The sequence below is a fragment of the Streptoverticillium olivoreticuli subsp. olivoreticuli genome, from assembly GCF_003391135.1.
GTDB classification, from domain to species: Bacteria; Actinomycetota; Actinomycetes; order Streptomycetales; family Streptomycetaceae; genus Streptomyces; species Streptomyces blastmyceticus.
Genome location: NZ_CP031455.1, coordinates 2,829,724 through 2,940,000, shown reverse-complemented (window position 1 = coordinate 2,940,000; position 110,277 = coordinate 2,829,724). Strand labels below are relative to the sequence as shown.

Annotated in this window: 96 protein-coding genes, 2 rRNA genes and 2 pseudogenes (2 of these 100 cut by a window edge); 71 read left to right on the top strand and 29 right to left on the bottom strand. The window is 72.2% G+C overall.

Annotated elements, in window-relative coordinates; translation table 11 throughout:
- The 4 genes from DXZ73_RS12375 to DXZ73_RS40070 form a co-directional block, all read left to right on the top strand.
- Positions 1 to 1,261: ribosomal RNA gene (locus DXZ73_RS12375) — 23S ribosomal RNA — on the top strand; it begins 1,864 nt to the left of the window's first position.
- Positions 1,262 to 1,371: 110 nt separating this feature from the next.
- Positions 1,372 to 1,488: ribosomal RNA gene (gene rrf / locus DXZ73_RS12370) — 5S ribosomal RNA — on the top strand.
- A 220-nt stretch (positions 1,489 to 1,708) separates the two neighbouring features.
- Positions 1,709 to 2,860: a hypothetical protein gene (locus DXZ73_RS40270; protein WP_162889880.1), complete on the top strand. Its 1,152-nt coding sequence runs from the start codon at positions 1,709 to 1,711 to the stop codon at positions 2,858 to 2,860.
- Positions 2,861 to 2,925: 65 nt separating this feature from the next.
- Positions 2,926 to 3,771 carry a hypothetical protein gene (locus tag DXZ73_RS40070; protein WP_425315913.1) on the top strand — a complete coding sequence of 282 codons (846 nt, stop codon included), beginning with the start codon at positions 2,926 to 2,928 and terminating at the stop codon, positions 3,769 to 3,771.
- An 82-nt stretch (positions 3,772 to 3,853) separates the two neighbouring features.
- Here DXZ73_RS40070 and DXZ73_RS12360 read toward each other — a convergent pair whose 3' ends face one another.
- Positions 3,854 to 5,143 carry a DUF1015 family protein gene (locus tag DXZ73_RS12360; RefSeq protein ID WP_116211050.1) on the bottom strand — a complete coding sequence of 430 codons (1,290 nt, stop codon included), beginning with the start codon at positions 5,141 to 5,143 and terminating at the stop codon, positions 3,854 to 3,856.
- A gap of 75 nt (positions 5,144 to 5,218) precedes the next feature.
- Between DXZ73_RS12360 and DXZ73_RS12355 the strand changes: the two genes are divergently transcribed.
- Positions 5,219 to 6,247, top strand: a complete 1,029-nt coding sequence (locus DXZ73_RS12355; protein WP_116211049.1) for an HAD-IIA family hydrolase — start codon at positions 5,219 to 5,221, stop codon at positions 6,245 to 6,247.
- Between the two features lie 69 nt (positions 6,248 to 6,316).
- Here DXZ73_RS12355 and DXZ73_RS12350 read toward each other — a convergent pair whose 3' ends face one another.
- On the bottom strand, positions 6,317 to 7,162 hold the full coding sequence (locus DXZ73_RS12350; protein WP_116211048.1) for a siderophore-interacting protein: 846 nt from the start codon (positions 7,160 to 7,162) through the stop codon (positions 6,317 to 6,319).
- A 79-nt stretch (positions 7,163 to 7,241) separates the two neighbouring features.
- Positions 7,242 to 8,273, bottom strand: coding sequence for an ABC transporter substrate-binding protein (locus DXZ73_RS12345; protein WP_116211047.1), 1,032 nt, complete (start codon positions 8,271 to 8,273; stop codon positions 7,242 to 7,244).
- A 63-nt stretch (positions 8,274 to 8,336) separates the two neighbouring features.
- Between DXZ73_RS12345 and DXZ73_RS12340 the strand changes: the two genes are divergently transcribed.
- From DXZ73_RS12340 to DXZ73_RS12330, 3 genes are read left to right on the top strand one after another with little or no spacing between them, the layout of a single operon-like run.
- A complete protein-coding gene (locus tag DXZ73_RS12340; protein WP_116211046.1) occupies positions 8,337 to 9,386 on the top strand; it encodes a FecCD family ABC transporter permease in 1,050 nt (349 codons plus the stop codon).
- Between the two features lie 2 nt (positions 9,387 to 9,388).
- The gene (locus DXZ73_RS12335; RefSeq protein WP_240351322.1) at positions 9,389 to 10,435 is read left to right on the top strand and encodes a FecCD family ABC transporter permease; all 1,047 of its coding nucleotides are present in this window, start codon (positions 9,389 to 9,391) and stop codon (positions 10,433 to 10,435) included.
- On the top strand, positions 10,396 to 11,400 hold the full coding sequence (locus DXZ73_RS12330; RefSeq protein ID WP_425315826.1) for an ABC transporter ATP-binding protein: 1,005 nt from the start codon (positions 10,396 to 10,398) through the stop codon (positions 11,398 to 11,400). The genes DXZ73_RS12335 and DXZ73_RS12330 overlap by 40 nt, the downstream gene beginning before the upstream one ends.
- Here DXZ73_RS12330 and DXZ73_RS12325 read toward each other — a convergent pair.
- Positions 11,348 to 11,695 carry a sterol-binding protein gene (locus tag DXZ73_RS12325; protein ID WP_116211043.1) on the bottom strand — a complete coding sequence of 116 codons (348 nt, stop codon included), beginning with the start codon at positions 11,693 to 11,695 and terminating at the stop codon, positions 11,348 to 11,350. The two genes, DXZ73_RS12330 and DXZ73_RS12325, sit on opposite strands and share 53 nt — an antisense overlap.
- A 68-nt stretch (positions 11,696 to 11,763) precedes the next feature.
- Between DXZ73_RS12325 and DXZ73_RS12320 the strand changes: the two genes are divergently transcribed.
- From DXZ73_RS12320 to DXZ73_RS12310, 3 genes are read left to right on the top strand one after another with little or no spacing between them, the layout of a single operon-like run.
- Complete coding sequence (locus tag DXZ73_RS12320) at positions 11,764 to 12,030, top strand: hypothetical protein (RefSeq protein ID WP_116211042.1); 267 nt, start codon at positions 11,764 to 11,766, stop codon at positions 12,028 to 12,030.
- A gap of 13 nt (positions 12,031 to 12,043) precedes the next feature.
- A complete protein-coding gene (locus DXZ73_RS12315; protein WP_116211041.1) occupies positions 12,044 to 12,859 on the top strand; it encodes a TlyA family RNA methyltransferase in 816 nt (271 codons plus the stop codon).
- Complete coding sequence (locus DXZ73_RS12310) at positions 12,856 to 13,827, top strand: NAD kinase (RefSeq protein ID WP_275898577.1); 972 nt, start codon at positions 12,856 to 12,858, stop codon at positions 13,825 to 13,827. Before DXZ73_RS12315 ends, DXZ73_RS12310 begins: the two co-directional genes overlap by 4 nt.
- A 128-nt stretch (positions 13,828 to 13,955) precedes the next feature.
- Here DXZ73_RS12310 and DXZ73_RS12305 read toward each other — a convergent pair whose 3' ends face one another.
- On the bottom strand, positions 13,956 to 15,404 hold the full coding sequence (locus tag DXZ73_RS12305) for a S41 family peptidase (protein ID WP_116211040.1): 1,449 nt from the start codon (positions 15,402 to 15,404) through the stop codon (positions 13,956 to 13,958).
- A 120-nt stretch (positions 15,405 to 15,524) separates the two neighbouring features.
- Here DXZ73_RS12305 and recN point away from each other — a divergent pair, with 120 nt between their 5' ends.
- Both recN and DXZ73_RS12295 read left to right on the top strand, forming a co-directional pair.
- Entirely contained in the window at positions 15,525 to 17,279 is a 1,755-nt protein-coding gene (gene recN, locus DXZ73_RS12300) for a DNA repair protein RecN (protein ID WP_116211039.1), read from the top strand.
- A gap of 317 nt (positions 17,280 to 17,596) precedes the next feature.
- Positions 17,597 to 18,730, top strand: coding sequence for a glycosyltransferase family 4 protein (locus DXZ73_RS12295; protein ID WP_116211038.1), 1,134 nt, complete (start codon positions 17,597 to 17,599; stop codon positions 18,728 to 18,730).
- Between the two features lie 262 nt (positions 18,731 to 18,992).
- Here the strand turns inward: DXZ73_RS12295 and DXZ73_RS12290 are convergent, their stop codons facing one another.
- On the bottom strand, positions 18,993 to 20,594 hold the full coding sequence (locus tag DXZ73_RS12290; RefSeq protein WP_116211037.1) for a PucR family transcriptional regulator: 1,602 nt from the start codon (positions 20,592 to 20,594) through the stop codon (positions 18,993 to 18,995).
- Between the two features lie 110 nt (positions 20,595 to 20,704).
- Here DXZ73_RS12290 and DXZ73_RS12285 point away from each other — a divergent pair, with 110 nt between their 5' ends.
- Positions 20,705 to 22,012 carry an MFS transporter gene (locus DXZ73_RS12285; protein ID WP_116215571.1) on the top strand — a complete coding sequence of 436 codons (1,308 nt, stop codon included), beginning with the start codon at positions 20,705 to 20,707 and terminating at the stop codon, positions 22,010 to 22,012.
- On the opposite strand, the gene DXZ73_RS12280 is transcribed toward DXZ73_RS12285, so the two are convergent.
- Complete coding sequence (locus tag DXZ73_RS12280; protein WP_205519158.1) at positions 22,009 to 23,811, bottom strand: glycoside hydrolase family 15 protein; 1,803 nt, start codon at positions 23,809 to 23,811, stop codon at positions 22,009 to 22,011. The genes DXZ73_RS12285 and DXZ73_RS12280 overlap by 4 nt on opposite strands.
- Positions 23,812 to 24,248: 437 nt before the next feature.
- Between DXZ73_RS12280 and DXZ73_RS12275 the strand changes: the two genes are divergently transcribed.
- The 9 genes from DXZ73_RS12275 (at position 24,249) to DXZ73_RS12235 (ending at position 35,215) form a co-directional block, all read left to right on the top strand.
- Entirely contained in the window at positions 24,249 to 25,898 is a 1,650-nt protein-coding gene (locus tag DXZ73_RS12275) for a CTP synthase (RefSeq protein ID WP_425315825.1), read from the top strand.
- Between the two features lie 72 nt (positions 25,899 to 25,970).
- On the top strand, positions 25,971 to 26,597 hold the full coding sequence (locus DXZ73_RS12270; protein WP_116211036.1) for an NUDIX domain-containing protein: 627 nt from the start codon (positions 25,971 to 25,973) through the stop codon (positions 26,595 to 26,597).
- A 132-nt stretch (positions 26,598 to 26,729) separates the two neighbouring features.
- The gene (locus DXZ73_RS12265; RefSeq protein WP_240351321.1) at positions 26,730 to 28,868 is read left to right on the top strand and encodes a tetratricopeptide repeat protein; all 2,139 of its coding nucleotides are present in this window, start codon (positions 26,730 to 26,732) and stop codon (positions 28,866 to 28,868) included.
- Between the two features lie 150 nt (positions 28,869 to 29,018).
- Positions 29,019 to 30,134 carry an alanine dehydrogenase gene (gene ald, locus DXZ73_RS12260; protein ID WP_116215567.1) on the top strand — a complete coding sequence of 372 codons (1,116 nt, stop codon included), beginning with the start codon at positions 29,019 to 29,021 and terminating at the stop codon, positions 30,132 to 30,134.
- Between the two features lie 431 nt (positions 30,135 to 30,565).
- The gene (locus tag DXZ73_RS12255; RefSeq protein WP_425315912.1) at positions 30,566 to 31,582 is read left to right on the top strand and encodes a ParA family protein; all 1,017 of its coding nucleotides are present in this window, start codon (positions 30,566 to 30,568) and stop codon (positions 31,580 to 31,582) included.
- Complete coding sequence (locus tag DXZ73_RS12250; RefSeq protein ID WP_116211034.1) at positions 31,567 to 32,100, top strand: hypothetical protein; 534 nt, start codon at positions 31,567 to 31,569, stop codon at positions 32,098 to 32,100. The genes DXZ73_RS12255 and DXZ73_RS12250 overlap by 16 nt, the downstream gene beginning before the upstream one ends.
- 174 nt (positions 32,101 to 32,274) lie before the next feature.
- Positions 32,275 to 33,210 carry a segregation and condensation protein A gene (locus tag DXZ73_RS12245; protein ID WP_116211033.1) on the top strand — a complete coding sequence of 312 codons (936 nt, stop codon included), beginning with the start codon at positions 32,275 to 32,277 and terminating at the stop codon, positions 33,208 to 33,210.
- Entirely contained in the window at positions 33,207 to 33,866 is a 660-nt protein-coding gene (gene scpB / locus DXZ73_RS12240) for an SMC-Scp complex subunit ScpB (protein WP_116211032.1), read from the top strand. Before DXZ73_RS12245 ends, scpB begins: the two co-directional genes overlap by 4 nt.
- A complete protein-coding gene (locus tag DXZ73_RS12235) occupies positions 33,866 to 35,215 on the top strand; it encodes a pseudouridine synthase (protein WP_116211031.1) in 1,350 nt (449 codons plus the stop codon). Before scpB ends, DXZ73_RS12235 begins: the two co-directional genes overlap by 1 nt.
- Before the next feature lie 205 nt (positions 35,216 to 35,420).
- Here the strand turns inward: DXZ73_RS12235 and DXZ73_RS12230 are convergent, their stop codons facing one another.
- Positions 35,421 to 35,783 carry a DUF952 domain-containing protein gene (locus DXZ73_RS12230; protein ID WP_116215566.1) on the bottom strand — a complete coding sequence of 121 codons (363 nt, stop codon included), beginning with the start codon at positions 35,781 to 35,783 and terminating at the stop codon, positions 35,421 to 35,423.
- Positions 35,784 to 35,996: 213 nt separating this feature from the next.
- Between DXZ73_RS12230 and DXZ73_RS12225 the strand changes: the two genes are divergently transcribed.
- The 4 genes from DXZ73_RS12225 to der all read left to right on the top strand — a co-directional run bounded on the left by DXZ73_RS12225 (position 35,997) and on the right by der (position 40,145).
- The gene (locus DXZ73_RS12225; RefSeq protein ID WP_116211030.1) at positions 35,997 to 37,082 is read left to right on the top strand and encodes a prephenate dehydrogenase; all 1,086 of its coding nucleotides are present in this window, start codon (positions 35,997 to 35,999) and stop codon (positions 37,080 to 37,082) included.
- Positions 37,083 to 37,186: 104 nt separating this feature from the next.
- Complete coding sequence (gene cmk, locus DXZ73_RS12220) at positions 37,187 to 37,930, top strand: (d)CMP kinase (protein WP_240351320.1); 744 nt, start codon at positions 37,187 to 37,189, stop codon at positions 37,928 to 37,930.
- A gap of 64 nt (positions 37,931 to 37,994) precedes the next feature.
- On the top strand, positions 37,995 to 38,630 hold the full coding sequence (locus tag DXZ73_RS12215) for a lysophospholipid acyltransferase family protein (protein ID WP_425315911.1): 636 nt from the start codon (positions 37,995 to 37,997) through the stop codon (positions 38,628 to 38,630).
- A 51-nt stretch (positions 38,631 to 38,681) separates the two neighbouring features.
- A complete protein-coding gene (gene der / locus DXZ73_RS12210; RefSeq protein ID WP_116211027.1) occupies positions 38,682 to 40,145 on the top strand; it encodes a ribosome biogenesis GTPase Der in 1,464 nt (487 codons plus the stop codon).
- A 129-nt stretch (positions 40,146 to 40,274) separates the two neighbouring features.
- On the opposite strand, the gene DXZ73_RS12205 is transcribed toward der, so the two are convergent.
- Both DXZ73_RS12205 and DXZ73_RS12200 read right to left on the bottom strand, forming a co-directional pair.
- A complete protein-coding gene (locus tag DXZ73_RS12205) occupies positions 40,275 to 40,613 on the bottom strand; it encodes a hypothetical protein (RefSeq protein WP_338059119.1) in 339 nt (112 codons plus the stop codon).
- A gap of 149 nt (positions 40,614 to 40,762) precedes the next feature.
- Complete coding sequence (locus DXZ73_RS12200) at positions 40,763 to 41,563, bottom strand: hypothetical protein (RefSeq protein ID WP_116211025.1); 801 nt, start codon at positions 41,561 to 41,563, stop codon at positions 40,763 to 40,765.
- A gap of 285 nt (positions 41,564 to 41,848) precedes the next feature.
- Between DXZ73_RS12200 and DXZ73_RS12195 the strand changes: the two genes are divergently transcribed.
- From DXZ73_RS12195 to DXZ73_RS12185, 3 genes are all read left to right on the top strand, one after another.
- Complete coding sequence (locus tag DXZ73_RS12195; RefSeq protein WP_116211024.1) at positions 41,849 to 43,105, top strand: glycosyltransferase family 4 protein; 1,257 nt, start codon at positions 41,849 to 41,851, stop codon at positions 43,103 to 43,105.
- 107 nt (positions 43,106 to 43,212) lie between these two features.
- On the top strand, positions 43,213 to 44,109 hold the full coding sequence (locus tag DXZ73_RS12190; protein ID WP_240351319.1) for a hypothetical protein: 897 nt from the start codon (positions 43,213 to 43,215) through the stop codon (positions 44,107 to 44,109).
- A gap of 75 nt (positions 44,110 to 44,184) precedes the next feature.
- Positions 44,185 to 44,355, top strand: coding sequence for a hydrophobic protein (locus tag DXZ73_RS12185; RefSeq protein WP_116211023.1), 171 nt, complete (start codon positions 44,185 to 44,187; stop codon positions 44,353 to 44,355).
- Between the two features lie 91 nt (positions 44,356 to 44,446).
- Here DXZ73_RS12185 and ctaD read toward each other — a convergent pair whose 3' ends face one another.
- The gene (ctaD, locus tag DXZ73_RS12180; RefSeq protein ID WP_116211022.1) at positions 44,447 to 46,132 is read right to left on the bottom strand and encodes a cytochrome c oxidase subunit I; all 1,686 of its coding nucleotides are present in this window, start codon (positions 46,130 to 46,132) and stop codon (positions 44,447 to 44,449) included.
- Between the two features lie 479 nt (positions 46,133 to 46,611).
- Here ctaD and DXZ73_RS12175 point away from each other — a divergent pair, with 479 nt between their 5' ends.
- Entirely contained in the window at positions 46,612 to 46,827 is a 216-nt protein-coding gene (locus DXZ73_RS12175; protein ID WP_116211021.1) for an I78 family peptidase inhibitor, read from the top strand.
- A gap of 81 nt (positions 46,828 to 46,908) precedes the next feature.
- Here the strand turns inward: DXZ73_RS12175 and DXZ73_RS12170 are convergent, their stop codons facing one another.
- Both DXZ73_RS12170 and DXZ73_RS12165 read right to left on the bottom strand, forming a co-directional pair.
- The gene (locus DXZ73_RS12170) at positions 46,909 to 47,922 is read right to left on the bottom strand and encodes a phosphatase PAP2 family protein (RefSeq protein ID WP_205519157.1); all 1,014 of its coding nucleotides are present in this window, start codon (positions 47,920 to 47,922) and stop codon (positions 46,909 to 46,911) included.
- Positions 47,923 to 48,194: 272 nt separating this feature from the next.
- On the bottom strand, positions 48,195 to 49,379 hold the full coding sequence (locus DXZ73_RS12165; protein WP_116211020.1) for a glycosyltransferase family 39 protein: 1,185 nt from the start codon (positions 49,377 to 49,379) through the stop codon (positions 48,195 to 48,197).
- A 166-nt stretch (positions 49,380 to 49,545) separates the two neighbouring features.
- On the opposite strand from DXZ73_RS12165, the gene DXZ73_RS12160 reads away from it, so the two are divergent.
- Together DXZ73_RS12160 and DXZ73_RS12155 are read left to right on the top strand one after the other, a co-directional pair.
- Complete coding sequence (locus tag DXZ73_RS12160; protein ID WP_116211019.1) at positions 49,546 to 51,165, top strand: MFS transporter; 1,620 nt, start codon at positions 49,546 to 49,548, stop codon at positions 51,163 to 51,165.
- A 376-nt stretch (positions 51,166 to 51,541) separates the two neighbouring features.
- Positions 51,542 to 52,735 (top strand): acyl-CoA dehydrogenase family protein, encoded by a 1,194-nt coding sequence (locus DXZ73_RS12155; protein WP_116211018.1) that lies wholly within the window; start codon positions 51,542 to 51,544, stop codon positions 52,733 to 52,735.
- Positions 52,736 to 52,867: 132 nt separating this feature from the next.
- On the opposite strand, the gene DXZ73_RS12150 is transcribed toward DXZ73_RS12155, so the two are convergent.
- Entirely contained in the window at positions 52,868 to 53,305 is a 438-nt protein-coding gene (locus DXZ73_RS12150) for a cell division protein SepF (RefSeq protein WP_116211017.1), read from the bottom strand.
- A 274-nt stretch (positions 53,306 to 53,579) separates the two neighbouring features.
- On the opposite strand from DXZ73_RS12150, the gene DXZ73_RS12145 reads away from it, so the two are divergent.
- From DXZ73_RS12145 to DXZ73_RS12110, 8 genes are all read left to right on the top strand, one after another.
- On the top strand, positions 53,580 to 54,797 hold the full coding sequence (locus tag DXZ73_RS12145) for a DUF5685 family protein (RefSeq protein WP_116211016.1): 1,218 nt from the start codon (positions 53,580 to 53,582) through the stop codon (positions 54,795 to 54,797).
- A 427-nt stretch (positions 54,798 to 55,224) separates the two neighbouring features.
- Positions 55,225 to 57,117, top strand: coding sequence for an FAD/NAD(P)-binding protein (locus tag DXZ73_RS12140; protein ID WP_116211015.1), 1,893 nt, complete (start codon positions 55,225 to 55,227; stop codon positions 57,115 to 57,117).
- 43 nt (positions 57,118 to 57,160) lie between these two features.
- Positions 57,161 to 58,195: an LLM class flavin-dependent oxidoreductase gene (locus tag DXZ73_RS12135; protein WP_116211014.1), complete on the top strand. Its 1,035-nt coding sequence runs from the start codon at positions 57,161 to 57,163 to the stop codon at positions 58,193 to 58,195.
- Positions 58,192 to 59,511, top strand: a complete 1,320-nt coding sequence (locus DXZ73_RS12130; RefSeq protein WP_116211013.1) for an NtaA/DmoA family FMN-dependent monooxygenase — start codon at positions 58,192 to 58,194, stop codon at positions 59,509 to 59,511. Before DXZ73_RS12135 ends, DXZ73_RS12130 begins: the two co-directional genes overlap by 4 nt.
- A gap of 5 nt (positions 59,512 to 59,516) precedes the next feature.
- The gene (locus DXZ73_RS12125) at positions 59,517 to 60,308 is read left to right on the top strand and encodes a DUF1684 domain-containing protein (protein ID WP_116211012.1); all 792 of its coding nucleotides are present in this window, start codon (positions 59,517 to 59,519) and stop codon (positions 60,306 to 60,308) included.
- A 208-nt stretch (positions 60,309 to 60,516) separates the two neighbouring features.
- Positions 60,517 to 61,437 (top strand): S1 family peptidase, encoded by a 921-nt coding sequence (locus DXZ73_RS12120; RefSeq protein WP_116211011.1) that lies wholly within the window; start codon positions 60,517 to 60,519, stop codon positions 61,435 to 61,437.
- A 177-nt stretch (positions 61,438 to 61,614) separates the two neighbouring features.
- On the top strand, positions 61,615 to 62,436 hold the full coding sequence (locus DXZ73_RS12115; protein ID WP_116211010.1) for a slipin family protein: 822 nt from the start codon (positions 61,615 to 61,617) through the stop codon (positions 62,434 to 62,436).
- A 406-nt stretch (positions 62,437 to 62,842) separates the two neighbouring features.
- Positions 62,843 to 63,919: a S1 family peptidase gene (locus DXZ73_RS12110; RefSeq protein WP_240351318.1), complete on the top strand. Its 1,077-nt coding sequence runs from the start codon at positions 62,843 to 62,845 to the stop codon at positions 63,917 to 63,919.
- Positions 63,920 to 64,005: 86 nt separating this feature from the next.
- Here DXZ73_RS12110 and DXZ73_RS12105 read toward each other — a convergent pair whose 3' ends face one another.
- Positions 64,006 to 64,467 carry a subtilase-type protease inhibitor gene (locus DXZ73_RS12105; RefSeq protein WP_116211009.1) on the bottom strand — a complete coding sequence of 154 codons (462 nt, stop codon included), beginning with the start codon at positions 64,465 to 64,467 and terminating at the stop codon, positions 64,006 to 64,008.
- Positions 64,468 to 64,881: 414 nt separating this feature from the next.
- On the opposite strand from DXZ73_RS12105, the gene DXZ73_RS12100 reads away from it, so the two are divergent.
- From DXZ73_RS12100 to DXZ73_RS12085, 4 genes are read left to right on the top strand one after another with little or no spacing between them, the layout of a single operon-like run.
- Positions 64,882 to 65,853, top strand: coding sequence for an ABC transporter permease (locus DXZ73_RS12100; protein ID WP_116211008.1), 972 nt, complete (start codon positions 64,882 to 64,884; stop codon positions 65,851 to 65,853).
- A 48-nt stretch (positions 65,854 to 65,901) separates the two neighbouring features.
- Positions 65,902 to 67,689, top strand: a complete 1,788-nt coding sequence (locus tag DXZ73_RS12095) for an ABC transporter substrate-binding protein (protein ID WP_116211007.1) — start codon at positions 65,902 to 65,904, stop codon at positions 67,687 to 67,689.
- 1 nt (position 67,690) lies between these two features.
- A complete protein-coding gene (locus DXZ73_RS12090; RefSeq protein ID WP_116211006.1) occupies positions 67,691 to 68,683 on the top strand; it encodes an ABC transporter permease in 993 nt (330 codons plus the stop codon).
- Entirely contained in the window at positions 68,680 to 70,326 is a 1,647-nt protein-coding gene (locus DXZ73_RS12085) for a dipeptide ABC transporter ATP-binding protein (RefSeq protein WP_116211005.1), read from the top strand. The genes DXZ73_RS12090 and DXZ73_RS12085 overlap by 4 nt, the downstream gene beginning before the upstream one ends.
- Here the strand turns inward: DXZ73_RS12085 and DXZ73_RS12080 are convergent.
- On the bottom strand, positions 70,306 to 71,211 hold the full coding sequence (locus DXZ73_RS12080) for a terpene synthase family protein (protein ID WP_116211004.1): 906 nt from the start codon (positions 71,209 to 71,211) through the stop codon (positions 70,306 to 70,308). The two genes, DXZ73_RS12085 and DXZ73_RS12080, sit on opposite strands and share 21 nt — an antisense overlap.
- A 127-nt stretch (positions 71,212 to 71,338) precedes the next feature.
- Positions 71,339 to 71,776, bottom strand: a complete 438-nt coding sequence (locus DXZ73_RS40575) for a hypothetical protein (protein ID WP_116211003.1) — start codon at positions 71,774 to 71,776, stop codon at positions 71,339 to 71,341.
- 313 nt (positions 71,777 to 72,089) lie between these two features.
- On the opposite strand from DXZ73_RS40575, the gene DXZ73_RS12070 reads away from it, so the two are divergent.
- Together DXZ73_RS12070 and DXZ73_RS12065 are read left to right on the top strand one after the other, a co-directional pair.
- Entirely contained in the window at positions 72,090 to 72,917 is an 828-nt protein-coding gene (locus DXZ73_RS12070) for a helix-turn-helix domain-containing protein (protein ID WP_425315910.1), read from the top strand.
- Positions 72,914 to 73,132 (top strand): DUF397 domain-containing protein, encoded by a 219-nt coding sequence (locus DXZ73_RS12065; protein ID WP_116211001.1) that lies wholly within the window; start codon positions 72,914 to 72,916, stop codon positions 73,130 to 73,132. Before DXZ73_RS12070 ends, DXZ73_RS12065 begins: the two co-directional genes overlap by 4 nt.
- Before the next feature lie 40 nt (positions 73,133 to 73,172).
- Here the strand turns inward: DXZ73_RS12065 and DXZ73_RS12060 are convergent, their stop codons facing one another.
- The 3 genes from DXZ73_RS12060 to DXZ73_RS12050 all read right to left on the bottom strand — a co-directional run bounded on the left by DXZ73_RS12060 (position 73,173) and on the right by DXZ73_RS12050 (position 75,552).
- A complete protein-coding gene (locus tag DXZ73_RS12060; protein ID WP_116211000.1) occupies positions 73,173 to 73,745 on the bottom strand; it encodes a peptide deformylase in 573 nt (190 codons plus the stop codon).
- On the bottom strand, positions 73,742 to 74,047 hold the full coding sequence (locus DXZ73_RS12055; RefSeq protein ID WP_116210999.1) for a DUF6087 family protein: 306 nt from the start codon (positions 74,045 to 74,047) through the stop codon (positions 73,742 to 73,744). Before DXZ73_RS12055 ends, DXZ73_RS12060 begins: the two co-directional genes overlap by 4 nt.
- A gap of 188 nt (positions 74,048 to 74,235) precedes the next feature.
- Positions 74,236 to 75,552 (bottom strand): tetratricopeptide repeat protein, encoded by a 1,317-nt coding sequence (locus tag DXZ73_RS12050; RefSeq protein WP_240351317.1) that lies wholly within the window; start codon positions 75,550 to 75,552, stop codon positions 74,236 to 74,238.
- Between the two features lie 334 nt (positions 75,553 to 75,886).
- Here DXZ73_RS12050 and DXZ73_RS12045 point away from each other — a divergent pair, with 334 nt between their 5' ends.
- Together DXZ73_RS12045 and DXZ73_RS40265 are read left to right on the top strand one after the other, a co-directional pair.
- The gene (locus tag DXZ73_RS12045; RefSeq protein WP_116210998.1) at positions 75,887 to 77,047 is read left to right on the top strand and encodes a hypothetical protein; all 1,161 of its coding nucleotides are present in this window, start codon (positions 75,887 to 75,889) and stop codon (positions 77,045 to 77,047) included.
- Positions 77,044 to 79,083, top strand: a complete 2,040-nt coding sequence (locus DXZ73_RS40265) for a lactate/malate family dehydrogenase (RefSeq protein WP_116210997.1) — start codon at positions 77,044 to 77,046, stop codon at positions 79,081 to 79,083. The genes DXZ73_RS12045 and DXZ73_RS40265 overlap by 4 nt, the downstream gene beginning before the upstream one ends.
- Positions 79,084 to 79,093: 10 nt before the next feature.
- Here DXZ73_RS40265 and DXZ73_RS12035 read toward each other — a convergent pair whose 3' ends face one another.
- On the bottom strand, positions 79,094 to 80,317 hold the full coding sequence (locus tag DXZ73_RS12035; RefSeq protein ID WP_116210996.1) for a glycosyltransferase: 1,224 nt from the start codon (positions 80,315 to 80,317) through the stop codon (positions 79,094 to 79,096).
- Between the two features lie 153 nt (positions 80,318 to 80,470).
- On the opposite strand from DXZ73_RS12035, the gene DXZ73_RS12030 reads away from it, so the two are divergent.
- From DXZ73_RS12030 to DXZ73_RS11990, 8 genes are all read left to right on the top strand, one after another.
- Positions 80,471 to 80,977, top strand: coding sequence for a GNAT family N-acetyltransferase (locus tag DXZ73_RS12030; protein ID WP_116210995.1), 507 nt, complete (start codon positions 80,471 to 80,473; stop codon positions 80,975 to 80,977).
- A 339-nt stretch (positions 80,978 to 81,316) separates the two neighbouring features.
- Entirely contained in the window at positions 81,317 to 82,714 is a 1,398-nt protein-coding gene (locus tag DXZ73_RS12020) for an MFS transporter (protein ID WP_116210993.1), read from the top strand.
- Between the two features lie 50 nt (positions 82,715 to 82,764).
- Positions 82,765 to 83,964: a ferritin family protein gene (locus tag DXZ73_RS12015; RefSeq protein WP_116210992.1), complete on the top strand. Its 1,200-nt coding sequence runs from the start codon at positions 82,765 to 82,767 to the stop codon at positions 83,962 to 83,964.
- 165 nt (positions 83,965 to 84,129) lie between these two features.
- The gene (locus DXZ73_RS12010; protein WP_162890153.1) at positions 84,130 to 84,627 is read left to right on the top strand and encodes a PaaI family thioesterase; all 498 of its coding nucleotides are present in this window, start codon (positions 84,130 to 84,132) and stop codon (positions 84,625 to 84,627) included.
- A 5-nt stretch (positions 84,628 to 84,632) separates the two neighbouring features.
- Positions 84,633 to 84,881: an acyl carrier protein gene (locus DXZ73_RS12005; protein ID WP_162890152.1), complete on the top strand. Its 249-nt coding sequence runs from the start codon at positions 84,633 to 84,635 to the stop codon at positions 84,879 to 84,881.
- On the top strand, positions 84,878 to 86,578 hold the full coding sequence (locus DXZ73_RS12000) for an AMP-binding protein (RefSeq protein ID WP_162890151.1): 1,701 nt from the start codon (positions 84,878 to 84,880) through the stop codon (positions 86,576 to 86,578). The genes DXZ73_RS12005 and DXZ73_RS12000 overlap by 4 nt, the downstream gene beginning before the upstream one ends.
- A 4-nt stretch (positions 86,579 to 86,582) precedes the next feature.
- Positions 86,583 to 87,110, top strand: a complete 528-nt coding sequence (locus DXZ73_RS11995; RefSeq protein WP_116210988.1) for a DUF6125 family protein — start codon at positions 86,583 to 86,585, stop codon at positions 87,108 to 87,110.
- 98 nt (positions 87,111 to 87,208) lie between these two features.
- Positions 87,209 to 88,447, top strand: a complete 1,239-nt coding sequence (locus DXZ73_RS11990) for a cytochrome P450 family protein (RefSeq protein WP_116210987.1) — start codon at positions 87,209 to 87,211, stop codon at positions 88,445 to 88,447.
- A 42-nt stretch (positions 88,448 to 88,489) separates the two neighbouring features.
- Here DXZ73_RS11990 and DXZ73_RS11985 read toward each other — a convergent pair whose 3' ends face one another.
- From DXZ73_RS11985 to DXZ73_RS11965, 5 genes and pseudogenes are all read right to left on the bottom strand, one after another.
- Positions 88,490 to 89,524 carry a DUF3533 domain-containing protein gene (locus DXZ73_RS11985; protein WP_116210986.1) on the bottom strand — a complete coding sequence of 345 codons (1,035 nt, stop codon included), beginning with the start codon at positions 89,522 to 89,524 and terminating at the stop codon, positions 88,490 to 88,492.
- 139 nt (positions 89,525 to 89,663) lie between these two features.
- Positions 89,664 to 91,007: an erythromycin esterase family protein gene (locus tag DXZ73_RS11980; protein WP_162890150.1), complete on the bottom strand. Its 1,344-nt coding sequence runs from the start codon at positions 91,005 to 91,007 to the stop codon at positions 89,664 to 89,666.
- 212 nt (positions 91,008 to 91,219) lie between these two features.
- Positions 91,220 to 91,366, bottom strand: a pseudogene (locus DXZ73_RS11975) (ABC transporter); the annotation flags it as partial.
- Between the two features lie 75 nt (positions 91,367 to 91,441).
- Positions 91,442 to 92,284: a DUF4097 family beta strand repeat-containing protein gene (locus DXZ73_RS11970; protein WP_116210985.1), complete on the bottom strand. Its 843-nt coding sequence runs from the start codon at positions 92,282 to 92,284 to the stop codon at positions 91,442 to 91,444.
- A gap of 100 nt (positions 92,285 to 92,384) precedes the next feature.
- Positions 92,385 to 92,735, bottom strand: a pseudogene (locus tag DXZ73_RS11965) (toxin-antitoxin system HicB family antitoxin); the annotation flags it as partial.
- A gap of 105 nt (positions 92,736 to 92,840) precedes the next feature.
- Here DXZ73_RS11965 and DXZ73_RS40065 point away from each other — a divergent pair.
- Together DXZ73_RS40065 and DXZ73_RS11960 are read left to right on the top strand one after the other, a co-directional pair.
- Positions 92,841 to 92,969, top strand: a complete 129-nt coding sequence (locus DXZ73_RS40065) for a hypothetical protein (protein WP_275898576.1) — start codon at positions 92,841 to 92,843, stop codon at positions 92,967 to 92,969.
- Between the two features lie 151 nt (positions 92,970 to 93,120).
- The gene (locus tag DXZ73_RS11960) at positions 93,121 to 93,993 is read left to right on the top strand and encodes an esterase/lipase family protein (protein WP_116210983.1); all 873 of its coding nucleotides are present in this window, start codon (positions 93,121 to 93,123) and stop codon (positions 93,991 to 93,993) included.
- Between the two features lie 74 nt (positions 93,994 to 94,067).
- Here the strand turns inward: DXZ73_RS11960 and DXZ73_RS11955 are convergent, their stop codons facing one another.
- Positions 94,068 to 94,379 carry a hypothetical protein gene (locus DXZ73_RS11955; RefSeq protein WP_116210982.1) on the bottom strand — a complete coding sequence of 104 codons (312 nt, stop codon included), beginning with the start codon at positions 94,377 to 94,379 and terminating at the stop codon, positions 94,068 to 94,070.
- Positions 94,380 to 94,608: 229 nt separating this feature from the next.
- Here DXZ73_RS11955 and DXZ73_RS11950 point away from each other — a divergent pair, with 229 nt between their 5' ends.
- The 11 genes from DXZ73_RS11950 to DXZ73_RS11900 all read left to right on the top strand — a co-directional run bounded on the left by DXZ73_RS11950 (position 94,609) and on the right by DXZ73_RS11900 (position 107,106).
- On the top strand, positions 94,609 to 95,115 hold the full coding sequence (locus DXZ73_RS11950; RefSeq protein ID WP_116210981.1) for a DUF402 domain-containing protein: 507 nt from the start codon (positions 94,609 to 94,611) through the stop codon (positions 95,113 to 95,115).
- Between the two features lie 91 nt (positions 95,116 to 95,206).
- Positions 95,207 to 95,695, top strand: a complete 489-nt coding sequence (locus DXZ73_RS11945) for a hypothetical protein (RefSeq protein WP_116210980.1) — start codon at positions 95,207 to 95,209, stop codon at positions 95,693 to 95,695.
- Position 95,696: 1 nt separating this feature from the next.
- The gene (locus DXZ73_RS11940; protein WP_116210979.1) at positions 95,697 to 96,059 is read left to right on the top strand and encodes a GntR family transcriptional regulator; all 363 of its coding nucleotides are present in this window, start codon (positions 95,697 to 95,699) and stop codon (positions 96,057 to 96,059) included.
- Positions 96,060 to 96,290: 231 nt separating this feature from the next.
- A complete protein-coding gene (locus DXZ73_RS11935; protein ID WP_116215560.1) occupies positions 96,291 to 96,599 on the top strand; it encodes an MmcQ/YjbR family DNA-binding protein in 309 nt (102 codons plus the stop codon).
- 284 nt (positions 96,600 to 96,883) lie between these two features.
- Positions 96,884 to 98,377 (top strand): carboxyl transferase domain-containing protein, encoded by a 1,494-nt coding sequence (locus DXZ73_RS11930; protein WP_116210978.1) that lies wholly within the window; start codon positions 96,884 to 96,886, stop codon positions 98,375 to 98,377.
- A 98-nt stretch (positions 98,378 to 98,475) separates the two neighbouring features.
- On the top strand, positions 98,476 to 99,777 hold the full coding sequence (locus tag DXZ73_RS11925) for an ATP-grasp domain-containing protein (protein WP_425315909.1): 1,302 nt from the start codon (positions 98,476 to 98,478) through the stop codon (positions 99,775 to 99,777).
- Positions 99,774 to 101,522, top strand: a complete 1,749-nt coding sequence (locus tag DXZ73_RS11920) for an IucA/IucC family protein (protein ID WP_116210977.1) — start codon at positions 99,774 to 99,776, stop codon at positions 101,520 to 101,522. Before DXZ73_RS11925 ends, DXZ73_RS11920 begins: the two co-directional genes overlap by 4 nt.
- A gap of 169 nt (positions 101,523 to 101,691) precedes the next feature.
- Entirely contained in the window at positions 101,692 to 103,395 is a 1,704-nt protein-coding gene (locus DXZ73_RS11915) for an IucA/IucC family protein (RefSeq protein WP_240351314.1), read from the top strand.
- Positions 103,392 to 104,582, top strand: coding sequence for a type III PLP-dependent enzyme (locus DXZ73_RS11910; RefSeq protein ID WP_116210975.1), 1,191 nt, complete (start codon positions 103,392 to 103,394; stop codon positions 104,580 to 104,582). Before DXZ73_RS11915 ends, DXZ73_RS11910 begins: the two co-directional genes overlap by 4 nt.
- A 220-nt stretch (positions 104,583 to 104,802) precedes the next feature.
- Complete coding sequence (gene asnB / locus DXZ73_RS11905; protein ID WP_116210974.1) at positions 104,803 to 106,656, top strand: asparagine synthase (glutamine-hydrolyzing); 1,854 nt, start codon at positions 104,803 to 104,805, stop codon at positions 106,654 to 106,656.
- A 75-nt stretch (positions 106,657 to 106,731) separates the two neighbouring features.
- Positions 106,732 to 107,106, top strand: coding sequence for a GntR family transcriptional regulator (locus tag DXZ73_RS11900; RefSeq protein WP_205519156.1), 375 nt, complete (start codon positions 106,732 to 106,734; stop codon positions 107,104 to 107,106).
- 37 nt (positions 107,107 to 107,143) lie between these two features.
- Here DXZ73_RS11900 and DXZ73_RS11895 read toward each other — a convergent pair whose 3' ends face one another.
- The gene (locus DXZ73_RS11895; protein WP_240351721.1) at positions 107,144 to 108,292 is read right to left on the bottom strand and encodes a DUF5925 domain-containing protein; all 1,149 of its coding nucleotides are present in this window, start codon (positions 108,290 to 108,292) and stop codon (positions 107,144 to 107,146) included.
- Positions 108,293 to 108,475: 183 nt separating this feature from the next.
- Here DXZ73_RS11895 and DXZ73_RS11890 point away from each other — a divergent pair, with 183 nt between their 5' ends.
- A complete protein-coding gene (locus DXZ73_RS11890) occupies positions 108,476 to 109,813 on the top strand; it encodes a GH39 family glycosyl hydrolase (RefSeq protein WP_338059118.1) in 1,338 nt (445 codons plus the stop codon).
- Positions 109,814 to 110,091: 278 nt separating this feature from the next.
- Here DXZ73_RS11890 and DXZ73_RS11885 read toward each other — a convergent pair whose 3' ends face one another.
- Positions 110,092 to 110,277, bottom strand: partial view of a lipopolysaccharide biosynthesis protein gene (locus DXZ73_RS11885; protein WP_116210971.1) — the end only. Its footprint extends 3,690 nt past the window's final position; the window shows 186 of its 3,876 coding nt (coding positions 3,691–3,876); its start codon lies beyond the right edge, outside the window — the gene reads right to left on this strand; its stop codon occupies positions 110,092 to 110,094.

The window sequence follows — 110,277 nt, the reverse complement described above, 5'->3', positions numbered from 1 at the left end:
CGGGTGAACTATGGTTAAGGAACTCGGCAAAATGCCCCCGTAACTTCGGGAGAAGGGGGGCCATTTCCGGTGATGAGTCTTGCACTCTGAGCTGGGGGTGGCCGCAGAGACCAGCGAGAAGCGACTGTTTACTAAAAACACAGGTCCGTGCGAAGCCGTAAGGCGATGTATACGGACTGACGCCTGCCCGGTGCTGGAACGTTAAGGGGACCGGTTAGCTCCATTTCGGTGGGGCGAAGCTGAGAACTTAAGCGCCAGTAAACGGCGGTGGTAACTATAACCATCCTAAGGTAGCGAAATTCCTTGTCGGGTAAGTTCCGACCTGCACGAATGGCGTAACGACTTCTCGACTGTCTCAACCATAGGCCCGGTGAAATTGCACTACGAGTAAAGATGCTCGTTTCGCGCAGCAGGACGGAAAGACCCCGGGACCTTTACTATAGCTTGATATTGGTGTTCGGTTCGGCTTGTGTAGGATAGGTGGGAGACTGTGAAGCGGGCACGCCAGTGTTCGTGGAGTCGTCGTTGAAATACCACTCTGGTCGTGCTGGATGTCTAACCTGGGTCCGTGATCCGGATCAGGGACAGTGTCTGGTGGGTAGTTTAACTGGGGCGGTTGCCTCCTAAAGAGTAACGGAGGCGCCCAAAGGTTCCCTCAGCCTGGTTGGCAATCAGGTGTTGAGTGTAAGTGCACAAGGGAGCTTGACTGTGAGACCGACGGGTCGAGCAGGGACGAAAGTCGGGACTAGTGATCCGGCGGTGGCTTGTGGAAGCGCCGTCGCTCAACGGATAAAAGGTACCCCGGGGATAACAGGCTGATCTTCCCCAAGAGTCCATATCGACGGGATGGTTTGGCACCTCGATGTCGGCTCGTCGCATCCTGGGGCTGGAGTCGGTCCCAAGGGTTGGGCTGTTCGCCCATTAAAGCGGTACGCGAGCTGGGTTTAGAACGTCGTGAGACAGTTCGGTCCCTATCCGCTGTGCGCGTAGGAATATTGAGAAGGGCTGTCCCTAGTACGAGAGGACCGGGACGGACGAACCTCTGGTGTGCCAGTTGTCCTGCCAAGGGCATGGCTGGTTGGCTACGTTCGGGAGGGATAACCGCTGAAAGCATCTAAGCGGGAAGCCTGCTTCGAGATGAGTATTCCCACCCCCTTTGAGGGGTTAAGGCTCCCAGTAGACGACTGGGTTGATAGGCCAGGTGTGGAAGACCGGTAACGGTTGGAGCTGACTGGTACTAATAGGCCGAGGGCTTGTCCTCAGTTGCTCGCGTCCACTGTGTGGTTCCCGGGTTGCGAACAGTCGCACCGGTTGAACCAGTATGTATCTCTTAATTGAAGAGTGTGCTTGTTCGCTAGAACCCGATAGGGTTTCGGTGGTCATAGCGTTAGGGAAACGCCCGGTTACATTCCGAACCCGGAAGCTAAGCCTTTCAGCGCCGATGGTACTGCATGGGGGACCGTGTGGGAGAGTAGGACGCCGCCGAACAATCTTTCAAGGACCCTTGGTCCCAGCGTTCACGCTGGGACCAAGGGTCCTTTTTGTATTTTGCTCTGTATTTTGTCGAAGCGCGCCTGTCAGTTGGGTGCGCGAGAATGACTGCGGTACCCGAAGACAGGAGTCACGTCGATGTCCACCAACTCTCCCGACGATCGATCGGGCGGCGACCGGGGCGGCTTCCGCCGCGACGACCGACCGGCATACCGGCGTGACGACCGTGGTGACGACCGACGCGGCGGTCCGCGCCGTGAAGGCGACCGCGGTGGGCGTCCCGCCGGCGGTGGTTTCCGTCGTGACGACCGTGGCGGCAGCGACCGTCCGTCGTTCCGTCGTGACGACCGCGCCCCGCGCCGTGACGATGACCGCGGTGGCTTCCGCGGTGGCCGCGACGACCGTGGTGGACGTCCCGCCGGCGGTGGCTTCCGCCGCGACGACCGCCCCTCTTTCCCGCGTGACGACCGCGCGCCGCGCCGTGACGACGACCGTGGCCCCCGCCGCGATGACCGTCCGTCCTTCCGTCGCGATGACCGCGCCCCTCGCCGTGACGACGAGCGCGGCGGTTTCCGTGGTGGCCGTGACGACCGTGGCGGCAATGACCGTCCGTCGTTCCGCCGTGACGACCCCCGTGGTCCGCGTCGCGATGACGACCGTGGTGGCTTCCGCGGTGGGCGTGATGACCGTGGCCCGCGCCGTGACGATGACCGTGGTGGGCGTCCCGTCGGCGGTGGTTTCCGTCGTGACGACCGTGGCGGCAGCGACCGTCCGTCGTTCCGCCGTGACGACCGTGCCCCGCGCCGTGATGACGACCGTGGCCCCCGCCGCGACGACGACCGCGGTGGCTTCCGTCGCGATGACCGTCGTGACGACCGCCCCTCCTTCCGCCGTGACGACCGTGCGCCGCGTCGTGACGATGACCGTGGCCCCCGTCGTGATGACGACCGTGGTGGTTTCCGTCGTGACGACCGTGGCGGCAGCGACCGTCCGTCGTTCCGTCGCGATGACCGTGGTCCGCGTCGTGATGACGACCGTGGTGGCTTCCGCGGTGGGCGTGATGACCGTGGCCCGCGCCGTGACGATGACCGTGGTGGTTTCCGTCGTGACGACCGTGGCGGCAGCGACCGTCCGTCGTTCCGTCGTGACGACCGCGCCCCGCGCCGTGACGACGACCGCGGCCCCCGTCGCGACGACGACCGCGGTGGTTACCGCGGTGGCCGCGACGACCGTGGCGGTCGCCCGAGCGGTGGCGGCTATGGGCGTCGTGACGACCGGCAGGGTGGCGGCGGCTACCGTGGCGGGCGCGACGAGCGCTCCGGTGGTTACGACCGGCGTGACGACCGGGACCGTGACCGCGAGCCCGTGAAGCGTCTGCCGATCCCCGACGACGTGACCGGCGACGAGATCGACAAGGACGTCAAGCAGGAGCTCATGAGCCTGCCGAAGGGCCTTGCCGAGGAGGTCGCGCGCAACCTCGTCATGGTGGCGAACCTGCTGGACGAGGACGCGGAGCAGGCCTACGCCTACTCCCGGATCGCCCTGCGCCTCGCGTCCCGCGTCGCCGCCGTGCGGGAGGCCGCCGGCTTCGCCGCGTACGCCACGGGCAGGTACACCGAGGCGCTGGCCGAGTTCCGCGCCGCGCGCCGGATGACCGGTTCCGTCGAGCTGTGGCCCGTGATGGCGGACTGCGAGCGCGGCATGGGCCGCCCGGAGCGTGCGCTGGCCATGGCCGGTGAGCCCGAGGTGCACAAGCTGGACAAGGCCGGCCAGGTCGAGATGCGGCTCGTCGCCGCCGGTGCCCGCAAGGACATGGGCCAGGCGGACGCGGCGGTCGTGACCCTGCAGAGCCCCGAGCTCGCGTCGAACTCGATCCAGCCGTGGACGGCCCGCCTGCGCTACGCCTACGCCGACGCGCTGCTCGCCGTGGGTCGCCAGGACGAGGCGCGCGAGTGGTTCGCCAAGGCCCTCGAGGCGGACCAGGGCGGCATGACGGACGCCTCCGACCGTCTCGCGGAGCTGGACGGCGTCGAGTTCATGGACGCCATGGTCGAGGCGGACGAGGACGACGAGACCCCGGCCGTCACCGCCGAGGCCGACGCCGCAGTGGTGGAGGACGCCCCGCAGCCGGTCGAGACCCCGGCCGAAACCCCGGCGGCGGCCCCGCAGTTCGTGGAGCCCGTCATGCCCGAGCAGCCCACCGAGGCCGCCGAGCCCGCCGAGGAGAAGGCAGCCGAGGACAAGCCGGTCGAGGACAAGGCGTCCGACGACAAGAGCTGACCGCTGCCGCGCCGGCGGCACAGCGCAAAGGGCGGAACCCCCACCGGGGGTTCCGCCCTTCGGCGTTCGCGCCGCCGGTCGTTCAGTTCAGGGCGAGGCTGCGGAGGACCAGTCCCGTGGCCGGCTTGGGGCCGAAGGAGGTGGACTTGCGGGGCATGGTGACGCCCTGCTCGGCCAGCTCCCGTACGACGTCCTCGCACACCGGGTGCATCAGGACCGCCGTGCCGCCGTGCCGTTCGGCCTGCTTGACCGCGGCGGCCGTCTCGTGGATGTAGCCGATGTGCTCGGGGTCGTCCGGAACGCGCCAGATGTGTTCCAGCAGGACCGAGTGCAGAACCGTCGCGTCGAGCGTGCGCCACGCCTCCGGGCGGTCGGTGGGGACCGTACGCGCGAGGAGGGCGGGGTCGGGGCTGTCGAGGAGGTGGAAGCGGCCGTCGCCGGCGAGCACGAAGGCGTTGCGGTCCTTGCCGGTCGCCTCGGCGAGCGCGTCCAGGGCCTCCGGCAGGGAGCCTTCGAGCGTCCGCACGCGGAAGGCGCTGCCGACGGCCGCGAGTGCGTCCGCGATCGGCAGGCGGTGCAGCAGGCGGTGGATGGCCCGTACGCGCAGGGGGTAGCGGGCGGTGTCGACGAGGAGGACCAGGCCGAAGTCCCAGGGGCTGTCGGCGGGTTGCTCGGCGCGCAGCCGGAGGTAGGTGGCCCAGCGGTGGTGGCCGTCGGCGATGAGGGCCCGCTGCCGGGACAGGTCGGCGCCGATCGTGCTCAGCTCGGCCGGATCGGTGACGGACCACAGGCGGTGGGCGTAGCCGTCGTCGGTGGTGGTGGACAGCAGCGGCGCGGAACGGGTCACCCGGTCGATGACGCCCGCCGCGCCGCCGTCGCTGTCGTCACCGCGGTAGGAGAAGAGCAGCGGTTCGAGATTGGCGCCCGTGCCGCGCATCAGGGCCGCCCGGTCCTCGATGATGTGCGGCATCACGTCCTCGTGGGGGAGCACGACGCCCTCCTCGCGGGGGCTGAGGCGCAGGGCCCCGATGAGGCCGCGCTGCAGTATGCCGTCGCCCCGCTGCTCGTAGACGTAGAGCGCGGGCTCGGGGTCGGCCGCGAGGATCCGCTCGTCCTGCCAGCGGCGCAGCGTCTGCGCCGCCTGCCGGTGCCGGTCCGCGGCCGTGGCGGCCTGCGGGAGGATGAGCCGGACGATGTTGTGCGGATCCGCGGTCTCCAGGTGGCGCAGGCCGTCGGGCCGCACGACGACGTCGTACGGTGGTGAAGTCACGGCGGCGAGGCTGCCGACCCGCTCCGGGACATAGCGCAGCCCCCGGAATGGCGCGAGTTCGAGACCCTGCCTTCTATCCCCTGTTCGGCCTGGAGTGCTCATTGGGAAATGTTATGTCTCATGGCCGGATGAGCAATGATCGGGGAAGAGACGTACAGCACAAGGAGTGGGTGCACGATGAACCAGACCGTCCGGATCCGGCCCGACGGCAGCCGTGAGCCGCTCGGCGCGGCCTATGACACGGCGCTGCTGGACCTCGACGGCGTGGTGTACGCGGGCGGCGAGGCCATCGCGTACGCCGTCGAGTCGCTGGGGACGGCGCGGGACGGGGGGATGCACCTCGCCTATGTGACGAACAACGCCGCCCGTACGCCGGAGACGGTCGCCGCGCACCTGACGGACCTCGGCGTGCCCGCCGAACCCTCCGACGTGATCACCTCGGCGCAGGCCGTGGCGCGGCTGATCGCCGATCAGATCCCGGCCGGGTCAAGGGTGTTGGTGATCGGGGCGGAGGGCCTGCGGGTCGCGCTGGAGGAGCGCGGGCTGGTGCCCGTGGACTCGGCGGACGACGATCCGGCCGCGGTGGCGCAGGGCTACGGCGGGCCGGACATGCCGTGGTCGCGGCTGGCGGAGGCGTCGTACGCGGTGGCGCGGGGCGTGCCGTGGTTCGCCTCCAACACGGATCTGACGATCCCCAGCGCGCGGGGCATCGCGCCCGGCAACGGCGCGGCCGTGCAGGTCGTACGGATAGCGACGGGCGCCGAGCCGCAGGTGGCGGGGAAGCCGCTGCCGCCGATGCACCGCGAGACGGTGCTGCGTACGGGCGCGGCGCGGCCGCTGGTCGTCGGCGACCGGCTGGACACGGACATCGAGGGGGCGCACGTCGGCGGCGTGGACTCGCTGCTCGTCCTGACCGGCGTGACCACGGCGGCCCAGCTGCTCGCCGCGCCGCCGGAGCACCGGCCGACGTATGTGGCGGAGGACCTGCGGGGGCTGCTCCTGGCGCAGCCCGACGTCGACGCTGTCGACGGGGGGTTCCGGTGCGGTGGATGGACGGCCGCGGTGGCGGACGGAGAGCTCGCCCTGACGGGTTCGGGGGAGCCGATCGACGGCCTGCGGGCGTTGTGCGGCGCCGCCTGGTCGGCGGCCGGATCCGGGGAGTGCGAGCTGGACGCGGGGAAGGCGCTGGCGCGTCTGGGGTTCTAGCGCGGCCGGTTGGGGTCCGCCCGGTCACGCCGAACGGCGCGGGAGCCCATGGCTCCCGCGCCGTTCGCGTCACGCCAGCTCGGCCAGCAGGTCCTCCTCCGACGCGCCCCGGCGCCAGTAGCCCGTGAAGGTCACCGCACGGCGGTCGAAGCCGCGCTCGCCGACCAGGTGGCGGCGGACGGCGCGGACCGTGCCGGATTCGCCCGCGATCCAGGCGTAGGGGGTGCCGGTGGGCAGTTCGGCCGCGCGCACCGCGTCGAGCAGCGGGGTCGCGTGGCCGGCGCCCCGTACCAGCCAGGTGATGTCCGCGGAGGCTGCGGTCGGCAGATCCTGGACGTCGTCCGCGTGCGGCACCTCGATCCAGACCTTCGCCCGGGTGCCCTCGGGCAGCCAGGCGAGGATGCCGGCGACGGCGGGGAGGGCGGTCTCGTCGGCGGTGACGAGGATCCAGTCGGTGCCGGTCGGCGGCTGGAAGTCGACGCCGCCGTTGTCCTCGGCGACGGGGCCGAGGACAACGGCGCGGTCACCGGGGCGGGCGGCCTGCGCCCAGTTGGTGGCCGGGCCGCCGTGGCCGTTCGCGTCGCCGTGGACGGCGAAGTCGACGTCGAGCTCGGCGGGGTCGTCGCGCAGTTCGCGGATGGTGTACGAGCGCATGACGGCTCGTACGGCCGGGTCCTGGGTGCGCCATTCCGCGAACCAGCCCTCGCCGAGGTTCTCGGGGAGGACGGGCGCGTCCTGGCCGGGCTGCGGCAGGAACAGCTTGAAGCGCTGGTCGCGGCCGCCGCTGACGGCCGTGTCGAGGCCGTCCCCGCCGAAGGTCACGCGGATCATGGCGGGGCTGACCCGTACCGTCCGCAGGACGTGCAGGTCGAAGAAGCGGTACGGGACGGCGGTGGGGGCGGTGGTGGCGGTCATGCGGGGCGTGGTCCTTTCGGCTGACGCGGCGGGCGCGACGGGCGCGGCCGTGGGTGGCCGCGGCTGACGTGAGGATCCGTCAGGTGACCTTCTTGGCCTTGTCGACCGCGGCGGCGAGGCTCTCGACGAGCGGTGCGCATCCGGCGTAGGAGTAGCGCGGTTCGCTGAGCCAGGGGGTGATCTGGCCGGCCTTGACCGCGGGCAGGTCCGCCCAGGTGGGCTTGGCGGCGAGGTCCTTGGGCTGGAGGGTGGCGGTGCGGTTGTCGAGGAGGATCAGGTCGGCGGGGTACTTGCCGGCGTTCTCCCAGCTGAGGCTCTCGAAGAAGCCGCCGGTGACCTTGTCGGGGACGACGAGTTCGATGCCGAGCTGCTTGAAGTAGGTGAGGTCGGCGTAGACGGCGGGGTCGGAGACGTAGAGCATGTCGGCGGAGCCGGAGGCGGCGAGGACCTTGAGGCCCTTGTGGTCGCGGGCGGCCTTGCGGAGGGTCTCGGACGCCTTCTCGAAGCGCTGCTTGGCGTCGGTGACCGGCTTCGCCTGCAGGTCGGCGCCGAGCGACTTCGCGAGCTCCGCGTAGCGCCCGATGACGTCGGTGAGCGACTTCTTGGAGGTGCTGATGCCGACGCTCGGGGCGAGGCCGAGGATCTTCTTCTTGCTGTCGTCGGGGACGTACCAGAGTTCCTGGCCCTGGATCATGTTGGTGACGAGCAGCTCGGGGCCCATGGCGGCGTACTTCTCGACGTTGAACTCGCCCCAGGCGTTGCCGAGGATCGTCACCTTCCCGACGTCGAGGTCGCCGGCCTGCGGGTCGGGCTTGCCGTCCTTGAGCTTGGTGGGGCCGAAGACGCCCGCGCAGTCGAAGCCGAAGTCGTGGAGGGCGGCCGCGGAGCCGGTGAAGGCGACGACCTTCTTCGGGGCCTTGCCCGCCTTGGCGGTCTCGCCGCGGTCGTCCTTGAAGGCCCAGGAGCCGCCCGAGGAGCCGGAGTCGGAGCCATCGGCGGATTTTCCGCCCCCGCAGGCGGTCAGGAGGACGCCGGCGCCGAGCGCGCCACCCGCCGTCAGAAGGCCACGGCGGGACAGGTTGGTGATGCCTGGGATGCGGGGGGTGCTCATGGGGATGCGCTTCTCTCGGTACTCAGTCGAAGGGGCGTTGTCAGGGTAGGCTAACCTAACCTGGTGTTGGTCGACAGTCTCCCCGAATCCCCGGCGGCACCGCCCCGCTCCGCGCCGCCCGGCCGGAACGCGGCCCGTGCGGCAGGGCTGTTCGCCGCGCTGGGAGCCCTGCTCCTGGTCGCCGTCGCGAGCATCGCCATCGGCGCCAAACAGATCCCCCTCGACCAGGTGTGGGACGCGCTCTTCCACTCCGCGTCCGGGTCCGACGCCGTGGTCGTCCGCGAAGTGCGCCTGCCCCGCACCCTCCTGGGCATCCTGGTCGGCGCCGCGCTCGGACTCGCGGGCGCGGTGATGCAGGCGCTCACCCGCAACCCCCTCGCCGAACCCGGCATCCTCGGCGTCAACGCCGGGGCCGCGGCCGCCGTCGTCTCCGCCATCAGCTTCCTGGGCATCGGCACGATCAGCGGCTACATGTGGTTCGCCTTCCTCGGCGCGGCCGTCGTCGCCGTGGCCGTCCACTTCCTCGGCGGCAGCCGCAGCGCCACCCCGGTCCGCCTCGCGCTCGCGGGCACCGCCGTGACGTACGCGCTGTACGGCTACGTCTACTCCGTCCAGCTCATGGACTCCGCCGCGCTGGACCGGATGCGTTTTTGGACGGTCGGCTCGCTCGCCTCCGCCGACATGGGGACCGTCGGCCGGATCGCGCCCTTCATCGTCCTCGGCGTCGTCCTCGCCCTCGCGCTCGCCCGGCCCCTCAACGCCATGGCGCTCGGCGACGACACCGCCCTCGCGCTCGGCTCCCGGCCCACGCTCACCCGCGTCCTCGCCATGGCCGCCGTCACGCTGCTGTGCGGCGCGGCGACCGCCGCCTGCGGGCCGATCGTCTTCGTCGGCCTGATCGTCCCGCACCTCGTCCGCGCCCTCACCGGCCCCGACCTCCGCTGGATCCTGCCGTACGCGGCCGTCCTCGCGCCCGTGCTGCTGCTCGGCGCCGACGTGCTCGGACGGGTCGTCACCCGGCCCGGCGAGCTCCAGGTCGGCATCGTGACGGCGGTGATCGGCGGGCCCGTCTTCATCCACCTCGTACGCCGCCGGAGGGTGGTCCAGCAGTGAGTGTGTCGTCACCCCCCAGGCCCAAGGTGGTCCGCACCCGCGGCGGGCTCTCGCTGCGCGTGGACACGCGGGCCGTCCTCGTCGTCGCGGCTCTGCTGGCCCTCGCCGCGGCCGCCGCCGTCGCCCTCATCGGCACCGGCGACTTCCCGATGTCCCCGGCCGAGGTCGTACGGACCCTCACCGGCGGCGGCACGCCCGCGCAGGAGTTCATCGTCCGGGACCTGCGGCTGCCGCGCGTCCTCGTCGGACTGCTCGTCGGCGCCAGCCTGGGGCTGGCGGGCGCGGTCTTCCAATCCGTCTCCCGCAACCCGCTGGGCAGCCCGGACGTGATCGGCTTCGGCCAGGGCTCGGCGGCCGGGGCGCTCGTCGTCATCATCCTCTTCCACGGCGACCCGTTCGCCGTCGCGGCCGGGGCCGTCGTCGGCGGGATCGCCACCGGCATCGCCGTCTACCTGCTGGCGTGGAAGAAGGGCGTCCACGGCTACCGCCTCGTCCTCGTGGGCATCGGCGCGGCCGCCGTGCTCACCGGCGTCCGGGACTACCTGATGACCCGGGCCGACCTCGCCGACGCGGCCCGCTCGATGGTCTGGATGGTCGGCTCGCTCAACGGCCGCGACTGGGGCCAGGTGTGGCCCCTGCTGTGCGTGGCGGCCGTGCTCTTCCCCGTGGTCATCGGCCAGGGCCGGGCCCTGCGGATGCTGGAGATGGGCGACGACGCGGCGTACGCGCTGGGCGTACGGGCCGAGCGCGTACGGATCGTGGTGATGGGCGCCGCCGTCCTGCTGACCGCCGCCGCGACCGCCGCGGCCGGACCCGTCGGCTTCGTGGCCCTCGCCGCACCCCAGCTCGCCCGGCGGCTGACCCGGGCGCCCGGCCCCAACCTGCCCGCCTCCGCGTGCATGGGCGCCGTCCTGCTCATCACCGCGGACTGGGTCTCCCAGCGGCTCTTCGGCGCCGACCAGCTGCCCGTCGGCGCAGTGACCGGCGTGCTCGGCGGCTGCTATCTGCTGTGGCTGCTCTTCACCGAGCGCAAGGCGGGCCGGATATGACGCCGGGCACGCGGCACACGCCGGACACGACGAACGAACAAGGAGAGACCACCGTGAGCGACGTACGCGAGGCCGCCGTGCGGCCGGCGGCCGAAGCGGCAGGAGAGACCCGGGAGAGCCGGCTGACGGCGGAGTCCGTCACCCTCTCCTACGACCAGCGGGTCATTGCGGAGAACCTCTCCGTCGCCGTCCCCGACCACTCCTTCACGGTGATCGTCGGCCCCAACGCCTGCGGCAAGTCGACCCTCCTGCGCGCCCTCTCGCGCATGCTCAAACCGGCCGCCGGAGCCGTGCTCCTCGACGGCGCGGCCATCGACTCGTACCCCGCCAAGCAGGTCGCCCGCACGCTCGGACTGCTCCCGCAGTCCTCCGTCGCCCCGGACGGGATCACCGTCGCCGACCTCGTCGCCCGCGGCCGCTACCCCCACCAGGGGCTGCTGCGGCAGTGGTCGCGGGAGGACGAGCGGATCGTCGTGGAGTCGATGACCGCGACCGGCGTCGACGCCCTCGCCGACCGGCACGTCGACGAGCTGTCCGGCGGGCAGCGCCAGCGCGTCTGGATCGCCATGGCCCTCGCCCAGCAGACCCCGCTGCTGCTCCTGGACGAGCCGACCACCTACCTCGACATCCAGCACCAGATCGACGTGCTCGACCTGTGCGCCCAGCTGCACGAGGAGCAGGGCCGTACCCTCGTCGCCGTCCTCCACGACCTCAACCACGCCGCCCGCTACGCCACCCACCTCATCGCCATGCGCGACGGCCGGGTCGTCGCCGAGGGGAAGCCGGGGGAGGTGGTCACGGCAGAGCTGGTGGAGAAGGTGTTCGGGCTGCGGTGCCAGGTCATCGACGACCCCGAGACCGGCACCCCCCTGGTCGTCCCCGCCGCCCGGCGCCGGCGGACGCCCGCCGGCGCTACAGCAGGGACCGCAGCCGCAGCACGTCCCGCAGGCTCGCCTGCACCCTGACCCGGCCCGAGGCCCACGCCTTCGCGAAGCTCAGCCGGCCGTGCACCAGGGCCACCAGATCGTCGCCCGACATCGTCAGGGCGATCTCCGCCCGCCGCTCGGGGGTGCCCGGCACGGTCCGCACGTCCTGGATGTGGCCGCCCGCCAGGTGGCCCGTGAAGGTGACGTCGAGATCGGAGAGGTGGCAGCTGAGCGAGCGGTCGGGCGCGGCGGCGTCCCGCAGGTCACCGCTCGCCCCCGCGAGATTCTCCGCCAGCCGGTCGAGTGCCTCCCGGCACTCCTCGATGGTCGCCATGGGGAGGGACGCTACCCCAGAGGTTCGCGTACGCCGCACAGGCGCCGGGACGGGGTAGCGTCAAAGGCATGACCGATCCGATGACCGGCGCACCGCAGGACGAACGGGAGGCCGGGCCCCTGCCGCTCGGCGTCGACCGCGCCCCCACCGGCGACCCCGCCGTGGACGGCCTGCTCGTCCGGCTGGCCGACGCCGACCACCTCGCCGCGAGCGGTCACCTGGAGGTGTACGAGGATGTACACCGGGGCCTGCGCGACGCGCTCACCGCGCTCGACCGGCACCCCGGGCCGACGGCGCCCTCCGGCGCGCCCGCTTCGTACGACAACAGGAGCTGAACCACCCGTGGCAGTGACCCGCCCGCGACGCAGCCGACTCGACGCCGAGCTGGTGCGCCGGAAACTCGCCCGCTCCCGCGAGCACGCGAGCCAGCTCATCGCGGCGGGCCGGGTGACCGTCGGCGGCGCGACCGCGACCAAGGCGGCCACACAGGTGGAGATCAGCGCCGCCGTCGTCGTCACCGACGACGAGAACGACCCGGACTACGTCTCCCGCGGCGGCCACAAGCTCGCGGGCGCCCTCGCCGCCTTCGGCCCCCGCGGGCTGCGGGTCGAGGGCCGCCGCGCGCTCGACGCGGGCGCCTCCACCGGCGGCTTCACCGACGTCCTGCTGCGCGCGGGCGCCGCCCACGTCGTCGCCGTCGACGTCGGCTACGGACAGCTCGCCTGGTCGCTGCAGAGCGACGAGCGGGTCACCGTGAAGGACCGCACCAACGTCCGTGAGCTGACGCTGGAGCAGATCGACGGCAAGCCCGCCGACATCGTCGTCGGCGACCTGTCCTTCATCCCGCTCGGCCTCGTGCTGCCCGCGCTCGTGCGCTGCGCCGCCCCCGACGCGGACCTCGTCCTCATGGTCAAGCCGCAGTTCGAGGTCGGCAAGGAGCGGCTCGGCAGCGGCGGCGTGGTGCGCAGCACCCAGCTGCGGGCCGAGGCGGTCGTCGCGGTCGCGGGCCAGGCGGCCGCGCTCGGGCTCGGGGTGCTGGGCGTGACGGCCAGCCCGCTGCCGGGACCCTCGGGCAACGTCGAGTACTTTCTGTGGCTGCGCGCCGGAGCGCCTGAACTGGACCCGGCGGACGTTGACCGTGCAGTGGCGGAGGGGCCCCGTTGACCACTTCAGAAGCAGCATCAGCAGCATCGGCACAGACCCGGGCGGCAGCCGGGGGGGAGGCGACGGCCGGGGGCCGTCGGGTCTTCCTGCTCGCCCACACCGGCCGCCCCGCGGCCATCCGCAGCGCCGAACTCGTCGTCCAAGGGCTGCTGCGCTGCGGCATCGGGGTGCGCGTGCTGGCCGAGGAGGCCGCCGACCTGCCGCTGCCGCCCTCGGCCGAACTCGTCGAGGCGGGGCCGGACCGGCCCGACGTCCTGGAGGGGTGCGAGCTGCTGATCGTGCTCGGCGGTGACGGCACGCTGCTGCGGGGCGCGGAATTCGCCCGGCGCTCCGGGGTGCCGATGCTGGGCGTCAACCTCGGCCGGGTCGGCTTCCTCGCCGAGGCCGAGCGCGACGACCTCGACAAGGTCGTGGACCGGGTGGTGACCCGGGCGTACGAGGTCGAGGAGCGGATGACCCTCGACGTGCTCGTCCGCACCGACGGCCACATCGTGCACACCGACTGGGCGCTGAACGAGGCGTCCGTGGAGAAGGCCGCGCGGGAGCGCCTGCTGGAGGTCGTCACCGAGGTCGACGGCCGGCCGGTGTCCCGCTTCGGCGGCGACGGCGTCGTCTGCGCGACCCCCACCGGCTCGACCGCCTACGCGTTCTCGGCGGGCGGCCCGGTGGTCTGGCCGGAGGTCGAGGCCCTGCTGATGGTCCCCATCAGCGCGCACGCCCTCTTCGCCAAGCCGCTGGTCACGGCGCCGGACTCGGTGCTCGCGGTGGAGGTGCAGCCGCAGACGCCGAACGGGGTGCTGTGGTGCGACGGGCGGCGCACGGTGGAACTGCCGGCGGGCGCGCGGGTGGAAGTGCGCCGGGGAGCGGTCCCGGTGCGGCTGGCCCGGCTGCACCACGCGTCGTTCACGGACCGGTTGGTGGCGAAGTTCGCGCTGCCGGTTGCCGGGTGGCGGGGCGCGCCGCATTAGTTTTTGGCTTGTCCTGGGTGCGGGTTCGTCGCCGGGTGCGGGTTTCGTTGCCGCCTGCGGCGGAGCGTCCTGCGGGCGCGTCCTCAATCGCCGGACGGGCTGATTTCGCTGGTTACGGTCCGCGAAATTCAACCCGTCCGGCGTTTGAGGACACCGAGGGCCACGCTCAGCGCTCCCTCCGGGCTCGTCGCGACGTCCGGGGGGATGCCCGCGCCGTCGTACGTCGTGCGGTGGTCCCGCGCGCTCAAGTACTCCTCGTTCGGGAGCCAGAACCGCCAGCCGTTCGGCAGCGTCCGCTCCAGCCGGTCCGAGAACAGCCCCTGTGTGTTCTCGCCGATGAGCACCGGCTTCGGGTCGCGGGCGAGCAGCGCCTGGGTGAGGGTCTCGCCCGCGCTGATCGTCAGCCGGCTGGTGAGGACGGTCAGCGGGCCGGTGTAGACGGGCCCGTGGTGCGGGCGGGCCCCGACCGGCTCGGCGGGGGTGAACTTCCGTGGGTCGTGGGCGTCGTTCCGCGCGTGCTTGAGATAGGCCGTGTACGGCCGCCCGGTCAGCCGCTCGGCCACGTCCAGCGCGAGGCGGTCCGAGCCGCCGCCGTTGAACCGCAGGTCGAGGACCAGGCCGCGCAGGGCGTCCGGGCCGCTCGTCCGGGCGGCGGTGAAGACGTCGTCGAGGGCCTTGCCGAGCGTGGCCGCGTCGGCCTCGTAGGTGTTGCCCTTCGCGTAGCCCTGGAACGTGGTGACGCGGAGGAAGCCGATCCGGCCGGGCAGCCCGGCGTAGGTGATCTTCCCGCCCGCCCAGGACCGTTCGTCCTCGCCGCCGGCGGCCTCGACGCTTTCGGAGACGGCCCGGTCGATACGGGTCCGCTCCTGTTCGTCGGGGAGGACGGTGTCCTCGCGGTGCCCGCTGAAGAAGCCTTCGGGGTGCTGCGGGTCGACCAGCCCGGTGTGCCCGTCGTGGAGCGGCCGGATCATCTCCGACAGGACGGAGAACAGCTCGCCCTTGTCGGTGGCGGCCGTGATCCGGGGCCGGTAGCGGTCCCGTACGGCGTTCCAGTCGATGTGCCGCGCGGCGAAGAAGGGGTAGTTCTCGGCGTACGTCCGCCAGAAGGTGTCGAAGACCTTCCGCGGGTCCGCGTCCGGGCTCGGCGCGATCGTGCCGCGGCAGTTCGCGGGCAACGCGGCGATCCGCCGCAGTGTGCGGTGGCCCACGTCGTCGCCGAACGCCAGCTCCGCCCGGTCGCGCCCCTTCGGCGTCACCGTGAGGGGCGCCTCGCCCTCCTGCCGGAAGGGGCCGGAGGCGTCGGAGCGGGTCGCGGTCAGGTCACCGGGCAGGCAGCCGACGGCCGTGGTCTCGTACGTCCGCAGCCGGCGGCCACCGCCGTCCACGGCGACGACCGTGCCGTAACCGTCCGTGCGCCATGTGCCGTCGAGCGCGGCCGGGCGGGAATCCGTACCGCCCGGAGCGTCCGCGAGCGCGCTCGCGGAGCCGACGGTGCTGGTCAGGGCGACGGCCGCGGCGAGGAGCAGCGCCGCCGCGTGGGGGGTGCGGGACCGGGCGGTCGTGCGGGCTGACGTCATGGGACAAGCCTGTTCGGTAAGGGGCACCGAGGCCATGGGGCAGTCACCCGGACCGGTGGTGGGGCTGTCCCCAGGGGGACCGACGGGGGTGGCCGTCGCGAGGGGGCCCCGGAACCTCGTATGGTCGTACCCGTGTTGGAGGAGATGCGGATCCGGTCCTTGGGCGTCATCGATGACGCGGTGGTCGAGCTGTCGCCCGGTTTCACCGCGGTGACCGGCGAGACCGGCGCGGGCAAGACCATGGTCGTCACCAGCCTCGGTCTGCTGCTCGGCGGGCGGGCCGACCCCGCGCTGGTGCGGACGGGCGCCAAGAGCGCCGTGGTCGAGGGGAGGATCACCGTCGACCGCCGGTCGCCCGCGGCCGTCCGGGCGGAGGAGGCGGGCGCCGAACTCGACGACGGCACCCTGCTGATCAGCCGCACCCTCTCCGCCGAGGGGCGTTCGCGCGCCCATGTGGGCGGCCGGAGCGTGCCCGTCGGCCTGCTCGCCGAGCTCGCCGACGACCTCGTGGCCGTGCACGGGCAGACCGACCAGCAGGGGCTGCTCAGACCCGCCCGGCAGCGGCAGGCCCTCGACCGGTACGCGGGCGACGCCGTGTCCGTGCCGCTCGCCAAGTACGCCGGTGCCTATCGCAGGCTGCGGGCCGTCGCCGCCGAGCTGGCCGAGCTGACCACGCGGGCCCGCGAGCGGGCCCAGGAGGCGGACCTGCTGCGCTTCGGCCTGGACGAGGTCGCCGCCGTCGAACCGCTGCCCGGCGAGGACACCGAACTGGCCGCCGAGGCCTCCCGCCTCGGCCACGCCGAGGCCCTCGCCTCCGCCGCCACCGTCGCCCACGCCGCCCTCGCGGGCAACCCCGAGGACCCCGAGGGCATCGACGCGGCCACCCTGGTCGCGGGCGCCCAGCGGGCGGTGGAGGCCGTGCGCTCCCACGACCCGGCCCTGGCCGGCCTCGCCGACCGGATCGGCGAGATCGGCATCCTGCTGTCCGACGTGGCCGGGGAGCTCGCGGGCTACGCCTCCGACCTGGACGCGGACCCGCGGCGGCTCGCGGCCGTCGAGGAGCGGCGGGCGGCCCTGACCCACCTGACGCGCAAGTACGGCGAGGACATCACGGGCGTCCTCGCCTGGGCGGAGGCGGGCGCGGCCCGCCTCGGCGAGCTGGAGGGCGACGACGAGCGCATCGGCGAGCTGACCGCCGAACGGGACGCGTTGCGCACCGAACTCGGCGAGCTCGCGCAGGCGCTGACCGACGCGCGGACGGAGGCGGCCGAGCGGTTCGCCGAGGCCGTCACCGAGGAGCTCGCCTCGCTGGCGATGCCGCACGCGCGCGTGTCCTTCGAGATCGGCCAGACCGAGGTCGCGGAGTCGGAGGCCGACCACGGCATCGAGGTCGGCGGGCGGGCCGTCGCCTACGGGCCGCAGGGCGCCGACGAGGTCGAGCTCTACCTCGCCCCCCACCCCGGCGCCCGGCCGCGCCCCATCGCCAAGGGCGCCTCCGGCGGTGAGCTGTCGCGCGTCATGCTCGCCGTCGAGGTGGTGTTCGCGGGCTCCGACCCCGTGCCGACGTACCTCTTCGACGAGGTCGACGCCGGGGTCGGCGGCAAGGCGGCCGTCGAGGTGGGCCGCCGCCTGGCCCGCCTCGCGCGGACCGCGCAGGTCGTGGTCGTCACCCACCTGCCCCAGGTGGCCGCGTTCGCCGACCGCCACCTGGTGGTCGAGAAGACCCACGACGGCTCGGTGACCCGCAGCGGCGTCCAGGCGATGGAGGGGGAGGCGCGGGTGCGGGAGCTGTCCCGCATGCTGGCGGGCCAGGAGGATTCTCACCTGGCCCGGGCTCATGCGGAGGAGTTGCTGGCTGCGGCGCGGGGGCTTTAGGGGCTCGCGCCCCAGGCCCCGGGTGCGGGTTTCGTTGCCGCCTGCAGCGGGGGCGGCCTGCGGCCGCGTCCTCAATCTCCCCCAGCTACCGCTGGGAGGTGCCCCCACGGGCTGAGTTTCCGCGCACGTCATCCGTCCTCGTGGGGACTTGGGCGCCAAGAATCACCTATGTGAGTGAATCCGCGGATACGTGGGCGAGGTAAGGCGGCCAACCCGCGAGACGGTGGTGCCGGGATGTCGGCCGAGGCTGGCATCCTGGGCGCGGCACCGCCGCGCCGTCCGTCCTCGCCCGACGCCGAATCAGGAGCTTCACCCGCGTGAGCAGCACACCCGCCTCGCCGCACGGGCGCCCACCCCTGCACGCCGTGCAAGTGCTGGGCGGCGGCGGTTCCGGCAGCGGACCGCACGTGCGGTCGCTGGCCGCCGGGCTGGTCGCGCGCGGGCTGCGGGTGACGGTGTGCGCACCGCGGCGCACGGGCGAGGGGTACGGCTTCACGGGCGCCGGGGCCGTCGGCGGTGCCTCCTTCGCGCCGCTGCGGACCGGCCCGGACGCCCTGGCCGTCGCCGGCATCCGGGCCGCGAGCACGGGCGCGGACGTGGTCCACGCCCACGGCCTGCGGTCGGGGGTGCTCGCGGCGCTCGCGCTGCGGGGACGGCGTACGCCCCTGGTCGTCACCTGGCACACGAGGGCGCGCGCGGCAGGAGCGCGCGCCCAGTTCGTGCGGCTGATGGAGCGGCAGGCGGCCCGCACCGCGGCCGTCGTGCTCGGGGTGACCTCGGAGCTCGTCGACCGGGCGCGGCTGCGCGGCGCGCGGGACGCCCGGCTGGCCCCCGTCGGGGTGCCCGCGCCGCGCCCCGCCCCCGAGGACGACGAACCGGCGCGGCACAAGGCGCGGGCCGAACTCGGCGCCGTCGCCCGGCCCTTGCTCGTCACCGTCGGGCGGCTGGAAGCGGGCCAGGGCCACGGCCCCCTCCTCGACGCGGCCCGCGCCTGGCGCGAACTCGACCCGGAGCCCCTCCTCATCGTGGCCGGCGAGGGCCGCGAACGGCCCCTCCTCCAGCGCAGGATCGAGACGGAGTGCCTGCCCGTCCGCCTGGTGGGGCACCGCGACGACGTACCGGACCTGCTGGCGACGGCCGACGTGGCGATCCTCTCCAGCCGGTGGGAGGCCCGCTCCGTGCTCGCCCAGGAGGCGCTGCACGCGGGCGTCCCCCTGGTGGCGACCGCGGTCGGCGGCGTACCGGACCTGGTCGGCGAGGCGGCCGAGCTCGTCCCGTACGGGGATGCCGCCGCGCTGGCCGCCGCGGTGAGCCGGCTGCTCGCCGATCCGGTCCGGCGGGCGGAGCTCTCGGCGGCGGGGCGGGAGCAGGCGGCGACGTGGCCGTCGGAGGACGACACGGTGGCGCACGTGCTGAGCGTGTACGACGAGCTGAGCCGGCGGCTTCGCTAGCCGGGCCTGCGGCTGCTTTCCCCGATGGCTGCGGGTGCGTTGCCGCCTGCGGCGGGAGCGGCCTGCGGCCGCGTCCTCAAACGCCGGACGGGCTGGAAAACCAGCCCGTCCGGCGTTTGAGGACAGCGCGCGAAGCGTGCTTCGGGGTCTGGGGCGGAGCCCTCACGCGGCGGAGCCGCAAATTGACACAGCCGGGAAGGGGCGGGATAGGGGGACAAAGCCCGCCGCAGGCGCACCCGAGCGCGGGTCCGGGGAAGAAGACCTAGCTCACGTGGCGGCGTGCGCGCAGGGCCAGGTTCAGGGAGAGTGCCGTCTGCGGGTCCTCCAGATCCGTGCCCAGGAGGCGTGCGATGCGGGCCAGGCGGTCGTAGAGCGTCTGGCGGTTGAGGTGGAGCTCGCGCGCCGTCTCCGCCTTGCGGCCCGCGTGGGCGAGGTACGTCTCCAGCGTCGGCAGCAGCGCCGGGCGCGACGCGCGGTCGTGGGCGATCAGCGGGCCGATCACCCGGTCGACGAACGCCGCCAGATCGCCCTGGGAGCGCAGCCGCCACAGCAGCACGTCGACGTCCAGCTGCCGGACGTCGTGCCAGGTCCGGTCCGGCAGGCCGCGGGCCGCGGTCGCGGCCTCGGCGGCGTGGCGCAGGGCCGCGCCCACCGCCTCCCACCCGGTCGGCGCGCCCGCCACGACCACGGGGAGCCGCAGGCCCGCCCGCTCCGCCCCGGCCCGCAGCGCCGCGGCCACCCGGTCCGCGACGGTGGGGCGTTCCGCGTCGTCCCGCAGCCCGACCAGCAGCGGTATCCGGCCCTCCGGCAGCCGTACGCCCAGCAGCACCGGCGCGCCCACCGCGGCCAGCTCCTCCTGCACCGCGCACACCAGCGCGGCCCAGCTGTCGGGCGGCACCAGGTCGCTGGACAGCCGCAGCACCATCGGCAGCAGCGGGCCGGGGCCCGGCCGGAAGCCCAGCACCCGGGCCTGGGCCGGGGCGTCCGCCGGGTCGACGCGGCCGTCCGCGAGGCCGGAGAGGAAGTCGCCGCGGCCGCGCGCCGCCAGCTCCTCCTCCTGCCGGGCCTGGAGGAGGACGACGGCCAGCAGCCCGGCCGTACGGTCCGCGGCGATGCGGTGCACGGGCGCCAGCGGCGCGTTCACCGGCAGTACGGTCAGCCGGGCCCGTACGGCGCCGGGTCCGGGGCCCTGGCCGGGGATGTCGGTGGTCAGCGCGCCCGCGAGCCCCGCGTCCCGCAGCCCTTCCCACACCTGGAGCGGATCGGCGGCGCCCGTCCGGCCCGCGGGCCCCGCCGCGTACAGCAGCCGCCCGTCCGGCGTCTGGAGGAAGACGGGGTTTCCGGTGAAGCCCGCGAACAGCCGCAGCACCTCGGGCACCCCGCCGCCGCCCAGCAGCACCTCCGTGCACTGCCGGTGGACCTCCTCGGCGCGCCGCAGCAGGGCGTAGTGCTCGTTGACCAGCTCGGTGTGGATCTCCTCGGTCACCGCGACGAACGGCACCTCCCGGTGCAGCTGGACCAGCGGCAGCCCGTACGAGCGGGCCGTGTCCACGACCGCCGCGGGCAGCGTCGCGAACCGCGCGCCCAGCTCCACCACCAGGGCAGCGATGCCCCGCTCCGCCAGCCCCCGGACGAAGCCGCGCTGTTCCGCGGGCCGGCTGCCCAGGCCGAGCCCGGTCGTCAGCAGCAGCTCGCCGCCCTTGAGGAGGGTGGCGATGTGCGGGGCCTCGCCCGCGTGCACCCAGCGCACCGGGCGGTCGAGCCGGTCGCCCGCGGCCAGCACCTCGGGCAGGCCCTTGCGCAGGGCGGGCAGGTCGAGCGCCCGCGCCACGGTGATCGTCCCTTGCGGGCCTTGCGGTTCCATGACCGGGAACGCTACTCGGCCCACCCCCGCGCGGACCACCGTCACCGGCCCCCGGCGGGACCCCGGCCGGGCTCTGCCGGGGCGTGCGGGCCGCCCTTACGCTGTCGCGCATGACCGCAGCCCCCGAGTCCGCGTCGGACTCCTCCGACATACCCGGCATATCACCGGAAGTCGACCCCGTCGCCGTCCAGCGGCACACCGTCAGGGTCCTGATGTCGGCGCAGGTCGCCGCCGGGATCGGGATCGGTTCGATGATCTCCTCCGGGGGGATCCTGATCGAGCACCTCACCGGCTCCGAGGCCGTCGCGGGCCTCGGCACCACCCTGACGACCCTCGGCGCCGCCCTGCTGTCCGTGCCCCTGGCCACCCTCTCCCGGGCCCGCGGGCGCCGGGCCGGGCTCGGCACCGGCTGGCTGGTCGCCGCCGCCGGGGCGCTGACCGTGCTGCTGGCGGCGGGCGCGGACCTGCCGCCCCTGGTGCTGCTCGGGATGCTGCTCATCGGCGCCGGTACGGCGTCCAACCTCCAGTCCCGCTACGCGGCCACCGACCTCGCCGTGCCGCGCTCCCGGGCCCGCGCGCTGTCGCTGGTCGTCTGGTCCACCACGGTCGGCAGCGTCCTCGGCCCCAACCTCAGCGGTCCCGGCGCCGCGCTCGCCCGAGCGCTGGGGGTGCCCGACGCGGCGGGCCCCTTCGTCTTCTCCCTCGTGGCCTTCTGCACGGGGGCGGCGATCGTCCACCTGCGGCTGCGCCCCGACCCCCTGCTGCTGGCCGCCCGGAACGCCGCGGAGACCTCCGGGAACACCGTCGCACGGGCCCGTTTCCGTACCCGAATGAGCGGAGCCCTGCGTCATGTGTCGGCGTCACCCTCGGCGCTGACCGGGCTGACCGCGCTGGTCCTCGGGCATGCCGTGATGGTGTCCGTGATGACGATGACGCCCATTCACCTGGCCCATCAAGGCGCCTCGCTGAGCGTCGTGGGCTTCACCGTCAGCCTGCACATCGCCGGGATGTACGGCCTGTCTCCGCTGGTGGGACGGCTGACGGACCGGATCGGCCGGGTGCCGGTGATCCTGCTCGGGCAGGTGGTCTACGTCGCCGCGACCCTGCTCGCGGGCACCGCGGGCAGCCGCCGGTGGGCGGTCACCGCCGGGCTGCTGCTCCTGGGCATCGGCTGGTCCTGTGCGACCGTCGCCGGGTCCACGCTGCTCAGCGAGTCCGTGGACGCCGAGCACCGGGCGGAGGTCCAGGGGCTCTCCGACACCCTGATGAACCTCGTCGGCGCGGCGGGCGGGGCGCTCTCCGGCGGGCTCGTCGCCGCCGCGGGCTACGGCGGCCTCAACGCCGCCGCAGCCGTGCTGGTCCTCCCCGTCAGCGCCGCCGCGCTGTACTTCGCGCTCCGGAAGCCGGAGCGGCGCTAGCCCCCGAAGGCGCTGGACGCGGTGAGCCGCAGTGCCGTGTCGATCAGCGGCACGTGGCTGAAAGCCTGCGGGAAGTTGCCGACCTGCCGCTGGAGGCGCGGGTCCCACTCCTCCGCGAGCAGTCCCAGGTCGTTGCGGAGCGAGAGCAGCTTTTCGAACAGTTGCCGTGCCTCGTCGACCCGGCCGATCATCGCGAGGTCGTCGGCGAGCCAGAACGAGCAGGCGAGGAAGGCCCCTTCGTCGCCCTCCAGCCCGTCCACGCCGCACTCGTCCCCGGCCGTGGGGTAGCGCAGGACGAAGCCGTCCGGGGTGGACAGCTCCCGCTGGATCGCCTCGATGGTGCCGATGACGCGCTTGTCGTCGGGCGGCAGGAAGCCCATCTGCGGGATGAGCAGCAGGGAGGCGTCCAGCTCCTTCGACCCGTAGGACTGGGTGAAGGTGTTGCGCTCCTTGTCGTACCCCTTCTCGCAGACGTCCCGGTGGATGTCCTCGCGCAGCTCGCGCCACCGCTCCAGCGGGCCGTCCACGTCACCGGCCTCGATGAGCTTGATGGTGCGGTCCACCGCCACCCAGGCCATCACCTTGGAGTGCACGAAGTGCCGGCGCGGGCCGCGCACCTCCCAGATGCCCTCGTCCGGCTCGTTCCAGTGGTCCTCGAGGTAGCCGATCAGCCGCAGCTGGAGCAGGCTCGCGTAGTCGTTGCGCGCGAGGCCCGTCATGTGCGCGAGGTGCAGCGCCTCGGTGACCTCGCCGTAGACGTCGAGCTGGAGCTGGTCGGCCGCGCCGTTGCCGATCCGTACGGGCCGGGAGTTCTCGTAGCCCGGCAGCCAGGACAGCTCGGCCTCGCCCAGCTCGCGCTCGCCGGCGATGCCGTACATGATCTGCAGGTTCTCGGGGTCGCCCGCGACCGCGCGCAGCAGCCACTCGCGCCAGGCGCGGGCCTCCTCGCGGTAGCCGGTGCGCAGCAGCGAGGAGAGGGTGATCGCCGCGTCCCGCAGCCAGGTGAAGCGGTAGTCCCAGTTCCGGGAGCCGCCGATGTCCTCGGGCAGCGAGGTGGTCGGCGCCGCGACGATGCCGCCCGTCGGCGCGTAGGTGAGCGCCTTGAGCGTGATCAGCGACCGGACGACGGCGTCCCGGTAGGGGCCGTGGTACGTACAGTGCTCGACCCACTCCTGCCAGAACTCCTCCGTGGCCACCAGCGACCCCTCCGGGTCGGGCAGCGCCGGGGCGTCGTTGTGCGAGGGCTGCCAGCTGATGGTCAGCGCGACGCGCTCGCCGGGGGCGACGGTGAAGTCGGAGTACGTCGTGAGGTCCTTGCCGAAGGTGTCGGCGGTGGTGTCCAGCCATACCGAGTCGGGCCCGGCCACGGCCACCGTGCGGTCGCCGACCTTGTGCACCCACGGCACGACGCGGCCGTAGGAGAAGCGCATCCGCAGCGCCGAGCGCATCGGCACCCGGCCGCTGACGCCCTCCACGATCCTGATCAGCTGCGGCGCCCCGTCGCGCGGGGGCATGAAGTCGATCACCCGCACGGTGCCGCGCGGGGTGTCCCACTCGGATTCGAGCACGAGGGAGTCCCCCCGGTACCGGCGGCGGTCGGCCCGCGGCGGCGCCGCCCCCGAGGGGTGCGCGGGGCCGACCCGCCAGAAGCCGTGTTCCTCCGTGCCGAGCAGGCCGGCGAACACGGCGTGCGAGTCGAAGCGCGGGAGGCACAGCCAGTCGGCCGTGCCGTCCCGGCAGACCAGGGCGGCGGTCTGCATGTCACCGATGAGTGCGTAATCCTCGATACGCCCGGCCACGTCATCTCCAGTCGAACGGCCACGTGACCCCGAAGGGTCCTCTTGCGGTCAAGCGATCTTTAGACGAGCTCTTGTTCCGGAGAGAGGCGTGGGTGGTGCCGTGCCGGCCGGCTCGCTGCATGTGTCCGTGCAGGATACGACGCGGAGTTGGTGTGACGCGCGACGGTCGGGGGACGAATCTGAGCCGAACGGGTGGCCTGGGACACCGGTGTCGGAGCGGGCCCGGGAGCGGGTGCGGGGCCGCTCCGGGAAGGCCGCCGGAGCGGCCCCGGAGAGGGGGTCCACGCGTCACCGGACGCGTACGGGCCGGGGCGCTGATACCCTGGTACCCCGTGGACCGGTGGGCGCAAGACCCCCCAACCGCAGCGACGGCACCCCCGAATCAACCCGGGTGATCGCCGATACGCACCTCACCTCGCGACCACGGGAGCCCCCCTTTGGCCATTGCCGCAAAGCCCACGACGACCAAGCACCTCTTCGTCACGGGGGGTGTCGCCTCCTCGCTCGGCAAGGGTCTGACCGCCTCCAGCCTGGGCGCGCTGCTCAAGGCGCGGGGGCTGCGGGTCACGATGCAGAAGCTCGACCCGTACCTCAACGTCGACCCGGGCACGATGAACCCGTTCCAGCACGGTGAGGTCTTCGTCACCAACGACGGAGCCGAGACCGACCTGGACATCGGCCACTACGAGCGCTTCCTCGACGTGGACCTCGACGGGTCCGCCAACGTCACCACCGGCCAGGTCTACTCCACCGTGATCGCCAAGGAGCGGCGCGGCGAGTACCTGGGCGACACCGTGCAGGTCATCCCGCACATCACCAACGAGATCAAGCACCGCATCCGGCGCATGGCGACCGACGACGTCGACGTCGTGATCACCGAGGTCGGCGGCACCGTCGGCGACATCGAGTCGCTGCCGTTCCTGGAGACGGTCCGTCAGGTCCGCCACGAGGTCGGCCGTGACAACGTCTTCGTCGTGCACATCTCGCTGCTGCCCTACATCGGCCCCTCCGGCGAGCTGAAGACCAAGCCGACCCAGCACTCCGTCGCCGCCCTGCGCAACATCGGCATCCAGCCCGACGCGATCGTGCTGCGCGCCGACCGCGAGGTGCCGGCCGCGATCAAGCGCAAGATCTCGCTGATGTGCGACGTCGACGAGGCCGCCGTGGTGGCCGCGATCGACGCCCCGTCGATCTACGACATCCCCAAGGTGCTGCACACCGAGGGCCTGGACGCCTACGTCGTCCGCAAGCTGGACCTGCCCTTCCGCGACGTGAACTGGACCCAGTGGGAGGACCTGCTGGACCGCGTCCACAACCCCTCGCACGAGGTCACCGTCGCACTGGTGGGCAAGTACATCGACCTGCCCGACGCCTATCTCTCGGTCACCGAGGCGATCCGCGCCGGCGGCTTCGCCAACCGTGCCAAGGTCAAGGTCAAGTGGGTCGCCTCCGACGACTGCAAGACCCCGGCCGGCGCGCAGAAGCAGCTCGGCGACGTCGACGCGATCTGCATCCCGGGCGGCTTCGGCGACCGCGGTGTGAACGGCAAGGTCGGCGCGATCACCTACGCCCGCGAGAACAAGGTCCCGCTGCTGGGCCTGTGCCTGGGCCTGCAGTGCGTGGTCATCGAGGCCGCGCGCAACCTCGCGGGCATCGAGGGCGCGAACTCCACCGAGTTCGACCCGGCCACCGCGAACCCGGTGATCTCCACCATGGCCGAGCAGCTGGACATCGTCGCCGGCGAGGGCGACATGGGCGGCACCATGCGACTGGGCATGTACCCGGCGAAGCTCGCCGAGGGCTCCATCGTCCGCGAGGTCTACGCGGACGAGCCCTACGTCGAGGAGCGCCACCGCCACCGCTACGAGGTCAACAACTCCTACCGCGGTGAGCTGGAGAAGGCCGGCCTGGTCTTCTCGGGCACGTCCCCCGACAACAAGCTCGTCGAGTACGTCGAGTACCCGCGCGACGTGCACCCCTACCTGGTCGCCACCCAGGCGCACCCGGAGCTGCGCTCCCGCCCGACCCGCCCGCACCCGCTCTTCGCGGGCCTGGTGAAGGCGGCCGTCGAGCGCAAGCAGGGCTGACCTATACGGTTGCCGGGGTGAGGGGCCTGCCGGGCCCCCACCCCGGTTTTCTGTTTTCTGGAGGACGTAGCAATGGGCATCACGGACACCCCCGAGGAGTGGCAGGTCACCGCGACCGCGACCCCCTTCGTCGGCAACAAGACCAGCGTGCGCACGGACGAGGTCGTCATGCCGGACGGCTCCACCGTCAAGCGCGACTACCAGGTGCACCCCGGCTCGGTCGCCGTCCTCGCCCTCGACGAGCAGGGCCGGGTCCTTATCCTCAAGCAGTACCGCCACCCCGTGCGGCAGAAGCTGTGGGAGATCCCCGCCGGGCTGCTCGACATCCCCGGTGAGAACCCGCTGCACGCCGCCCAGCGCGAGCTGTTCGAGGAGGCGCACGTCAAGGCCGAGGACTGGCGGGTCCTCACCGACATCTACACCACCCCCGGCGGCTGCGACGAGGCCATCCGGATCTTCCTGGCCCGGGACCTCTCGGAGGCGGAGGGCGAGCGCTTCGCGGTCTCCGAGGAGGAGGCGGACATGGAGTTCGCGCGCGTGCCGCTGGCGGAGCTGGTGCGGGGCGCCCTGGCGGGCGAGCTGCACAACAACTGTCTGGTGGTCGGCGTCATGGCCCTCTCCGCCGCGCTGGCGTCCGACGGCCTCACCGCGCTGCGCCCCGCCGACGCGCCGTGGCCCGCCCGTCCGTTCGAGGCGTAGCGGACGGCGGCCGGACGGTTCCGACCATCCGGAGAACCGAATAGGTGATCTTCACAGGGCGGGCCTCGCCTGTTCGGGACCCCACCGGAGCGTGAACTAGGCTCGGGGCGTGCAGGGAAGAGAGTGGGCCCCGTGACGCAGCGGCAGCGAACCGTCTTCGTGGGGCGCCGCCGCGAGCTGGAAGAGCTGCGGGCCGACATCGACCGCACCGGGCTCGACACCCTCGCGGGCCGCAAGTCGCCCCGCAGCAGGGTCCTCCTCATCGCCGGGCGCCCCGGCTCCGGCCGTACGGCACTCGCCGAGGAGCTGGCCCGCAGACTGGCCGGCGACTACCCCGACGGCGTGCTGCGCGCCCGCCTCACGGGTGCCGACGGCGAGCCCGTGCCCACCGAGCGCACCGCCCGCGCCCTGCTCACCGCCGTCGGCGCGCCCGTGCCCGCCGGCGCGGAGGAGGACGAGCTGACGGCGGCGCTGCGCAGCGCGCTCAACGGCCGCAAGGCCCTGCTGCTCCTCGACGACGCGGCGGGCGCCGAGCAGGTGGACCCGCTGCTGCCGGACGAGTCCGACTGCCTGGTCGTGGCCGTCTCCCGGGGTCCGCTGACCGGCGTGCCCGACGTGCGGCCCTGCACGCTGGGCGGCCTGGACAAGGCGGCCGCGATCGAGCTGCTGGAACGGTACGCCGGACCGACCCGGATCACCTGCGACCCGGTGGCCGCGAGCGCCGTCGTGGAGGAGTGCGGCGGCCAGCCCGCGGCGCTCGTCCTGGTCGGCGGCTGGCTGGCGGCCTGCCCCAAGACGTCCGTCGCCGACGTCGCCACCCGGCTGCGCCAGCTGCCGCCCGCCGAGGGCTACGACAGCGCGGGCCGCACGGTGGCGCGCGCCTTCTGGCTCGCCTACGAGGCGCTGCCGCCGCCCGCCGCCCGCATACTGCGCCTGCTGGCGCTGGCCCCGGCCGGTCCGGCCGACGCGCACACCACCTCCGCGCTGGCGGGCTGTTCGGTGGCCGCCGCGCAGACCGCGCTGGAGGACTTCGCCGCCCGCGGCATGCTGCGGGCCGAGCCCGCGGTGGGGCACCTGCCGGAGCAGTACGGGGTGCCGGGCTGCCTGGCGCCGTTGCTGCGGTCGCTGCTGGAGTCCCAGGAGCGGCCCGCGGAGGTGGAGTTGGCGCGGGCCCGGATGCTGGAGCGGACGGTGCGTCAGCTGCACTCCTGCCGGGCCACCACCGAGACGGGTGATCCGCTGACCCGCAAGCGGCTCGCCGAGCTGCCGCGGCCGCTGCGCTTCGCCTCGCCGCGGGCCGCCGAGGAGTGGCTGCGCGGACGGCTGCCCGCGCTGCTCGCGGCGGCCCGGCTGGCGGTCGAGGACGGCCGCCTCGACACGCTCGCGCGGCGGCTGGTCTCCGCGCTGACGCGGGCGCTGACGGCCCATCTGGGCGCCGAGGAGGCGGGCCCGGAGCTGTACGGGCTGCACCAGCTCGTCCTGGACGTGGCGCAGCGCTGCGAGATGCCGCTGGAGAAGGCGGCGGCCCTGCTCAACCTCGGTGACCTGGACGCCCGCGCCGGGCGCACCCGCGCCGCGCTGGGCCGCTACCGCGAGGCGCTGGACGCGGCGCGGGACGCCTCCGACCCGTACGCCATCAGCCGGTCGCTGGAGTCGATCGCCGCCGCGCAGCAGGAGCTGGGCGACTGGCAGCGCGCCGCCGACTGGTACCGGCGGGCGCTGGAGCTGCGGCTGACGCGCGGTGAACTGGCCGACGAGGCGCGGCTGTACGGGCGGCTCGGCGCCGTCCACACCTATGCCGGCCAGTGGGGCGAGGCGCTGCGCGACTGGCGCGCGGCGGCGGCCGCCCACCGCAGGCTGCGCGATCTGCCGGGGCACGCCCGCGCGCTGAGCGAGATCGCCCGGGTGCAGGAGTACGCGGGCCGCCCGCAGGACGCGCTGCGCACGTGCCGGGAGGCGGTGGAGTGCGCGCGGCAGGCGGGCGACGTACGGCTGCAGGCGGCGGTGCGGCTGCGGCTGGCGGACACCCTGGAGCGGCTCGGCGACCCGGCCGCCGCCGGGGTGCACCGGGAGGAGGCCGGACGGCTGCTGGCGGCCGGCCCCGGTCCCGTGCCCGAGGCCGGCGGCGGTGCGATATCCGCGGCCGGGTCCCCGGTCGCGCGCCCGGCCCCGGCCGGTGGCGCGGAGCCGGCCGGACCCCCCGGAGGGGCCGCCGCCCCGGCTGCTCGGCGCGAGTCACCATCAACCGAGGGTTACCTACGAAATCAGTAGTTGATCGCCAGAAGATTGGTGCTTTGCAAGGCTAGACAGGGCGGGATCCTTCATTAGACTGGTTGGGCCGCGATCGCCGCGGTCTGCTCTGGTGTGCCCCGGCATTTCCGGATTAGCCTGTCATTCTCTGATTCAAGGACCGTGATCGACGTGAAGGTCGGCATCCCCCGCGAGGTCAAGAACAACGAGTTCCGCGTGGCCATCACGCCCGCCGGCGTGCATGAGCTCGTGCGCAACGGCCACCAGGTCTACGTGGAGCAGGGCGCCGGTGTCGGCTCCTCCATCACGGACGCCGAGTACACGGCCGCAGGCGCCGACATCCTGGAGACCGCCGACGAGGTCTGGGAGACCGCCGACCTCCTGCTGAAGGTCAAGGAGCCGATCGCCGAGGAGTACCACCGCCTCCGCAAGGGCCAGACGCTCTTCACCTACCTCCACCTCGCCGCCTCCCGCGAGTGCACCGACGCGCTGCTGCAGTCCGGCACCACCGCCATCGCGTACGAGACGGTCGAGACCGCGAACCGCGCCCTGCCGCTGCTCGCCCCGATGTCCGAGGTCGCGGGCCGGCTGGCCCCGCAGGTCGGCGCCTACCACCTGATGCGCGCGGCCGGCGGCCGCGGCGTGCTGCCGGGCGGCGTCCCGGGTGTCGCCGCGGGCAAGGCCGTCGTCATCGGCGGCGGCGTCTCCGGCTGGAACGCCGCGCAGATCGCCATCGGCATGGGCTTCCACGTCACCCTGCTCGACCGTGACATCAACAAGCTCCGCGAGGCCGACAAGATCTTCGGCACCAAGGTGCAGACGATCGTCTCCAACGCCTTCGAGCTGGAGAAGGCCGTCGTCGAGGCCGACCTCGTCATCGGTGCCGTCCTCATCCCGGGCGCCAAGGCCCCGAAGCTGGTCACCAACGAGCTCGTCGCCAAGATGAAGCCCGGAAGTGTACTTGTCGACATTGCGATCGACCAGGGCGGCTGCTTCGAGGACTCCCGGCCGACCACCCACGCGGAGCCGACCTTCGAGGTCCACGACTCGGTGTTCTACTGCGTCGCGAACATGCCCGGCGCGGTCCCGCACACCTCCACCTACGCGCTGACCAACGCCACGCTGCCCTACATCGTGGAGCTGGCCAACCGCGGCTGGCAGGACGCGCTGCGCCGCGACGCCGCGCTCGCCAAGGGCCTCAACACCCACGAGGGACAGGTCGTTTACGGCCCCGTCGCCGAGGCGCACGGGCTGCCGCACCTCGAACTGAGCGACCTGCTCGGCTGAGTCGTCAACACGACACGCCAAGAACGCACACCCGGCCGGTCCTTGCTCCGCAAGGCCCGGCCGGGTCGTTTCCGGGCCGTTCCGGGGGCCCGCGAAACTTCCGGGCAGTGGGTCGCACACCCTTGACAGAAGGGTGTTCGATTGCCGACACATCGTGCCGTCTCCGGCGGATTGTGTTGCTGCGGACCGCCGACACGCCATAGAGTCGCCAACCGTCGGCATGGTGCAACGCTGACCTATCTAGATGTTTCCTGGTCACCAAGGAGGTAGGACGACTTGTGAATGAGTCGACATTTGCTCCCGGGGGTGGTCACCCAGGAACGTCTGCGCAGGGCCAGAGTCCCGTGGGACTCGAAGCTGTCGGCTCCGTCGCTGTCCACACCTTCGCGGCACACCAGAACATCCAGAGCACACCGACAGCCCACCAGAGCATGGACGGCCATCACGTGAACGCCATGGCCGGCGACCGCGGCGGAGCGGATTCCGCCCGGCTCGCCGACTACGAGGACGTGCCCGAGGGGCACTTCTACGACCCTGACGCGGAGTACGAGCCCGACCCCGAGTACGCGGCCACCCTCGCGCCCGACGCTGCCCGCCAGCGCCGCGAGCGCATCGGCCCCACCGGGCGTCCCCTGCCGTACTTCCCCATCCCCGGTCCGCTGACCGACCACGGCCCCGCGAAGATCATCGCGATGTGCAACCAGAAGGGCGGGGTCGGCAAGACCACCTCGACCATCAACCTGGGCGCGGCACTCGCGGAGTACGGACGCCGGGTGCTGCTCGTCGACTTCGACCCACAGGGCGCGCTCTCGGTCGGCCTCGGCGTCAACCCGATGGAGCTCGACCTGACGGTCTACAACCTGCTCATGGAGCGGGGCATGTCGGCCGACGAGGTGCTCCTGAAGACGGCCGTGCCCAACATGGACCTGCTGCCCAGCAACATCGACCTGTCCGCGGCCGAGGTCCAGCTCGTCAGCGAGGTCGCGCGCGAGTCGACGCTCCAGCGCGCCCTGAAGCCGCTGCTCGCCGACTACGACTACATCGTCATCGACTGCCAGCCCTCGCTCGGCCTGCTGACCGTCAACGCCCTGACGGCGGCTCACAAGGTGATCGTGCCGCTGGAGTGCGAGTTCTTCGCGCTGCGCGGCGTGGCCCTGCTCACCGAGACGATCGAGAAGGTCCAGGAGCGGCTCAACCCCGAGCTGGAGCTCGACGGCATCCTCGCCACGATGTACGACTCGCGGACCGTGCACAGCCGCGAGGTCCTGGCCCGTGTGGTCGAGGCCTTCGACGACCACGTCTACCACACGGTCATCGGCCGGACGGTCCGCTTCCCCGAGACCACGGTCGCGGGCGAGCCGATCACCACGTACGCGTCCAACTCCGTAGGTGCCGCCGCCTACCGTCAGCTCGCCAGGGAGGTGCTCGCCCGGTGTCACGCCGAGTGAGTCTGCCCGGCGCCGACGAACTGTTCCGCACCACCGGGGGGACCGGGCTGCAGTCCTCCACCCCCCGCCGGCAGGCGAACGGCGACGCGGCGCCACGGGTCCCCGGCCCGGCCGCCGAGCCCGAGTCCACGGAGAGCGGCGCCGGTGAGGGCCGCACCGAGCACGGCGGTCGGAGCCCGGCGGGCACCGACCGGGAGGCCGCGGGCGAGCGGCGCGCCCCCGCGCAGGCCCCCGACCGCACCCGTGGCGAGCCCGTCGCCCCCGCCCAGGGCCGCCGCCGGGGCCGCGCCGCCAACCGCAGACCCAGCGGCCGCGAGCGCCACGACGAGAAGATCACCGTCTATGTCTCCGCCGAGGAGCTCATGGACCTCGAGCACGCCCGGCTGGTGCTGCGCGGCGAGCACGGCCTGGCCGTCGACCGCGGCCGGATCGTCCGCGAGGCCGTCGCCGTCGTCCTCGCCGACCTGGAGTCGCGGGGCGACGCGAGCATCCTCGTGCGCCGCCTGCGCGGCCGCTGAGCGCGTTCGCCGATAGCCTGCCGGTCCGGAAGTGCGGGACCGCCCCCGGCGGCCCGTGGCGGCCCCCACAGGCCCGTGCAGGTGTGTACGTGCCCGTGGGGCGGCCCCCGCACCACCGTGGCCCCGCCCCGGACCGGCCCCCGTACCGCCCGCGACCCTGGACGACCGAACCACATGCCCACCCCGCCCGTCCCCGCCCCGCAGGCCCGCCGTGCCCTCGGCCACGGGCCCGGCGCGCGGCCGCCCGCCGGAGGCGGCGGCGGTGACACGGCGCCCGCCGCCGGGGAGCGGGAGGGCGACGGCCGTTTCACCGTGCGGCTCGACAACTTCGAGGGGCCGTTCGACCTGCTGCTCCAGCTGATCACCAAGCACAAGCTGGACGTCACCGAGGTCGCCCTGTCCAAGGTCACCGACGAGTTCATGGCGCACATCCGCGCCATGGGCCCGGACTGGGACCTCGACCAGACCACCGAGTTCCTGGTCGTGGCCGCGACGCTGCTGGACCTGAAGACGGCCCGGCTGCTGCCTGCCGCCGAGGTCGAGGACGAGGCCGACCTCGCCCTGCTGGAGGCCAGGGACCTGCTCTTCGCCCGGCTCCTGCAGTACCGCGCGTTCAAGAAGATCGCCGACATCTTCGGCGAGCGGCTGGCGGCCGAGGAGCGCCGCCACCCCCGTACGGTCGGCCTGGAACCGCACCAGGCCGAGCTGCTGCCCGAGGTCGTCCTCGGCATCGGCGCGCGCGGGCTCGCCGAGCTCGCCGTCAAGGCGATGCGGCCCCGGGCCGAGCCACAGGTCCACACCGAACACATCCACGCGCCGCTGGTCAGCGTCCAGGAACAGGCCGAGGTCGTCGTGGCCCGGCTGCGGTCGGCGGGGCGGGCGAGCTTCGGACAGCTCACCGAGGACGCCCCCGACACCCTGACGGTCGTGGCCCGCTTCCTGGCCCTGCTGGAGCTCTACCGCGAGCGCGCCGTCGCCCTCGACCAGGACGAGGCCCTGGGCGCGCTCACGGTCCGCTGGACCGGCGCGGACGGCGACGGCCCGCCGCGGGTGACCGACGAATTCGACCGCGAGAGCACGGCCGACGAGGCCGGGGAGGCCACAGCGTGACCCACGACAACGCCACCGAGGAGGCGGCCCCCGCCGGGCTGCGGGACGTGGCCGGGCTCGCGCTCAAGCCCGCCCTGGAGGCCGTCCTCATGGTCGTCGACGAGCCGGTGGCCGAGGAGTACCTCGCCCGCGTCCTGGAGCGCGGCCGCCGCGAGGTGGCGGACGCGCTGCGCGAGCTGGCCGACGAGTACGCGGCCCAGGGGCGCGGCTTCGAGCTGCGGAACGTGGCCGGGGGCTGGCGCTTCGCCACCCGGGCCGAGTACGCCGACGCCGTCGAGAGCTTCGTCCTGGACGGCCGCCAGGCCCGGCTGACCCAGGCCGCGCTGGAGACCCTGGCCGTTGTCGCGTACCGTCAGCCGGTCAGCCGTTCGCGGGTCTCCGCCGTACGGGGGGTCAACTGCGACGGCGTCATGCGCACCCTCCTCCAGCGCGGTCTGGTGGAGGAGACGGGGACGGAACCCGAAACAGGTGCGATCCTGTACAGGACGACGAACTACTTTCTGGAGCGAATGGGCCTGAGGGGCCTGGACGAGCTCCCGGAGCTCGCGCCCTTCCTCCCCGAGGCGGAGGCGATCGAGGGCGACACTCAGGAAGGTGTGCCGTCGTTCGATCCGGACGCACCGGACACCGACGCAGACGACAAGACGGAACTTTGATGCGAAGCAGCGGCAGGAACAGCGGAAGCGGCAACCGGGACGACCGGGGCGCCCGAGGAGGGTCCCCCCGGCCGGCGTCCGGGGGCGGCCGCTCCGGCGGCGCGCGCTCGGGCGGCGGACGCTCCGAGGGTGGTCGCTTCGACAGCGGCCGCTCCGGCGGTGGACGCCCGGGCGGCGGACGTCCCGAGGGAGGCCGCTCCGGCGGCGGGCGCCCGGACGGCGGTCGCTTCGACGGCGGCCGCCGCGACGACCGGCGGGACGACCGCCGCGACGATCGTCGTGATGACCGTCGCGACGACCGGCCGCAGGAGCGCCCGCGCCGGCCGCGCCCCGAGGAGCGCCGCTACGACGTGGGCCCCGACGCCGAGCGCACCCGCAGCGGCGCCAACAGCGGCCGCACCAGTGGCCCCACCAGCGGTCGCGGCGCGTCCGCCCGCGGTGGCGCCAAGGGCGGCCCCCGCAAGAGCTCCACGGCCGGTGCCGGCGGGCGCAGCAGCGGGCCCGCCCGCGGCCACGGCTACGCCCCGGCCCGCCCGCGCGAGCTCGACGCCAAGATCGAGGAGCGCAACCGGGAGCGGCACAACAAGCCCCAGGTGAAGACCCCCAAGACCTTCCCCGGCGCCGAGCAGGAGGGCGAGCGCCTGCAGAAGGTGCTGGCCCGGGCCGGCATGGGCTCGCGCCGCGCGTGCGAGGAGCTCATCGAGCAGTCCCGCGTCGAGGTCAACGGTCAGATCGTCATCGAGCAGGGCCTGCGCGTCGACCCCGAGAAGGACGAGATCAAGGTCGACGGCCTGACCGTCGCCACCCAGTCGTATCTCTTCTTCGCGCTGAACAAGCCGGCCGGCGTCGTCTCCACCATGGAGGACCCCGACGGCCGCCAGTGCCTCGGCGACTACGTCACCAACCGCGAGACCCGGCTCTTCCACGTCGGCCGTCTCGACACGGAGACCGAGGGCATCATCCTGCTCACCAACCACGGTGAGCTGGCCCACCGCCTCACGCACCCGCGCTACGGCGTCCAGAAGACCTATCTCGCCGCCATCACCGGCCCGCTGCCGCGCGACATCGGCAAGCAGCTCAAGAGCGGCATCGAGCTGGAGGACGGCTGGGCCCGCGCGGACAACTTCCGCGTGATCCAGCAGACCGGCAAGAACTACCTGGTCGAGGTCACCCTCCACGAGGGCCGCAAGCACATCGTCCGGCGGATGCTGGCCGAGGCGGGCTTCCCGGTGGAGAAGCTGGTCCGCACGTCCTTCGGGCCGATCGCGCTGGGCGACCAGAAGTCGGGCTGGCTGCGCCGCCTGACGAACACCGAGGTCGGCATGCTGATGCGCGAGGTCGAGCTCTAGTTTGTCGCCGGGGTGGGGTGCGGGTCCGTTCGCGCCTGCGGCGGGCTTTTTCCCCAGCCCCGCCCCTTCCCGCAGTATCGATATGCGGCTCCGCCGCGTGAGGGGGCAAGCCCCCAGACCCCCGCACCACGCTTCGCGCGCTGTCCTCAAACGCCGGACGGGCTGAATACTCAGCCCGTCCGAGCGTTTTCCCGGGCCGGAGCCTTCAGGACCAGACCGCCAGGCCCGTCGCCCGCCCGGCCTCGTCGCGCTGGATCTCCATCATTCCCTCCACCGCCTCCCGGTTGATACGGCCGAAGACATGCGGGAAGAGCGTCCCCTCCGCGACTCCGGGCGGAGGCGTGGGAGCGGCCGCCTCCCAGCGCACCATCACGTCCAGCTTGTGCTCGTCGATCAGCAGCACCATCAGCGGCCCCGGCACCTCGCGATAGAACGCGGAGGCCACCGCGAGCGTCGTCTCCTCGTCGGGGGAACAGTGCACGAACCCCTCGTCGGAGAGGGAGGCGGGGGAGTAGGGGCGGTCGGGCACGGCCAGCCAGTCGTCCAGGGGCACCACGTGGTAGATCATGTACATGGTTGTACCGGACGCGGGCCCGCCAGTCCCGGAGGGCGACCGTCACAACCGGCCCGAACACCCGTCGGCCCGGCTGGCTAGGCTGGGTCCGCCAGCACGGCGGCCCGGTCCGCGGCCGCACCGCCCGTGCGGGCCGACCCTGCCCCCGTACGTCGTCACGCCACGTCCGCCCCGGCGCCGCGGCCGCCCCTCGCAAGGACACCGCCAGTGAGAACCGCCCTCGTCATCGGTACCGGACTGATCGGCACCTCGGTCGCGCTCGCGCTCCAGAGCCGCGGGGTCCAGGTCCACCTCTCGGACCACGACCCCGACCGGGCCCGCACCGCAGCGGCCCTCGGCGCGGGCACGGACGAGGAGCCCGACGGCCGCGTCGACCTCGCCGTCGTCGCCGTGCCGCCCGCGCACGTCGCCGCGACCCTCGCCGAGGCCATCCGCGGCGGCCGCGCCCGCGGCTACCTCGACGTCGCCAGCGTCAAGGGCGGCCCCCGCCGCGACCTGGAGGCGCTGGGCTGCGACCTCACCGGCTACCTCGGTACGCACCCCATGGCCGGCCGCGAGCGCTCCGGTCCCCTGGCGGGCACCGCCGACCTCTTCGAGGGCCGCCCCTGGGTGCTCACCCCCACCCGCGAGACCGACACCGAGGTGCTCAACCTCGCGCTCGAACTCGTCTCGCTGTGCCGCGCCGTCCCCGTCGTCATGGACGCCGACGCCCACGACCGGGCCGTCGCCCTCGTCTCCCACACCCCGCAGCTGGTCTCCAGCATGGTCGCGGCCCGCCTCCAGGACGCCGACGAGACCGCCGTGCGCCTGTGCGGCCAGGGCATCCGCGACGTGACCCGCATCGCGGCGTCCAACCCCGAGATGTGGCTGGACATCCTCTCCGCCAACCCCGGCCCCGTCGCCGAGATCCTCTCCGCCGTCGCCGCCGACCTCGACGAGACCGTGCGCGCCCTGCGCGCCCTGGACTCCGGGGACAAGGACGACCGGGAGGGCGGCGCGGCCGGCATCGAGGACGTCCTGCGCCGCGGCAACGCGGGCCGCAGCCGGGTCCCGGGCAAGCACGGCGCGGCCCCCGCGGCCTATGAGACGGTGGCCGTCCTGATCGGCGACCAGCCGGGCGAGCTCGCCCGGATCTTCGCCGACGCGGGCCGCGCGGGTGTCAACATCGAGGACGTCCGCATCGAGCACGCCACCGGCCAGCAGGCGGGCCTGATCCAGCTGATGGTCGAGCCGCGCGCCGTGCCCGGGCTGGTCGAGGCCCTGACGGACCGCGGCTGGTCGATCCGGCAGTAGGCCCGGCGAGAGGACGGGCGGTGAGCCAGTAACCTTGTCCGAGGCTGTATAGGACCAAAACCGTCCGTGCCGCCGGAAACGTAAACCCCCCGTGCACGAGGAAGGTGTCTGACACCGTGAACAACGTCGGCAATGCCGTAACCGCCGCCCGGATCGCACCGGCAGCAGTCGTCGTCGGCATCGACGGTCCTTCCGGCACGGGCAAGTCCAGCACCTCCAAGGCCGTGGCCGCGAAGCTCGGGCTGCGCTATCTGGACACCGGCGCCCAGTACCGGGCGATCACCTGGTGGATGCTGAGCAACGGCATCGACGTGAACGACGCCGCGGCCGTGGCCGACGCCGCGGGCAAGCCGGAGATCGTCTCCGGCACCGACCCGTCCGCGCCGACCATCTCGGTCGACGGGGCCGACGCCGCGGCGCCCATCCGCACCCAGGAGGTCACTTCCGCGGTCAGCGCCGTCAGCGCCGTCCCCGAGGTCCGCACCCGGCTGACCGAGCTCCAGCGGGCCATCGCCGCCGAGGCGCCGCTCGGCATCGTCGTCGAGGGCCGGGACATCGGCACCACCGTGCTGCCCGACGCCGACCTCAAGATCTTCCTGACCGCGTCGGCCGAGGCCCGCGCGGCCCGCCGCAGCGGCGAGCTCAAGGGCAAGGAGGCCACCGACCTGGCCGCCACCCGGGCCGCCCTGATCAAGCGGGACGCGGCCGACTCCGGCCGCAAGACCTCGCCGCTGGCCAAGGCGGACGACGCGGTCGAGGTGGACACCACCGATCTGACGCTGGACCAGGTCATCGAGTGCGTGGTCACCCTCGTCGAGGAGCGCCGGAGTGGGACCGAGAGTGCGTGAAGCGGGCGGCGTGAGCCCTTCCGCCTCCGGCGCCGCCGTCGGCCGGCGGATCGGCATCGGCCTCATGTACGGGCTGTGGAAGCCCCGTGTGCTGGGCGCCTGGCGGGTGCCCGCCGCGGGGCCCGTCATCATGGCGGTCAACCACTCCCACAACGTCGACGGCCCGATGCTGATGGGCACCGCGCCCCGGCCGGTGCACTTCCTGATCAAGAAAGAGGCGTTCGTCGGACCGCTGGACCCGTTCCTGCGCGGGATCGGCCAGCTGAAGGTGGACCGCTCGGGCCCCGACCGCACCGCGATCACCGGTGCGCTGGAGGTCCTGGAGCACGGTGGCGTCCTGGGGATCTTCCCCGAGGGCACCCGCGGCGAGGGCGACTTCGCGTCGCTGCGCGCCGGGCTCGCCTACTTCGCCGTACGCTCCGGGGCACCGATCGTGCCGGTCGCGGTGCTCGGCAGTGCCGAGCGCCGAAGCCGCGCGATACGGGCCCTGCCGCCGCTGCGCAGCCGCGTCGACGTCGTCTTCGGCGACCCCTTCGAGGCGGGGGACGGCAGCGGACGGCGGACGCGCACGGCGCTGGACAGCGCGACCGTACGCATCCAGGAGCGCCTCGCCGCGCACCTGGCCGACGCCAGGCGGCTCACCGGCCGCCACGGCATCATTCCGGGGGAGACCTCCCGGACCCCGCGAGACTTTGAGTAGTGGACCGCGCACCAGCGGCCCACCGATGACGAAGAACGAGGAACGGACTTCATGAACGACCAGATCCACTCCGGCGACGAGCACGGTGAGCTTGGCGACGCCGAGTTTGCGGAGTTCATGGAGCTCGCGGCGCAGGAGGGCTTCGACGCCTCGGAGATCGAGGGCGCCCTGGAGGAGGCGGGCCACGGCCCGCTGCCCAGGCTCGCCGTCGTCGGCCGCCCCAACGTCGGCAAGTCGACCTTGGTGAACCGCATCATCGGCCGCCGCGAGGCCGTCGTCCAGGACAAGCCGGGCGTCACCCGCGACCGCGTCACCTACGAGGCCGAATGGGCCGGCCGCCGCTTCAAGGTCGTCGACACCGGCGGCTGGGAGCAGGACGTCCTCGGCCTGGACGCGTCCGTGGCCGCGCAGGCCGAGTACGCCATCGAGGCGTCCGACGCCGTCGTCTTCGTCGTGGACGCCACCGTCGGCGCCACCGACACCGACGAGGCCGTCGTCAAGCTGCTGCGCCGGGCCGGCAAGCCCGTCGTGCTCTGCGCCAACAAGGTCGACGGCCAGTCCGGCGAGGCCGACGCCGCCGCCCTGTGGTCGCTGGGCCTGGGCGAGCCGCACCCGGTCTCCGCCCTGCACGGCCGTGGCACCGGCGACATGCTCGACGCGGTCCTGGAGGCGCTGCCCGAGGCGCCCGCCCAGACCTTCGGCGGCCCCGGCATCGGCGGCCCCCGCCGCATCGCCCTGATCGGCCGCCCCAACGTCGGCAAGTCCTCGCTGCTGAACAAGGTCGCGGGCGAGGAGCGCGTCGTCGTCAACGAGCTGGCCGGCACCACCCGCGACCCGGTCGACGAGCTGATCGAGCTCGGCGGCGTGACCTGGAAGTTCGTGGACACCGCCGGCATCCGCCGCCGCGTCCACCTCCAGGAGGGCGCGGACTACTACGCCTCGCTGCGCACCGCGGCGGCCGTGGAGAAGGCCGAGGTCGCCGTCATCCTGATCGACTGCAGCGAGTCGATCAGCGTCCAGGACCAGCGGATCATCACGATGGCCGTCGAGGCCGGGCGCGCGATGGTCATCGCGTTCAACAAGTGGGACACGCTGGACGAGGAGCGCCGCTACTACCTCGAGCGCGAGATCGAGACCGAGCTCGGTCAGATCGCGTGGGCGCCCCGCGTGAACGTCTCGGCGCGCACGGGCCGCCACATGGAGAAGCTCGTCCCGGCGATCGAGACGGCCCTCGCGGGCTGGGAGACCCGCATCCCCACCGGTCGGCTGAACGCCTTCCTCGGTGAGATCGTCGCCTCCAACCCGCACCCCGTCCGCGGTGGCAAGCAGCCGCGCATCCTCTTCGGCACGCAGGCGGGCACCAAGCCGCCGCGCTTCGTCCTCTTCGCCTCCGGCTTCCTGGAGGCGGGCTACCGCCGCTTCATCGAGCGCCGCCTCCGCGAGGAGTTCGGCTTCGAGGGGACGCCGATCCACATCTCGGTGCGGGTGCGCGAGAAGCGCGGGCGCAACAAGTAGCGAGGGTTCGCGACCGGTCCGGGCCGGGGGTCCGGGGGTTGCCCCCGGGCAGGCACAGTAAGTAACAAGCAGCAGGTGCGGCGGGGCCCGGGCCCCGGCGGCCGGGCCCGGGGTGACTCGGGTCCGGCTTCAGAAGCCGCGCATGCGGCCGTCGCGTGGCGCGGGCGGCAGCGCGGCGGGCACATGCCCGCCGCGCTGCCGCCCGTAGTACGTGTCCCAGGCGGCGGTGTACCCCGAGTGGCCCGGATACGCGGGCTGGCCGCCGAGCTGGCCGAAGTGGCCATGCCCGCCGTACTGGCCGTAGGCGACCAGCTGGTGACCGAACCCCGCGAACCTCAGTTCCTCCTCGCCCGAGCGGTCGAAGGGGAGCGCCCGGAACGAGCGACGGTACTCGGCGTAGAGCGCGTCGTAGATCGGGGTCACCGATGCGGTGTGGCTCTGCGGGGCGGTGTCGCGGGGTGGGCGCATACCGGGGATGTGATGGGGGTACGGGATCCGGGGGGCAGGCTCGTATGAGTGCACATCTGAGCCAACGAGTCCGTGGCCCGGGGGATGCGGGCCGGGCCGGGAATGGCCCGTGACGGTGTGACGCACGGGCAGCGGGAGCACGGTGTGGCTCATGTGCCCGCGAGCGGCATCGAAGCGGCGACCAACTGCCCCCGCGCGGCGGCGCGGTCCAGCGCCTCGCGGAGCAGGTCCTCCCGCGGCTGCTGCCCGATCGTGCCCACGGGCGCCGCGAAGACCAGCACCTTCTTCGTCTTGTTGACCGCGGAGCGCCACTCCGGGGCGACCTCCATCGCCTGGTGCGCCTGCCACCACGCCGACGGGGTGCCCCCGCCGGTGCCCGGCTGGAGGATCGCGTGCAGCCGGCCCACGGCCAGCAGCACCGACCAGCCCGGGGTGGGCGGCGGCACCTGGTCGATGGCCGCGACCGGGGAGAAACCCTGCTCGATCAGGAGCGGCAGGAAGACGTCGACCGGCCCGGTGGTGCCCGGCCGGGCGATGGGCGCGAGCGGCTCGACGACCAGCGCGGGGTGCAGGTCCCCGTCGATCAGGACCAGCCCGCTGGTCACCCCGAGCTCGGCCTGGACCGGGCCGTCGGTGCCGGCGGGGACCACCGGCGGCCCCGCCGGGTTCTGCGCCTGGCCGCCCTCGCCGGTGATGGACCGGACGGCGCCCTGGAGCTGCTCCTCGGAGACCGGGACGACCTGGGAGGGGATGCAGGCCGCGTGCGCGAAGGCGAGCACGGCCGTCTCCTCGCCGACGAAGAGCACCGTGCTGGTGGGCTCCCGCTCGGTGTCGCCTGGGGTGCGGCAGGAGGTGCAGTCGTAGCTGCCGGGGGCGTTGTCGCCGCCGAGCAGGCGGTCGGCTTCCTCGTCGCCGATCTCGGCGCGGACGTCTTCACTGACGTCGAGCATGCGAGGCACGGGTGGCTCCTCGAACTGGGTGCGTGTGCGCCGGGCGGTTCCCGGCTCTCGGGAAGACAACGGACGATCCGTGGCAGGGGTCACGCTTCGGCACCGCGTGCCCGGCGCGGGCAGGCGAGGACGGCCGAAAGTTCCCGGCCCGGGCTACCGATTCGCCATCGCTTGCAGAACGAGTTGGTGATCAGGGCCAACCCGGAAGCCTTCCCCGCGGTCTAATGTCTCGGTAGGCGGGCTGCACGGAAATGTCCGCGGCGAAACGGCTGCATACGGGGACGAATGCACATCTCATTCCTGATTCACAACGCGTACGGCATCGGTGGCACGATCCGCACCACGTACAACCTCGCGGGCACGCTCGCCGAGCACCACGACGTGGAGATCGTCTCCGTCTTCCGCCACCGCGAGGAGCCCGTCTTCGCGCCGAGCGGCAAGGTGCGCCTGCGCCACCTGGTGGATCTCCGCAAGGGCACCCCGGGCTACGAGGGCGACGACCCGGAGTACGAGCGCCCCGCCACCGTCTTCCCCGCCGCCGAGGGCCGCTACAAGCAGTACAGCGCGCTCACCGACCGGCGGATCGCCGAGCACCTGCGGGGCCTGGACTGCGATGTCGTCGTCGGCACCCGGCCCGGCCTCAATGTGCACATCGCCCAGCAGGCCCGGCGCGGTGTCGCCCGGGTCGGCCAGGAGCACCTGACGCTCGGCACGCACTCCCCGCAGCTGAAGCTGGCCCTGCGCACGCACTACCCCCGGCTCGACGCCGTCACCACCGTCACCGAGGCCGACGCCGCGACCTACCGCAAGCTGATGCGGCTGCCCGGTGTGCGGGTGGAGGCCGTCCCCAACAGCATCCCCGCCCCCGCCCCCGCCCTCGCCCCCGCAGACTCCACCGGCAAGTGGGTGATCGCGGCCGGTCGGCTCGCCCCCGCCAAGCGTTACGACCTGCTGATCCGTGCCTTCGAGAAGGTCGTCGCCGAGCGCCCCGACTGGCGGCTGAGGATCTACGGCGCGGGCGCGGAGCGGGCGAAGCTGCGCGCGCAGATCGACAAGCGCGGCCTCTACAACCACGTCTACCTCATGGGTCCCGCCACCCCGCTCGACGCCGAGTGGGTCAAGGGCTCCATCGGCGCGGTCACCTCCAGCCTGGAGTCCTTCGGCATGACCATCGTCGAGGCGATGCGCAGCGGGCTGCCCGTGGTCTCCACCGACTGCCCGCACGGCCCCGGCGAGATCATCGACAACGGGGTCGACGGACTGCTGGTGCCCACCGGCAAGGCCGACGCGATCGCCGCCGGCCTGCTGAAGCTGATCAACGACGACGACCTGCGGCGGCGCATGGGACAGGCGGCCCTGAAGAGCTCCGCCCGCTTCGACCCCGCCGAGGTCGCCGGGCGCTACGAGGCGCTCTTCGCCGACCTGGCCTCGCGCGGCGCCCTGCGCGGCTCGCTGCACCGCACCCGGGGAGCCCTGCTCAGCAGCGCGCTGCGGACCAAGGACAGGAGCCGCACCGCCCTGCGGAAGGGGCGGACCGCATGACGTCTCCCACCGGTCCCGCCGAGCCCCGAGAGCCCACCTCACCCGACGAACCCACCGCCACGTCCGGCCCCCCGCACGCGGCCAGCACCCCTGAGGAGCCCACCATCGTGTCTGCCCCTCCCCAGCCCTTCGGCGCGGAGGACCCGAGCGTCGACTGCATCGCGGACTCCGCGGGCGGGCTCACCTTCGACCTCGACGCCTCCGGCCCCACCGACACCCCGGGCGACTGGTCCGCGGCCCTTGTGCTGCGCCGCCGGGCCGGCGGCGCGGAGACCGGTGAGCCCGAAGAGGTCAGGCTGCCGCTCGCGCCCGGCGGGGGCGGCCGGCTGCGCGCCGTCCTGCCCAGCACCGTCGCCCTCCCCGAGGGCCGCTGGGACGTCTACGCCGCCTGCGCCGACGCCGAGCCCCGGCGCCTGGTGCCCGGCCTCGCCGACCTCCGCTCGTTGGTCGACCGCAGACCCGGCCCCAGCACCTCCCCGCTGGCGGTCCGCATCCCGTACGCGACCAAGCACGGCAACCTCTCCCTGCGCAGCTGGCTGCGCGGGCCGCACGCCGAGGCCGGTGACCTCGTCCTCGACGCCACCGGCATGACCTTGCACGGCCGCCTCTACCGGGTGGCGGACCCCGCCGCCTGGCTCGCCGGCGCCGTGGTCGAGGCCCGCCTGCGCCGGGACCCCGACCGGGTCCGTACGGTGCCCGTCGCCCCGGCCAAGGAAGAGGGCGCCGACGACCAGGACTTCACCTGCACGCTCCCCTTCGCCGCGCTGGCCGAGGAGTGGCAGGGCGGGCTGGACGTCTGGGACCTGTGGGTGCGCGGTGCCGACGGCTCGGAGACCGCCCGCGTCGCCCGCATCCTGGACGACGTCGCGGACAAGAAGCAGATCTTCACCTACCCCGCGCAGACCGTCGACGCCTCGTACGCGCCCGCGCAAGCCGGCCCGTATTACACGGCCGACAACGACCTCGCGCTCCGCGTCGACGAACGCCCGCCCACCGTGCGCTGATCCACCGGTCCGCGGCCCGCTGCGGCGTGTGACCGGCGGACGAGAGGGCACTCGCATCCATGGAGGTGCGAAAACATGGTTCCTGTCCTTCTCGTCCTGCTGCTGGTCCTGCTGCTCTTCGGAGCCGGCTTCGCCATCAAGATCCTCTGGTGGATCGCGCTCGCGGTCCTGATCATGTGGCTGCTCGGCTTCCTCTTCCGGTCCACAGGGTCCGGAGGTTCGAGGGGCCGCTGGTACCGGTGGTGAGCGATGCCCCTTGACGCCTCATGGGGGCACGAGCGAATCGCGGCCTGCCGCCGAGGACCGTAGCCGTCCTCGGCGGCAGGCCGGTCCGCGTTCAGGGCCCGGCCGGCTCGGGCTCCGCCACAGTCGGCGACTGCGACCTCTCCACCGCGTCCGGGTGGTGGAGGTCGAAGGCCGGTGACTCGGAGCGGATCCGGGGCAGCGCGGTGAAGTTGTGCCGGGGCGGCGGGCAGGACGTCGCCCACTCCAGCGAACGGCCGTAACCCCAGGGGTCGTCGACCTCGACCCGCTTGCCGTACCGCGCGGTCTTCCAGACGTTGTAGAGGAACGGCAGCGTCGACAGGCCCAGCAGGAACGCCCCGATCGAGGACACCGTGTTGAGCGCGGTGAAGCCGTCGGCCGCCAGATAGTCCGCGTACCGCCGGGGCATGCCCGCCACGCCCAGCCAGTGCTGGACGAGGAACGTGGTGTGGAAGCCCACGAACAGCGTCCAGAAGTGGATCTTCGCCAGCCGCTCCTCGAGCATCTTCCCCGTGAGCTTGGGCCACCAGAAGTAGAAGCCCGCGAACATCGCGAACACCACCGTCCCGAACACCACGTAGTGGAAGTGCGCCACCACGAAGTAGGAGTCCGTGACGTGGAAGTCCAGCGGCGGTGACGCCAGGATCACGCCGGTCAGCCCGCCGAAGAGGAAGCTCACCAGGAAGCCGACCGCCCACAGCATCGGCGCCTCGAAGGACAGCGACCCCTGCCACATGGTGCCGATCCAGTTGAAGAACTTCACCCCGGTCGGCACCGCGATCAGGAAGGACATGAAGGAGAAGAACGGCAGCAGCACCGCGCCGGTGGCGAACATGTGGTGCGCCCACACCACCACCGACAGCGCCGTGATCGCCATGGTGGCGCCGACGAGCATCACATAGCCGAAGATCGGCTTCCGGGAGAACACCGGGATGATCTCCGTGATGATGCCGAAGAACGGCAGCGCGATGATGTAGACCTCGGGATGGCCGAAGAACCAGAACAGGTGCTGCCAGAGCAGCGCCCCGCCGTTCTGCGCCTCGAAGATCCGCGCCCCGAACCGCCGGTCCGCCTCCAGGCAGAGCAGCGCCGCCGCCAGCACGGGGAACGCCAGCAGCACCAGGATCGAGGTGAAGAGGACGTTCCAGGTGAAGACCGGCATCCGGAACATCGTCATCCCCGGCGCGCGCATGCCGATGATGGTGGTCAGGAAGTTCACCGCGCCCAGGATCGTGCCGAAGCCCGACAGCGCCAGGCCCATGATCCACATGTCCGCGCCGGTGCCCGGTGAACGGACCGCGCTGCTCAGCGGCGCATAGCCGGTCCAGCCGAACGCGGCGCCGCCCTCGGGCATCAGCAGGCTGCTCACCACGATCAGCCCGCCGAAGAGGTAGAGCCAGTACGCGAACATGTTCAGCCGGGGGAACGCCACGTCCGGCGAGCCGATCTGCAGGGGCATGATCGCGTTGGCGAAGCCCGCGAAGGCCGGGGTCGCGAAGAGCAGCAGCATGATCGTGCCGTGTGCGGTGAACGTCTCGTTGAACTGCTCGTTGGACATGAACTGAAGGCCCGGGCGCGCCAGCTCGGCGCGCATCAGCATCGCGAGCAGCCCGGCCACCATGAAGAAGCAGAACGACGTGATCAGATAGAGGTGGCCGATCTTCTTGTGATCGGTGGTCGTCAGCCAGTCCACCACGATCCGGCCGGGCTGCCGCTCCCGGACCGGACCGGCTGCCGCGTGCGTGGTGTCCGTCCCCATCTGCGCTCCCTCGATGTCATCGTCGACGGGCTTTCGGGCTCACGCCATGATGCTCGCCGCGCGTCCGTCGCGCGAGGGTGCGTCAGGTACGACGGGGGGGGCGTCGCGCGTGGCCGCCCGGCGCGGAAACCCCTACGGAGCAATGTATTCCGGATAACTGGGCACGGGCCGGAACGGGAGTGCGGCAGCCGGCCCGTAAATGCGGAGGAAGTATTTACGGGCGGCGGCGCCCGGGGGAATTCCGGGGGCGATTCCGGGAGTTGTCGAGGATATTCCGGGAAGGCGCTGTGCATTTACGGGCGAAGCCCTGTGAAGGCGGGGCGGGAGGGGCGGGAAGGCTCGTACGGGTGATACCGGGCCCGGTAAACAGGCGGGAGTTCTCTGTGACACAAGTGTGACCGGTGGCGGACCCGGAGCGCACGAGTCCATGCGTGCGGGCGGCGCTACCGCGGCCGGGCCCCGGCGCCTACGGTGGCGTCATGGCACCTCTCCCGAACGTCCCCGCCGATCCCCACGACGACCCCGACGCCTATGTCGGGCTCGAGGTCGCGCGCGCTTCCGAGCGGGCCCGGGCGCGCGGCTGGGCGACCGTCCGCACGCTGCCCCCCGGCGCGATCATCACCATGGAGTACCGGTTCGGCAGGCTGAACTTCGAGGTCGCGGACGGCGTCGTACGGCGCTGCTGGAAGGGCTGACCGGCCCCGGGAACGCCACTGCGGCCCCGGAGGGCCCCTGTCGGGGTTCCGGGGCCGCAGTGGTGGTGCGTACCGCCCGGGTCAGCTGCCGACGGTGCGGCCGCGGCCCGTGGCCGGGCCGAGCGGCGCGGTCCGCGGCGTGCGGTCCGGGCTGGGCGGGCGCCGGCTGCCGCTGGGCGTGACCGGCGTCCGCTCGGAGCGGACCGTGTGCGGCTTGGGGGACAGGTGCGGCCGGCTGTCGGGCACGCGCGCGGCGGAGCCCGCCGCACGGCCGCCGACGCCCACCGGCTCGCGGACGGGCCGCTGGTCGTCGGCCGCGGGACGCGGTCCGCCGATCGCGACGGGAGCGAGCGGCGCGGGCACCAGCGTGGTGCGGCGCAGCCGGTGCCAGACGGCCAGCAGCCAGGCCTCGGCGCGGGCCATCGGCGCCTCGAACCAGGGGAGGGCCAGCAGCACCAGCAGCCCCGCGCTCCAGCCGAGCGTCACATCGCTCATCCAGTGGGTGCCGAGATAGACGGTCGTCATCCCGACGCCGAGCGCCAGCATCGCGGCGATCACCGAGGAGATCCGGCGGGTCCGCGGCGTGGTGGCCAGATAGGCGAGAACACCCCAGGTCACCACGGCGTTCGCGGTGTGGCCCGAGGGAAATATGTCGCCGCCCGCGAACATCTCGTTCGAGCCGATCGCGGTGGCGTAGTGCGGACCGAGGCGCCCCATGCCGATCTTGGCGGCGCCCACCGTGGCGTTGAGCAGCAGCAGCGAGGTGCCCAGCACCAGCAGCGGCCGCAGCGTCTTCTGCTTGTAGGTGCACCAGCCCAGCCAGGCGGCCACCGCGACGGCGGTCGGGCCGCGCTGGCCCAGGACCACGAAGTAGTCGAGGAAGGTGTGGATCTCCGGCCACTGCTTGTACGGGCGGAAGAGCATGACCTGCCAGTCGAACCGGACCGGCCAGGACGTGGTGAGCACGCCGACCACGATCGCCAGATAGACCACGGAGGTCGCCGCGAAGATCCCGAGACGGGTCCGGGTCATCCGCGGCCGCACGGGCTCGGTCGGGCGCTCCTCCGGATGGACGAGCTCATCGTTGGTACGCACCCAATCGACGTTACATTGCGTGACAGGAGGGTTCGGCCGATCGAGGCTCTTTGTGATGACGATGTGATGTGGAATGCGTCTCAAACATGACTTACGGCACGTTTGATTCCACGGAATAAGAAGCGCTTAAAGAAGCCCGGATCCACGGCAGTTGACGGCGCCCTCGTATTGTTTCTTTTTGTACGCCGTCGTTTATCACCGATTGGCCGATGCGTTCCACGACGTTTCCCGCGCCGCCGCCGGACAACCCGGCCGCGGCACCGGCGATTTGATCACGGCGGGCCCGAACCGTGCAGCCAGAACGCCCCGTACACGGCGGAGACGAGAACCACGGGCGCCACCGTCAGCACCGCTCGTACCGTCCGCAGCCGGGCGACGGCCACCGCGAGCGGCAGCAGCAGCGGGAAGGCGGGCATCATCAGCCGCGGCTTCGAACCGAAGTAGCCCTTCGCCGTCAGCGCCAGCAGCAGCACCGTTCCCGCGTAGACGAGGAGCGGCAGCGGCTGGCGCTGCCGCACCCCCTTCGCGTACAGCCACACCACCAGGGCCACCCCGGCCAGCAGCCCGACGCCCGCGGGCCACGCCGGGCCCGTCAGCCGGCCCGCGACGAAGGAGCCGAAGGCCACGCCCCCGTCGAAGCCGTTGCCCCAGCCGCCCTGCACATCCAGATAACCGGTCACGCTCCCGGTCCGTACGCCGACCCAGGCGACGTACGCGAGCCAGCCGAGCGGCGCGAGCACCACACCCAGCAGCATCCGGGCACCGGGCCTTCGACGCTCCTGCCACAGGGTGGCCGCCGCCGTGATCCACACGGCCGCGACCACGGCCGCCCCCACCGGCCGGGTCAGCCCGGCCAGCGCGGCGAGCGAACCCGCCCACACCCACCGCCCGGTGAGCACGCAGTAGACGCCCCACGCCGCCAGCGCGGTGAACAGCGATTCCGAGTACGCCATCGACTGCACGATGCCGACCGGCAGCGCCGCCCACAGCGCCGCCAGCGCGATGCCCGCGCGCCGGCCGTGACAGCGGTCGCCGATCAGGAAGACCGCCCACGCCGCGCACAGCGAGGACACGGCGCTGACCACCAGGCCCGCGTCCGCCGCGGACAGCGGGAAGAGGGCCGAAAGACCCCGCTCCAGCCACGGCAGCAGCGGGAAGAACGCCAGATCCGAGTGGACCTTGTCACCCCCCAGATGAAGGGTGTAGCCGTAGCCGTCCTCGGCTATGCGGCTGTACCAGAGCGAGTCCCAGCGCGCCGAGAGCAGCTGGTGCGGGTCCTTCCCCGCGACCGCGCCCCACACCATCAGCACCACGAGGCCCAGCGCGCGCACCCCCGCGTACACCAGCAGGGCGGGGGCGGCGTGCCGCAGCGCCCCGCGCACCCGCGGAGCGGCCGCCACGGGGCCCGCCCCGGCGTCCGTACCGGTGGGAGAAACGAGATGAGTCACCCGGCCCATTGTCCAGCACGCGCGACACGCCCCCCGCGGGCGGACCGCGGCGTGACCGGGAGCACGGAACCCTGCCCGGGACTCGCGTACTCTGTCGACTCACTCGCCCTCGATCCCGCCGGTCCACGTCCCCTCGTCCCGCGGACGGGCGCGAGCGCACGACACGGAGGTGTGCATGCCCGGGACGACCACGGCCGGGCCCCGACGGGCTGCGGGCGTTCCCCGGCAGCGGATCCGGCGCGGGCCCTGGCTCCAGCCGCGACCCGGCGGGGAACGCGGCGCCGGGGCCAACCGCTGGACCGTGCTCGTCGTCCTCTGCGTCAGCCTGCTGCTCGTCGCCGTCGACGCGACCGTGCTGCACGTCGCCGTCCCCGCCGTCACCGAGGACCTGCGCCCCGGCGCCGTCCAGCTGCTGTGGATCGTCGACGTCTACCCGCTCGTCTGCGCCTCGCTCCTCATCCTCTTCGGCACCCTCGGCGACCGCGTCGGCCGCCGCCGGGTGCTGCTGCTCGGCTACGGGCTCTTCGGCGTCGCCTCCGCGCTCGCCGCCCTCGCCACGGGGCCCGACGTGCTCATCGGGGCCCGCGCGCTGCTCGGCGTCGGCGGCGCGATGATCATGCCGGCGACGCTCTCGATCCTCCGGCAGGTCTTCCCCGACCGGCGCGAGCGCGCCCTCGCCGTCGGCGTGTGGAGCGCGGTCGCCGCCGTGGGCGCGGCCCTCGGGCCCCTGCTCGGCGGCTTCCTCCTCGAACACTTCTGGTGGGGCTCGGTCTTCCTCATCAACATCCCGCTGATGGCCGTCAGCCTGCCCGTCGGGCGCTGGCTGCTGCCCGAATCCACCGGCGAGCGCAACGGGCCGTGGGACGTGCTCGGCGCGCTGATGGCAGCCTTCGGCCTCTTCGGGCTCGTCCTCGCCGTGAAGCGGCTGGGCGGCGGCGAGCCACCGCTGACCCTCGCGACCCTCGTGCCGGCCGTCGTCGGCGGGGGCCTGCTGACCCTCTTCATACGCAGGCAGCGGCGGCGCGAGCATCCGCTCGTCGACCTCAGGATGTTCGCCCGGCCCGCCTTCGGCACCTCCGTGGGCTGCATCGTGCTCGCCATGCTCGCGCTCGTCGGGCTGGAGCTGATCGCCGCGCAGTACCTCCAGCTCGTCCTCGGACTCACGCCCCTGGAGACCGGGCTGCGGCTGCTGCCGCTCACCCTCGCCGCGATGGCCGCCGGTCTCCTCGGCTCCCGCCTGCTGCACCGGCTCGGGCCGCGCACGATGGTCGGGCTCGGCTTCGTCCTGACCGCCGCCGCCGTCGTCTCCCTCACCGCCATGGGCGCGGAAGACCGCCCCACGGTCCTCTGCGCGGTCTTCGTCCTGCTCGGCTTCGGCCTGGAGACCACGCTCTTCGGGGCGTACGAATCGATGCTCAGCGAGGCGCCGCCGGAGTCCGCGGGCGGGGCGGCCGCGATCGGGGAGACCTCCTACCAACTCGGCGCGGGCATCGGCATCGCCCTGCTCGGCAGCGTCATGAACGCCACGTACGCGCCCGGCGTCGCCGGAACGCGGGGTGTGCCGTCCGAGGCCGCGACCGCCGCGAGCCACTCCCTGGGCGAGGCCTACGAGGTCGCCGCCCGCCTGCCCGCCCCCGCGGGCCCGACCCTGCGCGCGGCGGCGCGCGACGCGTTTGTCCATGGCCTGCATGTGACGCTGTTGCTCAGCGCGGGGCTGCTGTTGCTCGGGGCGGTGGCGGCTCTTCGCCTGCCGCGGGCGATGGATTGCGGAGCCGACTCCGTCGAGGAGCGGTAGGGGTCGCCGGTTGTCGGGTGCGGGCCCGTTGCCGCCTGCGGCGGGAGCGCCCTGCGGGCGCGTCCTCAAACTCCCCCAGCTACCGCTGGGAGGTGCCCCCACGGGCTGAATTCGCGCACCGTTGGGGGTCTGGGGGCGAAGCCCCCAGTTTCGGGAAGGGGCGGGGCTGGGGAAACAATCCGCCGGGCCGCACCCGGGCACGGGCCCGTTGCCGCCTGCGGCGGGAGCGCCCTGCGGGCGCGTCCTCAAACGCCGGACGGGCTGGATTTGCGCACCCCGTGGGGGCCGGAACCCCTGGCTGCGGCAAGGGAGTCTGGACGGCCGACGGCAGTCGGAATAGCGTCGGGGCGACCCGATGATCACCCGGAGGCCGGTCATGTCCGTGAACCCGTCCGTACGCAAGCCCTTCGACCCCCGAGACCCCCTCGGCATCGACGACCTGCTGTCGCCCGAGGACCTCGCCGTCCGGAACACCGTGCGGCAGTGGGCCGCCGACCGCGTCCTGCCGCACATCGCCGAGTGGTACGAGCGCGGCGAGCTCCCCGTCATCCGTGAACTCACCCGCGAGCTCGGTGCCATAGGCGCCCTCGGGATGTCGCTCACCGGCTACGGCTGCGCGGGCGCGAGCGCCGTTCAGTACGGTCTGGCCTGTCTGGAGCTGGAGGCCGCGGACTCCGGCATCCGCTCGCTCGTGTCCGTCCAGGGCTCCCTCGCGATGTACGCGATCCACCGCTTCGGCTCCGAGGAGCAGCGGCAGCGGTGGCTGCCCGGCATGGCCGCGGGCGAGATCATCGGCTGCTTCGGGCTGACCGAGCCCGACCACGGCTCGGACCCGGCCGGCATGCGGACGTTCGCCAAGCGCGACGGCACCGACTGGGTGCTGACGGGCCGCAAGATGTGGATCACCAATGGTTCGGTGGCGGGCGTCGCCGTCGTCTGGGCGCAGACCGACGCCGGGATCCGTGGTTTTGTCGTACCGACGGACAGCCCCGGCTTCTCCGCGCCGGAAATCACCCATAAGTGGTCACTGCGTGCCTCGGTCACCAGCGAGCTGATTTTCGACGAGGTGCGGCTCCCCGCCGACGCGGTCCTGCCGGAGGCGGAGGGTCTGCGCGGCCCGCTCAGCTGCCTGAGCCACGCCCGCTACGGCATCGTCTGGGGCTCGCTGGGCGCTGCCCGTACGAGCTTCGAGTCGGCGCTGGACTACGCGCGGACGAGGGAGCAGTTCGGTCGCCCCATCGGCGGGTTCCAGCTCACCCAGGCGAAGCTCGCCGACATGGCCGTGGAGCTGCACAAGGGTCTGCTGCTCGCCCACCACCTCGGGCTGCGGATGGACGCCGGGTCGCTGCGGCCGGAGCAGGTCAGCTTCGGGAAGCTCAACAACGTGCGCGAGGCGATCGAGATCTGCCGCACGGCCCGGACGATCCTCGGCGCGAACGGGATCTCCCTCGAATACCCCGTCATGCGGCACGCGACGAACCTGGAGTCCGTGCTCACCTACGAGGGCACGGTGGAGATGCACCAGCTGGTGCTGGGCAAGGCGCTCACCGGCCTCGACGCCTTCCGGTGAGCACCGGCCAAGGAGCGGTGTCCCCCTGACACCTCTCCTCGGCTTGTCCTCCCCCTAAGTGCTGGCTCAGTTCTGGTTGCTGTGCCTTCCCGGGGGGGCGCCCCCGGACCCCCGGCCCGACACCCAGTCCCCTCAGTTCTGGTTGAAGAAGCCCCCGTTCGCGCGGCGTCCCGCCTCGCCGCTGAGGACCTGGTAGTCGGCGGGGGTCAGCAGGAAGACGCGGTTGGCCACGCGCTCGATCGAGCCGCGCAGACCGAACGTCAGCCCGGCCGCGAAGTCCACGACCCGCTTGGCGTCGTTGGGTTCCATGCCGGTGAGGTTCACGATCACCGGTACGCCCTCGCGGAAGAGCTCGCCGATGCCACGGGCGTCCCGGAAGCCGTCCGGGGTGACCGTGGCGATGCGGGTGCCCTGTTCCTGGGCCACCTCGTCCGCCACCCGTACCTTCGGGTTGGTCACCCAGGAGTCGCCGGGCTCGGGCCCCTCGGCGTAGTCGTCGTCGTAATAGCGCTCGTCATCGCTGTCGTCGACGAGGCCGAGCCAGGCACTCGCCTTGCGCACCGATCCCATGGACGCCTCCTCTCACACGCGGTGTGGTCCGACCGCTTCCCTATCGTCGTCCATGTTGTGGATGGTGTGCCAAGTGGATAGCCGCCAAGCGTGGATTTCGTGACGCATCTGGTGCAAAGCGCTTGGCGGTGCGTCAGATAGCCCGAGAGGTCCGTCACAAGCTGCGGACCTGGGCATATGCGGGTTCCGGGGGTGGTGCGCGGGCTGCGGACCGGTGTGGTTGTCCGGTGATTAGGATGCCCGGGTCCATCCACACCACACACGGGGGCCGGAATTGTTCGGGATCGTCAGACCATGCCGCCATCGACTGTCGGAGTCGATGCGCGCGGAGTGGATGGCCCATCTCTGCGGGCTGTGCCTGGCGCTGCGCGGAGATCACGGGCAATTCGCCAGAGTAGCCACAAACTATGACGGACTGGTGATTTCGGTTCTGGTCGAGGCGCAGTCGCCGTGCACCGAGGGCGCGGACGCGTGGCGGCGCACGGCCGGTCCCTGTCCGTTGCGCGGGATGCGGACCGCCTCCGTCGCGCGCGGCGAGGGTGCTCGGCTGGCCGCCTCCGTCTCGCTCGTCCTCGCGTCGGCGAAGATGCGGGACCATGTCGCCGACGGCGACGGTCTCTTGGCGCGGCGTCCGGTCGCCGCGGCCGCCCGCATGGTCGCCGCGAAGTGGGACCGGGCCGGCGCCCGTACGGGTTCGGACCTCGGCTTCGACACGGCGGTGCTCGTGGACGCGGTCGAACGGCAGGCGGGGATCGAGGCCCTGGCCGGTTCCGGCACCTCGCTGTTGGCGATAACCGAGCCGACCGAGACGGCGACCGCCGCGGCCTTCGGCTACACGGCGGTGCTCGCCGGGCGCCCCGCCAACCGGGCGCCGCTGGAGGAGGCGGGGCGGCTCTTCGGCCGGCTCGCGCATCTGCTGGACGCCGTCGAGGACCTGGAGGAGGACGCCGCGGGCGGCGCGTGGAACCCGATCGCCGTGACGGGGACCGACCTCGCCGAGGTACGACGGCTGTGCGACGACGCGGTGCACGGCGTGCGGCTCGCGCTGCGGGAGGTCGACTTCGCGAGCAAGGGGCAGGGCAGGCTCGCACATGTGCTGCTGGCACACGAGTTGGGGCGCGCCGTCGACCGCGCGTTCGGCACGGCGGGGTGCGGTCACCGGCACGGCGAGGACCGGGACGGTGACGTACGGCACGGCGCGCAGGGCGCGTTCGGCCCGCCGCCGGTCATGCCGCCCGGCGCGCCGCCCGAGCCGCCGAGGCGGGGGCGGCGGCGCGGGCCGGTCCACGGCTGCGCGGTGTGGGCCGTGCTCTTCTGCACCTGCCAGGTGTGCTGCACGGACTACCACGACCCCTGGAGCGGGGAGAAGCGCGAAGCCTGGTGCAGCAAGTGCGATTGCGATTGCAGCGGCTGCGACGGCTGTGGCGACTGCTGCAATTGCTGTGACTGCTGCGGAAATTGTGACTGCTGCGACTGCGGATGTGACTGCTGAGCGACCCACGGCGGGCGTGGGCGGGGCGATGCGAGGGGAGGGGTGCGGCCGGACTGCCGCGGTGTGAAGGCGCAGGGTTCCGCTGGAAGCGCGGTCAGCCCTGGGGGGAACGGGATCCGGAAGCCGTACAGGATCCTGCGAGGAGATCAGGGGAGCACGGACACGAAGCGGACCACACCCGACCGAAGTCGATGTGGTCCCGCGTGACCAGCCGTTGCCCTGAGTGCATGCGACAAGTGGAACAGCCATCCGTTTCCGCGTCAATGCCGTCCTGGCGCGCTGCCCGCATGCTGGACAGGGAAATGGACATGCTTGACAGCAGGCCAGGGCCCCGGCTTAGCCTCGGGGTCCGGTCGCGCTGAGGGGCGCGGCCCGGTGTGAAGGCGTCAACTCCCGTGTTCGATCCCCGCATCCACGGAGCCTTCGCATGTCCGCGCACCCGGATACCCCCATCGTCCCTCCCGTCCCCTCCCTCGTCATCGTCGGCGCGGGACCCCGTGGCACCGGCCTGGTCGAACGGATCGCCGCCAACGCCCCCGAACTCCTCGCGGGCGCCCGCCTCGACCTGCACCTCGTCGACCCGCACCCGCCCGGCGGCGGCCGGGTCTGGCGGCGCGACCAGTCACCGCTGCTGTGGATGAACTCCATGGCCGAGGACGTCACGATGTACACCGACGACACCGTGGAACAGCGCGGCCCCGTACGGCCCGGACCCTCCCTCGCCGAGTGGGCCGCCCTCGCCGCCGACGGCGCCATACCCGGACTCGGCCCCGAAACGGTCGGCGAGGCCCGCGAGTTGACCGACCGCACCTTCCCCAGCAGGCGGCTCCAGAGCGCCTATCTGGACTGGGTGTACGGCCGGGCCGTGGCCGGCCTGCCGCCCGGCGTCGTCGTCCACGAACACCGCCGGCGCGCCTTACGGCTCTCCGGACCCCGCGACGGGCGCCAGCGCGTATGGCTGGAGGGGCGGGCCGAACCCCTGCCCGCCGACCTCGTCGTGCTCGCCCTCGGCCACCTCCCCGCCGCCCCCGACGCCGAACAGGCCTCGCTCGCCGACTTCGCCGCCCGGCACGGACTCACCTACCTCCCGCCCGAGTTCACCGCCGACAGCGACCTCGACGGGCTGCGCCCCGGCGAGGACGTCCTCGTCCGCGGCTTCGGGCTCGCCTTCGTCGACCTCATGGTGCTGGTCACCGAGGGCCGCGGCGGCACGTACACCGACGACGGCACCGGCACGCTGACCTACCACCCCTGTGGGCGGGAGCCCGTCCTGCACGTCGGATCGCGGCGCGGCGTCCCGTACCGCTCGAAGATCGACTATTCCTGGCAGGGCGAACGGCCGCCGCTGCCCCGCTTCCTGGGGCCCGCCGAGGTCGAGGAGCTGCGCCGCCGCCCCGGGCCGCCGGACTTCCGCCGCGACATCTGGCCCCTGGTCGAGAAGGAGCTGGGGTTCGCCCACTACCACCGGCTGTTCACCGCGCACCCGGAACGCACCCGCGTCGACTGGGCCGACTTCGAGGCCAAATACGCCCTGTGCGACCCCGGCAGCGCCGAACTCGACGTGCTCGTCTGCGCGTCGGTGCCCGACCCGGCCGACCGGCTCGACCTGACCGCGCTCGACCACCCGCTCGCCGGGCTGCGCCACCCCTGCGCCGAGTCGCTCCAGGACGGGATCCGGGCCCACATCGCGGCCGACCTCGCCCGCCGCGAAGACCCCCGGCACAGCCCCGACCTGGCCGTCTTCCTCGGCCTGCTCTCCGTCTACGGCCAACTCCTGGACCTGGGCGACATCGGCACCTGGTGGCACGGCTTCTTCAACTATCTCGCCTCCGGTCCGCCCGGCCCCCGGCTGCGGCAGCTCCTCGCCCTCTCCCGGGCCGGGTTCGTGCGCTTCCTGGGCGCGGACGCCGAGTTCACCGCCGACCCCGGGCGCGGGACCTTCCGCGCCCACGGCCCCGGTGTGCCCGGCGCGGTGACCGAGGCGCGGGCCCTCGTCGAGGCGCGGCTGCCCCCGCCCTCGGTCGCCCGCTCCGGCGACCGGCTGCTGCGCGGCCTGGCGGGCGAGGTCACCATGACCCCCGCCGGGCTGCTCGCCGTCAGCCCCGACGACGGCCGGATCCTCGACCGGGACGGCCGCCCGCACCCACGGCGCTTCGCCCTCGGCCCGCACACCGACGCCCGTGCGAGCGGCGCCTTCACCCGGCCGCGCACCAACGGCCCCGCGTTCCGGCAGAACGACGCCACGGCACGGGCCGCGCTCGGCGCCGTCCGGGAACTGTTCCCGCACGGCGCACGGGAGCACCTCCCGGCCGGGGCCTGACCGCACCCACCACCGACACGTTCCTCACACCCCAGGGAACCCCATGTCCCCACTCGTACCCACCCGGCCGCTCCACCTGGCCGTCGCCCTCGACCGGCCCGACGCCCGCGACGCCGAGCCGTACGCCCGCACCGCACGCCTCGCCGAGCACGGCAGGCTCGACTTCGTCACCCTCGGCGACACCCTCGGCCCGCCCCGGCGGGGGGAGCGCCGCCTCGACGCCCTCGCCGTGCTCGCCCGCCTCGCGCCCGTCACCGAGCGGATCGGACTGGTGCCGACGGTCACCACCACCCACACCGAGCCCTTCCACGTCTCCTCGGCCGTCTCCACCCTCGACTGGGTCAGCGGCGGCCGGGCCGGCTGGACCGTCGACGTCTCCACCGGCGAGGCCGACGCCCGCCACTTCGGCCGCAAGGCCGCCGCGCCCGCCCCCGAACTGTGGCAGGAGGCCGACGAGGTCGCCGACGTCGTCACCCGGCTCTGGGACAGCTGGGAGGACGACGCCGAGATCCGCGACGTGGCCACCGGCCGCTTCATCGACCGCGACAAGCTCCACTACGTCGACTACGAGGGCACCGCCTTCAGCGTCCGCGGCCCCTCCATCGTGCCCCGGCCCCCGCAGGGCCACCCCGTCATCGCCGTCGACGCCACCGACCCCCTGCCCCGCACGGCCGCCGCACGCCACGCGGACGTCGCCTACGTACGGGTCAAGGACACCGGGAACCCGGGCGCGGTCCGCGGCGTCCGCGACGAACTGCACCGGCGCGCCCGCGCGTTCGGCCGGGACCCCGGCCGGATCGTCGTCCTCGCCTCCCTGCCCGTCGCGCTGTACGCGGCGGCCGACGCCGTGGCCCTCGCCGACCTGGCCGGGGCCTGGTACGCGGACGGCGTCGTCGACGGCTTCCACTTCCGGCCGGAGAACCCCGACCGCGACCTCCCGCTGCTCGTCGACGGGACCGTCCCCGTGCTCCAGCACCGCGGACTGCTGCGCTCCTTCTACCCGGGCGGCACGCTCCGCGAGCACCTGTGCCTGCCCCGCCCGGCCAACCGCTACGCCACCGCGAGGGAGACCGCATGACCAGCCGTACGCGGCGCAGGCAGATGCACCTCGCCGCCCACTTCCCCGGCGTCAACAGCACCACCGTCTGGACGGACCCGCGCTCGGGCAGCCAGATCGGCTTCGCCTCCTTCGTCCACCTCGCGCGCACCGCCGAGCGCGGCCTGTTCGACTTCTTCTTCCTCGCCGAAGGGCTGCGGCTGCGGGAGCACAAGGGACTGATCCACGACCTCGACGTCGTCGGCCGCCCCGAGTCCCTCACCGTGCTCAGCGCCCTGGCCGCCGTCACCGACCGGATCGGCCTGGCCGCCACCGTCAACGCCACCTTCAACGAGCCCTACGAACTCGCCCGCCGCCTCGCCTCCCTGGACCACCTCAGCGGCGGGCGCGCCGCCTGGAACGTCGTCACCTCCTCCGACGCTTTCACCGGCGAGAACTTCCGGCGCGGCGGCTACCTCGACCGGGCCGACCGCTACACCCGCGCCGCGGAGTTCGTCGCCACCGCCCGCGAACTCTGGGACTCCTGGGCGCCGGACGGCGTCCCCCGTCCCTTCGCCCACGCGGGCGAACACTTCGCCATCTCGGGGGAGTTCGACGTGGCGCGCGGCCCGCAGGGTCACCCCGTCGTCATCCAGGCCGGCGACTCCGGCGAGGGCCGCGAGTTCGCCGCGGCCGACGCCGACGTCATCTTCACCCGGCACGGCACCCTGGAGGCCGGCCGCGCCTTCTACGCCGACGTCAAGGGCAGGCTCGCCGCGTACGGCCGCGCCCCCGACGACCTCAAGATCATGCCCGGTGTGACCGTCGTCCTCGGCGACACCGCCGCCGAGGCCCAGGAGAAGGCCGCCGAGATCCGCAAACAGCAGGTCTCCCCGCAGACCGCGCTGCTCACCCTGGAACAGGTCTGGGGCCGCGACCTCTCCGCCTACGACCCCGACGGGCCGCTCCCCGACATCGACCCCGATCCCGACGGCGAGCTCGCCCAGGGCCGGGTGAAGATCGGCGACCCCTTCGCCGTGGCCGCCCGCTGGCGCGCGGTCGCCGAGGCGAAGGGGCTCTCCATCCGGCAGACCGTGATCGAGACCTCCGGCCGGCAGTCCTTCATCGGCACCCCGGAGGCGGTCGCCGCGCAGCTGGACGAGTTCGTCACGACGGGCGCCGCCGACGGCTTCATCCTCATCCCGCACCTGACCCCGGGCGGGCTCGACGACTTCGTCGAGCGCGTCGTACCGCTGCTCCAGGAGCGTGGCGCGTTCCGTACGGAGTACACGGGCCCGACGCTCCGCGACCACCTGGGGCTCCCGCTGCCCGCCACGCGTTCCCCTGTGAAAGGTTGACCCGCATGAGCACCGACGCACGACAGCAGTGGAAGGCCTGGCGGGAAGAGCGCGCCGAGGCGGTCTCCGCGCCCTATGGCCCGCTCGCGCTCACCGGCACCTCCTGGACGGCCGACCACCCCGACGGCCGGATCCCCGCCGCACCGGGCCGCTGGAGACAGGCCCCGGACGGCGAGGCCGTGGTGCTCACCGCCACGGCCGCGGACGGGCTGACCGTCGACGGGCACCCGGCCGAGGGCGGGGTCCGGCTCACCGCCGACAGCGGACCCGCCACGGCCCGGGTCGCACACGGTGCGCGGCGGCTGCTCGTCATGCGCCGCGAGGGCCAGTGGGCGGTCCGCGCGTACGACCCCGACTCGGCGGCGCGCCGGGCCTTCACCGGCATCGACGCCTTCGACCACGACGAACGCTGGGTGCTCGGCGGGCTGTTCCGCCCATACGAGCGCGACCGCACGGTCACCGTCGAGAACGCGGACGGCCGCGCGCGGGGGCTGGGCCTCGCGGGCGAGCTGGCCTTCACCGTCGGCGGCGACGAGCACACGCTGCGGGTCTCCGCCGAGGCGGACGGCTCGCTGTGGGCGGTCTTCGCGGACGGGACGAGCGGCACGTCGAGCTACCGCTTCCGTTTCCTCTACGCGCCGGAGCCGGCGCCGGACGGCAGGGTGACCGTCGACTTCAACCGGGCGGTGCTGCCGCCGTGCGCTTTCTCCGACGCGTTCATCTGCCCGTTTCCGCCGCCGGGGAATGTGCTGAGCGTCGCGGTCCCGGCGGGGGAGAGGACGGTGTCGGCCGCCTGATCGGAGGCTTACGGGAACGGCAGGGAATCGGAGCAACTACCGGCGCGTAAGGGGAAGTTGGGGGAAGGTCGTCCGAAAGATGCTCTTGCGCGGCGCGTCGCAGTCCCCGAATACTCGCCGGAAGCGCTTGTCAGGGGCACGTCGAAAGTGGAATGGGTCGTGCCCAATTGGCTGCGCCTCACCAGGCCCCCCACGGGAGGAAGACAACGTGAGGATCAAGCGCACCACCCCCCACCGCACCCCCACCCGCCGCGCCCGCCGCATCGCCGTCGCCACCGGCCTCCTCGCCGCCACCGCGCTCGTCGCCGGCCACGCCCACGCCTCCGACCGGAGCGGCTCCGCCGCCACCGCCGCCCAGCTGTCCGCCGCGAGCGCGGCCGTGCAGTCGGCCGACGTCGCGGGCACCGCCTGGGTCACCGACAGCAGCAGCGGCACCGTCGTCGTCACCGCCGACTCCACCGTCTCCGCCGCCGCGATAGCGAAGATCAGACAGCAGGCCGGCCCGAACGCCGACGCGATACGGGTCGAACGCACCCCGGGCAAAATCACCAAGTACCTCGCGGGCGGCGACGCCATCTACGCGCCGACCTGGCGCTGCTCCGTAGGGTTCAACGTCCGCAAGGGCAGCACCTACTACTTCCTGACCGCGGGCCACTGCACCCAGGGCAAGCCCCCCTACTACACCGACGCCGGGCACGGCACGAGCATCGGCCCGACCACCGGCACCAGCTTCCCGGGCAACGACTACGGCATCGTGCAGTACACCAACGGCTCCGTCGCCCACCCCAGCGCCGTCGACCTCTACAACGGCAGCACACAGCGCATCACCGCCGCGGGCAACGCGTCCGTCGGCCAGTCCGTACAGCGCAGCGGCTCCACGACCCATGTGCACGGCGGCAAGGTCACCGGCCTGAACGCGACCGTGAACTACGGCAACGGCCAGATCGTCCGCGGTCTGATCCAGACCAACGTGTGCGCCGAGCCCGGCGACAGCGGCGGCTCCCTCTTCGCGGGCTCCACGGCCCTCGGTCTGACCTCCGGCGGCAGCGGCAACTGCACCTCCGGCGGTACGACCTTCTTCCAGCCGGTCGGCCCGGCCCTCAAGGCCTACGGCGTGAGCATCTTCTGAGCCCGCCCGGCCCTCCCGATCCCCTGACCGCGAGCGAGCACCGACCCCTTCCCCAAGCCTTGCGGCCAGCAGCACAGGAGCCCCCGGTCCGGACCCCCGGGCCGGGGGCTCGACCTTGGTCCGGTACGGGCCTACCGTGGGATGTGACACCCGACACGCGGGACAAGGGGTCATGCCATGGTCGAGGAACTGGTAGTGGCAGCGGCGGGCGCCGGATCCGCGTGCGTGGTGTACGCGGTGGCGGCGGCACGCGTGGTGAAGCAGTACGAGCGCGGTGTCGTCCTCAGGCTCGGCCGGCTGCTCCCGGAGATCAGAAAACCCGGGTTCACCATGGTCATTCCCGGTGTCGACCGGCTGCGCAAGGTCAATATGCAGATCGTGACGATGCCGGTGCCCGCGCAGGAGGGCATCACCCGGGACAACGTCACCGTGCGCGTCGACGCCGTCGTCTACTTCAAGGTCGTCGACCCCGCGGAGGCCGTGATCCAGGTCGAGGACTACCGCTTCGCCGTCTCCCAGATGGCCCAGACCTCCCTGCGCTCGATCATCGGCAAGAGCGACCTCGACGACCTCCTCTCCAACCGCGAGAAGCTCAACCAGGGCCTGGAGCTGATGCTCGACAGCCCGGCCATCGGCTGGGGCGTGCACATCGACCGCGTCGAGATCAAGGACGTCTCGCTGCCGGAGACGATGAAGCGGTCGATGTCCCGCCAGGCGGAGGCGGAGCGCGAGCGGCGGGCGCGCGTGATCAACGCGGACGCGGAGCTCCTGGCCTCGAAGAAGCTGGCGGAGGCGGCGGAGACGATGTCGTCGCAGCCTTCCGCTCTTCAGCTGCGGCTGCTCCAGACGATCGTGGCGGTGGCGGCCGAGAAGAACTCGACGCTGGTACTGCCGTTCCCGGTAGAGCTCCTGCGCTTCTTGGAGCGCGCGGGCCATGAACCGCAGCCGGCGAAGCCGGCTCGCCCGGAGGGCGAGAGCGACGAGACGGGCTCGGCGTAGACTTACGGCTTTCTTTCGGCTGCGGGTCTGTTGCCGCCTGCGGCGGGAGCGCCCTTCGGGCGCGTCCTCAATCTCCCCCAGCTACCGCTGGGAGGTGCCCCCACGGGCTGGATTTGCGCACCCCCGGGGGTCTGGGGGCGGAGCCCCCAGTTTCGGGAAGGGGTGGGGCTGGGGAACAAAGCCCGCCGCAGGCGGAATGGACCCGCACCCATCTATAGGGGCGCGCAAGCGCGGGCCGCTCGCAACGCGAAGTACGCCTTGTGCGCGCCCACTTCACATCGCCATACTCGACGAGAACTTGGCATGGACGCGGCTTTCGTAAAGGGACCCCTCACGTCCGTGCCTGTGTCCTTCGGGCCCCCGGGCGCCCCACCGCCCCGCCCGACCCCCCACCGGAGGTGCCGAGTTGAAGCCTTCCCGGATTCGTGCGCGCGCCACCCTGGCCGCCGCGGCGATGACCGCGCTCGCGGCCGTGACCCTCAGCCCACAGACCGCCGACGCCTCGACCACACAGGCTCCGCGCGAGCTCTCCGTGTCCTCGGCCGGGCAGCTCGCGAGGACGCTCGTCGACCGGCTCAAGGGTGAGGAAGCCGGTTCGTACTACGACGAGGGGGCGCACAGACTCGTCGTCAACGTCGTCAGCAGCGCGGCGGAGGGTCTGGTCCGCGCGGTGGGCGCCCAGCCGAAGGTCGTGAAGTACTCGCAGGCCGAACTCGACTCGGCACAAGCCGTGTTGAACGCCGGTGAGGCCATCCCCGGCACCACCTGGGTGTCGGATCCCAGGGTCAACCGCGTCGTCGTCACCGCCGACCCCACGGTCATGGGCGAGCAGCTGACGCGGCTCAACAAGACGGTCAAGTCGCTCGGTGACGCGGTGCTGGTGCGGAGAACGGCCGCGAAGCTCACCCGGTACATCGCGGGCGGCGACGGGATCTACGGCGCCAAGTACCGCTGCTCGCTGGGGTTCAACGTCCTCGACGACAAAAACAACGCGTTCTTCCTCACCGCCGGACACTGCGGCAGTGTCGAACCGCAATGGGCCGCGAGCCAGGGCGGCCTCCCATGGATCGGGAAGACCGTCTCCTCGAAGTTCCCCGGCGAGGACCACGCCCTCGTCCGGTACACCGCGGCCGTTGATCACCCCGGCCAGGTGGATCTCCACCTCGGCGGCACTCAGCCCATCTTCCAGGCCGCCGACCCTGCTGTCGGCGATAAGGTGACGCGCAGCGGCTCCACCACCGGAGTGCACAGCGGCAAGGTCACCGGCCTCGACGCCACGGTGAACTACGCGGAGGGCACGGTCCGCGGGCTGATCCAGACCGATGTGTGCGCCGAGGGCGGCGACAGCGGCGGCCCCCTCTTCCACGACACCACGGCGCTGGGCCTCACCTCGGGCGGCAGTGGCGACTGCATGTCGGGCGGCACGACCTTCTACGAGCCGGTCACCCGGGCCCTCGCGGCGTACGGTGTGCGCATCGGCTGAAGCCCCCCACGAACGGGCGGCCCCCGGACACACCTCCACGGTGTCCGGGGGCCGCCTCATGCACGGGGCTCCTGCAGGTGCCGGTCTCAGAACTCGAAGACCGTGCCCTGGGACGCCCGCTTCATGCACGGGTTGGCGAAGGTGTGCTCGTAGCTGACCCGCTTGCCCTGCCAGACGCCTTCCGCGGTCACGACGATCGGGTTCCACTCCTTGGTGCAGAACGTGTCGGCCTTGAACGCGATGGTCTTGTCGAAGTCACCGTCGGCGGCGCGCAGCTGGTCGCACGCGCTCCTGGCGTCCGGGTGGCTGCCGCTCGCCTTGGGCATACAGGTCAGTGTCACGGCGCGCTGTACTCCGGAGCTGTCCCTGTTCTCGCCCTGGCCGACCGTCAGGACCAGCGAAGAGGGCGCGAACAGGCTCGTCGGGAACAGGCTCTGCGTCTGAGCCGCGGGGGCGGGTGCGGCGTTCGCGGCCGTTGTCCCGGCCGCCACCAGGCCGCCCAGTGCCAGCGCGGCTCCCAGTGCGAACCCTCCAGTGATGTACCGCATTCCGAACGCTCCCTTGTTTGTGGTTTCGGATAACGGACCGGAGTCTTGCCCAAGTTGAGCATGAACGCACCCCCGACGGACACTTTCAGTCGCTGGTTGAAAACCCTGAGTAGTGGCCTGAAGTGATGTGAGGCAGGTCTCGCGGGAGCCGTCCCGAGCGGGGTGGGGCCGGATGGTGTGTCCGGTTTGCGGGAGAAAGGCGGGAATTAATGTTACAGGGATGTTGACCAGCAAAGATTCCTTGTAATCAACGATGAATTACCCAAGGCGCCTTTAAAAAGATGATTTGCGATGCCTGAAACCATCGGATCTAATGAGCCGCACCCCGGGGCGGGAGACCCCCGTACCCCGGCCGAAAAGAGGCCCGCCAAGTGACCGAGCGGCGGCCGGAGTGATTCAGGAGCGCGGCAGCAAATGGCCGAAGTGCACTCAGGAGGACCCCCCGCAGCGCCGTCCGGAGGCCCCCTCGCCACCGCCTGCCGTGCCTTCCGGCGCGACCGCACCGGCATGGCCGCCCTCTGTGTCGTCGTCCTCTGCGCCCTCCTCGCGCTCGCCGCACCCCTCCTCGCCGCCCTCTACGGCAAGAACCCCACAGACCATTACGGCCAGAACGAACCCGGTCTGCTGAGCGCCGAGGGCCTGCCCGTACTGCCCAACGGGGGCATGTCCGCGGACCATTGGTTCGGCATCGAGCCCGGCCTCGGGCGCGACGTGCTCACCCAGCTCCTCTACGGCATGCGCACCTCGCTGCTGGTCGCACTCGCCTCCGTCGCCGTGATCGCCGTCGTCGGCATCGTCCTCGGCGTGACCGTCGGCTACCTCAGCGGCGTCGCCGACCGCGCCTTCACGTTCGTATGCAATGTGCTGCTCGCTTTTCCGACACTTCTGCTGCTGCTCGCGCTGAGCCCCGTCATCCAGACGCGCTTCGTCGAACCCGGCGAGAACGAGCCCGCCTGGATGCAGTTCACCTCGCTCATCCTGGTCTTCGCCGCCTTCGGCTGGGTGCCGCTCGCGATGGTGCTGCGGACGTCCGTACGGAGCCTGCGCGAGCGGGAGTTCGTCGAGGCGGCGCGGGCCGTCGGCGCGAGCCGCCGCCACATCGTCTTCCGCGAGCTGCTGCCCAACGTCTGGGCGCCGGTGCTCGTCCACATCACCCTCGCCGTGCCGGGCGTCGTCACCGCCGAGGCCGCGCTGTCCTTCCTCGGCGTCGGCATCAACGAGCCCATCCCCGACTGGGGCCGCATGATCTCCCGCGGCTCCGAGGTCTTCTACGACGACCCGACCTACATGGTCTTCCCCGGCGTGGCGATCCTCGTCTTCGTCCTCGCCTTCAACCTCCTCGGCGACGCGGTACGCGACGCGCTCGACCCGCGCACCGCCCGCTGACCCCCAGCCACACCACCGCACCACATCAGCCGATCAACGGAGTTCACCATGCCCCGCTTCAGCACGCGCACCGCAGCCCTGCCGGCTCTCGCCACCGCCGCCGTCATGCTGATGTGCTCCTGCTCGGCCGGCGCGGGTTCGGACGGGGCGGGCGGCAAGAAGGACGGCGGCGCGAGCGCCGTCAAGAGCGGCCAGCGGCTCACCGCGACCCTCGGCACCGCCAAGGACAGCCAGGGCCCGGCCCCCGCCGACCCGCACGCGAGCTCCGGCGGCACGGTCAGGATCGCCAACCTCAACGACTACAGCCACCTCGACCCGCAGAAGATCTACGCGGGCGAGTCCTACAGCACCTCCCTGCTGTGGGGCCGACAGCTGACGCAGTATCAGGTCGTGGACGGCAAGCCCAAGCTCGTCGGCGACCTCGCCACCGACACCGGGCAGTCCTCCGACGGCGGCCGCACATGGACGTACAAGCTCAAGGACGGCATCGCCTGGGAGGACGGGCAGCCGATCACCGCCGAGCACGTCAAGTACGGCATCGAGCGCACCTTCGGCCCCGGCTTCGAGCTCGGCCCGACCTACTGGCCCGAGTGGCTCACCGGCTCCGAGGACCGCACCGCCGCCGTCAAGAAGTACGGCGGCCCCAAGGACGGCGACCTCAAGGCGATCGAGACCCCGGACGACAAGACGATCGTCTTCCACTTCCCCGAGCCGCAGTCCGACGTGCCCTACATGGCCGCCCAGTCCTCCTCGTCCCCCGTCCGCAAGGACAAGGACACCGGCACCGACTACGACGTCAAGCCGTTCGCCACCGGCCCGTACAAGATCGTCGAGCACAAGCAGAACCAGAGCCTGACCCTGGAGCGCAACCCGCACTGGAAGCCGGAGACCGACTCGATCCGCCACCAGTACCCCGACCGCTTCGAGTTCACCTTCGGCAAGAAGATCCTCAACACCGCGCAGGAGGTCTTCAACAGCCGCGGCGCGGGCGCCGACACCGTCTCCACCAAGAACGAGGTCCCGCCGGAGCTCTACGCCGAGGCCCAGCGCGACCCCAAGAAGAAGGACCTCCTCGTCGCGGGCAGCCAGGGCGCGTACACCGAGGACCTCTACATCAAGAACAGCCGCGTCACCGACCCCGAGGTACGCAAGGCCATCCACTACCTCTTCCCGCGCGAGCAGGCCCGCCAGGTCCTCGGCGGCCCGCGCCTCGGCGACTTCGCCACCACCCTCTCCTCGCCCGCCGTCGTCGGCTGGAAGAAGTACGACCTCTACCCGGTCGCGCCCGGCGGCGACATCGAGAAGGCCAAGGAGCACCTCGCCAAGGCCAAGGACAAGGTCACCACGCTGACCTATGCCTACGAGAGCGACGCCCCCGAGAAGGACCGCCTCGCGCAGGTCCTCGTCGACGCCTTCGCCAAGGCCGGCATCAAGCTCGTCACCAAGCCGATGGACAAGGCCGCCTTCAACGACCAGGTCTTCCGCGGCGACGCCCCGTACGACCTGTGGATCTCCACCAACTCCGTGGACTGGCCCACCCCCTCCACCCTGCTGCCCGACAGCTACCACAGCAAGCTCGACGCCCTCGCCAACTCCACCCGCTACAGCAACCCCCAGGTCGACAAGGAGCTGGAGCGCATCGCCACGATCGGCGACGCCCAGCAGAAGGCCGCCGCCCTCATCGACCTGGAGGAGGTCGTCATGAAGGACGTGCCGGTCGTGCCCTTCCTCTACACCAGCGTCACGCAGTTCCGCGGCAAGAACATCGGCGGCGCCGCCATCCACCCGATCTACGGCTCCATCGCGGCCGCCGGGCTGTACGTGAAGAAGTCCTGACGTGATCGCCTACCTGCTCCGGCGGGCCCTCCAGGCAGCGGCGGTGCTCCTCGCGATCACCGCCGTCGCCTTCGGGCTCTTCTACGCCGCCCCCTCCGACCCGGCCCTCATCGCCTGCGGCCCCAAGTGCGACACCGCCCAGGTCGAGGCCGTACGCCACAGCATGGGCCTCGACCAGCCGCTGACCGGGCAGTTCACCGACTACCTGCGCGGACTCGTCGCCGGCCGCACCATCGCCGACGTCGACGGCAGCCCCATCGACTGCTCGGCGCCCTGCCTCGGCTACTCCTACACCCTCCACCAGCCGGTCCTCGACGCCATCGGCGACCGCTTCCCGGTGACCCTCTCGCTCGCGGGCGGCGCGCTCGCCGTGATCGTCGTCCTCGGCATCGGCACGGGCTTCGTCGCCGCCCTGCGCCGCGGCTCGGTCACCGACCGGCTGCTGTCCGGCTTCACGCTCGTCGGCGCCAGCGTGCAGATCTACTTCCTCGGCTACGCGCTGCAGTATCTGCTCGTCTATACGACGGATGTGCTCTCGGTGCCCGGCTACACGCCCTTCGCCGACGACCCCGCCGCCTGGGCGGCCGGGCTGGCACTGCCCTGGCTCGTCCTCGGCTTCGTCAACGCCGCCGTCTTCGCCCGCCTCTCCCGCTCCCAGATGCTGGAGACGATGCACGAGGGGTACGTGCGCACCGCGCGCGGCAAGGGGCTCGGAGCCCTGCGGGCCCACGCGAAGTACACGGCGCGCGGCGCGGCAGCGCCGCTGGTGCAGCTCCTCGGGCTGGAGGCGGGCGCCCTGTTCGGCGGGGCGTTCATCACCGAGACCGTCTTCGGCCTCGGTGGCGTCGGCAAGCTCGCCGTCGACTCCGTCGTCCAGAACGACCTGCCGACGGTGGTGGGCACGGTCCTGCTCGCCGCCTTCTTCGTGGTGCTCTTCGTCGCCCTCGCCGACCTGGTGGTGGCCTGGCTCGACCCGAGGGTGAGGCTCGCATGAGCGCGCTCGGCGTACGCGATCTGACCGTCTCCTTCACCGGCAGGGGCGCCACGGTCACGGCCGTGGACAACGTGTCCTTCGACCTCGCCCGCGGCGAAGTCCTGGGTCTGGTGGGGGAGTCGGGATCCGGCAAGTCCACGGTGGGCCTCGCCGCGATGGGCCTGCACGACGCGGCCCGCACGACGGTGACCGGCAGCATCACCGTGGGCGGCACGGAGATCGTCGGCGCGCCCGACTCCGCCCTGCGCGAGCTGCGCGGCGCGCGGATCGCCATGGTCTTCCAGGACGCGCTGGCCGCGCTGTCGCCCTTCCACACGGTGGGGGCGCAGCTGGAGGAGGCGTACCGGCTGCACGCGGGGACCGGGCGGGCCGAGGCACGCGAACGCGCGTCCACCATGCTCGACCGGGTCGGCATCCCACCCGCCCGCGCCCGCGACTACCCGCACCAGTTCTCCGGCGGCATGCGGCAGCGCGTCATGATCGCCATGGCGCTGATCAACGCGCCGGACGTGTTGATCGCGGACGAGCCGACGACTGCGCTGGACGCGCGCGTCCAGCGCCAGGTCCTCTCGCTCATGTCGGAACTGGCGAAGGAGAGCGGCACGGCGGTGCTGCTGATCACCCACGACGTGGGGGTCGTCGCGGAGATGTGCGACCGCATGCTGGTCATGCGGGGCGGGCGGGACATCGAGTCGGGCCCCACCCGCAAGCTGCTCACGGACGCGTCGCACCCGTACACCCGCGCCCTGATCGGCGCGGCGCCGACGCTCGCGACGGTGCCGGGGTCCCGGCTGCCCACGGTGGACGACCCGGAACCGGCCCGTGTGGTCAGGCGTACGGAACCCGCCTCCGGCGAGGGAGCCGTATTGGCCGAGGTCGCCGATCTCACGGTCGAGTTTCCCGGCCGTCGCGGCCTCTGGGGGCGCAGGGCGGAGCCCGTGGCCGCCGTCCGTGGCGTCAGCCTGCGCGTGCGGCGAGGGGAGACCCTCGGGCTCGTGGGGGAGTCCGGGTCCGGGAAGTCCACCACCGCCCGCGTCCTCGCGGGGCTGCAGCGGCCCACCGCCGGAAGCGTCCGCTTCGACGGGCGGGACATCGGCCGGGCCTCCGTCGACACCGCGCTCCGCCGCGAACTGAGCCGCGACGTACAGCTCGTCTTCCAGGACCCGTACGCCTCGCTCAACCCCCGCCGCACCGTCGAGGAGATCGTCACCACGCCCCTGCGCGTGCACACCTCGCTCGACGCTGCCGCCCGCCGCGATCGCGCGGCCGAACTGCTGGGCCAGGTGGGGCTGGACGCGGCGCACCTGTCCCGCTACCCGCACGAGTTCTCCGGCGGCCAGCGCCAGCGCATCGGCATCGCACGGGCCCTCGCCCTGCGCCCCCGGCTGATCATCGCGGACGAGCCGGTCTCCGCGCTCGACGTCTCGGTGCAGGCCCAGGTGCTCAACCTGCTGATGGACCTCCGGGACGAGCTCGGGCTCTCCCTGCTCTTCGTGTCGCACGACCTCGCCGTCGTACGGCACTTCTGCGACCGCGTCGCCGTCATGCGGGCCGGGACCGTGGTGGAGAGCGGCCCGCGCGACGAGGTCTTCGACGACCCCAAGGCCGACTACACGCGTGAGCTACTCGCGGCCACCATGTAGGGCCCCCGCGCCGCCGCCCGGGGAGGGGACGGGCGGCGGCGCGGGGCGCCGGGGGCGGAGGAGGTCCACGGGGGAGCCGGCGATGTCCTCGGTGAGGCTGATCCTGTGCTCCTCCGCCGGGCGCTCCGGACCCCGGGGCAGACCGTCCAGCCAGGCGGCGAGGGCCGCGGCGTAGGACACGGCGCCGGTCGGGAGAGCCCGGCGGGCCAGATCCGCCTCGAGGCCGGCGCGCGCGATCCGGAGCGCGTCCGCGCGGGAGGCGAGGAACTCGGCGGAGAACTCCCGCTCGCCGGGGAAGGAGAGCACGGCGGCGCGAGTGATCTTTCGGATCGACTCCAACTCTCCTGCCCCCGACGGTAGTTCATGTCCGCTCGTGTACTCGACGAGGTCGAGGAGCGGCAGGGCCGGGCCCTGCGCCTTGAGGAGCCACGCGTCGATGAACTCGCCGAAGTGCGTGCGGAATCTGTGCCGCCACTCCGGTGACATGGCGGGGGCCACCATCCGCCAGGCGTCGGCCAGGGCCCGTTCCAGGGCGGTGCGCGGCGGCGGGGTGCGACCGAGGTCCACGGGAAGGAAGTCGAGCAGGGCGTACGCGTACGGCGGGGGCAGCGGTGGGGGCTGCCCGCTCGTCCCGCACTCCTCCGGCCGCCCGTCGAGGATGAAGAACCACACCAGCCACGCCGCCCCCCGCTGTAACCGCCCGCATTCGGCATCCGGCATCACCCGCGCCGCGAACGCCGCGCACCCCGCCTTCCTGAACCGCCGCTGCGCGGAGAACGACTGCATCAGCCCCGTCCGCCGCACCCAGCGGTCGATGAACGCCGCGGCCTCCGCGGCACACGGATTGACGCGGAGGCGGGGGGTGGGCGCCGGACTGCTGGGCATGCGGTTCCTCACCGGGTAGTGCGCTCGGGGTGGACATGTTCTACCCGGCGCCGTACGGGAACCACGGCTTGTCAGCGCACTTAGGGGAGTGCGCTTGTGAATGCGCGCCCTTCTTGGGCCCGGGAGCTCACTTTCCCCAACGCTCGGCGGCGTTGACCTGCCGCACCTTGGCACGGAGCAGCTCGGAACGGGTGACGGGCCGCACGGCGTCGGGGCGCGCTTCCCATTCCTTGCCGCCGTGCGGCGGGCGGAGCTGGATGTATGGACCTTCGCTGCCCATGACCTGGCCGACGCGGTCGGTGCGGGTGTCGATGACGAACGTCCCTGTCTCCGGTGGAGGTTGATGCCCGTAGCAGTCGCAGGAGGCGAGGGGTGAGCTGGGCTTGATGTCGATCCCGTGGGCGGTGGCCCAGATGTAGACGCCGCAGGTGCTGTTGCTTTGGGCTTGGGCGGTACGGGGCGGCTCCGGCGGGGTGGGTTCGCTGATGGGGTGGTCCGGGGTCTCGTCTGCGGGCGCGAATACCTTCCGTACCCGCTCGAAGCAGCGGGAGATAAAGTGACGCATGTCGACGCTCCTCTTTAGCGTTGGCCATGCCCCGGGGCCGTGTCAGCGGTCGCCGGGGTCAGCTGTTCCTGCCTTCGGCATGAGGCAGGGCATACGGGTGCTCTCTGTTGGCCCTGACGCGGTTGCTGAACGCATCGGCCGGGCCACTCCACGTAGCATGCACATCCGCGCTCGCCTCGGCAACGCAATCCGCGGAAGTGCATATGAACGCGTGAATGTTGAGTGCATGCGTCGCTCTTTGCGGGACACTGTGAACTCACGCCGCCGCTCCGGGAGGTTCGAAGTGCCCGCGCTGCCCACCGTTCGCCGCCGCATGCTCGGTGCCGAACTACGCCAGATCCGTGAGGGTTTGGGGATCACGGTCAACGAGACAGCCGGACTCCTCGGATGGCATCAATCCAAGGTGAGCCGGGTGGAGAACGGTCGCTCCGGCATCCGCCCTGACGAGGTCGAGGCGGTGCTGGACGCCTACCGGGTCGCCGACCCGGAGACGCGGGCGGCCTTGGCCACCCTGGCCGGGGAGGGCAGGCAGCGGATGTGGTGGACGCCCTACTCCGATGTGATCACGCAGCGGTACGCGTCGTACATCGCGCTTGAGGCGGAGGCGACTTCCATGCGGAACTTCCGGGAGGTGCTGGTCCCTGGCCTGCTCCAAACGCCGGAGTACACCCGCGCGGTGACCGGCGCGCTTCAGCCGGACTCGCCCCCGGACGCACTCGACGCCTTGGTGAACGTTCGGCTGGCCCGACAGAACGCCACCCTCCGCCGTGCTGATCCACTCGAGCTGTGGGCGGTCCTGGACGAAGCGGCGCTGCGGCGAGTGATCGGCGGAGCCCGGACCATGGCCAAGCAGCTCCACCACCTTCTGCGGGTGTCGGAGGAGCCTCACATCACCTTGCAGGTCCTGCCTTTCGCGGCCGGCGCCCATGCCGGGTTGATGGGGTCGTTCGCGATCCTCCAGTTCCCCGTTCGAAGCGATCTCGACGTGGTGTACACGGAATCCCACACGAGTAACATTCAACTGGAGCGAAAAACCGACCTGATGACCTACAGCCGGATGTTCGATGAGCTCTCGTCGGCGGCGCTCGACGCGGCATCGTCGCGCGACCTCATCTCGTACGTCGCAAAGGATCTCGAATGAGGCACACCGACTGGCGAGCCCTGGATCTTGACAACGCCGTGTGGCGCAAGAGCACCTACAGCGGGCACCAGAGCGACTGCGTACAGGTCGCCGACGGCTTGCCCGACCTGATACCCCTCCGCGACAGCAAGGCACCCGACGGCCCCACCCTGTTCGTCCCCACCGGCGCCTGGGGCGACTTCATACGCAACGTCAAGGACGAGCGCTTCGGTTGATCCGGCCCAGTCGGCGGCGCATGCGATCAGCGGTCGACTCCTACGACTCGTACGCCCACGCACGGCCGGTCTGCCGGTATTCCCCGACCGGGATCGGCTCGACTCCGGGCCGCATCCGGGCGGTGTAGAGGAGCCCGTCGAGGTGGTCGATCTCGTGGTGGATCAGCCGGGCCAGGCCGCGCTCGTACACCATGATCCGGGTGGTGCCGTCCAGGGCAGTGGCCTCCACGGCGATCCGCAGGGGGCGAGGGACCATGCCACGGACGTCGAAGAAGCTGAGACACCCCTCGTACTGTTCGTCCATCCCTTCGGAGGTCGCGGTGATGCGCGGGTTGAGGAGCACGATCGGCTCCGATCCGGCTTCGGCGGGCCGTACGGTCGCGGCCGCGCGGGCGATGCCGATCTGCGGGGCCGCGAGCCCCATGCCCTTGCCGCTGAAATCATGGGCCTGGGCGATGCGGTCCATGGCGTCGGCCAGCCGCTTGATGACCTGCTCGGCGGCGCCCTTCTCGGCGGGTAGCTCGAAGGCGCCCGCGGGCTCGGCGAGAATGTCGACGCCGCGCTGGACGACACCGAGGTCCCGCATGCGCTGGCTGGGTTGCACCTCGATCACCGCAACTTTCCCTGGCTCGCGTCACCCGGTGACCGGTAGAGCTCATTCGCCCACTTCCGTGCCGCCGTCAGGTCGGAGGCAGTGCCGACGGGCACGTAGGTGAAGCCGTCCCATTCCTCCAAGACCCGTGGTTCGTCCGGTCGGACGTGGACGGCACCGCCGTGGAGCGGTCGGTGGCGGCGGTACTGGTCCAGCGGCGTGTGTCGTCGTCGTTCGTACGGCGAGAGCGGGTCGTCGGCGTCGAAGCGCGCGATGGCACGGGAGGGTTGGTTCGGCGGTCCGGGTCGGCTGTGCTTGCCCATGCGCTCGATGCTCTCAGGCGGCGACGGTGGTCGGCCGGGCGTTGGCGAGGTTCTCTGCGCGGGCCCGTACGTCGTACGCGGAACCTGTTTGCCGACCTCGGTGTCGAAGCCGACGCGTGATCGAGTACCGCAACCTCATCGTGCACTGACGTCCCGCCACGTGTTTTCGGTCCTGTTCCCCGGTGCCGCTAGGCGAGGAGCCGGGCGGCTTTCCGTCGTAGCTGCTCTGTCTCGGGGATGTCCCTGAATCGGTTCAGCCGGGTTCGCATATCTTCGGCGGCCGTGTGCACCTTCACCGAGCGGACACCGTCCGCGCACTCGACGAACTCGTGCCATGCGGCAAGGGCACCGTCCACGTCACCTTGGCGGAGCCGCACACCGCCCAGGTCGGCGAGGACAATCGCGCGGGTCCGGCGCCGGTCGAGGCCGTGGATGTCGAGGGCGAGGCGGAGGTGTTCTTCGGCGGCGTCGAGGTCGCCGAGGCGGGCGAGGATCATGCCCGATTCGTGGGCCCACCGGCCGGGCGAGTAGTGGGCGGCCCACGACTCGCCGGCTGCGGCTCCGGACCGGCTGATCGCGGTCTCGGAGAGGGCGAGGTGGCGGGTGGCCAGCTTGCGGTCGTCGTCCTGGGCGGCGGCGTTGGCGAGGGTGGCTTCGTAGTAGGCGACGGCCCGGGGGTTGTCGAGGCCCTTGCCGTAGCGCACGCAGGCTTCGCCGAGCTGGACGGCTTCGGCACGGAAGCCGAGGTCGGTGGCCTGGACGGCCAGGCCGCGCAGGGCGGTGGCGGACAATTCGGGGTCGTGGGCCTCGGCGGCGAGTCGGTAGGCGTGCGCGTAGTACTGCTGGGCCCGGCCCTGGTGTTCGGGGTCGTTTCCCTCGTCCTGAGCCATCCAGCCGGCGAGGTGGACGAGCTGAGAGGTGGCGGCGAACAGTTCGTGGCCGGTGGCTTCGGTGTACTTGCCGTTGAGCCAGGGTGCGACGTCGTCGGTCAGGTAGCGCACCGCGAGGTGGCGGGCGTGTCCGCCGCCGAGTTCGGCAGCTGAGTCGCCGAGGGCCTTGACCATCTGTTTGACGGCAGCGACCTCTCCGGCGCCGACGCGTACCGCTCCGGCCGGGGCCGTTTTGGTGCGGCGGGTGATGCTGTCGAGGTCGGGCAGCGCGAGGGCACTGAGGGCGTAACCGCTCGTGGCGGTGAGGAAGTTTCGGCGGTCCACGTCGCTCCTCCCCAGCTGGATGACTGAGGCCACGGTATCGGTGACCTCCGCTTCGGAACCGGAGGATCGGGTCTCCCGGTCGCTTCCCAGGCCCAGGACTTTGACGACGTACGGCAGCCAGTAGGTGGGTGATCGTTCGCCGTTCATCCAGCGGCGGGCGTACTGCCGCTCGATCGTCTCCGGCGGCCGTCCAGCCGCGATGCTGACTTCCCTGGCGAGTTTGGTCGGGCCCCACCCACGCTTCTCGCACGCGTTGCGAATGAGTTCGGCGAGTTCCTGCTTGGTCGGCACCGTGCTGTCGCCTCCCTGGCCTACGTGGGCCTACAGCTGCCCTACATCCTGGCCCCTCCTCGCCTTCTGCGTATGGCCGTTCACTGAAGCTCACCGCCCGACCTGCGTGGGCGGCTGAATCGGCAGTGGGCCGTCTGCGTCCACCCTCGTCGCCTCGCCACGTCGGCGGCCCGCTGCCCCCGATCACTGGGACGAGGAAGGTGACGACGGTGACGTACACATGCCGTACGACCGGCGGCAGGACGGCCCGCAGCGGCTGGCTGAGGCCCCCGCTTGGCTGGATCGGGGCTTTGGGCGCCAGCGCCGTGGTGCTCACGCCGACAGGAGGCTGGTGATGGCCGCCGGTTCGAGCACCGTGACAGCCGCCGAGGTCTTCGCGTACGCGGACGGGAAGATCAAGCAGGCCGCTGCCGAGCTGTGGTCGGGTGCCCCCGTGCGGTTCGGCCAGCACACGCCGAGCGTGACCGCCTACGTCCGCCGACTGAGCGTGGACGGCCGCCCGCTGTACGCGAAGGTCTCGCTGCTGGGCCTGTCGCTGGTGTCGGTGCTGCGGGGCACGGCCGGTGACTGGGCCCAGGTCCGGGCAGCCCAGGCTGCCTATCAGGGCTCGCCGGGGGCCTTGCTGGAGCGGGAGGCCAGGGGTCTGGCCATTCTTCAGGAGGCCGGAGCGCGGGCATGTCCGGTGGCGGGTCTCCATGGCGGCGTGTTGTTCACCGAGCCGGTGGCCGGGCCGACGCTGGCCGACCTGTTGGCCAAGGGCCCGCACCAGGCAGGTGAGTTGATGACCCGGGCGGTGGTCGAGCTGGCAGGGCTCCAGAGGCCCGCCGTCGCCCGGGCCGTCGATGAAGCGGCCATCGTCGAACGGGGCATCGGCTCGACCTTCGACCGCAAGTTCAACGGCATCAGCGGCCCCACTTACCTCTGCAAAGCCGGTCAGGTGGGCGAGGTGCTGGGCACGGTGGTCCTCCGTCTGCGGCGGCTTCGGCCCGCTCCGGTGACCGGGCACCGGCCAGTGGTCCACGGCGACCTCAAGCCGGACCACGTCGTCTTCCCCGAAGGCGCCGACGGGCGGCCGGTCTTCCTCGACCCGGGCCTGGGCCGAGGGCGGTCCCAGACCGACCCGGCCAAGCTGATCTCCCGGACCGTGCTCGGCCTGCTCGCCTCTTCGCCGGACCTGGTGACGGCGGAGGCGACGGCGGCCGGGATCGAGGGGTTCGCCGACGCGCTCACGGCCGACCTCGGGCCGGACGAGCGCGCCGAGTGGCTGAGGCACCTGGTGGTGCTGTGGCTGATGGACACCACCAACATCCTCAGCACCTACTTGACCTGCCCACCCGACCTGCTTCTGCCCGAACACGCGGGAAGGCTCATCACCCGGGCGGCGACAGTGTGCACTTTCCTGGAGGGCGTCACGGCCGGACTGGTCGCCGGGACGGACCCGCGGGCGGTGTGGCGGCTCGCGCTGGCCGACGTGGTGAAGGCGGCGAACCGATGACGGCGGCGAAGGCCGGTGCGATCGGGGTGATCGGCGCCGGGGCCGTCGGCCAGAGTGTGGCCATGCTGCTGGCGGCCGGAGGCTGGTGCGAGTCCGTCCACGTCGTCTCCCGCACCGGCACCTCGGCCCGGTCCCTGGTGACCGATCTGGAGGACATGAGCCAGGTGACCGGCTCACCCGTCCGGGCGGTTCACGCCGCCAACCCGGGGCAGCTGGCCTCCTGCGAGGCGGTGGTGGTCTGCCCGAGGGCCGAGTTCATCAACACCCGCCGCACCAACGTGCGGATGGCCGGACTGAACACGAATGCCCCCGTCATCGCCGCCCTGGCAACCGCGCTGGCCCACTACCAGGGTCTGGTGGTCATGGTGACGAACCCCGTGGACGTCATGACCCGCCTGTTCGCCGAGGTCTCCGGCTGTCCCCGCGTCTACGGGGTCGGCTCGAACGTCGACACCGCCCGCTACCGCCTCACTCTCGCCCACCTCCTCGACGTCTCCGCCGGGGATGTCGAGGGGCATGTGATCGGTGAGCACGGCGACCAAGCGGTGGTGTGTGCGTCGGCCACCCGTGTGAACGGTCGCCCGGTCGACGTGCCGGCCGGACGGGTCCGCCGCGAGCTGACCGCCCGCCCGGCCAGGATCAACGCAGGGCTCGGCCGTACCCGCTGCGGCCCGGCCGGCGCCGTGATCGCAGCCCTCCGCGCCGGCCTCGGTCTGGAGGACCGGGTGGTGGAGCTGTCCGTCAACCACGAGGGCCGGTGGATGGGAATTCCGTTGCGCTTCATCGCCGGAACCCCAACCGTGTGCCTCCCCCGGCTTGATGTCGCCGAGGCCCGGCAGCTGGTGGCCGCGAACATCAAGCTCCGCGACGCCTTCGAGCCGCTGGCCCGCCTGCATACCCCCACACGCCCCTCATGGAAGGAGAAGACCGCAGTGACCAGGACCGCTACCCGCATCGCCACGGCCACCCAGGCCGCGACCGTCACCAGCAACACGCCGGTGGTCACCGAATGGGCCCGCCGGTACTTCGGCCCCTGGTGGAAAGCCGCCAGCACCACCCCGGACGCTGACTCGCAGGTGATCGCCGACGTCAACCCCGACCGGGTCACCGAGATCGCCCGGCACGTGGCCGACCACTCCCACGAGGAGACCGTCTACGCGAACTCGAGCATGCTCTTCGGCCGGGACGACGACGGCATCGTCCTCGCCTCCCAGCCCGACGACAAACTCGCCTATCGGGCCGAGCCCGGCGGCCCCTTGCGCGTCTACGGCTGCGAGGAAGTCCCCGTCGCCCTGGCCGCCGCCCGACTCGCGCGCGAAGTCGTCCGCGGCCGGCTGCTGGCCGACGGCTGGTCGATCCTGCACGCCTCCGCCGTCGTCCGTGACGGGAAGACCGTGTTGACCCTGGGGGACAAAGGCGCCGGAAAGACCACGACCGCCCTCCTCCTCGCTCGCGCCGGCTGGCAACTGCTAGCCAACGACCGTGTCTTCATCCGCCCCGACGGCGGCCACCTGCGCGTCCTGCCCTGGCCCTCGGCCGCCGCCATCGGCCTCGGTCTCCTCGACGCTCTCGGCTGGTACGACCAGGTCCGCGAACGTGTCCAGCACGGCGAACAGCTCCACCCCACTCAGCACCGGAAGGTCACCGACGCGCTCCACTCCGGTAGCCGCACACCCCTGTGGAGGGAGTCCGGGAAGGAGCTCAAGCCCCAGTTCTTCCCCGACCAGCTCGGTACTTGGCTCGGCCTGACCCTGGCCACCGAAGGGCAAGCGGCCCGCATCCTCTTCCCCCGGATCGCCCCCGGCGCCGACCCCGCCCTTCTCGACGAGGACCGCAGGGTGAGGGCCGGCGACTTCTTCACCGCCGGTACCGAAGACCGTTACCCCGACGTCTTCGGCCTCCTCCCCGTCGATCTCCCCGGCACCGAGCCCCTGCTCGAACTCCTCGGCGAGCTCCCCCGGCACAACCTGGTCCTCGGACACGACGTGAAAGCGAACACCGACTTCCTCGTACAGGCCGCAGGCCCGACTGCCTGAAAGGGGGACGTCAGCCGCCCCCCATCTCGATCAGTCGTCGGGCCGCGGTCAACGCGCCGTCGGTGCGCATGGAATCGGCGACGGTTCGGGCCCTGTCCGCCACCTTGGGATCGAGGGCGTGGCGGAGGGCGGTGAGCAGCGAGTCGGGGGTGGGGGCGCCGGGCGGGAGTGCGCTGCCGATGCCGAGTCGGCCGATGCGGTGGGCGTAGTAGAACTGGTCGAACATCTGCGGGGCGATCACTTGCGGTGTTCCGGATGCCGTGGCGGCGGTGGTGGTGCCGGCGCCGCCGTGGTGCACCACGGCGGCGACCCGCCGGAACAGTGCCCGCTGGTTCACCTCGCCGATCGACAGGCAGTCGGGCTCGTCGTCCACGGGTGACAGGTCGGCCCAGCCGCTTGCGAGGATCACGCGCCGTCCGAGCGAGCGGGCCGTATCGATCATCGTCCGGGTGACGCCCTCGGGCGCGCGCATGCTGCCGAACCCGCAATAGACGGGTGGCTCGCCGGCATCCAGGAACGCCTCCAGTTCGGCGGACAGCGGTCGGTCGTCCGGCAGCATCCAGGCCCCGGTCTGGAGCACGCCCAGTTCGGACGGCTCGGACGGCTCCGGCCAGGGTGCCAGTACGGGGTCCGCGGCCAGCCACGGGGAGCCGGTGAGGATGTGGGAGCGCACGTCCTCGACCGGCGGCAGTCCGATGGCCGCGCGCCGCGCGTCAAGAGCCGTGCCCCACATGGCGTTCCAGCGTGCGGCATCCTCGGCCCAGAGCGTGCGGTTGTCGACCGGCCCGTCCGGCGGTTCCTGTCCGAGCATCTTGAAGACGGGTGGTGCGTGGTGCGCGGACGGCAGCGTGATGGGGGCGAACGCGGCGTGGACGTGGCCGATGCCACGCTGTTCGGCCACCGAGCGGGCGGCGACCGCCAGCCCTCCGCCTCCCACGACGGCGTGGCAGCCCTCGGCGGCCGCGCCGACCGCCTCGAACTGCTCGGCGACCGTGCCCTCGATCATCCGACGCCGCTGCTCGGGCGTGGGGACGGTGCCGGCGTTCCGCTTCGCGGTCCCGCGCAGCTCGGGTCCGACGGAGACGTACGCGATCCCCAGGGACTCGGCCCATTCATGGAAGTCGGGGGGCGCGCACACCACGGCGTCGTGCCCCATTGCTTTGAGCTGCACGGCCAGCGCCACGAGTGGCTGGACCTCTCCGCGCGACCCGATCGTGGACAACAGAAAACGCATCTCGCTCCCGTCCCGCGCCGGACCCTCGGCGCGCGAGAAGCGATTTTCGCCCCTTATGGGGGCCTTGCGGCAAGTCTCCCCGTCCGGTATACGGTTGAAATGCGGGGAGGGGAGCCCGGCCCGGCGAACGGGGCGGCCCCTAGGGTTGTCGCCATGAACAGCGCATCGCAGGTGACACTGAAGCCCTGGAGCGAAGACGACTTCTGGGTGTTGCGGAGGGCCAACGCGCCCGAAATGACCGAGCACTTGGGCGGGCCCGAGACCGAGGAGCAGTTGGTCGCGCGGCACCGGCGGTACGTCGGGCTGCGTGAGCGCGGGCGGATGTACCGGGTCGTGGCGGAAGGCGGCGAGACTGTCGGCTCGATCGGCTTCTGGGAGTCCGGCTGGCAGGGCGGTGCGGTGTGGGAGACCGGCTGGGCGGTGCTGCCCGAGTTCCAGGGGCGGGGGCTCGCCGCGGTGGCGGCCGGGTCGGTCGTCGAGGCGGCGCGGGCCGCCGGGCGTCACCGCTACCTGCACGCGTTCCCGGGAGTGGACCACCCCGCCTCGAACTCGGTCTGCCGCAAGGCGGGTTTCGAGCTGCTCGGCGCGGTCGATATCGAGTATCCGAAGGGCTGCCGGATGAGGTCCAACAACTGGCGGCTGGACCTCAAGGGCGCATGACTCACCGCTCCGCCGGGCTCCGCCGGAATGCCGCGCAGACCATCGTCACCGCCGCCCCCACCGCCGCCCATGCGGACAGCGCCGGCAGCGGCCCCGTCAGCGCGTTGCCCCGGAAGTACGCGGCGGTGCCCGGCGCGGTGCCTCGTCGCGCTCCGCTTTGCGATCCACCGCGCACCCAACCCCGGTGCTCACAGTCGGTTCCGTCATTTTCGAGGCGCTTCCGACCGGCCCTCATGATTGATCGCGGCGGCGGGTGAATATACCCCTCCGCAAATCCTGAAGTACTGGGCAAAATAACAAAGTTGTGATCTTACTGCCCGGTCAACTAGCATCCCAGACATGCTGACGCCGGGTCAATCCCGCCTACTTTTATCGATCCTTTCGATCGCCGCGTTCATGGCCGGTCTGGATCTTTTCATCGTCAACGTGGCATTTGATGACATCGGACGGGATTTCCAGGGCGAGTCGCTGTCGAATCTCTCCTGGATTCTCAACGGATACGCGATCATTTTCGCCGCGTTGCTGGTCCCCTTGGGCCGGCTCGCCGACCGGTACGGGCGCAAGGAGGGATTCCTGCTCGGCGTCGCGCTCTTCACGATCGCCTCCGGTGCCTGCGCCGCCTCGAACTCGCTGTGGATGCTGGTCGCCTGCCGGGTGCTGCAGGCTGTCGGGGCCGCGGCCCTGACGCCGGCCAGCCTCGGGCTGCTTCTGTCGGTCTTCCCGCCCGAGCGGCGCTCGGGCGCGGTGCGCATCTGGTCGGCCAGCGCGGCGCTCGCCGCGGCTGCGGGGCCCGTCTTCGGCGGCCTGCTGGTGACCGCGTCATGGCGTTGGGTGTTCCTGGTGAACCTGCCGATCGGGCTGCTGACCCTCGTGGTGGCGGCCCGCCGGCTGCCGTCCTCCCGGGACGAGACGCCCTCGCGGATGCCGGACCTGGCGGGCGCGGGCGTACTGACCCTCTCCGTCGGGTTGTTGGCCCTGGGTCTGGTGAAGATCAATGACTGGTCCGCGGTGCGCGTGGTCGTCGTCGTGGCGGTCGCGCTCCTGGGCGTCGCCGGCTTCTGGCTGCGCTCCAGGCGCCACGTCTCACCGGTGATCGAACCGGCGTTGCTGCGGGTGCCGGTGTTCGCCTGGTCCAACGCGACGGCGATCGTCTTCAGTGCCGCGTTCGCGGCGAACCTGCTCTGCTCGATCCTGTGGATGCAGAACGTCTGGGGCTATTCCGCACTGCGTACGGGCCTGGGCATCGCGCCCGGCCCGCTCATGGTGCCCCTGGGCGCGATCGTGGCGAGCAAGCTGGCCCACCGGATCCCGGCCGGCCGGCTCGCCGCCGTGGGCTGTCTGCTGTGCGCCGTCGGCGTGACGATGATGTGGCGACAGCTCGCGCAGGAACCCGACTACGCGGGAACTCTCCTGCCCGGGTGGCTCGTTGGAGGAGTAGGTGTCGGGCTCGCTCTTCCGACCATCCTGTCCACGGCCACCTCCGATCTGCCGCAGGAGCGCTTCTCCACCGGCAGCGCGGTGGTCAACATGAGCCGGCAGATCGGCAGCGTGCTGGGCATCAGCCTGCTGGTGGCCCTGCTGGGCACTCCGAGAACCTACGACGAGACCCACCGAGCCTTCGGGCATGCCTGGATCGCCATCGGCGTGTTCATGCTCCTGGGTGCATTGACGGCCGTGGGAATGTCTCCCGTTCCGCGTCGGCGGAACGTGCCGTCCCGAAGTCCGAACTCCGCGTAAAGAAAATCCGCGTAGAGAAAAGCTGCACCCGAGGTCAAGGGGGAAGCCTCATGAACCGCAACTGCACCCGATTAGCCTACGTCGACTGTCTGCCCGGCATCCGGCCGGAAGGCGAGTTGTCCCTGGCCAGGTTTGGCGAGATCGCTCTCGACCGCCCCCGGCCGGACGCCTTCGAGCGCTATCTGCACGAGCTCGGCGAAGGGGACGTCCTCGCGGCGGTCTTCGTCGGCGGCAGCGGATCCTCCGCTCCGGACGCCGTACGGAAACTGCGCAACCACCAGAAGTTCAACAAGACCCGTGTGTACGTCGTCGGGGAGAGCGCGGGCGGGCGCGTACCGGGCTGGGCCGAGACGCTGGATGTCGAGGACATTCTCGCTCCGTCGGACTTCGCCGGTTACGGGTTCACCGACAAGGCCGAGATCGGTATGCGCGCCTACCACTCGCTGGTCCAGGACGAGAACTACACGGACTTCTACCTGGACATGACGTACAACAAAATATTCGACTGGTTCGAGACCACCCGGTGGGACTGGAAAGAGCTCGATCTCGACCGGATGCGGCCGGAGATGCTCGACGAAGAAGAGATCGACTTTCTCACGGAAGCCGCGATCATCGAATTCGGCACCCTGCCCGGCGCCCACAACTTCCTGCGGGAATGGGAGGGCGAGACCAGTTTCTCCTCCTGGGCGCTGATGTGGGGGGCCGAGGAGGCCCGGCATTCGCTCGTGCAGGCCCGGTGCCTCGACCGGCTGGGCGTGAAGGTGCGCTCCAAGCACGCGCTGTACAAGCGGGAGCCGTATCCCATCGGCGACACCCGCGCCGGCACGCTCATGATGAACATCATCTCCGAATGCCGCGCGGCCGAGCTGTACAAGGCGCTCGCGGCGGACACCACCGAGCCCGTCGTCAAGCGCGTGTGGAAGCTGCTCGGCCGTGACGAGTCCCGGCACGCCAGGGCGTTCTACGTCTTCTCCCAGGAGCTGTGCGACGGCAGCAGGGAGAGCCAGGTCGCGGCCCTGAAGATGGCCTATGTCTGGCTGGCCGACCGCAGCCAGGGCATCAAGCACCCGGCCGGCCACTTCTACCCGCACTCGACCTCCGCCAACGGCATCCGGCGGATCGAGGCGGTCGAGGCGGGCGCGACGGACGCCGCCGACGAGAAGGTGCTGTCGATGGTCCGCCGACTGGCCGAGGACGACACCATCGAGTCGTCGACGGACATCAAGAGGAAGCTGCGCACGCTCATCTAGCCGCGCAGGCCGATCCGGCGCCGTGTCCGACGATGTCGCCGGCGCCGCGTCGGCGTGCCAGAAAGGTCCGACGGGGGAAATGAACAGCGGGTACCAGTACGTTCCGAGCCGGTTCTTCTCGTCGATCCACCGCACGACCACAGGAACTGACGTGAGGAGCCCGGTGTGCCCGATTCCATGACAGCGGATACCGAATCCAATTGCTTCGGCTGTGCCCCGAGGAACCCCATCGGGCTGCGCCTGGATTTCGAACGCCACGGTGACGTCTTCACCACACGCGTCAAGCTGGGGGCGGACTACGAGTCGTTTCCCGGGGTCGTCCACGGCGGCATCGTCGCGTCGATCCTGGACGAGACACTGGCCCAGGCGGTGTACCGCTCCGGCCGCGTCTCGGCCTTCACCACCGGTCTGCGGATCCGCTACGCGCGGCCGATGGAGACCGGCACCGAGCACACCGCCTGGGCCGAGATCGTCAAGCGTGACGAGATCTCGGTGCGGGCCACCGGCCGGCTCGAGACGGGTGACGGGGAGACGGTCGCCGTGGCGGACGGCACGTTCTATCTCCTGACCGACGAAGCGCTCGGCCAGAACTCCCAGCGCATTCCAGCAGAACTCATCAAGGTGCTCCGATCCGCCAACGGGTCGGCACCACAGGGGGATTGATCATCGTGGACATCCGTGCGCGCGTCTGCGCCATCATCAGCAAGCAGCTGTCCGTGCCGGAAGGCGAACTCGCCCCGGACCAGCATTTCCGGGCCCTGCCGAACGTCGACTCGATGCGCATCCTGCAGATCATCCTGGAGACGGAGAAGGCATTCGACATCGAGATCGATGACGACGCCACGTTCCGGCTGCAGACCATCGGCGAATTCCAGGACCTGGTCGAGCGGCTCTGCCGGCAAGGAGCCGCCACGTGACCCTCACAGTGGCGCTCAGGGACGTGGCGGAGCGCGGCACCGGGCACGGCATTCGTCTGTTCCGCGGGGACCAGGAACGGGAGCGCGCCGGTTTCGACGAGCTCTACGCCCAGGCGGGCCGACTGGCGTGCGGTCTGCTGGAACGCGGGGTCCGACCGGGGGAACGGGTGGCCATCGCGCTGCCCACCTCGATCGACTTCGCCCGCGCGCTGTTCGGTGTGCTCGCGGCGGGGGCGGTGCCGGTACCGGTGCCGCCCCCGGCCAGGTTCGCGTCACTGGAGATCCACATGCGGCGCATCGTCATCGCGATGCGCCAGTCGAAGGTCCGGGTCGTGCTCTCCGACGCGACGCTGGGAAGCCTCCTGGGGCCGGTGCTGGGTGGCGACGGCGCGGAGTTCCGCGTCCTCGACATCGCGACCGTACCGGCCTCGTCCGCGGTCTACGCCGACGTCGCCGCGGACGCACCGGCGCTGATCCAGTACACCTCGGGCACCAGCGAGGACCCCAAGGGCGTGGTGCTCAGCCATGCCAATCTGCTGGCGAACGTGGAGGCGATCACCAAGGGGATCGGCCTCACCGACGCGGACGTGGGCTGCTGCTGGCTGCCGCTGTTCCACGACATGGGTCTGATCGGGGCGCTTCTGTCGGCGGTGCTGGCCGGCGCCGACACGTGTCTGATGCCGCCGGAGGACTTCCTGCGCGACCCCGGGCGGTGGCTGCGCATCATCAGCCGTCACCGGGTGACCCTCAGCGCCGCGCCCAACTCCGGATATCTCCACGCCCTCCGCAAGGTCCCCGCCGAAGCCGTACGCGAACTCGACCTCTCCTCCTGGCGCCTGACGCTCAACGGCGCCGAACCGGTGGATGCCGAGCTGATGCGGCGGTTCTCCGCGCACTTCGCCCCGGCCGGCTTCCGGCCGACGGCATTCCTGCCGGTCTACGGGCTCGCGGAGGGCTCGCTCGCGGTCACCATTCCGCCCACCGGGCGGGAGGTGAGGAGCGTCTGGGTGCGGCGCGACCTGCTCGGCGAGGGGATCGTGGAGTTCGGCGACCGCGACAGCGGCCTCTGCCGGGAGATCGCCTCGGTGGGGGTGCCGGTCACGGGCACGGAGGTCCGGCTCGTGGGCGAGGACGGCGGCGTGCTGCACTCGGAGGCCGCGGTGGGCGAGATCCACATCCGCGGCACCTCGGTGATGCGCGGCTACGAGGCCAATGAGCCGGCCACCCGGGCCACCGTTCACGACGGCGGCTGGGTGTCCACGGGCGACCTCGCCTTCCGCGAGGGCGGCGAACTGTTCGTCGCCGGCCGGAAGAAGGAAATGATCATTGTCTTCGGGCAGAACTACTACGCCAGCGACATCGAGTCGGTCGTCTGCCGTCTGCCGGGGGTGACGAATCACGGCGCTCTGGCGGCGACTGTTCCCTTCGCGGACGGTGACGGTCTGGTCGTCATGGTGGAAACCAGGGAATCGGAGCCCTACGCTCGGTCCGAACTCGTCGCGCGCGTACGGTATGCCGTCTCCAGCGAGCTGGGAATCACCCCCCGGGAAGTCGTCCTCGTGCGCAAGGGCCGACTGCCGCGTACGTCGAGCGGGAAGCTGCTGCGGCACGGAGCTCAGGCCGTCCACCAGCAGTGGGCCTCGGCCCCTCCCGGCACGGAGCCGCCCGTCACCACCGACCGAGCCACCTTGGAGTAGGACGATGACCGCAGCCCCCCAGGACCCGGCCCCCTTGACCGCCACGGAGAGAGAGGAGCTCCTGCGGCGGTCGTGGATGGCCACCGACGGCCTCTGGTACTACCAGACCGCCCAGGCCAGAGGCATCGACGGTGCCAACGAGGCCAATATCCAGGTCGTCCGCGAGTTCGGCCGCCAGGAGATGCGGCGGCTCATGCGCAGCCTCGGCATCACCAAGGTCGAGACCGCCGAGCAGTACCGGACGCTTTTCAGCACCGCCGTGGATCTCTACCTCGGCTCGCTGTTCGAGGCGGAGGAGTCCGTCGAGGGCGACGTCCACACCATGAACGTCAGCGTGTGCTTCGCCTACAAGGGCGTGCAGAAGGCCGGCATCGACAAGGTCTACCACTGCGGTCCCGGGGAACGCCTCACCGGCTGGCTGCAGGCCATGGACATGCCGACCGCGCTCGATCCGGCTGTGGGCCTGTGCCAGATGGCCCACACCGGAAGCTGTTCGTACCGACTCAAAGTGATTCTGCCGTCCGGCGGTTGATGCCCGTCCCGGGGTGTGCACCACGGCTTCCCCGGAGCCGATCGTGCGGGCCCCGGGCGGCCCTCCCGCCCGGTCAATCGCTCCAACTGGGAGATCTCATGGGTGAGACCCGGCACGCACCTGTCCACCGCGTTCCCGTACGCCTCTCTCCGGAGGGTGTCGACCAGCACGGGGAGAACGCGCGGCTGAGGGCGCTCGGAGCCGCGGTGGAAGTGGAGCTGCCGGACGGCGTCACGGCGTGGGCGATCACCCGCCACGAGGAGCTGCAGCGCCTCCTGGGCGACCCGCGCGTCGTCAAGGACCTTCGCCACTGGGCCGCGTGGGCGCGGGGCGAGGTGCCCGAGAGCTGGCCGATGCTGAGCTTCGTGTCGGTCCGGGCCATGACCGCCACCGACGGGGCGGCCCACCGCCGACTGCGCGGGCTCGTGGCCCAGGGCTTCACGGCCCGCCGCATCGAAGCGCTGCGGCCGCGCGTCGGCCACATCGTCGAGGATCTTCTCGACGGGCTCGCCTCCGACGCGCCCGGGCCGGTGGATCTGCGCGAGCGGTTCTCCGGTCCCCTGCCGATCAGCGTGATCTGCGAACTGCTCGGCATACCCGAGGACCGTCGCGAGGAACTCCACGCGCTGTCCGCCGTCATGACCGACACCACCATGGACCGTGCGGGGGTCCTGTCGGTCCAGCGCTCGATGTACGCGGGGCTCGGCTCCCTGATAGCCGCCAAGCGCGAGAAGCCGGGCGACGACCTGACGAGCGACCTGATCGCCGCCCGGGAGGCGGGCGACCGGCTGACCGAGGAGGAGCTGGTAGGCACCCTGTTGCTGATGTTCGTGGCGGGTCACAACACCACTCTCAATCTGATCACCAACGCCGTGCGCGCGCTGCTGACCCACCCCGGCCAGCTGGCCCTGGCCCGCGGCGGTGCGCGGCCGTGGAGCGCGGTGACCGAGGAGACCCTCCGCTGGGACGCGCCCGTGGGCCGGTTCCCGCTCCGATTCGCGCTGGAGGACATCGAGGTCGACGGCACGGTGATCCCCAAGGGTGACGCCATCCTCGCCGCCTACGGGGCGACCGGACGCGACGAGGTCCTGCACGGCCCGGACGCCGAGCGCTTCGACATCACCCGCGACTCCTCCCGGCACCTGGCCTTCGGCCACGGCCCCCATTTCTGCCTCGGCGCCTCGCTGGGCCGCCTGGAGGTCGAGGTCGCCCTGCCCGCCCTCTTCGGCCGCTTCCCCGGCCTCGCGCTCGCCGTGCCGGCCGAGGAGCTGGTCCCGCTGCCCTCCATCGTCAGCAACAGCCCGCGCTCCCTGCCGGTACTGCTCACCCGGGGCTGACGGGAGAGGAGTTCCGTGCCGCCTTCGCCGGGAGCATGTGACTCACTGTTCCGCCGGGCTGCGCCGGAATGCCGCGCAGACCATCGTCACCGCCGCCCCCACCACCGCCCACGCGGACAGCACCAGCAGCGGCCCCGTCAGCGCGTTGCCCCGGAAGTACGCGATGGAGCGCGCCGACCAGGTGCCCGCCCCCGGCGGGAGCGCGGGGCCGATGGCGCGCCAGAAGGGCGGGAGGAGGGGGTAGGGATAGGCGCCGCCCGCGCTGGGGTTGCCCAGGACGACGACGATCGCGATGGCCAGGCCGATGCCGATGATCCCCGCCAGCCCCTGGAGGGCCAGGGTCGTGGCGCCGACGGCGAATACCACCAGCGCGCCCAGCCCCCACAGCCCGGGGATGCTGCCGGGCAGCGCCCCCAGGACCGGGCCCGCGATGACGGCACCGAGGAGGCCCGCGGCGACGGCGTAGAGCGCGAGGGCGGCGAGGCGGAAGCCCGCGCGCCGGGGGTTCGCGGGGCGGGCGCCGGCGCTGATCGCGAGGATCGCGGCACACAGATAGCCGCCCACGCACCAGCCCACCACCAGATAGAACGAGCTCAGGCCGCGCGCGTCGCCCGCCGCGGCCGGGGCGACGTCGACCACCTCGACCGAACGCCGCTGGGCGGCCTCGGCGCGGGTGACGACCGCCTCGGCCGCCTGGGCGAGCGAGGCGCCCGCGCCCCCGGCGACGAGCAGGGTGTCGGTGGTGCCGCGTGGATCGACGACCAGGGCGGCCTCCAGGTCGCGGTCGTGGATCCGCCGCCGCGCCTCCGCCTCGTCGCGGACCGCGCTCGGCTCCAGGGGAGTGCCGGGCAGTACGAACAGCTGCTCCACCAGCTGCTCGCTGAGCTGCTGCGGGGCGACGACGCCCAGCGTGATCTCCTTCGGCTTCGGGGCGTGGAAGGCGCCGATGTAGGACGTGATGAAGGCGAGCTGGAGCACCAGCACGCCGATCACCAGCAGCGCCGCGCGGGCCGTCACCGCCTCCCGTACTTCCTCGGTGAAGGTGGGACGGGCGGTGTCGCCGGGGGTGCGGTCCATGTCCCGAGCGTGCGGGGTCCGGGGGGTGGCCGCAGGCGGTGCGGGCCGTTCGGGCGACCGCCACGATGTGCGTACGAATGTTCGGGTGTGTGGTTTGTGGTGGATACGCCAGGGCGGGCGCCCGGTTCGCGCCGGGGCGCTACAGCTTGCCCGCCTCCCGAACGGTGTGGAGGTGGACCAGGACGTCGTAGGCCCTGCCGATGGCGATCTCGGGCGTCTTGTCGTTCGGGTACTGCGTGCCGACGCTGTATGCCGGGCGCGGGATGTCCAGCCAACCGCGGGCGGCGGCAGGGGCCTTGCGCAGGTCGGCGTAGTAGTCGCGGTGCCGGACCTGGCCGAGCGTGTACTCGTTCGTGCCGGGACCGGCCGGGCCGACGGTGAACTTCTTCCACTCGCCGCCGAGCGCCTCGTCCTTGGAGAGGAAGGAGCCCTGGTCGAAGGCGGTGCCGATGGCGAGGTAGCCCGCGCCCAGGGTGTCGCGGAGGAACGAGCCCTGGGTCTTCGGGTACGTCGTGGGGTCGGAGGCAACGTAGCCCGCGTGGTCGTTGTGGGCCGACAGCAGGACCCTGCCGCCGGTGCGCCGCTGCCACCATGCCGTGGTCCCGGCCATCACCTGGTCGCGGTAGCGCTCCATGGCGGTCAACGATTCCTGGTCGCCGGGGTCGACGGTCAAGAAGGTGTAGGTCTGGGCGATGTTGCGGGCGTTCTGGAGAACGAACTCGACGTCCTCGCCGCCCCCGGATCCCTGACGTTGTACGAGTTCCAGTACTTGCCGCGCCTTGGCCGCGTTCTGCTGCCGCTCCGCGAGCGGCCGCTCCAGGTAGGCGATGGCGTCGTCGAGCGGGCGCAGGCCGGTGAGGAGCTCGTTCAGGCGCGGCAGGGATTCCGGACGGTTCCGCCGGACGTGGTCGGTGACGCTGTCGAAGACCCGCTCGTCGAGCCTGGGTGCGCCGATGTCGTCGCCCAGGAAGTGGAGCGGGCGGTCGGGGTGTTGGCGGTTGTGGTCGCGCATCCACCGGACGAGGGTCACGAACTCCTCGCGGTCCCAGGGAGATCCGGCCATCACCTCGTGCACGACCTGCCGCGCGTCGCGGTCACCGTCGCCGCGCTGGAGGTAGTCGTCGATCCGCAGACCCGCCGACCAGCTCACCTCCAGGGCGAAGGTGGTGAATCCCTTCTGTTCGACGAGGTAGCGGAAGAGCCGGTCCTTCAGGGCGAAGAACTCGTGCGAGCCGTGCGTGGCCTCGCCCACGCCGACCACCTTGGCGTCGCCGACCATCACCCCCAGGGCGTGCAGATCGGCCGTGCCGGTGCCCGGCTCCGCCGACCGCAGCGGATGGGCGATCCGGTCCAGCGCGCGGACGGGGGCCGATGCGGGGGCCGATGCGGACGCCGCCGGTGCCGCGTACGCGGCCGCCGCGGGGGCCAGTGTCGCGGCCAGGGCGAGAGTCGCCGCCGCGAGCCGCTTCCCGTTGCCGATCATGTGTGATCACTCTCCAACGTGCTTGGTGTCGAGCGCTGCTGAGAAGATCGTCACGCGTGCGGCGGCCTTGGCGCGCTGGGGCCGGCCCGACACCTTCCCGGGGGATACCCCCCGAGTTGCACCTCCGTCGAGCTCCCGGTGTACGGGACGGGACGGGCTGCGGGGGGTGGCCCGCACGGTCTTCCCGGCTACTTCGGCTCGCGGTTGAAGGCTGGCCCGAGCAGCGCGAACACGGATCCGGCCGGGATGTGCAGGTCGATGCCGTCGAGGACGGTCTTGTCGCCGTAGGACTTGCGCAGGCCGATGGTGGAGACGGCGGCCGGGGACGGGTGACCGTCCGCCCGCCTTGGTGTGGGCATGACAGAAGAGTGCATGGGGCCCTCCGTTCGGAGGCTGAAGTGGGTGAGGTGCGGGGCCGGCTGAGGATGTGGCGCTCAGGCCTTGGCGCGGCGGACGTCGATGTTGCCGTGCCGGGTGCGGGCGCGGACCTCGACGGTGTCCTCGGCCTTCCCCGGGGTCCCGGACGCGGTGAGGGTGTTGCGCACCTGGCCGGAGCCCGCGCTGACGTCGAGCCAGGCGGCCGTGCCCTCGCGGACGCCGACCTCGATGGCGCCGTAGGAGGTCTCCAGCTGGACGGTGCCGCGGGCCACTTCGCCCACCCGCAGGGTGCCGTGGGCGGTGGTGGCGGTGACCGAGTCCCCGGCGCGCCCGATCTCGATGTCTCCGTGGGCGCCGCTCACCCGCAGCTCGCCGGCCGCTGCGCCGACGGTCGTGGTGCCGTGCGAGTTCTTCAGGACGGCGGGGCCGTCGACGAGGCCGACACGCAGGCTGCCGGAGCTGGTGGTGATCTCGGCCGCGCCCTCGACGCGGTCCACGGTGACCGAGCCGTGCGACGCGGTCAGTTGCAGTGGGCCGGTGGTGTCGAAACGGGCGTCGCCGGACGAGGTCTTCACGCGGACTTCGCCGAGCCGGCCCTCGCCGAGCACCTGGGTCCAGGCGCCGGTCATGTCGATGTGCGAACCGGTGGGCAGTTCGACCGTCACGTCCACGACGCCGGTGCGGCCGAACGGGCTGGTCCTGGGCGTCCTGACGGTCAGTGCTCCACTCGCGTACGTGACCTCGGTCTGGCCGGCCGTCCGTACGTCCCGGTCCTTCTCCGGGGCGCGGGGTCGCACCTCGACGACGGTGTCGGAGCGGTCGCCGGCGGTGAACTGGATGGAACCGGCTACCACATGCGCCGTGACCGAGATCGCTTCGGGAGTGTCGAAAGAAGGCATGGCTGTCCCGTCCTCTTGGGTCTTCGGGGCGTCCCCGCTGGTGGGACGTGGCGTGGGTGCTGTGCTGTTCAGGTGCTGTGGTGCGGGAGAGGGGGCGCGGCTAGCGCACCCAGCCCGTGAAGCTCTGTCCGACGGTCCGGGTCTTCTCCGTCGTACGCGGCCGGGCGCCGCCGTCGACCGCGGCCGACACGGCGCGCACCAGCCACGCGTTGACCGACAGGCCCTCGCGGCTCGCGGCCTCCTCGGCGCGGGCCTTGAGGTGGGCCGGCAGGCGCAGGTTGACGCGGGCGGTGCCGCCCTCGTCGGCATCGGCGGGGGCCGGGGTTCCGAGCGGTCCGGCGGGCTCGGCCTCCGTGGGGGCGCCGCCGTCGGCGGGCGGCAGGGTCACCACGAAGTCGGGGTCGAGCCCGCGCAGCCGTACGTCGACCGAGCCGGGGGCGAGCTTGAGCGTTGCCGCTCTGACCTGCGGAAATGCGATGGTGTCGGCCTGAGTCGTTGTGGCGCTATGTGTTGCTCAGGGGCTTTGGGGGCATGGAGTGGCACCTGGTGGCGCCGCGTGGCGCCACTCCAGGGCCTGTGGTGGTGCGCCGGGCTCGGCGCGTACCAGCCGGCCTTCGGCCCGGCCGACATCAAGGCGCGGGCACGCTTCGCGGTGGGGCCCACCGCGGCGCTGGATGTGGCCTGAAACTTTCCATCCAACTCAGCGAATTTGCTTGACGAAAGCAAGAACCGCACCCCACCCTACTCGCAAGTAAGTTTACGTCGTTTTAATGCACCGGAAATTCATCGGCCGGTGCTGATTCGGCGTGACTACCCCCCACCTGCGAGGAGTTCAGATGAAGCTGCGCCGGAGATCCCTCCGCGCCCTGCTGCCCGCACTGGCGCTGACCCTGGCGGCCGCCGTCGCCCCGACGCTCGCCACGGCCACCCCGGCCCACGCCGCCACGACCACCAGTGGCTGGAACAACAGCTCCTGCAAGCCGTCGGCCGCGCATCCGCGCCCCGTCGTCCTCGTCCACGGCACACTGGAGAACGGCACCGACAACTGGCTCTCCCTCGCGCCCTATCTGGTCGAACGGGGCTACTGCGTCTACTCCTTCGACTACGGCCAGGTGCTCGGCATACCTGTCTTCTACGGCCTCGGCCCCATCGAGGAGGGAGCCGGCAAGCTCGCCTCGTACGTCGACACGGTGCTGAAGCAGACCGGCGCCTCCAAGGTCGACGTCGTGGGCCACTCCCAGGGCGGGATGATGCCCCGCTACTACCTGAAGTTCCTGGGCGGCGCGCCCAAGGTGGGCACCCTCGTGGGCATCGCCCCCAACAACCACGGCACGACGCTGTCCGGCCTGACCAAGCTCCTGGACGTGGTCCCCGGTGCGCGCGGGGTCCTCAAGAACCTCACCCCCGGCCTCACCGACCAGGTCGTCGGCTCGGACTTCATGCGCCGTCTCAACGAGGGCGGCGACACCGTGCCCGGCGTCAACTACACCGTGATCGCCACGAAGTACGACGAGGTCGTCACGCCGTACACCTCCGCCTTCCTCTCCGGGCCGAACGTGCGGAACGTCGTCGTCCAGGACCTCTGCCCGGTCGACATCTCCATGCACCTGACCCTGGGCACGATCGACCGCCTCGCCTTCCACGAGACGGCCAACGCCCTCGACCCGGCGAACGCGACCCCGACCACATGCAGGACCATGCTCAGCTGAACACGCTGTGCGGGGTGCCCGGGTGATGTCACCCGGGCACTCTTCCGCTTACCGCTTTCCGGCGATCGGCAGGGTCAGCCGAATTGCACGCTGCGGGGAAGAGCGCCGCCGAAGAAGAGCTCGTCCCCGGGGTTGGCCACATCGGATTGGTTGATGCAGAACTGGTCGGAGTACAGGACCGCCCTGGTATCGGTGCGGTTGCGCACGATGGTCGCTCCGCCACCGGTCAGGGGGGCACAGACGCCATTGGCCGGGTCGCCCCAGACGATGTCGGAACCCGAGCTCGCCTCCCGGTAGATGAACAATCCCGAGGCGGCGTGAGCGCTGGTGGACATCCCGGTCAGCAGTGTGAGAGCCGCGCCGAGGGTCAGGGCCGCCCTGCTCATTCGCTTGACTGCGTACACGATGAAATCCCCCTGTCCGGCATGAATCGGGCGCCAACTCCCCCAGAATCCGCTTCTTTCAGGATTTTTGGAAGAGTCTTTAAGCCCTCATCGCCCGAATCACCCGAATGGATTATTCACCGGCCGCCCGGAAAACCGGTGGATCCGGCGCCCGCCCTCGGGAGAAGCTGCGGCCTGACCTGATGGCGAAGAGCACGGAGTTGAGAGCACCATGGCAATCCTGACGGCAGGCAGCGGCGTGGCGGTCGTATTGACGAAGAGGGCGCGTACCAAGGTGCGCTACCCCGCCACCGTCGTCCGCGACGACGGCACGCACCTCGTCGTCCGCGCTCCGTGGGCGGGGGCGGACGACAGGGACTTCGGGTTCGTGCGCTTCGAGCAGGGCGACGTCTTCACCGAGCACTACTGGCGCGACCGCTGGTACGCGATCAAGGAGGTCCGCTCCTCCGGCGGCGCCGTGAAGGGCTGGTACTGCGACATCACCCGCCCCGCCGCCCTCGACGGTCACTCACTGGTCGTCGAGGACCTGGACCTCGACCTCTGGCTGTCAGCGGACGGCGGTACGGTGCTGCGCCTGGACGAGGACGAGTTCGAGGAGAGCGGCCTGCGGACGCGCGACCCCGAGGCGGCGGACCGGGCGTGCGAGGCGCTGGACGCGCTGGAGGCACTGGCCCGCGCGGAAGGGCTCGCGGGGCTCCTCGCCGAGGGCGCTCGCTGACCGAACCGGCCCCGGGGCGAACCCTCTTGTGCCGGATGAATGCTTGTTCTAGCGTGAGGCGAACAAGATCTTCCTTCACGGAGGCGCGCGCATGAAGCATTCACCGCAGGGCACGGGCAGCGTTTCCGTCTGGTACCGGACGCAGTTCAGCGGGTGGATGACCGCCACCGGCTTCGTCGTGGCGGCCGCGCTGCTCGTGATCGCCGTTGTCACCCGGAAGTATCCGGCAGCCGGTCTGACGATGCTGCTCGCCCCTGCCGCCATCCTCGCCACCGGTGCCGTCAAGGTGACCGTCTCTCCCCGTGGCGTCACGGTGGCCTCGTTCTTCTTCCCGTTCCTCCGCAAGCGCATCCCGCTGGACCACATCCGGCAGGCGTCCGCCCGCTGGACCAAGCCGACGGAGCTGGGCGGTTGGGGCTACCGGTGGAAGCCGGGCATGCGGGCCGTCTCGCTGCGCCAGGGCGACGCGCTGTGGCTCGCCCTGATCAACGGCAAGCAGTTCGTGATCACCGTCGACGACGCGGGGACCGCCGCCGAGCTGATCAACGGCCGCGTATCCGCCGATCACGGAGGCCGCTGACATGCTGGTGACCGTCGACCACTCCTCGCGGACGCCTCTCGCGGAGCAGATCGCCGCGTGCGTACGCAAGGGACTGGCCAACGGCACACTCCGCCGCGGCGAGCGCCTCCCGTCCGCCCGCGAGCTCGCCCGCACCCTCGAAGTCAACATGCACACCGTGCTCCGGGCCTACCAACTCCTCAAGGAGGAGCACCTCATCGAGCTGCGCCCGGGCCGCGGCGCGGTGGTCAGCTCGGAGGCCCCCGCCTCCCAGGCCCTCCTCGTCGAGGCATGCCGCCACCTCGTGACACTGGCCCGCACCCAGGGGCTCGCCGAGGAGGAGGTCCTCGACCTGATCAGGGGGCACTTCCGGTCTTCGGCGTAGCCGCCGGCCGCCCGGTCGTCGTCAGGCGCGGGCGATGGCGAGTTCGAGGAGGGCGGCCTGAGGGCCCGCGATCCCGAGGCGGCGGACCGGGCGTGCGAGGCGCTGGACGTACTGGGGGGCGCCGGCCCGCGCGGAAGGGCTCGCCGGGCCGCTCGCTCACGGCGCGCGCCGACCGAACGCCTGTCTAAAGTGTTGTTCGTGATCGATTCCCATGATGTCCGCCGTATCGCGATGGCTCTCCCGGAGACGGTGGAGAAGGAGGCGTGGAGCATGCCCACGTTCCGGGTCGCCGGGAAGATGTACATCACGGTCCCCGACGACGAGACGTCCATCGCCGTCCGCTGCCCCAAGCACGAGCGCGCGGAGCTGATCGCCGCGGAGCCGGAGAAGTTCTGGGTACCGCCGCACGAGGCGGGTTCCTCGTGGGTGCGGGTGCGGCTCGCCGCGCTGGAGGGCCTGGGCGAGCTGCGCGACATCATCGTGGATTCCTGGCAGCAGGCGGCGCCCGAGCGGCTGCTCGATGCGGGCGCGGGCACCTGACGGCGGTCTCAGGCGCGGGCGACGGCGCCTCCTGTGGCGTCTATATGTGGGCGACGGCACACGGTATCGACCTCAAGCCCAGTTCCCCGCTGCGCTTCTGCACCTGCTTCGCCCACACCCGTACGCCCCGCGGCCGACTCCGAGCTGCTCAGCGCCAAGGTGGAGGCGGCCAATGCGGCGAACCGGTGGGGGCGCTGAGCGCCCGAGCCACCCCCGTTCGATGAGCCGCCCGCAGGGCCCTTTTTGCCCTCGAAACGGCGCCGACGCCATGGCAGGGTGATCACATGACTGCGAACAGCCCTCGTGCAACGGCCGTCGAGATCGTCGAAGCCGCGGTGGACCCCGGTAGCTGGCGGTGCTGGGACGAGCCCGTCGAGGTGACGACCGGGGATGCCGCTTATCGCGCCGATCTGCTCGCCGCCCGGGAGCGGACCGGGCTGGACGAGTCCGTCATCACCGGTGAGGGCCGGGTCCGGGGGCGGCGGGTGGCTCTGGTGGCCTGTGAGTTCCGGTTCCTGGCGGGGTCGATCGGGGTGGCGGCGGGGGAGCGGCTCGTACGGGCCGTGGAGCGGGCCACGGCCGAGCGGCTGCCGCTGCTCGCGGCGCCCGCGTCGGGCGGTACGCGGATGCAGGAGGGCACGGTCGCCTTCCTCCAGATGGTCAAGGTCGCCGCCGCGATCACCGACCACAAGGCCGCCGGGCTGCCCTATCTCGTCTATCTCCGGCACCCCACGACCGGCGGTGTCCTCGCCTCGTGGGGCTCCCTCGGCCACCTCACCGCCGCCGAACCGGGCGCCCTCATCGGCTTCCTGGGCCCCCGCGTCCACCAGGCGCTCTACGGCGAGGAGTTCCCCGCGGGCGTCCAGGTCGCGGAGAACCTCCTGGCCAACGGCCTGGTGGACGCGGTGCTCCCCGCGTCGCGCCTCTCGGGCGTGGCCGCGCGGGCGCTGAACGTGCTGTGCGCGGACCCCGTGGCCGGGGCGCGGGCGAGCGCCCCGGAGCCCGCGACCGGCCCGTGCGAGGACGTGCCCACCGCCGAATCGATCCGGCTGTCGCGCCTCCCCGGCCGGCCCGGGGTGCGGGAGTTGCTCGCGGCCGCCGCCACCGACGTGACACCGCTCAGCGGCACGGCCGCGGGGGAGCGCGACCCCGGGCTGATGCTCGCCCTCGCCCGGGTCGGCGGTACGCCCTGCGTCGTCCTCGGCCACGACCGGGGCGAACACGCCGTACCGGGCACGGGGCAGGCGCTCGGGCCCGCCGGGCTGCGGGCCGCGCGGCGCGGGATGCGGATCTCCGCCGAGCTCGGCCTGCCGCTGCTCACCGTCGTCGACACGGCCGGTGCCGCGCTGTCCCGGGACGCCGAGGAGGGCGGCCTGGCCGGGGAGATCGCCCGCTGCCTCGCGGACCTCGTGACCCTGCCCGCCCCGACGCTCTGCCTGCTGCTGGGACAGGGCGCGGGCGGCGCCGCGCTCGCCCTGCTGCCCGCGGACCGCGTCGTCGCGGCCCGGCACGCGTGGCTTTCGCCGCTGCCGCCGGAGGGGGCGTCGGCGATCCTGTACCGGACGACGGAACGGGCGTACGAGGTCGCCGACCGGCAGGGGGTGCGGTCCGCGGACCTGCTCGCCAACGGGATCGTGGACGCGGTCGTGGAGGAGGGCGAGGACTTCCTGCCGCGCCTCGGGCGGGTCCTGGGGTCCGAACTCGCGGCGCTCACGGCGTCCGATCAGGGCGAACGCCTTTCCGCCCGTCGGGCGCGGTATCGGCGGATCGGGCTGTGAGGGTGACGGCGGGGCAGGGATAAAGGGCGCATTTCAGACGGCAGTTGCTGCGCAATTGACAAGGCAAGCCTTGCCTAACTTAGGGTCTGTCCGTGACCATGGCGACGAGCCGAAATCAGCCCGGGGGGACCCCCAAAAGCGCCCCCGCCGCAGGCGGCAACGCACCCACCTCCGGCCCGGCCGAAAGGCAGACGCGTCTCCACCTCCTCGCGCTCAACCCCACCGACTCCGTCACCCACGGCTTCCTGCCCGCCGCCGCCGCGCTCGGGCTCGCCGTCACGCTGCTCACCGATCAGCCGGACGCCCACCGGAGCGCGTACGCGAAGGGCGCGTCGCCGCCGGAGACGGACGTCGTGGGCTGCGACGTACGGGACTTCCGCGAGGTGATCAGCCGGATCGGCCGGTTCGGGAAGCCCGGTGCCGTCTTCACCAACAGCGACCACCTCCAGGTCCAGGCGGCGCTGGCCGCGGACTACTTCGGGCTGCCCGGCAAGGACTGGAAGGCCGCGCACCGGGCCAAGGACAAGGCCGAGCTGCGCCGGAGCCTCGCCGCGGCGGGGGCCGACACCGTGCGTTCCGTGGAGCTGGGGCCGTACGACGACCCGGCCGGCCCCGAGATCCTCGGCCTGCCCTTTCCATGTGTGCTCAAGCCGCGTGAGGGCGTGGCCAGCGAGGACGTGGTGCTGGTCGGCGACCCGGGCGAACTCGCCGCCCGCTGCCGTGAGATACGGGCGCGCAGGCCCGGCGCCGCCCTGGTCGTCGAGGAGTACCTGGACGGGCCGCTGCACACCCTGGAGACGCTGGGCGACGGCCACGTCCTGCACACGCTCGGCACCTTCCGCACCGGGCTGTCCCCCCTGCCGTACTTCGTCGAGGAGCGGCTCACCCTGCTGCCCGGACCGCCGCGGCCGCACGCCGCCGACGCCCTGCGGCAGCTGCGCGCGCTCGGCGTCGGCTTCGGCGCCTGCCACACCGAATACATCGCGCAGGGCGACCGCGCCCGCATCGTCGAGGTCAACTACCGTGCCATCGGCGACCAGTGCGACCTGGCGCTCGCCGACGCCCTGGGCATTCCGCTCTTCGCGCACATCCTGCGCACCCACCTCGGCGAGCGGCTGCCCGTGCGCCTGGGCGGCCGCGCGGACGGCCGGGTGCGCGTGGAGTATGTCTGCGCCGACCGCGGCGGTACGCTCACAAGGGCGCCTTCGGCGAGCGACACCGAACACGACGGCGTACGGCTGGTGTACCGGCCGCTGCGCGGGACCGGCGAGGCGCACCCGCTCCACCGCACCAACCGCGACTATCTCGGGGTACTACGGGCGACCGGCACCGACCAGGGCCGGATCGACCGTGCCGTCGAGGAATTCCTGGCGGCACAGCGCTGGGAGATCACGCCATGAGCCTGACCGGCAGCGTCGTACTGGAGGACGAGCTCCTCCAGCGCGTCCTCAGCACCTTGCTCCGCGAGGACACCTACGGGCTCCGCAGCCGCGCGCGCACCGAACACCGGCCGGACGGCGACTGGCTCCGCCTCCGCGCGGCCGGCGAGACCCTGCTGCTGCCGGTCGGCCCCGAGGGCTTCCAGTGCGAGATCCGCGCCCGCCGCCCGCTGGTGGAGACCGCCGACGGCACCCTCACCGGGCTGCGCCCCGTCCTCACCCGGCTGCGCCCGGCCGCACCCCCGGAGGACCGGGCCGGATACGACGCCTTCCTCGCCGAGTGCGACGCGGCCCTGGCCGCGATCCGGCTGCACAGCGAGGTCCGCGACGACGTCGTCGCCCGGCTGGCCGCCGCCTACGGACCGGACACCGCCCACTGGACCGGGCTCCGCCGCTCCCTCGCCTACGACGCGCTCGCCGCCTACCGCGACCACCCCCTCTACCCCACCGGGCGGGCCCGCTCCGGCCTCACCGAGACCCAGCTGCGGCTCTACGCACCCGAGTTCCACCCCTCCTTCGCCCTGCGCTGGCTCGCCCTCCCGCGCGAGGCGTTACGCCGTGGGCCCGCCGCGCCGCCGCCCTGGTGGCCCGCCCCCGCGGCCCTCGGCCTGCCCGGCCTCGACGCCACCCACCTGGCCCTGCCCGTCCACCCGCTCACCGCCGGGCGGCCCCTCGCCGAGGCCCTGCGCGCCTGCGGGCTGGAGCGCTCCGCACACCTGGCCCCCGCCCCCTGGCTCCAGGTGCGGCCGACGCTGTCCACCCGTACGGTCGCCGTCGCCGACGAACCGGCCGTCCACCTCAAACTCCCGCTCGCCACCGCCACCCTGGGCCTGCGCAATCGCCGCACCATCAAGCCCGGCACCCTCCTCGACGGCGAGATCGCCCATCGCCTCCTCGAAGAGGTCATCGCCCACGAACCGCGCTTCGCGGGCACGGTGCTCCTCGCCGACGAGCGCGCCCACCTCCAGGCCGGCCACGAGCTCCTCGCCGCGCTCGTCCGCCGTTACCCCGCCGGGCTGCGGGACGCCCACGTCGTGCCCGTCGCCGCGCTGCTCGCCCGCACCCCCACCGGCGCGCTCGTCGTCGACGAACTCGCCGAGCGCTACTACGGCGGCTCGCTCACCACCTTCCTCGACGCCTACCTCACCCTGCTCCTCGACTGGCACACCACCCTCTTCTCGTACGGCATCGCGCTCGAATCGCACCAGCAGAACACCTCCGTCGTCCTCGACGACACCGGCGCCGGGCCCCGGCTGAGGCTGCTGCTCAAGGACAACGACGGGCCGCGGGTGCACCCCGTCCGGCTCGCCGCGCGGCTCGGCGGCGCGGCCGCCGCACTCCTGGGATTCGACGACCGGCGGATCCTGACAAGGGGCGACGGGCCGGTCGCCGACGTCTTCGCGACCATCACCGTCCACCTGTGCGCGGGCGCCCTCGCCTTCGAGCTCGGGCGGCTCGGCCGCGCCCCGCTGGACGGGCTGCTGAGCCGGATCCGCGAGCGGCTCACCGAGGCCGTGGACCGCCTCGCGGTCACCGCGCCCGGCGCCGCCGCCGTGCTGCGCGCCCGCGTCCTCGACGCCGACCGGCTGCCCGTGAAGGCCATGGTCACCGCCGGGACCCTGCTCACGAAGGAACGCTCGGGCGCGGCGGACATCAACAAACATTATGTGGAGGGCCCCAATTACCTGAGGGGGGCGGCCGGATGACGGCTGGATGTGCCGACCGCGGTCCGTGAACCACGGCCCGCAGGTCAAAGACCACGGTCCGCGAAACCCAGCCCGTCCGGCGTTTGAGGACGCTCCCGCAGGGAGCTCCCGCCGCAGGCGGCACGAACCCGCACAGGCAAGCGAATCCGCCCCAATGGAGCCGCCCAAAATGACCGCACCTCCCGCCCTCACCACCGTGGCCTGCGCGGACCACGTGGTCGCCCACACCCTTCTCAACTGCCTGCTCCGCGAGGTCTCCGGCCCCGAGCACCAGACGGCCGTCACCGGCGGACGGCTCCTGCTGCGGCTGCCCCGCGGCGGCACGCTGCTCCGCGTCGGACTGCGCCGCGCCTCCCTCATCGGCGCCCACCGCTTCACCGGGCCGGTCGCCGAACAGCACGGCGGCACCTGGACCGAGCTGACCTGGCAGGCGCTCGCCGAGCGCGTCCACCGGGAGCTGGAGCTGCGCACGGGCGTCCGGAACGACGAGTTCCTGGGTCAGGTCGCCGCAAGCCACGCGGGGGTGACCGCCGCCCTGGGCGCCGCGCGCGGCGACGCGGGGCCCGACGCCTACCTGGACTCCGAGCAGTCCCTGCTCTTCGGCCACCGCTTCCACCCCACCCCCAAGGCCCGCACCGGCACCGCGGACGACTGGGGCCGCTACGCCCCCGAGAACCGCGCCCGGTTTCCCCTGCGCCACCTGGCCGTACGCCGGGAGCGCGTGCGCGAGGAAGCGGCGACGGACGGCGCCCTGGCCGCCCTCGACCGGCAGCGCCCCGTGCCCGAGGGCTACCGCCTGCTGCCCGCGCACCCCTGGCAGTACGCCATGCTCCGCGACCACCCCGTGCTGCGCGCCGCCCTCGCCCGGGGCGACGTCCTCGACCTGGGGAGCGGCGGCGACGGCTTCGCGCCCACCGCCTCCGTGCGCACCCTCTACGACGGCCGGGACTTCCTGAAGTTCAGCCTCAACATCCGCATCACCAACTGCCTGCGCAAGAACGCCGAGTACGAGCTGGCGGGCGCCGTCGCCCTCACCCGGCTCCTGGAACCCGTCGCCACCGCCCTGGCCGCCCGCTTCCCCGGCGCCGACCTGCTGCGCGAGCCCGGCTACCGCACCCTCGACCTCGGCAGCCGCGACCTCGCCGAGGGCTTCGGAGTCATCGTCCGCGAGGGGCTCGCCACCCGGCTCGCCCCCGGCGTCACCGGGCTGCTCGCCGCCGCCGTCGCCGACGAATACCCCACCGGCGGCGCCCACCTCGGGCTGCTCCTGGCCCACGCGGGGCCCGCCGAGGCCCTCGCCTGGTGGGACGCCTACCTCGGCCTGCTCGTGCCGCCCGTGCTCGCCGCCTACTTCGACCACGGCGTGGTCCTCGAACCGCACCTGCAGAACGTCGTCGTGGGCGTCGGCCCCGACGGCACGCCCCGCCAGGTGCTCTTCCGCGACCTCGAAGGCGCCAAGCTGCTCCCCGGGCACCACGCGGCCGCGCTCGCCGCGCTGCCCGAGGACGTGGCCCGCCCCCTGACGTACGACCGCGAGCGCGGCTGGGACCGGGTCGTCTACTGCCTCCTCGTCAACCACGTCGCCGAGATGCTCGCCGCGCTCGCCGACCTGCACCCCCACCTCGAACCCGAGCTGTGGTCCGCCGTCCGCCGGACCCTGGCCGCCCGCGCCGCCGCCCACGGCGACCCGCCGCCGCTGCGCGCGCTGGTGGCCGGGGTGCCGCTGCCGGCCAAGGCCAATCTGCTGACCCGCTGGGAACGCAAGGCCGACCGGGACGCGGGCTATGTGCGCATCGCCTCGCCCCTCGTGCCGGACCTGCTGTCCACGCTCACCCGCAACGCCCGTACCGAACCCTGGAGCAGCGCACCGTGATAACCCCCCGCGTCGCCGATTTCGCCGCCCGCCTGCCCGGCGCCGAACTGCCCGCGTACGTCCACGACCTCGCCGCGCTCGGCGGCCACGCCCGCGAGGTGCGGGCCGCCCTGCCGGAGAGCGTCGAGCTGTACTACGCGGCCAAGGCCAACCCCGCCCCCGAGATCCTCCGCGCGCTCGCCCCGCACCTCGACGGCTACGAGGTCTCCTCCGGGGGCGAACTGGCCCACGTCAGAGCGGCGGTTCCCGGGCTGCCGCTCGCCTTCGGCGGCCCCGGCAAGACCGAGGAGGAGCTGCGGCTGGCCCTCGAACTGGGCGTGGAGCGCTTCCACGTGGAGAGCGAGAACGAGCTGAGGCTCCTCGCCGACCTCGTCGACGAGCGGCCGGGCGACGAGCGCGCCGACATCCTCCTGCGCGTCAACCTCCCCGCCGGCGAGGGCGGCGAACTCGGTGGCGCGGTGCTGGCCATGGGCGGCAGGCCCGGCCCCTTCGGCCTCGACCCGCACCGGGTGGAAGCCTGCCTTCCGCTGCTGCGCGGCCGCCGGCTGCGGCTGCGGGGCATCCACGCCCACCTCGCGAGCGGGCTCGACGCGGCGGCCCATCTCGCCGTCGCGGCCCGGGTGGCGGGCTGGGCGAGGTCCCTGGCCGACCGCTACGGCATCACCTTCGACGAGGTCGTGGTCGGCGGCGGGATGGCCGTCGACTACGCGCGCCCGCGCACCCGCTTCGACTGGCGCGCCTACGGCGCGGGCCTGCGCGAACTCGCCGCCGCGCACCCCGGCGTCACCCTGCGGACGGAACCCGGCAGGTCGCTGGCGGCGCACTGCGGCTGGTACGTCACCGAGGTCCTGGACCTCAAGCACAGCCAGGGGGAGGCCTTCGCGGTCCTGCGGGGCGGCACCCACCACCTGCGGACGCCCGCCGCGAAGGCGCACGATCAGCCCTTCACGGTGCTCCCGGTCGAGGAGTGGGCGCGCCCCTGGCCGCGCCCCGCCGCGCTCGACGAGCCCGTGACCCTGACCGGGCAGCTGTGCACGCCCAAGGACGTACTCGCCCGGCAGGTGCCCGTCGCCGAGCTGCGGGTGGGGGACCGGATCGCCTTCGCGATGGCGGGCGCGTACGCCTGGAACATCTCGCACCACGACTTCCTGATGCATCCGGAACCGACATTCCACTTTCTGAACTGACGGTACGTCATATTCGCTTCCCCGTAGGTGTGATGGGTTACCGCCGGTCGTCCATGCGATGTGAATGTTTTCCCGGTCCGCACATGGTGAATGCATCTATCCAGGCGTATCGTGATCTTCACGGCTCGCACGCGGAATACACGCGGGCCCGTCACACACGGGGAGTGCCGTACCCGGGAACCGACCGCCGGGCGGCCTAGCGAAGGGGTACACCGCGAGCATGTGCGGCATCACCGGATGGATCGCGTACGACCAGGACCTCTCGACCGCGCGCGGCACGCTCGACGCGATGAACGAGACCCACATATGCCGTGGTCCGGACGCGGGCGGCGTCTGGCTGGACACCCACGCCGCGCTGGGACACCGCCGTCTGTCCATCATCGACCTCGACGGCGGCAAGCAGCCGATGCCGGCCGAGCACGACGGCCGCACCCTGCTCGCCACCACCTACAGCGGCGAGGTCTACAACTTCCGTGAGCTGCGCGCCGAGCTGGAGGGCCGCGGCCACACCTTCCGCACCACCAGTGACACCGAGGTCGTCCTCCACGCCTACCTCGAATGGGGCGAGTCCGCCGCCGAGCGGCTCAACGGCATCTACGCCTTCGCCGTCTGGGACCCGCGCACCGAGGAACTCCTCCTCGTCCGCGACCGCATGGGCGTCAAGCCGCTCTTCTACTACCCCACTCCCGACGGCGTGATCTTCGGCTCCGAGCCCAAGTCGATCCTCGCCCACCCCTCCGTCCGCCCCGTCGTCGACGCCGAGGGCCTCGCCGAGATGCTGGCCTTCACCAAGACGCCCGGCCACGGCATCTACAAGGGCATGCGCGAGGTGCGCCCCGGCCACACCGTCCGGGTGCGCCGCGGCGGACTGACCGAGCGCGGCTACTGGGCGCTGGAGTCCCACGAGCACACCGACGACCTCGACACCACCGTCGGCCACGTCCGCGAGCTGCTGGAGGACATCGTCTCCCGCCAGCTCATCGCCGACGTCCCGCTGTGCACCCTGCTCTCCGGCGGACTCGACTCCTCCGTCATCACCGCCCTCGCCGCCAAGGGCCTCGCCGACGGCGGCCACGGCCCCGTGCGCTCCTTCGCCGTCGACTTCGCGGGCCAGGCCGAGAACTTCAAGGCCAGCGACCTGCGGGGGACCCCCGACGGCCCGTTCGCGCACGCCCTCGCCGAGCACGTGCGCGCCGACCACGCCGACATCGTGCTCGACACCGCGACCCTGATGGACCGCGGCCACCGCGACGCCGTGCTGCGCTCGCGCGACCTGCCCGTCGGCTTCGGCCAGGTCGACACCTCCCTCTACCTCCTCTTCAAGGCGATCCGCGAGCACTCCACGGTCGCGCTGTCGGGCGAGTCGGCCGACGAGGTCTTCGGCGGCTACCGCTGGTTCCACGACGCCGAGGCCGTCAATGGCGACACCTTCCCCTGGCTCACGGCCCGCATCTTCGACACGGTCTCCGGCGACGGCAGCGGCGACCGCACCGACTTCCTCGACCAGGGCCTCCTCCACAAGATCGACCTGGCCGGCTACCGCGAGGCCCGCTACCGCGAGGCCATCGCCGAGGTGCCCAGGCTCGCCGGCGAGACCGGCCTCGAACGCCGCATGCGCGAGATCAGCTACCTGCACCTCACCCGCTTCGTGCAGCTGCTGCTCGACCGCAAGGACCGCGTCAGCATGGCCACCGGCCTGGAGGTGCGCGTGCCCTTCTGCGACCACCGCCTCGTCCAGTACGTCTTCAACACCCCCTGGGCGATGAAGACCTTCGACGGCCGCGAGAAGTCCCTGCTGCGCGCCGCCACCCGCGACCTGCTGCCCGCGTCCGTCGCCGACCGCGTCAAGAGCCCCTACCCCAGCACCCAGGACCCGCGCTACCCCGACGTCCTGCGCGGGGAACTGCGCCGCGTGCTGGCCGACAAGAACAAGCCCGTGCACGCCCTGCTCGACACCGCGGCCGTCACCGGCTCGCTCGGCCAGGGCAACGGCGAGGCCTTCCAGTCCACCACCGAGCTGGTCCTCAGCCTCGACACCTGGCTGACCACCTACGGCGCCTCGCTGGAGCTGTAAGCACCACCCGGGCACGGTGGGACTCCCTGACGCACAATGGGTGACACAACCCTTCGCCGAACCGGGAGCCCCACCGTGGCCTTGCACCTGACCGTCGACCCCGACGCGGCCGAACCGCCCTACGAGCAGATCCGCGCCGCCATCGCCGAACAGGCCCGCTCCGGCGCGCTGCCCGTGGGCTACAAGCTGCCCACGGTGCGGGGCTTCGCGGAGGAACTGGGCCTGGCGGCGAACACGGTGGCCAAGGCGTACCGCACGCTCGAAGCGGACGGGGTCGTCGAGACGCGGGGCCGGAACGGGACGTTCGTGGCCGCGCCGGGCGATGTGGCGGCGCGGGAGACGGCTGCAGCGGCGGCCGTCTTCGCACAGCGCGCGCACCGCCTGGGCCTGGACCGGGGCGCGGCACTGGCCGCGGCCGAGGAGGCGCTGCGCGCGGCGTACGGCAGCTGACTCCCCGGCCCTCCCGACCGGCCGGCCCCCGGGCCTCCTACAGATACAGCCCCGCGTCCGACCCGTCCTGCTGCAGCGGCACCGACGCCGGTCCCACACCCCGCCGCAGGGCGAAGAGCTCCGCGAGCGTCGCGCCGTCGCGCCCCACGCCCTCCTCCCGGCCGAGCCAGGCCACGGACTCCTTACGGGTCAGCGGGCCGACCTCGATGCGGGCGAGGCACCGGCCGGGGCGGACGACCGCGGGATGCAGCCGCTCCAGGTCCTCGTTCGTGGTGACCCCGACCAGGACATTGCGCCCCTGCCCCAGCAGCCCGTCCGTGAGGTTCAGCAGCCGGGACAGCGCCTGCCCCGCCGTGTGCTTGGCCTCGCCGCGGATCAGCTCGTCGCAGTCCTCCAGCAACAGCAGCCGCCAGCGGCCCTTCGCCGAGCCGTCGTCCTCGCCGATCGCGATGTCCATCAGATAGCCGACGTCGTTGAACAGCCGCTCCGGGTCCAGCACACAGTCCACCTGGCACCAGTCCCGCCACGACCGGGCCAGCGTCCGCAGCGCGGACGTCTTGCCGGTGCCGGGCGGGCCGTGCAGGAGCAGCAGCCGGCCCGCGATGTCGTCCGGGGTGACCTTCATCAGCCGGTCCATCGCGTCGGCCACCGGCGCCGTGTAGTTGGGCCGGACCTCCTGCCACGTGCCGGCCGAGATCTGCCGCGTCGTGCGGTGCGGGCCGCGCCGCGGCGACACGTACCAAAAACCCATCGTGACGTGCTCGGGCTGCGGCTCCGGTTCGTCCTCCGCGTCCTCCACGGCCTGGCCGAGCACCTTCTTCGCCAGGTCGTCGCTGGTCGCGGTCACGGAGACATCCGCGCCCCGGTTCCAGCGGGAGATCAGCAGCGTCCACCCCTCGCCCTCGGCCAGGGTCGCGCTGCGGTCGTCGTCCCGCGCGGCGCGCACCACGCTCGCCGCGGGCGGCAGCAGCGACGCCCCGGGCTTCACGCGGTCCACGGAACGGCTGTGCGCGTACGGCTGTTCCCCGGTGGCGAACCGGCCCAGGAACAGCGCGTCGATGACATCGGACGGCGAGTCGCTGTCGTCCACGTTCAGCCGGAGCGGCAGGGATTTCTCCGCGGGGGTGGGGGCCGGGTCGGCGGGCAGGATCTGCCTCCTGGCTTCGGGACGGAGGTCGGCACACATGCCGCCCATGATCCGGCACCGGCCGCTCTTGCGCACACAGGTTTTCCCCGCTTCCCCGGACGTTCGCGCGGAAGCAGCCGCACTTCGATTCACCCGCGGATACTCTTGCCCGTGATGGCACGTCATGGGACACGTCGGGCGTTTTTTTCTCGGACAGGGCGGTGGCGGGTCGCCGCACTGCTCGTGAGCGGCGTTCTGGCGCTGGCGCTGCTGGTCACGGTGTTCAGCGGGGGATGGGAGGGCGGCGGCGGGCCCGGGGGGACGGGCGGGCCGGGCGGCTCCGACGGTGACCGGGGCGGCGGCGGGCGCACCGCCCTCGGCTTCGGCTTCACCCACACCCAGTACAGCGCCGACCACGGCGACGACGGCGCCCGCGACACCGCCGCCAAGCTCCTCGCCGGCTCCCCCGTGCCACAGAACCAGCACATCATGGGCTGGGGCGTGGACAACCCCGAGCCCCGGCCGGGCTCGTACAACTTCGGAGACCTCGACCGGCGCGTCGCCCTGATGCGCAAGACCGGCGCGACCCCCGTGCTCACGCTCTGCTGCGCCCCCGACTGGATGAAGGGCGGCACCGCGGGAAAGACCAACTGGGCCCAGAAATCCCTGGAGATGGCGCCCCTTTCCAGTCACTACAAGGACTTCGCCCAGCTCGTCGGGGTCATCGCCAAGCGCTATCCGGACATCCGCCACTTCGTCGTCTGGAACGAGTTCAAGGGCTTCTTCGACGAGTCCAGGAACCGCTGGGACTACGAGGGCTATACGCGGCTCTACAACCTGGTCTACGCGGAGCTGAAGAAGCAGAACGCGAACAACCTCGTCGGCGGCCCCTACATCAGCGTGGACAGCCATCCCCCCGACAACGCCACCAACGCCTCGTCCGTGCGCGGCCCTTGGGGTTCGGTCGACCAGCGCGCCGTGGACGCCGTCTCCTACTGGAATACGCACAAGAAGGGTGCCGACTTCGTCGCCGTCGACGGCGCCAGCTACACCCGCGAGAACGACCGGCTCCTGCCCGACGAGTTCGGCGCCACCCAGAAGTTCGCCGACGTGACCGGCTGGCTGACCAGGACCACCGGCCTGCCCGTGTGGTGGTCCGAGTGGTACGTCGAGCCGCCCGACGCCAACGACGCCCGCAGGGGCTGGACGGAGGAGCACCGCACGGCCGTCCAGGCGACGGCCATGCAGCAGCTGGCCACCGCCGGGGCCGCGACGGCGTTCTACTGGAACCCGGAGGGCACGACGGCCGACTGCCCCGGTTGTCTGTGGCGCAGCACGGAGCTGGCGGGCGGCGGCACGGCGTTGCCCATGCTGGATCTTCTGGCGCGGTTCGCGAAGTCGTTTCCGCCGGGTACGCGGTTCCACTCCGTGGACGTGACGGGTGCGGATGCGGGGACGGTGCGGACGCTCGCGTCGGATGCGGCGATCCTGGCCGTGAACACGCAGAATCGTCCGCTGACGGCGACGGTGGACGGTCACACGCTCAATCTCGGGCCGTACGACGTCCAGTGGCTGGGCTGACGCGCTTTTTCCCCAGCCCCGCCCCTTCCCGAAACCGGGGAGACCCCCGGACCCCCAGCGCCCTGCGGGCGCGTCCTCAATCGCCGGACGGGCTGGAAAATCCAGCCCGTCCGGCGATTGAGGACAGCGCGCGGAGCGTGCTCCGGGGTCTGGGGCGGAGCCCCTCACGCGGCGGAGCCGCAAATCGATACAGCGGGAAGGGGCGGGGTAGGGGAACAAAGCCCCGCCGGGCCGCACCCGAGCACGGGTCCGGGGCGGAGCCCCGGGGAAACCGCCCGCTACGAGATCGTCGCCATGCGGACCACCAGTGACACCAGCAGGACCACCAGCAGCGGCAGCGCGAACCAGTACGTGCTCTGGAGCCAGCGCAGCTGGCGGACTCCGGGGCGGCCCATCACCCGCAGCAACTCCCGCCCGGACAGGAGCAGCAGCAGCGCCACCGCCGCCGGCGCGCCGACCACCGA

What these genes read in the sequence shown, in the direction of transcription:
- DXZ73_RS40070 (WP_425315913.1), top strand. Translation starts at nt 2,926, where the DNA reads ATGAGCCTGCCGAAGGGCCTTGCCGAGGAGGTCGCGCGCAACCTCGTC.
- DXZ73_RS12360 (WP_116211050.1), bottom strand. Translation starts at nt 5,143, where the DNA reads ATGAGCACTCCAGGCCGAACAGGGGATAGAAGGCAGGGTCTCGAACTC.
- DXZ73_RS12355 (WP_116211049.1), top strand. Translation starts at nt 5,219, where the DNA reads ATGAACCAGACCGTCCGGATCCGGCCCGACGGCAGCCGTGAGCCGCTC.
- DXZ73_RS12350 (WP_116211048.1), bottom strand. Translation starts at nt 7,162, where the DNA reads ATGACCGCCACCACCGCCCCCACCGCCGTCCCGTACCGCTTCTTCGAC.
- DXZ73_RS12345 (WP_116211047.1), bottom strand. Translation starts at nt 8,273, where the DNA reads ATGAGCACCCCCCGCATCCCAGGCATCACCAACCTGTCCCGCCGTGGC.
- DXZ73_RS12325 (WP_116211043.1), bottom strand. Translation starts at nt 11,695, where the DNA reads ATGGCGACCATCGAGGAGTGCCGGGAGGCACTCGACCGGCTGGCGGAG.
- DXZ73_RS12320 (WP_116211042.1), top strand. Translation starts at nt 11,764, where the DNA reads ATGACCGATCCGATGACCGGCGCACCGCAGGACGAACGGGAGGCCGGG.
- DXZ73_RS12305 (WP_116211040.1), bottom strand. Translation starts at nt 15,404, where the DNA reads ATGACGTCAGCCCGCACGACCGCCCGGTCCCGCACCCCCCACGCGGCG.
- recN (WP_116211039.1), top strand. Translation starts at nt 15,525, where the DNA reads ATGGTCGTACCCGTGTTGGAGGAGATGCGGATCCGGTCCTTGGGCGTC.
- DXZ73_RS12290 (WP_116211037.1), bottom strand. Translation starts at nt 20,594, where the DNA reads ATGGAACCGCAAGGCCCGCAAGGGACGATCACCGTGGCGCGGGCGCTC.
- DXZ73_RS12285 (WP_116215571.1), top strand. Translation starts at nt 20,705, where the DNA reads ATGACCGCAGCCCCCGAGTCCGCGTCGGACTCCTCCGACATACCCGGC.
- DXZ73_RS12270 (WP_116211036.1), top strand. Translation starts at nt 25,971, where the DNA reads ATGGGCATCACGGACACCCCCGAGGAGTGGCAGGTCACCGCGACCGCG.
- DXZ73_RS12255 (WP_425315912.1), top strand. Translation starts at nt 30,566, where the DNA reads ATGGACGGCCATCACGTGAACGCCATGGCCGGCGACCGCGGCGGAGCG.
- DXZ73_RS12245 (WP_116211033.1), top strand. Translation starts at nt 32,275, where the DNA reads ATGCCCACCCCGCCCGTCCCCGCCCCGCAGGCCCGCCGTGCCCTCGGC.
- DXZ73_RS12235 (WP_116211031.1), top strand. Translation starts at nt 33,866, where the DNA reads ATGCGAAGCAGCGGCAGGAACAGCGGAAGCGGCAACCGGGACGACCGG.
- DXZ73_RS12230 (WP_116215566.1), bottom strand. Translation starts at nt 35,783, where the DNA reads ATGATCTACCACGTGGTGCCCCTGGACGACTGGCTGGCCGTGCCCGAC.
- DXZ73_RS12215 (WP_425315911.1), top strand. Translation starts at nt 37,995, where the DNA reads ATGTACGGGCTGTGGAAGCCCCGTGTGCTGGGCGCCTGGCGGGTGCCC.
- der (WP_116211027.1), top strand. Translation starts at nt 38,682, where the DNA reads ATGAACGACCAGATCCACTCCGGCGACGAGCACGGTGAGCTTGGCGAC.
- DXZ73_RS12205 (WP_338059119.1), bottom strand. Translation starts at nt 40,613, where the DNA reads ATGCGCCCACCCCGCGACACCGCCCCGCAGAGCCACACCGCATCGGTG.
- DXZ73_RS12200 (WP_116211025.1), bottom strand. Translation starts at nt 41,563, where the DNA reads ATGCTCGACGTCAGTGAAGACGTCCGCGCCGAGATCGGCGACGAGGAA.
- DXZ73_RS12195 (WP_116211024.1), top strand. Translation starts at nt 41,849, where the DNA reads ATGCACATCTCATTCCTGATTCACAACGCGTACGGCATCGGTGGCACG.
- DXZ73_RS12185 (WP_116211023.1), top strand. Translation starts at nt 44,185, where the DNA reads ATGGTTCCTGTCCTTCTCGTCCTGCTGCTGGTCCTGCTGCTCTTCGGA.
- ctaD (WP_116211022.1), bottom strand. Translation starts at nt 46,132, where the DNA reads ATGGGGACGGACACCACGCACGCGGCAGCCGGTCCGGTCCGGGAGCGG.
- DXZ73_RS12175 (WP_116211021.1), top strand. Translation starts at nt 46,612, where the DNA reads ATGGCACCTCTCCCGAACGTCCCCGCCGATCCCCACGACGACCCCGAC.
- DXZ73_RS12165 (WP_116211020.1), bottom strand. Translation starts at nt 49,379, where the DNA reads ATGGGCCGGGTGACTCATCTCGTTTCTCCCACCGGTACGGACGCCGGG.
- DXZ73_RS12160 (WP_116211019.1), top strand. Translation starts at nt 49,546, where the DNA reads ATGCCCGGGACGACCACGGCCGGGCCCCGACGGGCTGCGGGCGTTCCC.
- DXZ73_RS12155 (WP_116211018.1), top strand. Translation starts at nt 51,542, where the DNA reads ATGTCCGTGAACCCGTCCGTACGCAAGCCCTTCGACCCCCGAGACCCC.
- DXZ73_RS12150 (WP_116211017.1), bottom strand. Translation starts at nt 53,305, where the DNA reads ATGGGATCGGTGCGCAAGGCGAGTGCCTGGCTCGGCCTCGTCGACGAC.
- DXZ73_RS12140 (WP_116211015.1), top strand. Translation starts at nt 55,225, where the DNA reads ATGTCCGCGCACCCGGATACCCCCATCGTCCCTCCCGTCCCCTCCCTC.
- DXZ73_RS12135 (WP_116211014.1), top strand. Translation starts at nt 57,161, where the DNA reads ATGTCCCCACTCGTACCCACCCGGCCGCTCCACCTGGCCGTCGCCCTC.
- DXZ73_RS12130 (WP_116211013.1), top strand. Translation starts at nt 58,192, where the DNA reads ATGACCAGCCGTACGCGGCGCAGGCAGATGCACCTCGCCGCCCACTTC.
- DXZ73_RS12125 (WP_116211012.1), top strand. Translation starts at nt 59,517, where the DNA reads ATGAGCACCGACGCACGACAGCAGTGGAAGGCCTGGCGGGAAGAGCGC.
- DXZ73_RS12115 (WP_116211010.1), top strand. Translation starts at nt 61,615, where the DNA reads ATGGTCGAGGAACTGGTAGTGGCAGCGGCGGGCGCCGGATCCGCGTGC.
- DXZ73_RS12105 (WP_116211009.1), bottom strand. Translation starts at nt 64,467, where the DNA reads ATGCGGTACATCACTGGAGGGTTCGCACTGGGAGCCGCGCTGGCACTG.
- DXZ73_RS12100 (WP_116211008.1), top strand. Translation starts at nt 64,882, where the DNA reads ATGGCCGAAGTGCACTCAGGAGGACCCCCCGCAGCGCCGTCCGGAGGC.
- DXZ73_RS12095 (WP_116211007.1), top strand. Translation starts at nt 65,902, where the DNA reads ATGCCCCGCTTCAGCACGCGCACCGCAGCCCTGCCGGCTCTCGCCACC.
- DXZ73_RS12085 (WP_116211005.1), top strand. Translation starts at nt 68,680, where the DNA reads ATGAGCGCGCTCGGCGTACGCGATCTGACCGTCTCCTTCACCGGCAGG.
- DXZ73_RS12080 (WP_116211004.1), bottom strand. Translation starts at nt 71,211, where the DNA reads ATGCCCAGCAGTCCGGCGCCCACCCCCCGCCTCCGCGTCAATCCGTGT.
- DXZ73_RS40575 (WP_116211003.1), bottom strand. Translation starts at nt 71,776, where the DNA reads ATGCGTCACTTTATCTCCCGCTGCTTCGAGCGGGTACGGAAGGTATTC.
- DXZ73_RS12070 (WP_425315910.1), top strand. Translation starts at nt 72,090, where the DNA reads ATGCTCGGTGCCGAACTACGCCAGATCCGTGAGGGTTTGGGGATCACG.
- DXZ73_RS12065 (WP_116211001.1), top strand. Translation starts at nt 72,914, where the DNA reads ATGAGGCACACCGACTGGCGAGCCCTGGATCTTGACAACGCCGTGTGG.
- DXZ73_RS12055 (WP_116210999.1), bottom strand. Translation starts at nt 74,047, where the DNA reads ATGGGCAAGCACAGCCGACCCGGACCGCCGAACCAACCCTCCCGTGCC.
- DXZ73_RS12045 (WP_116210998.1), top strand. Translation starts at nt 75,887, where the DNA reads ATGGCCGCCGGTTCGAGCACCGTGACAGCCGCCGAGGTCTTCGCGTAC.
- DXZ73_RS40265 (WP_116210997.1), top strand. Translation starts at nt 77,044, where the DNA reads ATGACGGCGGCGAAGGCCGGTGCGATCGGGGTGATCGGCGCCGGGGCC.
- DXZ73_RS12035 (WP_116210996.1), bottom strand. Translation starts at nt 80,317, where the DNA reads ATGCGTTTTCTGTTGTCCACGATCGGGTCGCGCGGAGAGGTCCAGCCA.
- DXZ73_RS12030 (WP_116210995.1), top strand. Translation starts at nt 80,471, where the DNA reads ATGAACAGCGCATCGCAGGTGACACTGAAGCCCTGGAGCGAAGACGAC.
- DXZ73_RS12020 (WP_116210993.1), top strand. Translation starts at nt 81,317, where the DNA reads ATGCTGACGCCGGGTCAATCCCGCCTACTTTTATCGATCCTTTCGATC.
- DXZ73_RS12015 (WP_116210992.1), top strand. Translation starts at nt 82,765, where the DNA reads ATGAACCGCAACTGCACCCGATTAGCCTACGTCGACTGTCTGCCCGGC.
- DXZ73_RS11995 (WP_116210988.1), top strand. Translation starts at nt 86,583, where the DNA reads ATGACCGCAGCCCCCCAGGACCCGGCCCCCTTGACCGCCACGGAGAGA.
- DXZ73_RS11990 (WP_116210987.1), top strand. Translation starts at nt 87,209, where the DNA reads ATGGGTGAGACCCGGCACGCACCTGTCCACCGCGTTCCCGTACGCCTC.
- DXZ73_RS11985 (WP_116210986.1), bottom strand. Translation starts at nt 89,524, where the DNA reads ATGGACCGCACCCCCGGCGACACCGCCCGTCCCACCTTCACCGAGGAA.
- DXZ73_RS11980 (WP_162890150.1), bottom strand. Translation starts at nt 91,007, where the DNA reads ATGATCGGCAACGGGAAGCGGCTCGCGGCGGCGACTCTCGCCCTGGCC.
- DXZ73_RS11970 (WP_116210985.1), bottom strand. Translation starts at nt 92,284, where the DNA reads ATGCCTTCTTTCGACACTCCCGAAGCGATCTCGGTCACGGCGCATGTG.
- DXZ73_RS11960 (WP_116210983.1), top strand. Translation starts at nt 93,121, where the DNA reads ATGAAGCTGCGCCGGAGATCCCTCCGCGCCCTGCTGCCCGCACTGGCG.
- DXZ73_RS11955 (WP_116210982.1), bottom strand. Translation starts at nt 94,379, where the DNA reads ATGAGCAGGGCGGCCCTGACCCTCGGCGCGGCTCTCACACTGCTGACC.
- DXZ73_RS11950 (WP_116210981.1), top strand. Translation starts at nt 94,609, where the DNA reads ATGGCAATCCTGACGGCAGGCAGCGGCGTGGCGGTCGTATTGACGAAG.
- DXZ73_RS11945 (WP_116210980.1), top strand. Translation starts at nt 95,207, where the DNA reads ATGAAGCATTCACCGCAGGGCACGGGCAGCGTTTCCGTCTGGTACCGG.
- DXZ73_RS11940 (WP_116210979.1), top strand. Translation starts at nt 95,697, where the DNA reads ATGCTGGTGACCGTCGACCACTCCTCGCGGACGCCTCTCGCGGAGCAG.
- DXZ73_RS11935 (WP_116215560.1), top strand. Translation starts at nt 96,291, where the DNA reads ATGGCTCTCCCGGAGACGGTGGAGAAGGAGGCGTGGAGCATGCCCACG.
- DXZ73_RS11930 (WP_116210978.1), top strand. Translation starts at nt 96,884, where the DNA reads ATGACTGCGAACAGCCCTCGTGCAACGGCCGTCGAGATCGTCGAAGCC.
- DXZ73_RS11925 (WP_425315909.1), top strand. Translation starts at nt 98,476, where the DNA reads ATGGCGACGAGCCGAAATCAGCCCGGGGGGACCCCCAAAAGCGCCCCC.
- DXZ73_RS11920 (WP_116210977.1), top strand. Translation starts at nt 99,774, where the DNA reads ATGAGCCTGACCGGCAGCGTCGTACTGGAGGACGAGCTCCTCCAGCGC.
- DXZ73_RS11915 (WP_240351314.1), top strand. Translation starts at nt 101,692, where the DNA reads ATGACCGCACCTCCCGCCCTCACCACCGTGGCCTGCGCGGACCACGTG.
- asnB (WP_116210974.1), top strand. Translation starts at nt 104,803, where the DNA reads ATGTGCGGCATCACCGGATGGATCGCGTACGACCAGGACCTCTCGACC.
- DXZ73_RS11895 (WP_240351721.1), bottom strand. Translation starts at nt 108,292, where the DNA reads ATGTGTGCCGACCTCCGTCCCGAAGCCAGGAGGCAGATCCTGCCCGCC.